We start from the raw sequence: 111329 nt of genomic DNA on the forward strand, positions 1-111329 counted from the left end.
TCACCCGCATCGACGAGGGGGACACCCAGCGGTACGAGGACGTCGCGGCCGGCTTGGCCGAGGCCGACGTCGTGGTCAGCGTGATGGACGCGGAACTGGTGTTCTGGGCGGTGCGCGCCGAGGTGCCGGTGCTGTTCTTCGACAGCCTGCTGAGCTTCTGGCTCACCGAACGCACCATCGAGGACCTGGCCGCCCGCGCCCAGCTCGTTCGCTGGTCCGACGACGAGACCGCGCGCTTCGTCTTCGACACGCTGACGCCGCACGAGCGCATCCTCGTGGCCCATCTGCTGGCCACCAGGTCGTACGCGCAGAACTTCCCCGGAGTGCCGGCCCGCATCGACTCCCTGAGCAGGGCGGGCGCGAGCCACCTCCAGCTGTGCGGCCCCATCGTGGATCGGGACGCCCTGGAGTCCGCGCTGTCCGCGCCCCCACCGGACGGCCTTCCCGACCTGCTGATCAACCTGGGCGGCTTCCAGAACTTCTTCCTGGACTACGAGTCGCACAACGCCTATCTCGACCTGCTGCGCCGGTGGGTCACCGAACTCGCTTCGACGCAGCCGGAGTTGCGCCGCATCCTGGTGTGCGGTGGTGCGTTCGGCGAACCGGTGACGGAGACGCACGGGGACCTCCGGATCGAGTACGCCATGCTGCCGCACAAGGACTTCCTGCGACACCTGGCCCACGCCCCGCTGTACGCGGTGCCGCCCAGCCTCACCTCCCTGCACGAGGCGGTCATCCTGCGCAGGCTCCCCCTGCTGCTGCCCGAACAGCACTATGGGCACGTCACCAACCTGCGGGCCCTGCGCGGCACGGCGATCGCCCACCACGCGGCCAGCCTTATCGACCTCGGCACCCGGTTCGAAGTGCCGGAGGACGACCTGGGCGGAACGCGGGCGCTGGACCGGCTCACCCGCGAACTCCTCGCGGACGAGGCCGAGTACCGCTCGTTCGCCGACTATCTGAGCAAGCGGCTGGCCGACTACCGGCAGCTGACGGACGAGGAACGCGCCGCCGCCGTCGACGAGCTGGCCGAACTCCTCGACGGCCCCACCCCGGCCAGCCTGCTGGACCCCATCGGTGACCGCCTCACTCCCGCCGGGAGGGCGTCGTGACCGCCGCCGACCTCGCCGAGCGCGCCGTCGACACCGACGAGATCACCCGGCTCATGCTGGCCGCCCACCGGGAACGCACCGGACAGGGCGAGGTGTCGCCGGAGCGCGTGAACACCAGCACCTGGACGCCCGCCAGCGCCCGCAAGTCCCGCCGCCGGACGTTCGTCCGTCTCGACATCGACGGCGAGGCCGTGGCGGTGGCCAAGATCCCCCTGTCGCACAGCGACCCCAAGCTCGCCGGTGAGTTGGAGGTCCTGCGCTCCTTCAGGCCGCCGTCGCCCCTGGGCTGCCCCGTTCCGCTCGACGCGATGGCGGGCGGGTTCACCATGAGCTACCTGCCCGGCGTCGACCTGCCCGCCGCCGCCGCGGCCGCGGACACCCCCGACGACCTGTGGCGGGTGCTGCGTCCGGCCGTGGACCGCGTCGTCGAACTGCACCGCTCGGGTCCCGCGGTCTCCACCACGCCGGAACTGGCGCTGGAGACGGCCGCCCACTACGTCCGCACGCCGGAGTTCGGCGTCCAGTACGCCGACGAGGCGCTGCGCTCGGCGCTGCTCGCGCCGACCCACGGCGACCTCGGCCCGTGGAACGTCCGCTGCGACCCGCGGGACGGCACCGCCAGGGTGCTGGACTTCGAGGACTACCGCACCACCGGCATCGCTGCCATGGACGTCGTCAACCTCCTCGTCACGACGGCGCTCGCGGTCTTCCCCGGCTACCAGGAGCGCGGCTTCGACTGGCTCTACGACCAGGTCTTCGGCGGTGCGCACTGGTTCGGCTCCGTCCTGGCCCGCGGCCTCGACCACTACGGTGCCCACACCCGCCAGCGGCCCGACCGCGTGCTCGACCTGCTGCCGTTCACCTGCCAGTGGCTGATCGAGCGCATCGAGGCCGAAGGACGCGACACCAGCCGGCTCTTCTACCGCACCTTCCTCGAGCGCTACCTCGAACGGCGCCCCACGGTCGACGGGAGCAATCATGTCTGACACCCCTACCGAGACCGCACCGGTCCGCACGGACGCCGTGGTCATAGGCGGCGGCCCCGCCGGACTGTTCGCGGCCCTGACCCTGGTACGGGCCGGCCGCCGCGTCGCCCTGCTGGAGGCCGGCGGCGACATGCGGGAGAGCCTGTGCCCCCGCCTGGTGGCCCGCATGGACGGCCGGTCCGTGCGGGACGCCGAGAAATTCCGCCTGCAGTGCCCGCGCTGCACCTGCCTGACGGGTCTGGGCGGAGCCGCCTTCCACTTCGACACCAACCTCGGCTACATCTCCTCGCTCACCCGCTCCAAGATCGAGTCCGCGCCGGACGGCACGGTCCGCTCCTACAGCGGGCTGGAGCGCGCCCTCGGCTCGTTCGACCGCGCCGAGGAGCTGATCGCCGAGGCGTACCGCACCTTCTACGAACTGGGCCTGCCGCCCGCCGAGCCCGTCCACGCCGAACGGGACGCCTCCTTCGGCACGATCTTCCAGCACGTCGACACCGCGCTCTCGCAGAGCGTCACCGTGGACGACTCCCTGGTCGTCATCGCCCGCCTCAAGGCCGAACTGGAGGAGAACGGCGGTCGCGTGCTGCTGCACCACCGCGCCGAGGACATCGAGCCGTTGGACGGCGGCGGATTCGAGGTGCGCGCGGCCACTCCCGGCGGGCCGGCCGTCCTTCACGCCGACGACGTCGTGGTGGGCGTGGGCAAGCTCGGCCTGCCGTGGGTCCGCGAGCTGATCGACCGGATCGGCGTGCGCCACCGGCCCAGCCGCCGCGTCGATCTCGGTGTGCGCCTGGAGACGCGCAGGGAGGACCTCGCCCGCCTGCTGGACGGCTGCCACAACCCGAAGCTCTCCTTCCTCAACGAGGAGGGCCACTCCGTGCGGACGTTCTGCGTCTGCGGGGGCGGCCGGGTCATGCAGTACGGCTTCCTGGACGCCGTCGCCCTCGACGGGCAGCACTGCCTCAACCAGCCCACCAGCAAGTCCAACCTGGGTGTGCTCACCACCGTCGACCTGACGCAGGGAACCGACGGCACCGAGTACGCCGCCGCGTTCGCGGCCAGGGTCGCCCACCATGGCCGGGGGCTTCCCGTCGTCTCCACCGTGGACCAACTGGCGGGCCGTCCGGTACCGGAGGGGCCGCTCGACACCAGCCTGATCAACTACCACCACGGCGACCTGCGTGAGTGCCTGCCCCCGTGGCTGGTCCGCGACGTGCTCGCCATGGTCGAGCGCCTCAACGCCCTGCATCCGGGACTCGTCCCCGGCACGGCCACCGTCGCCGCCCCCGTCGTTGAGCGGCTCTTCCCCGACATCGAACTCTCCGGCGACCTGGAGTCCTCCGTCCCCGGCCTCTACTTCGTCGGCGACAGCTCCTCGAAGATCATCGGCATCACCTACGGCGCCGCGACCGGCATGGCGGCGGCCCGCTCCGTGCTGCGCCGCCGGGCCGGCATGGCGACCGTGACGGGTGGGGATCTGTGATGATCACCCTCCCGCAGCGTGTTCCCGAGCGCGGCGAGCCGCAGCCCCGGCACACCACGGCACAGTTGAGCGCCTCGGCGGCAGCCCTGCTGCGGGGGCCCGACGGGGTGGCCCGGCTGGCCGCCCTGAGCCGCCTGCTGCTCCACCGCTACGGCGTCGGCTGGGACGTCGTCGGAGTCGTCGACGACGGCCGCACCGCCGTGTGCCACGACAGCGACGCGGACCAGGAGACCACCCCGCTGGGCGAACTCGCCCACGCCGTGCGGGCGCGGCCCGCCGCGCCGCCCCCCGAGGGCGAACCGTACGCGGCCGTCCTTCCGACCCCCGCCGAGATGCCGCCGGCCGTGCTCCGCCGGCCGGTCTGGACGCTCTCCGCCGACGGCGGCGTGCTGGACCTGGCGCACGACGCCGCCGTGCTCGACGCCGGCAGCGCCGACCGGATCGTGGAACACCTGTCCCTGCTCGCACACGAGACCGCCGAACACCCGGACCGGCCCGCAGGCGACGTGGAACTGTTGCTGCCGGCGGAGCGCACGCTCCTGCTGGAGACGTGGAACGCCCCGCACACCCCGCACGCCGACACCACCCTGCACCGCCTCTTCCGCGAGCAGAGCGCCCGTACTCCGGACGCCGTCGCGCTGCGGTACGGCAACACCGACCTGACCTACGGCCGACTGGACGCCGACTCCGACCGGTTCGCGCACGCCCTGCTCCCGTACCTCGGGGCACCCGGAGACCTCGTGGTGCTGACCGGAGAGCGCGACCTCGACCTGTTCACCGCCGTCCTGGGCATCTGGAAGGCGGGCGGCGCGTTCGTCTACCTCGACCCGGGACTGCCCGCACCGCGGGTCGCGGACATCCTGACCCTCACCGACCCGGCCGTCGTGCTCACCACCGCCAGCGGCCACACTGCGGTCGGCGGGCAGGCCCGGAAGGTCGAGGCCCTGCTCGCCCTCGACCAGCCGTCCGGCCCGCCGCCCGACACCGCACGGCCCGACACCACGGCCTACGTCCTCTTCACCTCGGGCAGCAGCGGCATCCCCAAGGCCGTGGTGCGCCCGCACCGGATGCACACCTCCCGCATCCGGCTCGAACAGGACCTCTACGGGCCCGGCCCGACCGAGCGGCACTTGCTCAAGTCCCCTATCAGTTTCCGGGAGTTCGTCCGGCCGCTGGCCGGCGGAGGCACCGCGGTGCTGGCCGAGCCCGGCCGCGACCTGGACGACCACTACCTCGCCCGGCTCATCCACGACGAGGGCATCACCACCGTCAGCTTCGTGCCGTCGATGCTGCGGCTCCTGCTGGCCCAGCCCGCGTTCCGTACGGCGCCCGCGCTGCGGCACGTGTTCGTCGGCGGCGAGGCGCTCCGGGAGGACCTGGAGGACGAACTGCGGTCGCTGGGATTCGAGGTGCACAACACCTACACTCTCAGCGAGGCCGACTACGTCTGCCACCGCACCGCGGCTCCGGCCGCGCCCGGGAGCGGCGGCCCCGGCACCAACATCGGTGTCCCGCTCGACATGCGCGTGTACCTGTGCGACCCGGCGGGCCGCCTGGTGCCGCCCGGCATCCCCGGTGAGATCCGGACCGGCGGGCCGGGGCTGTCCGACGGCTACCTCGGGCAGCCGGTCCTGACCGGCGAGCGGTTCCTGCCCAACCCGCACGATCCCGGTCGCCCCCCGGTCGTGTTCCGCACCGGGGACCTCGCCCGCCATCTGCCCAGCGGTGAACTGGAGTATCTGGGCCGGATCGACGACCAGGTCAAGGTCCGCGGGCAGCGGGTGGAGCCGGCGGAGGTCGAGACCGTGCTGCGGGGACACCCGGGCGTCGCCGACGCCGCCGTCGTCGGCGCGCAGGACCCCGACCAGGGGGCAACCCTCGTCGCCTACGTGGTGCCCGCGGGGGAGGAGATCCCCGTCCAGCGGCTGCGCGAGTACCTGGCCGGGCGGCTGCCGGACTTCATGGTGCCGGCGCGGCTGGCCTCGGTGCCCGCCCTGCCCCTTCTGGGCAGCGGCAAGGTCGACCGAAAGGCGCTGCGGGTCGTGCCCCGCGGCCGTCCGGAACTCGACGTGCCCTACGTCGCACCGGCGACTCCCGTGCAGCGCACGGTCGCCGAGGTCGCGGCCCGCGTCCTGGGGCTGGACGAGGTCGGCCTCGACGACGACTTCTTCGCCCTCGGCGGCGACTCGCTGCGCCTGATGCTGCTGCGCGGCGCCCTGGAGACCGCGGCGGGGCGGGAGTTCGCGCTGGCGGACGTGTTCGCCGCCGGCACCCCGCGTGGTTACGCCCGTCTGCTGGACGCCGGGGAATCCGTCCGCCCACCCGCCCGGCGGCCGTCCGACCGCCGACCGCGTCGAAGGAGGTGATGTGAGGTGTACGAGCTCGACCACGAAGACGCCGTCGCGGTCGTCGGCCTGTCCGTACGGCTGCCGGGCTGCGACACCGTGGCGCGGTACTGGTCCCTGCTCGAAGCCGGCGAGGACAGCATCACCCGGCGGGACACCGCCGGGGACGCCACGTTCGTGCCCGCCTACGGATCGGTGCCGAGCCCCGGCCACTTCGACCGCGACCGCTTCGGGATCGCCGCGTCCGAGGCGTTGCTGACCGACCCGCAGCAGCGTCTGCTGCTGGAAGCCGTCGACGAAGCGCTGACCACGGCCAACGTCGACCGGGCCCGGACGACGGCGGTCAGCGTGTACGCCGGGGTCGGCCACAACGACTACGAACGGTGGGTCGGCAGCGCGCTGGCCGGCCGCCCCGGTGTGGACGCCCAGTCCCTGGAGGTCGCCAACCGCAGCGACTACGCCGCCACCCGGGTGGCCTACCGGCTCGGCCTCCAGGGCGCCGCCGTCACCGTGCAGTCGGCCTGCTCCACCGCGCTGACCGCCGTCCACCTCGCCGTGCAGGACCTGCTCGGCCGTGGCAGCGACCTGGCCGTGGCCGCCGTGTCCTCGGTCCGCGTCCCCGCCCCCGGCGGCTACGACGCCCCGCTCGGCGGCATCGGCTCCCCGCACGGGGTGTGCCGCCCCTTCGACGCGGCGGCGGGCGGCTCCGTACCGGGCGACGGGGTCGGCGCCGTCGTCCTCAAGCGGCTGGCCGACGCGGTGGCCGACGGCGACGAGATCTGGGCCGTGGTGCGGGGCAGCGCCATGAACAACGACGGCTCCGGCAAGTCGGGTTTCGCCGGGGTCGACGCCGCCGCCCAGGCCGAGGTGATCCGGGCCGCCCTGGACGTGGCCGGACTGGAGCCCGAGGACATCGACTACGTGGAGGCGCATGGCAGCGGAACCCGGATCGGGGATGCCACCGAGTGGTCGGCACTGGCCGAGGTGTTCGCCGACGCCGGCCACCCCGTCCACGTCGGGGCGGCCAAGGGCGGACTCGGGCACCTGCGGGAGGCGGCGGGGCTGGCCGGCTTCGCCAAGGCGGTGCTCTCCCTGCGCCACCGGCGCCTCGTCGCCACCCCGCACTTCGAGCGGCTGGCCGCCGACCTGGCGGACGGCTCCGGCCCGCTGCGACCGCTGGGAAAGGTCATGGACTGGCCCGCAGTGCCCGGCCGGCCGCGGCGAGCCGGGGTGAGCGCCTTCGGGCTGGGCGGCACGAACTGCCACGTGGTGCTGGAGGAGGCGCTCCCCGCCCCGGTGACACCGCCCTCCCGGGACGCCGAGCTGCTGCTGGTGTCCAGCCACCACCCGGACACCCTGGACGCCGACCTGGCCGCTCTCAGCGACCACCTCGGGGAGAATCCCGCGCGGCTCGCCGACGCGGCGTGGACGACCCAGACCGCGCGCCACCGCCACACGCACCGTGCGTACGCCGTGGTGCGCTCCCCGGAGGAGGTCCCCGGGGCGTTCGACGGTGACCTGCTGCGCAGACAGCGCGGGCAGGCCGTGGGCGACACCCCCGAGATCGTCTTCGTGCTGCCGGGAATCGGCAGCCACTACCCGGGCATGGGCGCCGAACTGGCCCGTACGGACCCGCTGTTCGCGAGCCATCTCCAGGCCGTCGTGGCCGTGGCGGACACGCTGACCGACGGCGCCGTGGGCCGGTCGTTCGCCACCGAGCCGGCCCGTCCGGACCAGCGGGGCGACCGCGTGGACCTGCGCGCCCTGCTGCGGCGCGGCGGCCCGGCACCCGTGCCCCGGGAACTGCGCGAGGTGCACCTGGCGCTGTTCTGCATGGAGTACGCCATGGCCCGCACGCTCATGGACCTCGGGGTCCGCCCGGCCGCGCTGCTGGGCCACAGCCTGGGGGAGTGGGTGGCGGCGGTGCTGGCCGGGGTCCTCGGACCGGAGGAGGCGATGGCCGCCGTCGCCCGCCGGGCCGACCTGGTCGGGACCGCCGGGCCAGGCGCCATGCTCGGCGTGCTCGCCGCCGCCGAGGAGGTGGAGCACCACGCCGTGGAGGACACCTGGATCGCGGCGGAGAACGGTCCGAGCCACTGCGTGTTCTCCGGCCGGCCGGAGGCCGTGTCGGCGCTGGCCGACCGGCTGCACGCCAAAGGGTTCACCACATTGCCCGTGGACGCCGCACATCCCTTCCACACACCCCAACTGGCGGGCGCCGCCGCCCTGCTCGGCGAGGATCTGCGCCACGTGGACCTGGCGCCGGCCCGTATCCCCATCGCTTCGAGCGTGCTCGGCGCGTGGCTGCACGGAGAGGTGCCCGAACCCGGCTACTGGCGCGACCACATGGTGAGCCGGGTGCGGTTCCGCACGGCCGCCGGACTGGCCCTGTCCCGGCACCGGGTCCTGGTCGAGGTGGGACCGGGGACCGCTCGCCCCTGGATCGCCCAGGCCGACCCGGACGCCGTGTGCGTGCGCACCGTACGGAAGTCCTACGAGAACGCCGGCGACCGGCAGATCCTGCTGGAAGCGCTGGGGGAACTGTGGACCCACGGGGTCGAGGCCGACTGGCCGCGGCTGCGCCGCGCCCCGGCACGCCGAACCGTCCTGCCCCCGCGCGCTCTGCTGCGCCGCCGGTACCTGCCCGACACCGAGCCGCCCGCCGGCCACTGGCCGACGCCCGCCGCCGCGCGCCGGGCCGGGCCGGAGCTCGAGGCCCCGGCCCCCGCGCCCCCGGAGGAGGAGGGAGGGTCCACCGTCGGGCAGTTCCTCGCCCACCGCTTCCGGGTCCTCCTCGGACTGCGCCGGGTGCACCCCGACGACCACTTCTTCCACCTCGGCGGCGATTCCCTGATGGGCGTGCACCTGATCGCCGGTCTCAAGGAACTCACCGGACGGTCCGTGCCCTCCTCCGTCGTCTTCGCCTCCGCGACCCTCGGCGGCATGACGCGCGAGATCGAGAACTGGCTCGCCACCGCCGAGCAGGAAGCCGACCACGAACCGGAACCCTTCGACCCCCGGAGTTCAGCGTCATGAGCACACTCACGCTCGGAGTGATCGGAGCCGGTGTCATCGGCTCCAGCGTCGCCCACGCCGCTGCGGCGTCGGGCTGCGCCGTCACCCTCCTCGACACCGACCCCACCGCGCTGGAGGCGGCCCGCGCGGCCGTACGCCGGCACGAGCGGCTGGCCGCGCTGATGGGCGGCCGGGGACCGCGCCCGCTGGACATCCGTTTCAGCTCCGAGCTGACGGACGTGGCCGGCGCCGGATTCGTGGTGGAGAACACCACCGAGTCGGAAGCGGGCAAGCGCGAGCTGTATCCGCTGCTGGACAAGGTGCTGGCCCCCGGCGTGACCATCGCCGCCAACACCTCCGCCATCCCCATCGCGCGGTTGGCGGAGCGCCTCACCGACCCCGGCCGCGTGGTCGGCGTGCACTTCATGAACCCGGTCGACCGCATCGCCATGGTCGAAGTCGTCCGCGCCCCGTCCACCTCGGACGGCGCGCTGGCCGACGTCGAAGACCTGTTGGACCGCATGGGCAAGCACTCCGTCGTGGTCAACGACGCCCCCGGCTTCGTCATCAACCGCGTGCTGATGCCGGTGGTCAACCTTGCGGCCGCCGTCGTCGCGGACGGCGTCGCCACCCCGAACCAGGTCGACGAGCTGTTCAAGGGCTGCCTCGGGCACACCTCCGGGCCGCTGCGCACCGCCGACCTGATCGGCCTCGACACCGTCGTGCGCACCCTCGAGGTCCTGCACGAGCACTACGGGACGGACGAGTTCGCCACCCACCCGCACCTGCGCCGAATGGTCGCCGAGGGCCGGACCGGCATCAAGAGCGGCCGCGGCTTCTACTCCTACGAGGGGAACTGACACGATGACTGTTCGGAACACGCCCGCAAACGACGAGATCACCTCCGTGGTGCGCGAGTTCATCGCCCGGCTCAGCGGCCGTCCGGACATCGAGGACGACCGGCCGCTGATCTCCGAGGGTGTGCTCGACTCCCTCGCCGCGGTCCAGATGGTCGACTTCGTCGAGCGCACCTTTCAGGTCGAGGTGGGCTACGAGGACCTGGAACTGTTCAACTTCGACTCCGTGCAGGGACTGGCCGCCCTGGTCACCCGGCGGGTGGCCGCGTGACCGCCATCGCGCCCGAAGCGGTCCTCGGCGCGCTGCGGGACGGGTGGTTCGCCGACCGGGCCACGGCCTGGGAAAAGGCGGGGGCCGTTCCCCGCGAGGACGTCGAGCGCTTGGCCGGGCACGGACTGCTCGGCATGACCGTCGGAACCGCGCACCACGGCAGTGGCCTCCCGCTGGTGGACGTCACCGAGGTGCACCGGCTGGTGGCCGCCGCCTCGCCGAGCCTGCACAGCCTGTTGGTGGTCCACACCATGGTCTGCCACGCCCTGCACCGCTGGGCGGTACGGGAGACCCGCGACGCTCTCCTGCCCGAGCTGGCTACCGGACGGGTCCTCGCCGCCTTCGCCCTCACCGAGACCAGCGGCGGGGCCGACGCCGGAGCACTGGCCACCACCATCGACCGGGACGGCGACACCCTGCGCGTCACCGGGGAGAAGCGCTGGCTGTCCTTCGGCCGGATCGCCGACGCCTACCTCGTCTTCGGCCGCACCGAGGGCCTGGACAGCTGCGCGCTGGTGGACGCGGGCAGTGCGGTGCGGGTCGAGCCCGAACCCCCCACCGCGGGCCTGCGGGCCGCTCAGCTGGCCCGGGTCACCTTCGACGGCGCGACCGCCCCCGTCGCGCGAGCGGTGGGGCGGCCGGGCACCGGCATCCCGTTCGTCGCCACGTCGTGCCTGACCCTGGGCCGGCTGTGCGTCGCGGCGGGGGCGGTGGGTATCGCACGGGCCGCGCTCGACCTGGCCGTCGGTCACGCGGCCACCCGAACCACCGGAGGCCGCCGGCTCGGCGACCACCAGCTGGTGCGCGGACTGCTTGCCGACGCCGCCCTCGCCACCGAGTCCGCGGCCCACTACGTGCGGTCGGCGGCGCGGGAAATCGAGGACCGCGCCCCGACGGCGGCGGTCACCGCCGCCGGCGCCAAGCTGCTGGCCTCCCGGGCGGCCACCAGCGTGACCGCCGCAGCCTCGCGTCTGCTGGGCGCCGAGGGCCAGACCGAGGACCACCCGCTGGCCCGGCTGGTGACCGCGGCCCGGGTGCACGAGGTGATCGAGGGGCCCACCGAGGTGCTCCAGGACGTCGTGGCCGCCGCGCTGCTGCGCGACCCGGGCGCCACGAAGGACAAAGGGCCCCTCCGTTCCGGTGGTCGACGACTCCGAGGGCTTTCGCATCGCCCTGCCGTCACAGAAGCCGCACCCGGCTCCCATCCGCCCCACACCCCTGCGAACGGCTGGGGCGACCCGAGCAGGAAGGTGGAGCAGCGATGATCCCGGCCCCGGCCGAGAACACCGTCAAGTGCGTGGTCTGGGACCTGGACGACACCCTGTGGGACGGCACGCTCCTGGAGGGCGACGAACTCCGCGTCCCCGAGGCCAACGGCACCCTCGTACGCGTCCTGGACGAGCACGGCATCCTCCAGTCCGTCGCCAGTCGCAACGAGCCCGGCCCCGCCGAGGAGCAGCTCCGCGGCTTCGGGCTCGACCAGTACTTCCTGCACCCGCAGCTCGGCTGGTCCGCCAAGTCGGCCGCGCTGCGCACGCTGCTGGAGGTGCTCAACATCGGCGCCGACAGCGTGTTGTTCGTCGACGACTCGGAGTTCGAACGCGCCGAGGTGGCCGCGGCGCTGCCCGAAGTCCGCTGCGTGACACGGGAGGAGCTGCACGAACTGGTCGCCGGCGGCCGGGTCCTGCCGCGGCGGGTGACCGCCGAGGCCGCCCGCCGCCGGGAGATGTATCAGGCCGAGGACCGCCGCCGCGGGCACCAGGAGGCGTTCCAGGGCCCGCCCGAGGAGTTCCTGTGCTCGCTGGCGATGACGTTGCGGGTGCGCGACGCGACCGAGGACGACCTGGACCGCGCGGCGGAGCTGACCCGGCGCACCCATCAGCTCAACACCACCGGCATCACCTTCGACCGGGACGAACTGGCCGAGCTGGTCCGGGACCCGGGCCACCGGGTGATCGTCGCCGAACTCGACGACCGCTTCGGCACGTACGGCACCATCGGGCTGGCCGTGTTGTCCACCGGACCCGAGTGGACGATCCGGCTGCTGCTGATGTCGTGCCGGGTCATGGGCCGCAACGTCGGCACCGCGCTCATCGCGGCGCTCGCCCGCACCGCCGCGGCGCACGGCGCCCGCACCGTGGCCCACTTCCGGCCCACCGACCGGAACCGGCAGATGCTCGTCACCTACCGCTTCGCGGGATTCGCGGTCACGTCCCGCTCCGAGGACCGCATCGTCCTCACCCTGCCGGACGACCGGATGCCGGTCGTACCCGGCTACGTCCGCCTCGTCACCGAGGACATCGCGGCTGCGCTCAGCCGCCCGACCCAGGAGGTCACCCGATGACTGCCTTCACACAGAGCTGGACCGACACGTTCTCCTCCGTCTACGTCGACGAACCGCTGGCCAACCTCTCCTGGTTCAACGCCTCCCCGGGCCTGGAGCTGATCAAGCGGGTGATCGACGGCACACTCAAGCCGGGTCAGCGCCTGGTCGACCTCGGCAGCGGCCCCGGTGTCGACGCCGTCTTCCTGTCCGTTCAGGGCCTGGACGTCACCGGCGTCGACCTGTCCCCGGACGCCGTCGCGCGGGCCGGCCGCTGGGCCGAACTGGCCGGAGCCGACGTCGAGTTCATCCAGGGCGATGTGCTCGACGTCCCGCTGCCGGACTCCTCGGCCGACGTCGTCACCGACTCGTTCGTGTTCCACAACATGCGTGACGACGTCAGGTCGCGCTACGCGGACGAGGTGCACCGCCTGCTCAAGCCCGGCGGCCTGTTCCTGCTGAACTCCTTCTCCGACAAGATGGTGCCGGGCACCGGCCCGCGCCGCATCACCAGCGAGGACATCCTCAGCACGTTCACCGCCGACCGGTTCGAGTGCGTGGCGCTGTACGTGTACCGCAACGTGCCCACCCGCGCCAAGCCGGACCAGCTGCACTGGTTCGGCGAGTTCCGGGCCCGCTGATGCGGGTCGTGGTCACCGGCGGCGGCCGGGGCATCGGGCGTGCGGTCGCCCTCGGCTTCGCGGCGCAAGGCGCGAGCGTGGCGGTGCTGGCCCGCACCGGCTCCCAGGTGGAGTCGGTGGCGGGCGAGATCGGGGAACTCGGCTGCGAGAGCATGGCCCTGGCCGTGGACGTCGCGGACGAGGCGGCGCTGTGCGAGGCGGCCGAGCGCGTGGTCGAAGGGTTCGGCGGCGTGGACGTCCTTGTCAACGCCGCGGGCGTCTTCGACCTCGGGCCCACCGCCGGCTTCCCGGCGGAATCCGCGCGGGCCCTGCTGGAGACCAACGTCATGGGCACGTTCCTGGCCTGCAAGGTCTTCGGCAGGCACCTGCTCGACCAAGGCCACGGCAAGATCGTCAACTTCTGCTCGCTGCTCTCCTACACCGCGTTCCCGGAACGGGCGCTGTACGCCGCGAGCAAGGGCGGCGTGCTCCAGCTGACCCGCAGCCTTGGCGTGGAGTGGGCAGCGCGCAACGTCAACGTCAACGCGGTCGCCCCCGGAATGATCCGCATCGAGACCCCGCATCCGGCCGCGCTCGACGAGGACGCCATCGTCGGACGCATCCCCTCCGGCAGGCGCGGCCGGCCGGCCGACATCGTGGGACCCGTCCTGTTCCTGGCCTCACCCGCAGCCGACTACGTGAACGGCCAGACCCTAGTCGTCGACGGAGGCTGGCTCAGCTATGGATACCTGTGAGAACCCCCTGGCCCTCGGAGTCTTCTGCGGCTTCTCCGCGGGGCCGTCGGAGCGTTACGTCCATGCTGCCACCGCGCTCGGCGCCGGCCTGGCCGCCCGCGGCCACCGACTGGTCTACGGGGCGGGCGGGGCCGGCCTGATGGGCGCGGTGGCGCGCGGCGCGGCCGGCGGTGGCGCGCTGATCCTCGGGGTCATCCCGGAGTTCCTGCGTGCCAAGGAGATGGGCGACCACCTGCCGCCGCAACAGATCGTGCTCACGAAGGACCTCCTGGAACGCAAACGCGTCATGATCGACCGCGCGGACGCCTTCGTCGCGCTCCCGGGCGGCTACGGCACGCTGGACGAGGTGCTCGAAGTGGTGTCCATGGCCGCACTCGGGCAGGATGTCGGCCCGCTCGTGCTCCTGGACGTGGACGACGACTGGTGGCCCCTGCTCGACTACGTGGAGCGGCTGGGGAGACGGGGCTTCGTACGCGACGCCGGTATCCTGCGCGTGGCCCGGACACCGGAGCAGGCGCTCGACATGGTGGCCGAGGCCGCGGCGGCCCACGTGCCGGTGTCGGTGGGCGATCACCAGCACGCGCAGGCGGCCCGATGACGTCCGCGGCGCTCGCCCGGCCGCAGCGGCGGGCCCCGTACCGCTCGCCGACGTGGCCGCGGCGAGCGGTACCGGGAGTCCTCCCCGCACGTCCGGCGTCAGGTCCCCACCGGCGACCGGTGCGAACTGACGCGCGAGGCGACGGCGCTGGAGATGGCCCGCTTGGCCCGGCCGACGTCGTCGGACCGCACGATGTCGTGCACCTTCATCAGGTCGCCACCGGGCTCCACACCGAGCCTGTCCGAGAACGTCCGGCAGGCGCTGGCGAACACCCGCAGCGCCTGGGCGCGGTGGCGGGACAGGAAGAACGCCAGCATCAGTTGCTGATGCAGGATCTCGTTGAGCGGGTTCCGCGGCACCTGCTGCGTGAGGAAGCCGATCGCCTCGTGGTACAGACCGGCGCTGAGCTGCGCCCACGCGGTCAGCTCCACGCACTCGGTGCGCGACTGCTGCAGCCAGGAGTCGAACGAGCTGAGGATCGGTCCCGAGTACACACCCCCCGCCAGGCTCCCCCGGTGCAGGGCCAGGGCCTTGCGCCATGCCCTCGCCGCCCCTTCGTGGTCACCGTTGGCCATGCTGAGATGGCCGTCGGCCCGGTACCGGCCGAACAGCTGCACGTCCAGCTGCTGCCCGCGGACAAGCATGGTGTAGCCGGGGAACTGGCTGTCGACGGCCCCGTTCCCGATCCGGTCCCTCAGCTTGGAGATGTAGACGTAGATGGCGTCCCGCGCCCGCCGCGGCGGCTGGTGCCACACCTCACCGATCAACTCCTCGACGCTGACCACGCGGCCGCTCCGGACGAGCAGGGTGGTCAGGATCACCGACAGGTTCCGCGAGCGGATCGCGTGGGGGCGGCCGTCGAAGACGAGCCGGGGCGGACCGAGGATCTCGAAGCGCAAGTCGGGGGTCATGGTGCTCATGCTCCTCAGAGATCGACACGGGAGCGGGGGTGCGTTCCGGCATGAGGTCTCCCGGGGTCCTCGCCGTTTCGTCGCGGCTGCGTGGGGTCCGCCGCTCGGTACCGATCGGGAGGTGTGTCTCCACCGAGGACGAGCACGTGGGGGAATCTGCTGGCCGTGTTCATGCCTTCACTCCTTCGTGCGGCGCTCAACGCTCCGGGGGGTGCGGGGCAGGTCACGCGCGTGCCGGACGGGGCCGGAAGGGGAGTCGGCACCAGGCCCCTCCTGCCTTCGCTTCCGCGGCACACGGCGACGCGCGCAATTCCTGGAGTCTCCACGACGCGTCTTGTGACCCACTCGTCCGTCGGCTTGTCGGCCGCCTTGTCCAACCTCTTACCGGATCACCGCGGCCGGCCGGCCGGCGTCCGCGCGACCGACTGACCGAAGGACGACAGACACCAGGACGAAGCCCCTCGCAAGAAGCCCGCAAGAAGGAGGACAAGCCCGTGGACAAGGCAGCCGCAAGGAGCGTGATGGAGACTTCTGGCACGGGAACCGCGCACGGATCGATCACGCCGTGCCGGCCATGGCGACGGAATCCGTCCTCCCGGCCCGCCCCCCACCCCGTCGCCCCGCATTCCTCCTCTTGTGGGGGACCCCCGGCCGCACGCGACGTCGTCGAGGCACATCCCACCGTGGAGACGGCCGCGCACCCTCCCTCCCTCAGCAAGGAGTTCGCGCTGTGAAGCTGCCCCCGTCCGAAGCACCAGTGACGTCGTCCACCCTGCTCCTGATCGGAGCCGGTACCCACCTGCGCCAAGGGCACCTGCTGTCCCAGCTGGCCGCCGCCGCCGATGTGGTCCTCCTCGACACCGCGGCACCGACCTGGCAGAAGCCCTGGATCCAGGGCGCGGAGGTGTACGACCCCCGGGAAACACCGTTCCCCGTGGAGCAGGCCCGCCGGCTCTGCCGGGACCACGACGTGCAAGCCGTCGTCTCCTACAGCGAGTCGGAGATCATCCTGGCGGCCGAACTCGCCGAGGCCCTCGGCCTGCCCGGCCTGCCCGTCGAGGCGGCGCGGCTCAGCAGGGACAAGCACCGGCAGCGCGAGCTGCTCAACCGTACGGGCCTCTCACCCACCGCCTCCGTCCTCGTGCACGACGTTCAGGAGGGGCTGCGGGCAGCCGCCGACATCGGCTACCCCGTGGTCGTCAAGCCGCGGGGCCTGTCCGGAAGCCTCGGCGTCGGACGCGTCACCGGCCCGGCGGACTTCACCCGGTTCTTCGAACTGGCGTCGGGCGTCGACACGATGGGGCTGGCCAGCGACGGCTTCCTCGTCGAGGAGCACGTGACGGGGACCGAGTTCCTGGTCGACGTCTGGAGCAGCGGGGGAACGGCCGAGGTCGTCTACGCCGGCCGCAAGTACATGGCGAACGACCCGTACCCGATCGACACCGGACACATCATGGGGGAGGGCGCGCTCCCGGACGCGGAGTACGCCGCCGGCCTCGCCCTGGCCCGGGACGCCGTCCTGGCCGCGGGTATCGACCGCACGATCGCCAACCTGGACGTCGTGCTGACGCCCGACGGCCCCCGCGTCATGGAGATCAACGGGCGCCCCGCCGGGGACCTGGCCTCCGTGATCGCCCACCTCGGCACCGGACTGAGCGTCGGCGGCCTGCTGGCGGACGCGGCCCTCGGGCGCCCGCTGCGCGCCGAACCCGTGCCCAACCGTGCCGCCGGCATCAAGTTCCTCTACCCCACCCGCCGGCAGCGCTTCGAAGGACTGGCCGAGGCACCGGAGCTGAGGGCCCAGCCGTGGCTCCACGAGGTGGGTGAACTCCCCGAGCGGGGCTCCGTGGTGGAGCCCCCGCCCGACGACTACTTCGGCCGGGCCGGGTGGGTGATCGCGACGGGCACCCACGCCGACCAGGTCCACGAACGCCTCACCGAGGCCGAACGCGCCCTGACCGTCCAAGGGCCCTATGTGTGACCGACGAAGGGATTGCACGATGAACGAAACAGAGGCTGCCATCAGGTCGATCATCGTGAACGACCTGTTCTGCGAGATCCCCGAGTCCGAGATCGGAGTCGACGACGGCCTGCGGGACGTACTCGCACTCGACTCGCTCGGCTTCCTCGAACTGCGTGTCGCCTGCGAGCAGCAGTTCGGCGTCGAGATCTCCGAGGACGACTTCACCCCCGAGCACTTCGCCAGCATCCGGTCCGTCTCCGAACTGGTCCACCGCCTGCGCCGGACCCGACTCGAGACGGCCTGAGCCCATGGCGTCCGCACAGGATCTCCCGCGAATCGAGCTGCCTGAGATGACTCACGAGAACCGCAGCGGAACGACCGAGTCCTGGTTCGACCGCACGATGCACATGGACCAGTACGGAACGAGGCTGCCGTTCGGCAGCCTCGGCGCCAAGGGGCTGACCCACCGCTTCGTGGAACTGAGCGGTGCCGACCGGGGGCGGGAGCTGGACGTCCTCGACGCGAGCGGCGGCTACGCCAGCGCGTGTCTGGGGGCCGGCTCGCCGGTGGTGAGCGCGGCCCTCACCCGCGCCGTCGAGGAGGTGGGCTACGTCACCGACGAGATCCACTCGTGGGAACGTGCGCAACTCCTCGAATTCCTCTTCGGCGAGGGCGGGTTGTGGGCCGAGCGGTTCCCCGCCGACGAATACCACGTCGCCGGCCGCAACTCCGGGTCGGAGGGGATGGAGCTGGCGCTGCGGCTGGCGCTGGAGCACCGCTTCGACCACCGCCGCCTGCGGCCGGCGGAAGGGCGGGGACAACGGGACATCGTCCTCGCCTTCGAAGGGGCGTGGCACGGCTGGACCGGTGGTGTGCTCCCCCTGCTGAACAAGAGGCACTACCGGGTGGGACTGCCCTCCGTGGCCGCCGAACCGTACGGCTTCACCGTCCAGCACGTCCCGTTCGGACAGGTCGACGCGGCCCGCGACTTCTTCGCACGTCACGGCGACCGCGTCCTCGCGGTGGTGATCGAAGCCGTCCAGGGCGACGCCGGGATCATCGTGCCGCCCGCCGGCTATCTGCGCGAGGTCGCCCGGCTGTGCACCGACAGCGGGGCGCTCCTCGTGGCGGACGAGGTCCTCACCTTCGCCAAGACAGGCCAGTTCTTCGCCATGTCCGACGAGCAGGGGCCGATCCCGACCGACGTGACCGTGGTGGGCAAGAGCCTCGGCATGGGCGCGTTGTCCACGTCCATGGTCATCGCCCGCCGCGACCTGACCGTACGGGCCACCGGTGCCATCTCCACCTCCGACCTCCGCCCCCTCACCTGCGCCGTGATCCGGGCGGGCCTCGAACACATACAGGCCGAGGGGATGCTGGAGAAGTCACGGGAGCTGGGCGAGCACTTGGCCAAGCGCCTGGACGAGGAACTCGTCACCGTCTACCCGGACTTGTACACGGAGAGCCGGGGGGCCGGCGTCATGCACGGTGTCGAACTGACGCGACGCGCGGCCGACCGGTTGGGCGAGTTCCGCGAGGCCATGATCCGCAGCGGTGTGTTCGTCGAGTTCATGGGCGGTGCGGGGCGGCGTTCGGGGAACCTCCGCTACGTCTTCCCGACCATGCGTGTCGCCCCTCCCCTCATCTCCACCGTCGCGGACGCGGACGCGATCGTGGAGCGCCTCTCGGCCGGTTCCCGCCGCTTCCTCGAGACGCCCGCGTGACCGCGGCGGAAGCTGTACCGGCAGCACCCGTGCCCAGGGAGTGGACGGAGGTCCGCCGACGCGTGGAGCACGTCGACACCGACGCATCCGGCGTCGTGCACTTCTCCCGGTACGCCTCCTGGCTGGAGACCGCCGTACTGGAGAATCTGGACCGCTTCGGCGCCGGGCTCGGCGCCCTGGCCCGCGCGAACCTCGAACTGGCCGTCGTGGAACTGCGCATGCACTACCACGCACCCGTCCGCTTCCTGGACCGCGTCCGCGTCAGAGCACGTGTCGAACGGGTCGGGCCCGCGCGCGTGCAGGTCTCCGGGGAGATCTCGCGGGAGGACCCCGACGACGCCACGCGGTGCGCGTCCGGGAGCCTGCTGCTCGGCGCGGTGGACCTCTCGACCGGAGCACCCTCCCTGCTCCCCGAAAACGTCAGGACCACACTGAAGGAGTGCAGTGTCCGTGCACAGCGTTGATCCCGACCGGACGACAGAGCCGGCGACGAAGCGGACCATGGGCTTCACGGAGCTCAAGAGCTGGCTCCGCCACCGCCACCCGATGGTGTACCTGGACCGGATCCTCGACTACGAACCCGGCGTCCGGCTCCGGAGCAGCCTGTCCGTCTCCGGCACCATGGACGTGATCGCGGGGCACTTCCCGGAGCGCGCCGTGTACCCCGCCAGCCATCTGACCCAGGCGTTCGCCCAGTCGGGCATCATCCTCTACCAGCTCAGCACCTCCCGCCTCCGCGACGACGAGATCACCCTGATCGGTTCGGTGAGGGCGCGCTTCACCCGCGTCGTGGTCCCGGGCGACCGCGTGGTCTTCGACGTGCGGAGCGAACGCCTCCAGGGCAACACGTTCAGCTTCTCCTGCAGGGCGACGGTGGACGAACGCCCCGTCGCGGCGTTCAAGGGCACGCTGGTGCGGTCCAGGATCGCGGACCTGGGGGAGCAGCTGTGGTGACGCCCGGCCCGCGTCCGGAACCGGCGCCGGCTCCCGCCCCGGCAGGTGAGGACGCGGACGTGTGGGTAACGGGCATGGGATGGACGACGGCGCTCGGAAGCGGCCTGGACGAGGTCTGGAACGCCCTGCTGGACGGCCGCACCGGTGTCGACGCGGTGCCCTCCGAGCACCGGTTGCGCAACGGCGCCGCCGCGGTCGTCCACGACCCTCCGCTGTCCGCGCCCCCCACCGAGCGCCAGCACCTCCTCACCCGCGACACCCTGGCCGCCGCGGTGCGCGACGCCGGACTCGATCCCACCGACGCGCGCCTCCTGCCCGTGCTGGGCACCAGTTACGGGCCCCACCTGGACACCGTGGACGTACCGGCCCTCGACCGCTGGGCCGCCGACGCCGCACGGGCACTCGGCACCGTGAGGGCCCCGCTCTCGGTCACGACCGCATGCTCCTCCGGCTCCGACAGCATCCTGGTCGGCGCGGAGCTGATCCGCAGCGGCGCGGAGGACCTCTGCGTCTGCGGGGGAGCGGACGTCCTCACCCCCGCCAAGAGACTCGGGCACTCGGCGCTCGGGACCATGTCGCCCACCTCGCTCCGCGCCTTCGACGCCGGCAACGACGGCACGATCCTGGGGGAGGGCGCCGCGTTCCTCGTCCTGGAGTCCGGCCGGTCGGCCCGTGCGCGCGGGGCCCGTGCACACGGCTTCCTCGTCGGCACCGGCTCGGCCAACGACGCGGAGAGCCCTGCGGCTCCCGACGCGAGCGGTGACAGCGTCGTACGGGCTGTCAGCAAGGCACTGCGCGGCGCCGCGCGCGGCCCGGCGGACGTGAGCGTGGTCAACGCTCACGGCTCCGGCACCCCGGCGAACGACGCTGTCGAATCAGTCAGCTACACCAGACTCTTCCGGACGGGGACGGGGACGGGGACGGGGACGGGGACTGGGACGGGGACGGGCTGCCGGGCGTCGGACGGCCCCACGGTGTTCGCCACGAAGGGGGCGTTCGGCCACACCCTCGGCGCGACCGGTGCGATCGAGGCCGTCACCGTGCTCCTGGCCCTCCGCGACGGCATGGTGCCACCGGTCCACGGCCTGCGCACGCTCCGTCCCGACTTCCCACTGCCGGTGCCGAAAAGCCGCCCCGCCGCGTTCACCGGCCGGCTCGGGCTGAGCGTGACGCTCGGCTTCGGCGGCTTCAACACCTGCCTGGCCTTCGAGGGAACACCATGAACGCCTTCCCGGCCTCCGAGCCGTACGTCATCTGCCCGCCGGACACGGTGGACGTCGCCGTGGTGGGCCACGGGGACGCCTTCCGCGAGGAGTTGACGGCTGTGCGCAGCCGCGTCCCGTCCCTCTACGCCGACCCGCTGGCCTGGCTGGTGGCGGACGCGGTCGAGCCCGCACTGGCGGAGTGCGCCGGCGACGTCCTGGCCGCCCGCGAGGACGTCGCCGTCATCCTGGTGAGCGCGCACTGCACGCTGCACACCATGGACGCGGTGGCTCGTTCGCTTCCCGCCCCGCGCGTGTCCCCGCTGCGTTTCGCGGGCGCGAACCCCGGCAGCGCGGGCAGCCTGCTCTGCCTGCTGCACGGCTTCAGGGGCTCGTCCCTGACGTTCTCCATGACGCCCGAGGACGGTCTGCCCGCCGCGCGCACGGTCGCCCGTTCCTGGCTGCGCTCCGGTTCCGCCTCCTACGTGGTGCTCTGCGCCCACCAGAGGCACGGGGAGAAGGGGCACTCGGTGCGCTGTGCCGTGCTGGCCCCCGCCGTCGGCGACGCGCACGCCGGGGACGCGGACCGCGTCGCGGCCGGCCGGAGGTGAGTACCGTGACAGCAGCCCTCCTTCCGGACGCGGACGTGATCGGAGCGTTCCTCGACAGCACGGTGGACGTGCGCGGGCACGGCCCGCTCCGGCCCCTGGCCGCCGCGCTCGAGGACCTCGCGGGGACGCCCCTGGGCGAGGGGGAGCCCGTCCTGCTCGCCATGCCCAATGGCACATCCCTGCTGACGGCCTTCTTCGCGGTGCTCCTCCACGGCGGTGTGCCCGTTCCGCTGGCGCCGGCGTCGAGTTCCACCCGCATCACCGAAGTGGCCCGCCGGCTCGGCGCGAGCGCCCTGATCACGCCGAGGGCCGACGCACGGCGCTACGGCGCACCGTCCCCGCTCCCGTTCGGGGACGCCGACCTGCTGCTCCTGCCGTGGAGCGAACGGCGGCGCCACGCGCGCGGCGAGGTCATCCTGATGACCTCGGGCACCTCCGGCATCGCCAGCGGGTGCCTGCACTCCTTCGACTCGCTGCTGGAGAACGCGCTACGGCACGCCGATGCCGTCGGCCAGCGGCAGTCCGACACGGTGCTGGTCAACCTCCCGCTGCACTACTCGTACGCCCTCGTGGCACAGGCCCTCGCCGCGCTGGTCCGCGGCTCACGCCTCGTCGTCACGGGTCCGCCGTTCACCCCGGGGACCTATGCCGAGGCGCTGCGCACCCACCGGGTCACCCTCTCGTCCCTGACACCGGCCGCGGTCGCGCGGTTCCTCGAACACGACCCCGCCCTGCCGGGCACGCTGCGCACCCTGACCGTCGGCGGGGACCGGCTGCACCCGGGCCACGTGCAGCGGCTGCTGGCCTGCAGGACCGGGCTCGAGCTCTACCTCACGTACGGCCTCACCGAGGCCGGCCCCCGGGTCACCACCCTCGCGGCCCACCGCGAGCCACCCCACCGGTATGCGTCCAGCGGCCTCCCGCTGGAGGGGGTCCGTACCCGGCTGCGGCCGTCCGGTCTTGACGACGGCTCCCAGGAACTCCTGGTGGAGTCCAGCACGGTGCTCCGCCGCAGGGTGCCCGACGACCGGAGCAGCCCGCTGGTCGCACCGCAGACCATCGCCACCGGAGACCTCTTCACCATCGACGAGGACGGATACCACTACATCCAGGGCAGGCTCTCCGACTCGGTCGTCGTCGAGGGCGAGAAGGTCTGGCTCCCCTCGGTCCGCGCCGCCGCCGAGGCCATCCCGGGCGTGCGTCGGTCCACGAGCCGGGTGTACGCGCAGGACGGCGAGCACCGATACGACCTCGACGTGTACGTGGACCACCCGAGTCCGGCGCTGGCTGCGGACGTCAAGCGGACCCTCCACCGCCTGTTGCTCCGCCACGAACGGCCGCACCGCCTCACCGTACGGCAGGCGCGGTCCATCGACTGGTACAAGTGACCGCGTCCGGTGACCGTTCGGGCCCGGACCACGGGCCCGAACGGCCGCCCCCCGCGCGCGGGCGACGGTCCGACGATCCGAACGAGACCCCTACGGCGCACCGGCCGCGTAGACCAGCGCCGCCACCCTCGTCATCGGCGTCCCGCAGCATGTCTCGGGTGATCCAGGCCCATGTGGTCTTGTCGCCGATCTTTCTTCCCGTCACCGGTGGGCGCGATCACGGCTGTCCGGCTGCCGCCGCCTGCACCGCCGCTACGAACGCCAGCCGAACACGTCCTTGCCTTCACAGCCATCGCCGCGACCCTCATATGTCACCGCCGACTGACCAAGCGGAACGGCTTCTCACCCACTTGGCCAATATCCGGGAGGAGGCAGGGGACCAGGAGAGCGCCGAAGCCCTTTCGGCAGGCCGCCGACCATGGCACTACCGAAGTCCCGCGCCTCGCAGGATGAAGGACGAGCTCAAGAGGCTGTGGCCTTACGGCCTGGACCCAGATGGCATGCCGACGCCACGTTGGCGATGATCCACGCAGTCCCGGCCCGGTCGACACCCGACGGAACCTCGCATGCCTGTTCGGCATCAATCAGGGGGACAGGTCATCGAACGTGCGAAGGACTCGGGGGCGGCAGGATGGACGGGCGGATCGGGCGGGCGTTGCTGGCGTGGGGGCTGCTGGCGGCGGTGGCCGTCACCGGGTGTACGGCGCAGTCGTCGGCCGCGCCGGAGCGCACCAAGCCGAACCGCCCCGCGGCGGACCCGTCCCCCGCGGCCGGTGGCGGGCCCGACCGCGCGGCCGCCTACCGCAAGTGGGGGATCGAGCCGCTGGCCGCCCCGCCGGGTCCGCCGGCGACCAAGCCGGCACTGCCGGGCGCCGGTGCGGGGCAGGTGCCGGTGATCCGCGAGATACCCACCAAGGAGAAGATCGTCTTCCTCACGTTCGACGACGGGACGGAGAAGGACCCCCGGTTCCTGACGATGATGCGAGAGCTGGACGTCCCCTTCACCATGTTCCTCACTGACGCCGCCATCCGGTCCGACTACGGCTACTTCAAGCCCCTCCAGGCACTCGGCAACGGCGTTCAGAACCACACCCTGACCCACCCGAACCTGCGCACCCTGGGGGACGCCGCCCAAACGCGGGAGATATGCGGCCAGCAGAGCCGGCTCAAGGACCACTACGGCACCGCGCCCAGGCTGTTCCGGCCGCCCTACGGCAACTGGAACGAGGCCACCCGCACCGCCGCCGCGTCCTGCGGCATCGAGGCGATCGTGCTGTGGCGCGAGTCCATGCAGATCAAGAACATGCAATACCAGCTGCCCGACAAGAAGCTCCGGCCGGGCGACATCATCCTGGCGCACTTCCGCGGCCCGTCCGAGCTCAAGGGCACGACGATGACGGAGATGACCGCCAACCTCCTGCGGCACATCGAGGAACAGGGGTTCACGGTGGCCCGCCTGGAGGACTACCTCTGACTACCTCGGCACAACCACCGTGGCAGCTCTCCGAGCATGATCGACTCCGTGGCACTGAGCCGACAACATGCTCCTCGCTCTCCCTGCCGTCAAGGATGTGCACCCTCACACCATCGGTCGAACCCCCGCTATGAGGGGCGAAGAACGGGATCGATCTCTGCAAGCGTTTCGTGCAGCCGACGGGCCCCCCGGGCAACCTGATCGTCGGTGTCGCCCGACATCTCCTCGCAGAGCCGCAGTGCCTCGTCCAGATCGTCCGAGAAGATGCTGAAGACATCGACGATCGCGGTGTGGATGTAATCGGCGTGGTTGTCGTTGGCGACTGCCAGTGCGGACGCGACTATCGCCAGTCCGACCCTGTCCTTTCGCCGAAGCAAGCCCTCCGAGGTCCGCCGGGTGACGAAGGTGTTACCGCGGTCAAGCACAAGGCCCAGCAGCGGCGCCATGGCCTCCGGCATCTCCGCGAACCCTGCCAGGCTGTGACCGGCATCCGCCCGGTCACGCCAGTCATTGCTTCGCCCGAGTTCGCCGAGCGTCACGACCACCGCACGCCGCAGGTCACTGTCCACGGATTCGCCCGCCCCTCCCGCGATTCCGGTCAAAATATCACTGAGGAGGCCTACCTCATGATCGCCAGGACAGGTCCTAGACGCGGACACGGCCCTTTGTGCCATCGGCCGGGACCTGTGCGGCGGACGCCACCTGCACCACACCCCACACATCCTTAACGGTGACCGCGGTGTAGGGGGCGGGGGAGACGGGCGAGTGTTTCACCCGGGTGAGGTAGCGGTCCACCTCCCCGGCCGCCGCCAGGTACGCACGGAGGAACTCGCCGACTGCCGAGAACAGATCACCGTCGGTATCGCTTCTAGACCAGGTGCGCCGGAGGAGGGAGGGCTTCGCCCTCCCTCCTCCTCCCGTCCCAGGGGATTCATGGGGACCCCCACCCGGTCCGGTCCGGAGCTCGTCAGGGACAGGAACCGACGGCCGCCGCGTCTCGGGTTCCCGCGGCGAACCTTTCGACCTGGCCGTCACTCAGGTCGAACACGATGACCCTTCCGCTGAACCGTGATGCGGTGGGTGCGAACACCAGCCGCTCGGAGGCGCCCTCCACCGAATCCTTGGTGATCTCGTCCCCGTAGGTGTCGAGGAGCTCGTCCCGTGTGGTGCCGACGCGCATCCCGGAGGCTGTGGAGACGGTGGCCGGTGAGTCCACGGACACAGCGACTAGGGAGTTCTCCATGAACATCAGTGACAGCCCGTCGGGCGCTCCCGCCAACGTGCCGTCGGTGCAGTGCGAGGCGTCACCGAGGAGGGTGAGCGGTGCACCGACTGCCTTCTCCACCTGCTCCGCGCTCATGCCGATGCGTACTGGGCCCATTCCGTCAACTGTCACCTGTTCACGGCTGAGGTCGGTGCGGCTCAGGTCGGTCTCGGACCGTTTCGCGAATTCCCGACCGTCCCAGGCCCAGGAGACATGGCGGAGTATCGACGGGTGACCGTGAGGGTCCTGTTCCCCGTAGAACGCGAGATCGGCGGACAGATGGCCGTCCTCAATTTCCAGTGTATTTTGCCGGAACTCCGGAGAAAAGCCAGAGACGTCAAAGGTGGGCGTGCGTCCGATCTCGTCTCCGTCATCGCTGTCGTAGACGCGCAACTCCTGTGTGAAGTAATTCGTCGGCTGCGGGTGGCAGTAGAAGAGAATGGACGTGACCTTGCCCAGGCGGGGCAGGGAGCCGTGGACGATCCGCTGGATTTCCACCTCCCAGTATCCCTCTGGTCCGATCGCATCGCCCCTCGCCGTCCCGGTTCCGTCGCTCAAGGTCACCGGGACCGGTGTGTCGACCTCGTCGTCGCAGGTGAGATCGTAGGTCCGGTTCATCCAAGCGACGTCTGCCGTCCTGGACGACCGCTCCTCCCCGCTTCCGACGGATCCCTGCGCCGGAGGAACGAAGATCGTCATCGCCACGGCCAGGAACCCACTCAGGAGCGCGACCGTCGCCGCCCGTGCCCGGGTGCTGAGCATGTGAGTCATCTGTCGAGCCCCGTCCTCATCGTTCCTGCCGTACCCCGCACCTACCTGACGTACCGGCAATCCCACGCGTCCCCCACAGCCTTGGCCCGGACATTGGACACACGATCAAGGGCGTCCTGCCCGAACTGGCTCTTGCACACCAGAGTCACGGAGATGCCCTCGCTGTGCGTCCGGTCGGCGTTCACGCAGGTCCAGCCGTAAGCGGCATACCTGACATCAGCCCTGTGGAACAGATTGAGCCCCCGGGACTCGCACCACCCCCGGAGATCGGGCACTCCCGCGTAGGAGGCGCGGTTCATGCACTCCCAGGCACCGTACGTTCCGTTCACGGTGGTCAGCCGGTCGATCGATCCGATATCGGGATAGGCCGACTGGCACACCTCGGTCACGAAGTTGTGGAACTCCTCCGGGTTGTCGAACCCCTGAAGGCTGCCGTCGCTGTTCTTACACCGCACGGAGTACGCGTCGTTTCCCGTCGTGACAACGCCCGCCGCAAATCCTTGGTCCTTGCAGTAATCATCGAAATCCTGTTGGGAGAGTGGGTGGCGCACATCGTCGTCGCCGCCAGCCATGGCGACGGTGATCGATCCGTCGTTGTCGCCGAGGCAGCGGTCCGCGTCGTTGATACGCAGGAACAGGGTGCCGCTCGACGAAGCGTTCAGAATGCCGCCTGCCCCCACCGGGAATTCCCTGCCGTTTTCTCCGACACGGCCCAGGAGTTTCCCGAACGGCTGACCCGGGACGAACTTGCAGGGCTGGTGGATTTTTCTGTCGATGGCCGACGCATAGCCGTCGGGCCCGACCCTGGGGAAGTTCCGCGCGTCCACGGTCCACGAACCAAAGACGTAGAACACGGTGAACTTCTCGCCCCTTCCAACGGAAAGCGGCATTTGCTGCCACCCTTCCGTGGAGCTGACCGACGGATTCTCCATGGCCTGCTGGGAAGCGTCGGTCGACGCCCCGGCCGGGGAAGCCGGCCACAGAGGGAAGAATGCGGTCAACGCGATGGCGACGGCGATGACAAACCAGCGCCTCGTCTTCCAGTCGTGACTCAGCATGCTTGTCCTCCGGTGCCTGAGGAGCCTGGCGGGCCGGCGCAAACGGGACGCGCTTCTCGTCCGTGCCTCTCAACTCGCGCGCGGAATCAGTCCGGTGACTGGCGGCGCCCGTCGGCGCCATGGCGGACGGCTGCTGTCGGACGTGCCGGATCACAGCAACAACAGGATCTCTCCCGCATCGGGGGCGGGCAAATCGGCTGACGGCACGCATGGGGGAGGGATCGCGCCCTGCGCCTGCGGCTCCGGCTATCTCGACTTCCAGCTGGAGAAAGGACGACCTGCTGGAGGTCCTCACCGACCTGCGCCGCACGCACAGCCGCGTCCCGCACGACGACGGCGAGCGCGCCAACGTTCCCGACCCGCACGCCCCCAGCACGAAGTGACGCCCGGGGGCGGCCGCCGCATCCGACCAAGAACGCCCGCGGCCGCCCCCGTTCCCTTTCAGCCCGAACTAAGACGTCATCTCATTTGGCTGGGTAAGCTGCCGGGCGTAGTGGGGATCATGATCAGGGGTTGCAGGGCCAGGCTGTCGTGGGTGTTGGCGGCCGAGATCGCGACAGAGACGGGCAGGCCGGCACGGTCGACGGCGAGGTGAATTTTCGATCCCAACTTGCCGCGGTCGGTCGGATTCGGTCCCGTCAGCTGCCCCCTTTGAGGGCGCGGACACTGACGGAGTCGACGGCGAATCGTGACCAGTCCAATCCTCCCTGAGCACCGAGTTCATCGAGGATTACGCGGTGCAGCCGGGCCCACACACGCTGGTGACTCCAGCGCGCGAAACGTCGGTAGACGGTGGGCCAGGCCGGCCCGAACACCGGCGGCAACTGCCGCCAGGAACAGCCAGACGGGGCCACGAACACGATCGCCGTCAGGCACTCGCGGTCCCCACGCGCATGGCCGCCGACCTGGGTGACCACTGGACCAGTCCGACCACCAGGCCGTCACCAAGGGCCAGCACGACGGGCACGAGGGCCAGTCCAGCCGGGCCGGGCGCATCGCGTGCACCGCGCACGTCGCCACCTACACCGCCACCCAGGTCGCCGTCCTGTACGCCGGATCCCGCGTGCTCGGCCTGCGCCTGAAGCCCGGCCGGGTCGCCGCGGCGCTCGTCCTGTCGGCCGGCACCCACTGGTGGGCCGACCGGCGCATGCACCTCAAGGCCGTCGCGGACGCCATCGGCAAGGGCAACTTTCACCAGCTGGGCGGCCCCCTGGGTGGCGCTTACGCCCTGGACCTTCTTGCAGTAACCAATTCCAGACGGCCTGCCTGTAACGGCTCGGGGCAGGAACTGGCCCAAATTGGCTTGTCCCACGGAACCGACGCGCCCTAGGGTGAGATCACTTCGACGAGACGTTCCCCAGAAGCACGCCGCAGAGCGGGAGCGTCCCACCTCGCTGAGGTGCCGGAGGGGCGGCAGCAGTCTTTGTCGACCCTTCCCTTCGGAGGTCTCCTTCATGAACGTCGGTATCGGTCTGCCCATTGGCGACCCTGCCACCTTGCTCACCTGGGCCCAGCGGGCCGACGCCGGGCCCTTCAGCACGCTCGGCCTGCTCGACCGGCTCGTCTACCACAACCCCGAACCCCTGGTCGCGCTCGCCATCCTCGCGGGCGCCACCTCCCGCATCCGCGTCCAGACCGAGGTGCTGCTCGCCCCGCTGCGCGACACCGCCCTCCTCGCCAAGCAGGCCGCCACCTTGGATCGGATGACCGGCGGCCGCCTGGTCCTCGGCCTGGGCATCGGTGGCCGGGAGGACGACCACCAGGTCACGGGCATCGACAAACGCACCCGAGGCCGACGCCTGGACGAGCAGATGGCGGTGATGCGCCGCCTGTGGTCCGGCGAGCCGTACGGTGACGGCATCGGCCCGATCGGTCCTGCGCCCGCCCGGCTCGGCGGCCCCGAGGTGCTCTTCGGAGGCTTCCAGCCGGCTGCGATCGAACGCGTCGCGCGCTGGGGTGACGGCTTCCTCGCCGCCGCGGCGCTCTCCTGGGCAGGAGACCTGTTCGACACCGCCCGCAAGTTCTGGAAGGAGTACGACCGCGACGGCGAACCGCGCATTGTCGCGCAGGTCAACGTTGCCCTCGGCCCTGAAGACGTGGTCCACGACGCCCGGGCCAACATGCACGCGTACTACACCTTCACCGGCATGGCCGACCGGATGGTAGCCGGAATGCTCACCACGCCGACTGAGATCCGCGATGCGATCAACGGCTTCGCCGACCTCGGCGCCGACGAGGTCATGCTCTACTGCTACGGCCTCGACGCGAACCAGGTAGACCGCCTCGCCGATGTCCTCTAACGGTGGCCTGACCGACAGGCCTTTCCTCAGAGCACGCTGCTGGCCTCCACTCTCCTGATCAACCTGCTGTGACCTGTGGTTCCTAATGAGGAGCCACAGGAAAGCCGAGGGAGACCGGGCCGCTCGGGGCAAAGCGACCGGCCTGCTCACCCTTGCCTTGGGTGACATTGGAGAGATCGGCCAGCAGGCGGGATCCGGCGTGACTGACCACCCCGTGGCCATCGACCACCCCGTGGCCATCGACCACCCCGTGGCCATCGGCCGACACGACGAGCTTGGGACGCCACTGGGCAGGGTGCGCGCAGAAAGTGCCTTCCTGCTGCCATGACAGAGACCTTCGACGAGCCTCATCTTCCCAGCTCAGAAGGCAACTTTCGCTTTTCCGCTCAAGACTTCGGACACCCCCATAGGCGAAACGCGCAGACTGGTGCGCACCGAGAGACAGAGCAATGCCCGTGCAACCACAGGGAGTTGAGGGACCGTACAACCGGCCTCCGGAACGCAACCTGAACCCGCCCCGAAGTCGGCCCGGACTCAGGCGGTCCCGGGTATCACAAGCCCCGACTCGTACGCCACGATCACCAGTTGCGCCCGGTCCCGCGCCCCCAACTTGCCCATGATCCGGCTGACATGGGTCTTCGCGGTCAGCGGACTGAGTCCCAACGCGTCGGCGATCTCGGGGTTGTTGAGACCGCGCGCGACCAGCGCGAGCACCTGCCGTTCCCGTTCGGACAGCCCGCTCGGCCCGCCCACCGCGGATGTCGTCCCGGTGTTCGGCGCGCGCAGAAAGCGGGCGATCAGCCGCGAGGTGGGACCGGGCGAGAGGAGGGAGTCCCCCGCGGCCACTGTCCGGATGGCGTCGAGAAGTTCGGCCGGCCTGATGTCCTTCACGAGGAAGCCGGACGCCCCGGCCCGCAGTGCCTCGACGATGTGCTCGTCGGTCTCGTACGTCGTCAGGACGAGCACCTTCACCCCCGCGAGATCCTCGTCGGCGGCGATGAGCCGGGTCGCCTCGATCCCGTCGAGGTCGGGCATGCGGATGTCCATCACGATGAGATCGGCCCGCGCCGACCGGGCCAGCGCCACGGCCTCCCGCCCGGTGCCCGCCTCGGCGACGACCTCCATGTCGCCTGCCGACGAGACGAGCATCGCGAAGGAGGCCCGTACGAGGTGCTGGTCGTCGGCCAGCAGTACGCGGATGGTCATCGAACCTCGTCCTCCCGGGACAGCGGCAGTGTGGCGGTCACCTCGAAGCCCTCGGCGGGCCCCGGGCCGGCGTCCAGTGTGCCGCCCACGCTACGGGCCCGCTCCCGCATTCCGATGAGCCCGAACCCCGGCGGGCCGTCGGACGGGCCCACTCTGCCGCCCGAGCCGTCGTCCCCGCCCGTCCCGTCGTCCCTGACACTCACCCGCAGTGCGCCGTCCGCGGTCCACAGACCCACTCGCACGGTGAGGTCCTCGCGGCCGCCGTGACGTACGGCGTTGGTGAGCGCCTCCTGCACGATCCGGTACGCGGCGGCGCCCACGGAGGGCGGGATGTGGTCCGCGCGGACGGACAGTTCGACCTTGGCCCCGGCCACCCGGCCGGTCTCCGCGAGATCGGCCAGTCCGTCGATCCCGGGCAGCGGCCCCCGCATGTCCTCGGCCCCGGAAACAGAACCGGACACGGAACCGGGCCCCGGATCCGCGCCCACTCCGACGACCGTGTCATGCGCCCGCAGCACCTCCAGCGTCGTACGCAGTTCCCCCCGGGCGATCCGGCAGGTCCCCGCGATGTCGTCCAGTGCCTGGGCGACGGCCGTGCGGTCGAGGCGCTCGGGGTCGGCGGTGAGGACGTGGGCCGCCACGGACGTCTGCACGCCGATGAGTGTGATGCTGTGGGCGAGCAGGTCGTGCAGGTCACGGGCCATCCGCAGCCGTTCCTCGGCGACGCGGCGCCTGGCCTCCTCCTCCCGGGTGTGTTCGGCCCGTTCGGCCCGCTCGACGATGGAGGCGACGTACCGGCGGTAGTAGCGGACGTCGATACCGATGAACAGGACCGCGATGATCCAGCCGGAGATCTCCAGGGACTCCAGCGCCCCCATCGGGTTGGTGAGGCCGTTGCCGATCGCTGTCGGGCCGAGGACGGCGACACCGGTGAGCAGCGTGCGGCGTACGGCGCCGGTCGCCGCGACGGTGTAGAGCGCCAGGACGGTCGCGGGGATGGGCGGGGCGGGGTTGTAGCCGAGGGCATGGTACGGAGCCACGCAGGCCGCCACCCCGAGCAGGGCCACCACCGGACGGCGGCGCCATACGAGAGGCAGGTGCCCGGCGAGCAGCAGCGTCCAGCCGAGATGGTCGGGCCGGATCCCTTCGCCGCCCGTACGGGCGAGGGCTACGGCGAGCACGGCGACGCACAGGGCGAGGACCGCGTCGTTGCGGGTGCGGTGGGGTGCGGTCAGCGGTTCGCGGTTGATGGCGGACATGATGCGCTCGGCGAGACGGGATCGCCCGCCGCCACCGGCCGCCGTCTCCGCCGCCGACCGGACGCGTACCCCTGTGGTCGTTCCCCGTTCTTCCACGGCTCCATCTTCCGGTACTCGCGCGGGAACCCGGGCGCCCCTATGGAAGCAGAGGCGCCTGGGCGGGCCCGCCGGATCAAGGTGCACGATCAGCGTGCTCGATCAGAGCGTTCGATCAGAGCGTTCGATCGAGGCCTTCGAACAGCGTGCTCAGGGTGCACTGACGGTTTCCGCCTGCCGGGGCGGCTCGGTCGGTCCGCCCCTTCCGCTCGACCCGGCCGGTTCGGCCGGCCCGGGCCGCCGTGAGAGCACGCCCGGCCACCACACCTTCCGGCCCAGGGCGACGCTGGCACTGGTCACCAGATACGTCCGTACGAGGAAGGTGTCGAGCAGGACGCCGACGGCGATCACGAAGCCGAGCTGGACCAGCTGCACCAGGCCCATGTTCGTCAGCACGGCGAAGGTCGCGGCGAGGACGAGTCCGGCGGAGGCGATGACGCCGCCGGTGGTGCGCAGTGCGGTGAGTGCCGCCGTGGCCGGTTCCGCTCCCGCCAGGGACTCCTCCCTCATCCGGTGCATGAGGAAGATGCCGTAGTCGACGCCGAGGGCGACCAGGAACACGAAGGACAGCAGTCCGAGCCCCGGATCGGTGCCCTTGAGGCCGAGGAGCGGTGCGAAGACCAGTCCGCCGATCCCGAGGGAGGCGCCCCACACCGCGACGACAGCGACCACCAGGAGCAGCGGTGCGACCAGACTCCGCAGCAGCCCGATCAGGATGAGCATCACGAAGACGAGGACGAGCGGTACGACGATCTTCGTGTCCCGGGCGTTGGTGACCTCCAGGTCGATCTGCTGGGCGCTGTCCCCGCCGACGTAGGAGCCCTTCAGTTCGTTCCGCAGGGACTTGATGGTGGCGGTCTCCTCCGCCGACTGGGGTGCGCTCTTCGCGAAGACGGCGACCTCGGTCCAGCCGTCTCCCGTGCGCCCCTTCTCCGCGCTGCCCACGCCTGGTGTGCCGCGGACGGTCGCGAGGGTCTCGTCGGCGCGTCCCTGCGGGGTGATGACGTCGATGGGCTGGCTGCCCTGCCCGGGATAGGCCTTGGCAAGGGTCTCCATCGCGACGACGGCCTCCGGCTTCTTGACGAAGGAGTCCTCCTGCTTGAGCGGTTCCGGCAGGTTGAGTGAGCCCAGGGCGAGGGCGCCGAGCACTACGGCACCGCTCGCGAGTACGGTCAGCGGCCTGCGTCCGGCAGAGCTGCCCATCGCCGAGAACAGGCTCCGCCGCTGCTTGGGCGTGCTCCCGAAGACGGGCACGAGCGGCCAGAACACCCGCCGTCCGACCAGTACGAGGACGGCGGGGAGCAGGGTCAGCATCGCGATCAGCGCGCACAGCACACCGACGGCGCCGAGCGGGCCCATACCCCGGCTGCTGTTGAGGTCGGCGGCAAGCAGGCACAGCAGTCCGGCGGCGACGGTGCCTGAGGACGCGAGCACGGCGGGCCCGCAGCCGCGCAGGGCGGCGACCATGGCCTCGTACGGTCGCTCGATGCGCCGCAGCTCCTCCCTGTAGCGCGAGATGAGCAGCAGCGCGTAGTCCGTGCCCGCCCCGAACACAAGGATGGTCATCACACCCGAACTCTGCCCCGAGACGGTCGTCCCGAAGGCCTGGTTGAGGCCGTAGGCGACGCCCATCGACATGTAGTCGGCGATCCCGGCGACGACGAGGGGCACGAGCCACAGCACAGGGCTGCGGTAGATCAGGATCAGCAGTACGGCGACGACGGCGACGGTGGTGTAGAGCAGCGGTCCGCCGAGCGAGTCGTAGACCGCGCCGGAGTCGGTGGCCAGCGCGCCGGTGCCGCCCACATCGACGCTCAACCCACCCTCGTCCTGGGCGACTTCACGGACGTCGTTGACGAGCTTGTCCTGCTGTTCCTCGTTCGCCCCTGGCTCGTTGCTGGCGATCGGGTACATCAGGGTCGTGCCGTCCTTGGACGGAATCCCCTTGGGAGCACCGCCGATCAGCTCGTGCTGTCGGGTGATCTCCGCTACCTGCCCGGCCGCGGTCTTCCGGTCGGCGGCGCTGAGCCCGCCGTCCCGGTGGTAGACGAGGACCATCTCGGTGGTCTCGCCACCGGGCAACTTCTCCTCGATCTTCGCCGCTCGCGTCGAGTCCGCGCTCGCCGGCAGGTAGTCGGTGACCTTGTCGTGCTGCACGTCGGCGAGCTTCGCCGCGAACGGCCCGACGAGTGCGATCACCGCAATCCACAGCCCGAGCACCGCCCATGGAACGGCTCGCCTGCGCCCCGGCCCCAGCCTCGTCGTAGCGGTTGTCTCTCCGGCCCTCATCGACCGATCTCCCTCCGGGTGACGTCTGCTTCGGTCCCCACACTTCCGCTGAGAACCACCACTTTCGTCGGGCGGGAGGGCGAGGTGACGCGTACTGCCGGGGGTGACGGCGGCTGCGGATTACTCCCTGGGGAGTAATCCGGCGGACGGCACGCCGCCCCGGAAGGGACGCGGGGAACCGCGCGACCTGCTGCCACCGACCCGCAGCAGAATCGGTCCACCGCCGGGAGGGCGCGAGGGGCCCGGGCCCACCCGGGGCTCACGCGACGGCGTCCGCGCCACCGTGAGCAATCGCGTCACATCATCCGCACAGATCGTCAGCCCAGCGCCCACTGCAGCGAGGGTCTCCCGTTCGGCAGGCGTGCACGGCCCGTCGCGAGAGCGATACGGGCGCCCTGGAGGAGGATGGCCTCCCGGCCGGCGGAGGGCCAGGTGGGACAGCGGGTCCAGGGCCTCGTGGAGCTCCATGGCTGGTGTAGGTGCGAGCCCCCGACCACGTGAAACCCGTACCCGGCGTCGCGTACGACGACGTCCCCACGACCCGGCTGCCGCCCCTGTCGACGGAGCAGCAGATTCTCGGGAGCGCCGGCCCTCGGGCCGGGTCCTGCAGAAGCAGGACGGCGGCCGCGGTCCCGGCCGGGGTGTCATCCCCGCCGACTGCGAGGAAGCACCAGCTGGGGCACCGAAGCTGACCCTGGACCAGGCGCTGGACGCCGCGGAGCACCCCGGGGACCCGCTGTGCTCCCTGTGCGGCGCGGCGACCGAACTGGAGCCCATGCTCAAGGGTTTCGACCACGGCTTTGACGATTGACCCGCAGGGCCCAAGCCGTGGTCGACCAGATACCGGAAAGGACTCACTGGTACCCCAAGGAGAACGACCTGGGTAGGGCAGCGGAAGCCGTTGATAGATTCACCCGTCGTGCGATCAAGTGAGTACGATCTCGACTTCCGTGACCGGGCCGGCAGGACCCGAGCCTGGGGCACGGGCCTGCTCGTGGTGGCCGGCCTGCTGTGGAGCTGGTGCACCCTGCTGCTCCTTACCCCCTATGAGGTGAACCGCACGCCCGACGACCGGTACCCCGTTGACTGCGAGTCGCGGCTGCTGACGGAGAGCGGCACGGCCAACGAAGGTCTGGGCCACGGCGACTACTGTCAGAACGAGCGCGACTGGCCGGAGGCCATGGCCGTGCTGGGACTGTCCCTGCCGGTGTCCGTGGCCGGAGCGGTCCTGTTCACAAGCGGCAGCGTCAGTCGGCGGATGAGCGCCCACGCCGAGGCGATGCGCGAACTGGACCAGATCGCCGACGAGCGCGAACGGCGGGCCGCCCGCGCGCGGTGACGTCCGGGGGCATCGAGACCGCACCCGCGCACGAGAGCGCTCGTTCCCTGGAGCCGATCCACGCCTGAGGACACTCGGCCCGGGAGATCGCTCCGCGCATGAGAGGGGTACGACGGTACGGCGGGGACGGCCATCGACACCCGGCTACGCCTCGTCTTCACCACGACCCAACGGGAGAGGCCGGCCGTCACACGGAGCGGTCGGGCGCTGGGGTGCGCAGTCGTCGTGAGTTTCCAGCCGCTGCCGGTGCGCCCGGTTCTGCAGCCAGTCCGCGTGCTCGGGCTGCCCGTGTTCGCGAGCGGTGCCGCTACCCCGCGCCGATGTGGAACATTCGGGGAGATCCATTGAGGGAGGGCCCAACTGGCTTCTTTTGGGGCGAAACGATCTTGACGGCCCGCCGGTCGCCCTGATGAGCTGGCACCGCCGATCGGGGGACGGCATGATCTGCGCCTCCGGGTCGGCGCATTCATCTGACCGGCATTCCAGGAGTAGCGCATGAAGAAAGTTGCCCATCTCGCCCTCGCGGCGCTGACCACAGTCTCACTCGTCGGGCTGGCCTCCCCGTCTGCGGACGCCGCCACCAGCTGGCATTGCAGTGGCAAGCTGACCAAGCGGTGCATCAGCCACAGTGGCACCAAGGTCACGGTCAAGTTCTCGAATACGACCTCCAGGTCCGCCAAGGGCCAGTTCGGTGTCACGTGCGCCGGCTCCGGCGGTCAGGACGCGAAGGTCCTCAAGGACGGCACGATTGCCGGTTACGACACCTTCTCGAAGTCGTACCAGTGCCCGAAGGGCTTCCGTGATCACGCCACTGGCTGGCAGATGAGCAACGGCAAGGTCTACCGCACGCCGGCTGTCAAACTCTAGGCAGGTCGAGCAGGAGGCAGGCACCGCCCAGGGTGCCTGCCTCAGCCGGAGCGCTTACGAGGCTGTGAGCGAATGAGCTCGGGGTGCATTGGCCTGGAGGTTTGGCTGGTGGGTGACACGCGGCTGTAGGGCGTGCGAGGACGAGTTCGGTGCGTGTCCGCCGTCGGATGGCCCGGCGGCTGGCGCGGTCGGAGACCAGGCCGGCGACAGCGCGGTAGGTCTGTGCGCAGTGTTCGCGGCGGCCTGGGTATCGCTGCAGCGGACGCCACTGGTTGTGTTCAGCGTTGGCGTGCTCGACGCAGATCCGGCGGGAGGACTGCCGTCGGTGCATCTCGCGCCAGGCGGAACGCTCGCAGCAGCCGGCACGTCACGCTCCGGCCTCACGCGCGGTCTGATCGATCCTGCTCCCGCTTCGTGAGCGCCGCCGCGGTGGCGACCACGAACGCTTCCGGGTTGTCCAGCATGATGTTGTGTCCACAGTCCGGGATCGCGACGACGGACACCCCGGCCTCGGTGAGAGCGTCCATGCCCGGCAACGGGCCGTCGGCCTCGGGCAGCAGGTAGGTACGGGGAATCTTCAAGCCCAGCAAGAGCTCACGCATGGTGGGGACAGTGCCGCGGGTGAGGTGGACCGCACTGCGATGCAAGGCCTCACGGCCTGCCAGGCGCATCGTGGACCACCAGTGCGCACCGGCCCGGTCGCGGACCTCTTCCCACCCGCCGGCCAGAAACTCCTGCTCGGAGTAGGAGGCGATGCCGCTGCTGCCTGCCGAGGCGGGCGTGGGCGGGATCGGGTCGAGGTTGGCGTCGACCAGGACCAGGCGGGAGACCAAGTGAGGGTGGCGGGCGGCCAGGACGATGGCCACCGAGCCGCCCATGCTGTGCGCGATCAGCTCGGCACACCTGACACCTGTGCTGGTCAGGACCGTAGCAAGCGCATCGGCATGTGATTCCAGCGTGTAGTCGAAGCCCGTCGGCCGGTCGCTGATGCCGTGACCCAACAGGTCGATCAGCAGTGACCTGCGGCCGGCCAACAGAGGATGAACCGCGACCTCCGTGAAGTAGGCAGGCGACGTGGCCCCCAACCCATGCACGTAGACGCGCGGCGGCTCCTGCCCCGGCAGCTCGACCCAGCGGATTCGATCACCCTCGGGCGTTACGGCGACGCTGCGCACAGTCTGCTCTCCTGCGGTCAAGATCGATGGAGAGACGAGAGTAGCTACCGAAGCCGGGTGCACCACCACCGCTCCCCGCCCCAAGTCCTTGCACGACAGTGGCAGCCGAACCTCCGGCAGCCCCGATTCCGTTCACCACGCCGTTAGTGCCTGTCCGGCGGATCTTGATGGAGAGCTGCCAATAGGCGTAGAGCCAGGGGGTCTACATCGTTCTTGCGCCACGCGACGGCGACTCGCGTGCGCGCGGTGCCGGGCTCGATCCCGCGGAAGGCGACGCCCTTGAGGCGGATGCGGCGGATACTCTCCGGGGCCAGTGATACGCCCAGGCCGGTTTCCACCAGGGCGCAGACGGTCTGCCATTCCACGGCATGCTGGGTCACTTGGGGGGTGAAGCCCGCAGCGGTGCACAGGTTGGTGATCTGGTCGTACAGCGGCGGGCCGACGGCGCGGGGCAGGAGCACGAAGGGGCATTGTGCCAACTGCTCGACTCTGACGGTCCGTTGTGCCGTAAGTGGGTGTGAGGAGGGCAGGACGGCCACGAACGGTTCGGTCAACACGGTCTTGAATCCGAGGTCCGCGTCATGGGCGGGCGGTTCACGCAACAGGCCGATGTCGATCGTCCTTTCGCGCAGAGCGGCCAGTTGCGGTGTGGTGGTCATCTCCTGGATGTCCAGGTCCACGGCGGGAAACCGTTCCCGGAAGGTGCGCAGCAGGCCGGGGAGGACAGTGAGGGCGAGGGAGGCGGCGAAGCCGATCCGCAGGCGGCCAGCCCTGCCGCTGCCGACTTCTCTGGCTGCGGTCAGGCCCTCTGCCAGGTCGGTGAGGGCATGCCGGGCAGCGGGCAGGAGTTCCCGGCCTGCCGGGGTGAGGCCGATGTTCCCAGGTTCGCGGCTGAAGAGCGCGTACCCGACCTTGTCTTCCAGGCGGCGGATCTGTTGGCTCAGCGGCGGCTGGGCGATGCCCAGGCGGGTGGCGGCGCGGCCGAAGTGGAGTTCCTCGGCGAGCACGACGAAGGCGTGCAGCTGCGGGAGGGGAAGTTCAGGGCGCTCCATACGCATAGAGATATCACCCCATGCTCGAAAGCATATTAGACGTATCAGTGCGGGTCACTTAGCGTTCGGCGCATGACAGAGCGACGTTCCATCCTCAGCGGCTCGACGTTCGAGGAGCAGATCGGCTACGCCCGCGCCGTGGTCGACGGTGACTGGGTTCATGTGTCCGGGACGACCGGGTTCGACTACGCCACCATGACGATCTCGGACAATGTGGTGGAGCAGGCCGAGCAGTGCCTGCGCAACATCGAGGCCGCGTTGACCGAAGCGGAGTGCACCTTCGTTGACGTGGTGCGGGTGCGCTATCTGCTGCCCGACCGGGCCGACTTCGAGCCCTGCTGGCCGGTGCTGCGTCGCGCCTTCGGAGAGGTCCGGCCGGCCGCCACCATGCTCATGTGCGGCCTCGCCGATCCCCGCATGAAGATCGAGATCGAGGCGTACGCCCGGCGGATCACCGCGTAACCGCGTAGTCCGGTCTGGGTGAACGGGGGCACCGTGCCCGAGGTCGGGCGGGGCGATCTGACACATGCCGAGGCACGCCGACGCTGAAGACCGGATCGACTGGAGCATGGTCGGTATCGATTCCACCTCCTGCCGGGCCCTTCAGCACGCGGCTGGCGCGCGCACGACACCTCCGCGCATCCCGGGACGCCGGGCTCTGCCCTCGCAGAGAACGATCTTCTCCGCCCCCTGGGCAAAGGCCCAGGCAGCCACGGTGAACGCACGCATGACATCGACTACGACCGCCACGGACGGGGCTTCGACCAGATCAGCGATGCCGAGGAAACGAGTGTCCATTCCGGTCATGATCGCGCATGCCCGACCCATGACACCCAGAGGGTGATGTGCATCACATTGGCGGTGTCGGAATGCAACACCTCCGGCTACCTGCGGGGGGAGTGTTCGCGGCTTCAGCCCGGGTCTGCTGTGGAGTGGCGGTGGCAGTGAGCTGGTGGAGGGCGATGGCGCTGGCGATGCGGTGGTGTTCCTCGTCGTGTCACAGGCGTGAGGGCTCTCTCGTCTCGGGGGTGAAGGCATCGACGAACGTGGAGGAGCACACCATGGACGCGAGATTGGACTACTTCGCCAGCCCGGCCGCCGGCAAGGCGCTCAAGTCCTTCTTGTCGGTCGGCCGGGAGCTGAAGGAATCGCCGTTGCCGGCTGTGACGCAGGAGTTGGTAGCGCTGCGCGTGAGCCAGATCAACGGCTGCGCGGTCTGTATCGACATGCACACCAAGGAAGCCGCCGCGGCCGGCGAGAGCGCGGTGCGGCTGAACTTGATCGCGGCTCGGCGGGAAGCGACGGTGTTCACCGAGGCGGAACGCGCCGCACTCGCCTTGGCGGAGCAGGGGACCCGGGTCGCGGACGCGGCCGCCGGGGTCAGCGACGAGGTAGGGGCGGCGCGGGCATCACCTCCCGTGGTACCCGCGCGATCGTGGCGGCGATGCAGGCCGAGCTCACCGTCACCCGTGTGAACTCGTCGGCCGAGGAACTTCCCTACCGCTGGAGCTGCTTGAGCAGTTTGCGTGTACTGGGAGAGGGTGAGGCGTCGATCCGGGCCAGCGCCGCCTCGCAGTTCTGGAACGCGGTGAGGACGCCGTCGTCGTCGCCCAGGGCGTTCGCCGCGCGCATCCGCACACGCCAGACCACCTCGCGGAGCGGATCGTCCGCGGTCACCCGGTCGCACAGGCGGATGGCATGGCCGTACTGGTGGAGTTGCAGGGCGAGTTCGGCCGCCGAGGCGAGCGCGTCGACGGCCTGCCGGGACAGTGTCCGGCGGCGTTCCTCCACCCACTCCGAGGTGCGGTCCGGCAGATAGTCGCCCTCGTGCCGGGCGAGCACCTCCTCGATCGCCGACAGCTTCGCCTGCCCGGCCAACCGGTGGGCCTGGGCGAGGTCGGCTTCGAACAGCAGCGACTGGCAGCCCCGCGCCACCTCCTCGGCGAGGGCCAGTCTGCGGGGATCGACGACGAGGCGCAGTTGAGGCGGCAGCACCAGGTTCAGCTGGTGGACGGCCTGACGCAGATAGGCGCGGGTCGAGCGGTCGTCGCGCGCGAACAGCGCGTCCAGAACCTCCCGGCGGTCGGCGGCCCGGTCGGGCCGGCTGCCCAGGTAGGAGAGGAGTTCCAGGCTCTTGCTGATGCGGAGGTGAGCCCTGACGCCGTCGACGGCCAGGGCATGCCGTCCGAACTCGGCGACCGTCACCGACGGTATCCGCGCCGTGACCTTTATGTGCACCCCTTGGGCGGCGAGCGCCCGACCGACCGCGTGCCACGGCGTGTCCGTGTCGGCCTCGGCATCAATGCGGCGCGACGCGACAGCCGGGAACTCGGTCAGAATCTGCAGCAGTACGTGATGGGAGCCCTGGCGGTCGGAAACCTTGAGGGCCAGGTCGGCGGCCCGGTCGGCCTCGTCCTCGTGCCCGGCGCGCCATTCCGCCTCCGCCAGCAGCACCGCGGCGATGGGCAGTTCCAGGAGCTGGACGCCGGTCTGCATGAGCGATACGGCATCGCGCAGGTAGTTGAGTGCCTCGGCGTCGGCGCCGTCGCGCAGCAGGAGCCAGCCGCGCCATGCACGGGCTTTGGCCAGGGCGTGCTGCGCGTGCTGGATGAGCGGATCGTTCTCGAGTTCGTCGAGCATCGCCAGGGACTCGGCAGGGTCGCGGTGGTCGCGGGTTCTGAGTTTGACGAGCCCCTCCGTGAAACCGAGGTACCAGGCGTGTGCCCCGGCGTCGAGGGCGAGCCTGCGGCCGTCCTCGATGGCCGCGAGCGCTTCGGCGGGGCGCCCGGCGTCCATCAGGAGTTCCGGCACGACCACGTGCATGCTCAGGGAGTTGGGGGCCGAGTCGCGGGCACGTTCGTACAGTTCCAGGGCGCGGCGGGTGTGGCCTCGCGCGCGCAGCGCCCCGATCTGCCACGGGGTGGCCAGCGAGGTGCCCCAGTGCGACTCCAGGGAGATGTCGAGGTCGGTCAGGTCACCGACCCAGTATTTCGCGAGCAGCACGGCCGCGTCGAAGGGTCCGCCGGTCAGCGCCGGTGGTCTGTCGGCGGTGCGGTGGGAGGGATACATGAGCCCCCAGCGCACGGCGGTGACCTCCGCTCCGGGCTCGGCCAGCCGCAGGATCGCCTCCATGTCGTCAAGGCGGCCGCATTGGGCGTAGCAGTAGATCATCAGCGCCGCCGCCCGTTCGGAGGTCCGGACGACCTCGTCCCGGACGCCGGACGCGAGGAGCGCGTCGGCAATGGCCACTCCCCCTCGGTAGTCGTCCCGGGACCAGGCAAGCATGAGCCGCGCCGTGGTCAGCTCCTGGGGCTCCTGGCCCGGGGTGGCGGCGCCGAACGCCGTCAGCCAGCGTTCGGCCACGGGCAGGTCCAGCCGCTCGATCACCCGCCGGATCACACGTGCCCCGCAGACACGCGCATCGGCGAGTTCTTCGGCCTGAAGCAGTACTTCGGTGGCCTCCTCGTCGTGTCCCTCGTCGGCCAGGAGCCTGCCGTGGGCCCGGCGGACCTGGCGCAGCTCCGCCTCGTCGCGCTCGCCGAGCTGCTCGAGCAGGAACTCCCGCAGCCGCGGATGGCAACGTATCGTGCGCCCGTCCGGCGACCACACGACGGGCAGTCGGACCGACCTCAGCGACCGCATCCGCTGCGCGGGGACGTCCACTCCGAGCGCGCGGGCGCGATCGGCCGTCACCGCGTCGAGGACCGAGGTCGTCACGAGGAAGTCCCGGTCCTCGTCAGGCAGTTCACCCAGGATGCGGGAGGAGATGTAGCCGTGCAGCGGGTCGGCCTCGCCTCCGACGACCGCGGTGTGCTCCTCGGAGCGCCACGCCTCGAACAGCACACCGGTGACCCAGCCACCCGTCGCCGACACCGCCTCGGCCGCGTCGATCGTGGCGTTGTCGTTGAGCCGCAGCGCGTCGGCCGCCTCCTCGACGGTGAAGGCCAGGTCTTCCTCGCGGAGGGAGGCAACCGAGGTCGGGTCGAGTTCCCGATGAACCACCGGCGGGACATCACGCCGACTGACCATGACCACACGGGTGCTACCCGGCAGATAGCGCAGGAACGCGCCGAGCACCTCCCAGCCGTCTCCCGACGCCCCGAGGCGTTCCAGGTTGTCGAGCACGAGCACCAGCGGGTGCCCCTTCAGGGACTCGGCGAGCAGCCCGGCGGACTCGGCGTGCGGGATGCCCGCGCGCAGCGCACGGGTCGCCACCTGATGAGCGGCCGGTACGTGCCGTGCCAAGGTGCCTTCGAGGTAGGCGAGCAGACGTCCCGGACGGGTGTCGGTCGCGTCCACCGACAGCCACGCCACGGGGTAGGGCAGGTGCGTCGTCGCCTGATTGATGGCGATGGTCTTGCCTGCCCCCGCCGTCGCCAGTACGAGCACCACCTGCCGTCGCTCGATGAGCGTGCTGAGGGCTCGCTCGATCCTTGGCCGCGAGACCAGACGGGCCGGCACGTCCGGCACCGAGATCTTGTGCTGGATCAGACCTACGGAGTCCGACGCCGTGTGTCGGGGGTCGTCCATGTCACCTGTCCTCTTGGGGCCTGCCAAGAGGACCGGTGACTCGACTCCACAGTGCCGACACGGAGTCACCACCCGCACGAATTCGCCGTCCACTGCGCCAGGGCCCTCACCGGCAGTCTAATCCGTACCTTCGTCAGCGGCTTCTCGTCGTGCAGCAGGTGTGGGACTACCCGGTGTCCAGGTCCGAGGCGTCGGAACCGCCGACGCCCGGACCGCACTCGCGCCTGGGTCAACCACTGAACGGGCGGCGCCGGCGGACATCGGGATCTGCGGCCAGGTCATCGAGGCTGACGACGGCCTGATCCTGACCAACGACGTCGCCAACCAGGACCCCGCCGTCACGGATTGGTCTACGGAGCCCACGAACTCCTCTGACCTGGTGACCTTCCTGGCGCACCACGCAACCAGTCCCCTCGTAACAAGGTGAGGTGGAGGCCTGCCATGAACAGAGAAGTCCTCGTCGTCATCGGTGTCGGCGGAACGGGACACGTGATCGCCCGCCGCCAGGGCACCGGCAAGCTGGTGCTCCTGGCCGCAGCGTTGACCGACGCCTTCAACGGAACTGACGGCTCGCGCGGTTGACCCGCCCCGCGGTCAGAACCAGCGGTTCCGCAGCGCCGACCAGTCGCGGGCTGTCACCAGGAACCCCGGCTGAACTGCGTGGTCCGAACCGGAATTCGTCCCATTCACCGACCCGTCGGGCCACTGCGCCAAGGCCCTCATCAGTAGTATGGCTGCGGATGTGGTGTTGGCCTGTCCTTGACGAATCCCTCGTTCAACACTTGGCCGACCCACCGAGCGAAACACCACCGTTCCGTCACGATCGCCTTTCCTTCCATCCCGGCGGGTAGGTGTGGTTGCCGACCCGTCCTCACCACCGGCACGGCCCCGTCCCGATGCATCGCGACCCCACTGTCACAGGACACCGGAGGGAACTCCGCCGATCAGCGTCCTGCCATCGAGCCGGCCGTGTACCGATGCCGGTCACAGGCCGACCTTTCCCGTCGCCCAGTACGGCTGCGTGGAGATGTCGGACCGCTGCAGGCCGTACCGGTTACGAACCAGGGTGCGGGCGAGCTGGATCGTCTGCCCATGTCCGGACAAAAAGGCGTGCGTGATCTCTCCGGGCGGAGCGTCATCCAGCCAGGACAACACGGCCTCTCCCGGCTGCTCTGTCTGGGCCAGGATCTCCACACCGGGCAACATGTCCCGCACCATGGGGACATCCTGTGACGGGACCTCGACCACACCGCACACCCGGGCCCGGTCGCCCAGCCAGCGGATCATCGAGTACCACAGTCCCACCGTGGTGCCGTCGCCACACACGAACACGGTGCCCGGCTCGGCCCGCGCCCGGAAGCCCCGCGTCGACTCCAGTCCCATCACGCTGATCTGGTCACCGGTCCTGAGACCGCCCAGCCACGCCTCACCCGGGGAAGACGGGTTCCCGATGGCGGTGCCATGCCGGTAGAACAGGAGTGACATCCGTCCCCCCTCGGCGTCGAACGAGTCGGGCGTGTAGCGCCGGAACTCGGTCGGCGAGACCAGGAACGTGGTCACCTGACACGGCGCCCACGCACGCCCCCGCAGGTCCTCGCCGACGAGATGCACGCGCCGGAAGGACGGCGACAGATCCTCTATCTCGCTCACCGTGCACGGCATGCCACGGGTCTCGATCATCCGGGCGAGGGGGGCGGGCAGTCTGGGCATCGGACACTCCTTGTTCGTGAAACGTGGGACACCGCAGTGCGACGTCGCTGTGTGGTGTGGGGAGGATGGGGTGGGGGCGGACCACTCCGTCTCCCCGGCCCGGCGGCCGGTCAGCGGAACGTCGGCATGATCTGCTCCGCGTAGGTCTTCAGTTGCCCGCGCTGGATGTCCGGTGCGTCCGCGCCGGGCAGCGCCTGCGCCCAGAACTCCCACACGAACCAGTCGAACTCGCCGCCGCCGTAGACCGCGTACAACTCCTTCATCTGGTCCTGGACCCGGTCCACGGTGCCGCACAGAAGCAGTCCCGTCTCGTACATGCGACGGGTCAGCGCTCGGGCGTCCTCCAGACGCAGCGTCCGACGGGGATCGTCGGCGGTGGTGCGGAGACCCTCGTTGAAACCGAATGCCTGGAACACGTTCTGGAACCAGTAGCCCGAGGTCTCGACCGCAAGGTCGAACGCCTCGTCGAAGGTGTCACCGAGGACGACTTTCGCGACGACGCCCGCGCCCTCGCCGAGCCGCAGGTCACGGCCGAACCCGCGTGCGGTGTCCCGGTACAGCTCCGCGATGGAGCGCACCTTCTCCCGGCTGCCGGCCGTGAGCAGCAGGGTGCGTCCGTTGCGGGCGGTGTCGATCACGGTCTGCGGTGAAGCGCTGGTCGGTATGAAGATCGTCGGCCTGTGCACGGGCCTGGGCACCACCCCGATGCGGTGGAGGGTGCCGTCGGCATCGACCTCGTCCGGGCCGCCGTAGGCGCGCGTCCAGCCGGCGAGCGGCCAGTTGTGGATGCCGCCGACCGGATAGGGCACCTGGTAGTGCTTGCCCTGGTGCTGGAAGGAATCCTCGGCCCAGGCCCGCTCCACGATGGAGAGGTACTCGTTGAAGATCTCCCGGTTGCGGGTGTCGGAACCCGGGTGGGAGGAGACGATGGTGTCGTCCTGGGCCAGTGTCTGCATCCAGCGGCTCTGGCGGCCTCGGGCGAAGGCGACCCCGATCCTGCCCGGGAACATGTGGGTGAACATCGCGAGGTCCTCGGCGACACGCACGGGGTTGTGGGCGGGGAGAACGATGGACAGCGGAGCGAACATGATCTGCCTGGTCTGCGCCGCGAGCTTGGCGTAGAGCAGCAGGCTGTTGGGCATGTTCTCGCCGCCCTCGGTGGCGAAGTGGTGCTCCGCGCTGCCGAAGCCGTCGTAGCCGAACGCGTCGGCCCAGCGGGCGATGTCCTCGTAGTTGCGCAGCATGGCCTGATAGGCGTGGACATCGCGGCCGATCGGGCGCCGTGCGAGTCGCTCCGAGGGGGACGCAGGGATGGCGCTGCTACACCAGATCAGTGTTTTCACGGTGTTCTCCTTGAAGTGGACGCGGTGGCCGACCCTGAGAGGGACGGCGGGGCCACGACGCCCGCGGCACCGCTGACGGCCATCGCGATGGCCGAGTTGTGGTCGCCGGCGAAAGCCGAGGCGTCCGGACAGCCCGTTCGTGAAGCGGAGTGTTGCGAAGAGCGGACTGCCGGTGACGGCGACGCCGATCGCGCTCCCGACGCGCGGAACGGTGTTGATGACTCCGCTCGCGTCGTTGGCTTGCCTGTCGAGTTGGCGCGGCAGCGAGGTCAGCGACGTCAGTGAGTGAAGGCCATCAGTGAGAGGGCGGCGGCCCTCCCTGTGCCGGTGCGCCGCTCGCGGGGAAGTGGTCCTGCGCCCACACAGTCAGAGCGGCCAGAAGGATCAGGATGGCATTGCCGCAAGGGGTGAGGGCATAGAAAGTGCGGGGCGACGGCCCCGGGTTCACGGCTTCGGTGACGACGTCGACCGCGGTCAGCTCCTGAAGACGGCCGGCAAGCAAGTGATCGTTGATGCCGGGGAGGCGCTCGCGCAGTTGGGCGAAGTCTGCTGGCCCCTGGCCAGGGCCGCGAGCATCAGGCCGTTCAGCGTTCACCGAGGAAGTCCAAGGCTCGGACGAGGGCTGGGATGGACTGGACCGGCTGCGGGGTGGGGACCAGTGCGCCGGCTGAGAGTGCTGTGGGGTCGTCATGGTGCCTCCGCTCCAGTACGGCGGAGGCATCGAGATGCGATGCCTTCGTCGTACGTCGTCGTAGCCGTGTCGGGAGCCGCCGGCCCCCTCGGCTGGGCCGGCGGCTCGGTGGTGTCGGCCCACGGAGACGGGGCCTCACTCTCGGTGCGGTCAGCCCATGTGGACGGGCGGCGCACCCTCGGCGTGCTCCTGCTTGCCCGCGTTGACCGCCAGGGCCATGACCGCCAGAGCGCCCACGAACATGACGCCCGAGGCCACGAAGGCCATGGTGTAGCCGTGCGTCAGTGCCTCACCCGCTTTCGCGACCAACGGGAAGTCCTTGGTGGCCAGGCCCTTGAAGAAGGAAGCGCCCGCATCGGGGAGCTTGTCGTTGGCCGCCGAGGTGGAGATCGTCGACAGGACCGCGAGGCCGAGCGCACCGCCGATCTGCTGCGCGGTGTTCAAGAGCGCCGACGCCATGCCCGTGTCGTGGTCGTCGACACCGCTCACCGCACCCAGCGTCATCGGAACGAAGCTCATGCCCAGTCCCACGGCGGTGACGAACATCGCCGGCATGATGTGCCCGGCGTACGAGGAGTCGGGATCCAGGGTCGCGAACCAGAAGATGCCCGCCCCGGCGACCAGCAGGCCCGGGCCGGCGATCAGCCGGGGCGCCATGCGGGCGACCAGCGAGGAGCTGACGCCCGCGGCGATTCCCATGCCGACACTGAACGGCAGGAAGGCGAAGCCGGTCTTGATCGCGCTGAAACCGAGGATCAGCTGCATGTACAGCGTCAGGAAGTAGAACATGGCGAACATGCCCGACCCGACGAAAAGCATCGTGGCGTAGCTGCCGGAACGGTTGCGGTCCCTGAACAGCCGCAGCGGCATCATCGGGTCCGGGACGCGGGCCTGGAGGACCAGGAACACCGCCAGCAGGAGGACGGCCGCCGCGAAGGAGGCCAGGGTCAGACCGTTGGTCCAGCCGTGTTCGCCGCCGCGGGTGATGCCGTAGACGAGGGCGATCAGACCGCCGGTGCCGGTGATCGCGCCGGGCACGTCCAGACGACCGGAGGAACGCTCGGCCTCGACAAGGGTACGGGTGCCCGCGAGAACGGCGAGGCCGATCGGGATGTTGACGAAGAACACCCAGCGCCAGTCGAGCACGTCGGTCAGTACGCCGCCCAGCAGCAGGCCGACGGTCGCGCCGACGCCTGCCATGGCCGCGTACACGCCCATCGCCGTGTTGCGTGGCTTGCCCTCCGGGAAGGTGGTGGTGATCAGGGCGAGCGCGTTGGGCGCCGCGAAGGCCGCACCGACGCCCTGCAGGATGCGGGCGCTGATGAGCAGGCCCTCGTTCGGGGCGAGTCCGCCCAGCAGAGAGGCCAGGGTGAAGACGATGATGCCGATCTGGAAAACGCGCCGGCGGCCGAAGAGGTCGCCTGCCTTGCCGCCGAGCAGCATCAGGCCGCCGAAGGCCAGCGCGTAGGCGTTGACGACCCACGCCAGGTTCGTGTCGGTCACATCCAGGTCGGTCTGCATGGACGGCAGGGCGATGTTGGTGATCGTGGCGTCCAGAACCACCATTAGCTGGGCTGTGGCGATCACGAAGAGGGCAAGGCCGAGGCGCCGGCCGCCCGGGGAAGCCCCGGACGCTTCGGTATCCGGTTGCCCGGGATTCGTCATTGTGCTGTCGGAAGGCAAGGGGGAACTCCAAAGGGTGACGAAGGATGCGGGAAAAGAATTTCAACCGGCCAAAGAATATGGCTGGGATGCCGGACCGGCATTTAAGATCCGGACGAAAGGGCTGCTCGGGAGAATGTCACTTTGTGAGATGACTGTCACCCGTGTCGGGCCTGCGAGCCGTTTACGGTGTGATTGTTTCGGCTCGATTATCCGGTCGACGTGTGCACGGAGCGAAAAGGCCGACAAATTCCTGATGCCCATAAACCCGGCTGGATTGTTGAATCAGAGATCGATTTCGGAGTTCAGGGGCGCCGTCCGGCTGCGAAGTCGGTGGATTCTTCGGCACTGTCGGGTGGTCGGTCGCCGCGCCCGGCCGATGCTGCCGTACCGCGTCAGCTCCTCGGCTGGAGGCGATCGGCAAGGTTCCGGGCGGGACGAGGAGGTGGCGGGCACAGTGCGGTGCGACGGACGACGGACGACTGATGGCGGGCCCCGCTCCGGGTGCCTGCGGGATGCCGACCTGGTAGGGGCGCCGGGCCGACCAGCCGTCGTAGCTCGGCGGCACGGGCAGCCTGACGAAGTGCCCGTCGGCGACGGTGGCGATGGCACGCTGCTGCGCGTCGTCGAGCAGGCCGCGCAGGTCGAACACCTCGGCGGTACGCGGCTGGAGGTTGAGCGCCTTGGCCTGGACGCGCCGCTCCGGCAGCTTGTCCAACACCACCTCGACGCCCGCGAGCGCCAACTCGGCGGCGAGCAACAGCCCGGTCGAGCCACTGCCGACCACCACTACCTCGCTCTTCTCCATACTTACGTCCCCCTAACGACATCAATGCAGCACGCCGGCATTCGCCGCGGCCCCTCGCGTCCGACTTCTGCCAAAGGAGACCGTCGGACATCCAGGAGGGTGCCTGCCGACTCCGAGGTCAGGGCCGACTCCCGCGGCTCAGGACTCCCTGCGCCCTTCGTTCATCGAGCCTGTCACCGGGGTGTTAGCAGAGGAGAAACCAGAGGACGACCACCCCGGTGCCCGCCCCTGTGGGCCGGTCGGCGGTGGAGATACCGACGGCGATTCCACCGACGACCGCCGTCTGGTAGCGGCAGGGCGGTCAGGAGCTTGCCCGCAGGGTTGGAGACGAGCCGGCCCTCGTCGGCTGGGCAACAGGCGGCGGCGCGCGGGTACTGCCTGGGTCGTCAGGTCCGCACTCGTGCCTCGCGTGCGCGGACCTCACTGGGGCCTATGCCGTGCACCCCTTGAACGCGGCACTGAGGGCGAAGGGGTGGCGAAGCCGACGCGGTCCGCCACCGCGGCGAGCGTCGCATCGGGCTCGCGCAACAGGTCGGCGGCCATGGCGAGACGCCTTACCCGTAGGTAGGTCATGGGCGGCTGTCCGACGAGTGCGGTGAAGCGGCGGGCCAAGTTGGCCCGACACGCCGGTCTTGAAGGTGAGCACTACTCGTCCCCGGAGGCCGCCAGCCTCCAGCAGTCGGTGTGCTTCGGTGGCCTGCTCGGCCGGCAAGGTCCGGGCGATCCGCGGGGTGATGCTGCCGTTTTCCGCAAGTTTGGCGACTGCTCTGGCCTGAGTGCTCTCCTTCAAGCCCACGAGAATGCCCGTCAGAAAAACGCTGTCCTGGTGGTGCACGACTCCCTGTCGCCCCTCGTCCGGCGACTGTTCGAGGTCATGGAGGTCATCAGCCCGCTGCTGATGCGGGCGGCGTGAGCACCAACGTTGCGTCACGAAGCTGACCCGCGATCTGGCCGATACGCCGCAAGACACTGGCCAACTACGTCGCAACGCCAGTGTCCTGCGACAGCGAAGTTCGACCGTTTGCCACTCAAGTTGGACCGGCAGCCTCCCGTGTTTGAGAAGGAGGTCCTGGACTGGCACTGCGCTTGTAGTGTCAGTTGCATGGCTGAAGCGAGTGGTGGGGGGGCGGCCTGTGCCCGATGGCGGTGATCCCGGTCCCGCGACTGGTCCCGACGGTGATGCTCCTGCAGACCCGGCCCCTCAAAATCCGGCAGACTCCGACGACGCCTCTGTTGCCTCCACAGCGCCTGCGCCCACATGGGCGGAGATCGGCAGGGGGGTGGGAGCGGTGGTCACCGTCATTGCCGCACTCACGGGGCTGGTTCTGGGGGTCAGAGCGGAGCAGCGCGCCGATAGGGAGGAGAAGCGAGCGGCTGAACTGAGCCAGAAAGCCTTCGCTGAGCAGGTTGACTTCTACCGAACTCCGTCCGCGGTAGTCGTGATGAACGGCAACCCACACCCAGCGGAAATGCGCCTCTTCCTGCCGAGTAGGCGTCTTTGGTGGGATCTGCGTTCACTTGAGCCTTGCAAGCAGATCGAGATCCCCACTGGTTCCCTGCGCGCCAGCTTGCGCGACCAGTTGCCATCCGCTCGGGTCACCGATGAAGAGCTGTCTTCGCTGTGGTTGGAGTTCCAGGATCCTGACGGCAGGAGCTGGGCCCGTACCGGCGGGGGAGTGCTGGCCCCCTCTGCATGGAAACGTGTATCGCTCGGAGTGCACATGGTCGATCTTCGCGAGAGCTGGAACAAGGCGCCGGAGAACTCGCCCATTTGTGGTGCCGCGTGAGAGCCAGCCTTGCACTCTGACAGAGATCGGTCTATGTACTTCCGCTCTGGTCCGACGTCGATGGCAATCGGTCAAAGTTCACTGTCACAGGACAACCAGTCCGCCATGATCACGGCTCGGTAACGGCGCTGGGTGGAGTGTCACACGGTCGGCTTTTTCGACACCTCTAGCAAGTGACGGCGGGATTCTGTCCGGAGTCCCGCGCCACTGCGTGAGGAGCCTCGTCATGACGTACACCAGCAGCGCCCGGCAGCCCGCCCCCGGAGCCGCGCCCGGCCTGGTCAAGGGGTACTGAACGCCCTTCGGGCGGCCCGGAATCCAGTGTCGCGTCCAGTGCCGTGAACGATTCCAACGTCGTGCCCATCACCGCAGCTCACACCGCCCGCCAGGGGGCCTCCCGGCATGATGACACCTCTCTCCCTTCCCCTGAGACGTCGGCGAAGGGGAAGGGGTCCACTCCCACGGCCGGGAAGGTGCGGGCCGATGCGCTGCGGTTGCTGGGGTGTGTGCGGATAGCGACGGTGCAGCAGATGGCTCAGGTGATCACGAAGGAGGAGACGGACGGCCGTTCGTACGTGCGCAGGGCGATGGTGGAACTGGCGGAGCTCGGACTGGCGGAGACGAACGGCAAGGTGGGCAAGCACCCGATCTGGAACCTGACGGTGGCGGGGTAGAAGGCTCTGGCCGAAGGCAACGAGCTGCCGCTGCGCCCGAAGGCCGGCACCGGAGCGAAGCCCGTTCGAGCCGGGCTCGGCCCGCACGGTGTCGCGGTGAGTGAGCGACACCGCCGACCGCAGACCTCGCCCGTTCGAGGGAAACGGCGGCTTGCTATTGGGCGTAGAACGTGGCGTCCGCCTTGTCGGTGGCCGTGCTCGGCGTCCGCACGTACAGGACGTGGTTGACATGGCGGACGTAGCGGCCGGGGGGAGCCGTACGACTCGTAGGAGACGCCGGTCGAGTCGGACGCCCCCCGGCATGTAGAACGGATGCAGCGGTCCGCAAAGATCACGGGGTGCGCAGGGAGGTCAGGTCGTGGGGACGAGGCGCCACTGCTGGCAGTTGTTGTTCAGCCAGGACCACAGCCGTACGTCGGTCCCGTCGGCGGTGCCGCAGTTGGCCACGTCGGCGACCTTGCCGCTGTTCTCGTTCACGATCCGCACGTAGTCACCGGTGGCCGTGTAGACCAGACGCCACTTCTGGCAGTTGTTGTTCAGCCAGGACCACTGCGCGATGTCCGTGCCGTCGGTCGTGGTGCAGTTCGCGGTGTCCGCGACCTTGCCGGTCGCGACGTTGACCAGCCGGCTGGTGTCGTCGCCGAGGTCCTCGACGCGCCACTTCTGGTTGGCGCCGCCGTGGCAGCTCCACTGGAAGATGTTGGCGCCGTCCAAGGTGCTGCCGCCCTCGACGTCCAGGCACTTGCCGCTGTTGCGGTTCACCAGGGTGTACGCGGTCGGGGTCGTCGCCGTCTCGCCCGACGGGCCGGGCAGCGTGGTGCCGAGCGCGACCGGGGTGCCGAAGTTCGGCGTGCCGTCCGCGTTCCAGGTGAACTTCTGCGCCCGCGTCGTACGTTCGTTGCCGCAGCCGCTGCTCGCGGAGTTGTTGGCGTGGTAGACGATCCAGTTCTCGGTGCCGTCCGGAGAGGAGAAGAAGCCGTTGTGGCCGGGGCCGTAGACACTCGCCGCGTCGTTGCGCTGGAAGACCGGCGTGGACTTCTTCGTCCAGGACGCGGGGTTCAGCGGGTCGGTACCGGTCAGTTCCAGCTGGCCCAGCTTGTAGTCCGGGGTCATGCAGTAGCTGGCGGAGAAGGTGAGGAAGGTGCGGCCGTCGTGGTAGAGCGGCTCGGGTCCCTCGTTGACCGCGGCCCCCGAGGTCTCCCAGCTCGCGGTGGGGCTGGAGATGATGGTGAAGGTGCTGCTGGCCAGCGTGTACGGGTTGCTCATCGGCGCGATGACCAGGCTCTGCGGACTGCCGTTGATGTAGCCGCTGCCGACCAGGTACAGCTTGTTGTTGTTCTGCAGGACGGTGGCGTCGATGAGCCAGCCGCCGGAGCTGAGGTTGGAGCCGCTGAGCTGGTTCTTGTAGGTGTACGGGCCCATGGGGTCGGTGCCCGCGCTCTCCAGGACGTGGGTGCGCTGGGAGTCGCAGCAGGCGACACCGCTCTGCGCCGCGGAGTAGTACAGGTACCAGTGGCCGTCGAGGAAGTGGATTTCGGGTGCCCAGATGTTGGTGTTACGGGTGGGGGTGGTGTCGCTCCAGATCTGGACGCTGGCGGCGGTGGAGAGTCCGGCCAGGGTCGGTGACTTCCGCATGGTCAGCACACCGGTGAAGGACGTGGTGACCAGGTAGTAGTTGCCGTTGTAGTACTCGAGCCAGGGGTCGGCACCCTTCTGCGACTTGATCGGGTTGGTGTACGGGCGGCCCTCGGCGGCGGTGGCCGGGGTCGTCGCCGACACCATGGCGATCAGTACGGCGAGCAAGCACAGGATCAGGGATCTGTGGCGTCTGGCGGGGGGCTGCTGTGACATCTTTGGCATGCGAGACCGTCCCTGTTCGTAATTTCGAACGTGGTTCGTAAATTCGGTCAGAAGATAAACGGGGGCCATGGTTCCGTCAACGCTTTCGTCCCGCGCGCTTTACCTGCGCGAATCCGTCCCGCATACCAGATCGCGACGGAGCCGCCCACCGGCCGGCTCTCACGGCAGCTGACAAAACGGTCCGGCGCGCTCTTCAAGCCCCGGTTTCAAGGCGGGAGTTGAAGGGGTACGTACAAGAGGCGTTCATCGAGGCCCAAGACATCGCGGAACCGGCGGTGACCGCCCTCACGGAGGACGGCCACGCCGGACGGTGCTACCGAGCTGGACGGCCCCAGGCTGATGACCTCCGGCGACGCGGTGTTGGAGATCGACCGGGCCGCCGGCCGCTCCATCCGTTGCGTGCCGCTGACCCCGGAGGTGTACGCCGACGAGCAGCGTGCCCAGGGCGTGCCCGAGGAGTGGGTGCGGTTGGCGTTCGGCCTGTACGAGCATGTCCGCTCCGGCGGTCTCGCCTCCCTCGGTGACGGCGGCGGCGCTCGCTGGGCCGGGCTCCCCGGGACTTCGCCCTCGCCTACTACCGCTGCTACTCACCGCGGCCCGTCCCCTGAGCACCCTGGTGCGGGTCGCTGGGCATGATCCCGTTCACCTGCTCCACCACCCACCTCTTGGGCTGCGGGACGAACCCGCTGGTGGCCGGGTTGCGCTCGACGACTTCGGTGTCGGTGCCCTTCTTCTGCCCGTGGTCGATGACGGCGGTCTTGACCCCCTGGTCCACCAAAGCCTTCTGGACCGTGTCGGTGTCGGCGGCGACCTTGTCCAGCAAGGCGATGCCGACGACGGCGTTGCCGTGCGCGGACACGGCCAGCACCACCACCGCGATCCCCGGACCGAGAACATCAACTGCCAGGCCGCGCTTGCGGCCTCGGAGTTTTTATCCCGCGTCCCTTCCGGTGGTGTCCGCGGGCACCCCGACGGCCGCGTGCAGGCTCTGGGTGTCGAGCACCACCAGGCTCGGGTCGGCCTTGCGCCCCCGGCTCTCGCGGACCTGCCAGCGCAGCAGGTCGTGGGGTAGGTAGTCCCCCTGGCAGCCGGTACGGGACTGGTGGTCTCCCGCATCTCGTACGCGCCCTGGTGGCCGCTGACGGCGGGATGCTGAGCCTTCCAGGAGGCGATGGCGGGCTTGATCAGGGCCCACCACTCGTCGGACAAGTCGCTCTTGCAGGCCGGCGGTCGCGCACGAAGAACCCTCCAGCACAACAGGACTCCCCGATCAGCCCCGATACGCCTGTGCCGCACCTTCCAGCGGCAACAAACGCGGCATCACGTCATATACGGCCATCTCGGAGCGGAAAAGTTGACATCTCAATCATTTTTCGCCGAGACGCGGTCGCATCGACTCACCCGACCCGGTGACACGCCCGGGTTCCCTTTCCACCTCGACGGCGCGAACCATGACATGCCTCCGGTCGCACACCGCCCCGCGGCGGCCGAGCGGCTGAAGCCTCACAGCAAGCACAGGAAAAGACAGACGGCGGCCGCCGCCACCGCGACGGCCGACCCGGCGCGGCCCAGGCCGCACCGGTCGGCCGGAGCACCCGCCGACCCGGCCACGCCGCATCACCACGCCCAGGAGAACACCCTTGGTAGGCGGGCGTTGGGCCGGGGGCCCGGCGTGTCAGGTGGTCGCGCTCGGCGAGGGTGGGTGCCTTGTGGGCCGCCTCGGCGCACAGCCGAGCCGCCGTCGCCAGATCGCCGTCGCGCTCGTGGAGGCACGCCGCCACCGCGGCGTGGCATCGGGTATCCCCTGCTCGACGAGCTTGGGGAGGAGTCGTCCAGCGCCGCGAGCGCCGCCAGGCCGGCGCGTGGTCCGTCGGCCTGGCCGACGGCCTCCGCGCGGTCGAGCCGGACGACCGGGCTGTCGGTCAGGCGCACCAGCTCGTCGTACCACTCGATGATCGGCATCCAGTAGATCTCCTCGGCGGTGGGCGCGTCGGTCTGGTCGTGGGTGGATGGCTTCGGTGAAGATCGTCGGTCACCGGGAAGCGTCGCGGTTTGTGAGGACGAGCAGGGACCCCACCAGGGCGGTCGCCCGCGTCGGGTCGGTGCGGACCTTGCCGAGCACGCGCCCACACTGCTGCCCCTCAGGCCAAAGACAGGTACAACCACGGAACTTGAAGCCGCCGGGTTTCAGCCTGCGAACGTTTCCGCTCCGAATTGTGCGAGAGGTATTGACGTTGATCACTGGAACCTCAATCATCCAGTTGCTCGACTCGTCGACCCTTGTCCGATATATCGAACAGTGGTCGTGCCACACCGCCTCCGGACAGCCTCTGACGGACTGAACCGGAGGCGCTTGCTCAAGGATGACGAGGTCCTTATGCGCAGACGTTGTTTCAGCCGCAGAAATCCGTCTGCGATGCTCGCCGCCGCGGTCGCGGCCCTGGCCGCGTTGGCGGCGCTGCTCGTCGCCGGCCCGGCTCAGGCGGCCACCACCAGCGACGTGCGCGGTGTTGATTCCGGCCGCTGTCTCGACGTGGAGGGCTTCAGCCAGACCGACGGCGCGAACGTGCACATCTGGGACTGCCACGGCGGAACCAACCAGCAGTGGACGTTGACGGACAGCAGCCAGCTGACCGTGTACGGCAACAAGTGCCTGGACGTCCGGGGCGGCGCCACCACGGCCGGGACCCCGGTGCAGATCTGGACGTGCAACGGCAGTGACAACCAGCAGTGGCGGGTGAACCCCGACGGCACGATCGTCGGCGTTGGGTCCGGCCTGTGCCTGGACGTCTCGGGCTGGGGCAAGGCCAACGGCACGGGAGTGCAGATCTGGTCGTGCCACGGCGGCACCAACCAGAAGTGGACCGGCCTGTCAGGGGCGAACAACGTGTGTGCTCTTCCGTCGACCTACCGGTGGACATCAACCGGCCCGCTGGCGGAGCCGAAGGCGGGGTGGGCCTCGCTCAAGGACTTCACCAGCGTCGTCTCCAACGGCAAGCACATCGTCTATGCCACAACGCACAACACCCTCGCCGGTGACGACGGGCGCTGGGGGCTGACGACCTTCAGTCCCTTCACGAACTGGTCCGACATGGCCACCGCCACCCAGAATACGATCCCCTTCGACGGCATCGCGCCGACGCTGTTCCACTTCGCCCCGAAGAACCTCTGGGTGCTCGCCTACAACGGGGCTTGGCCATACAGCTTCGGCTACCGCACATCGAGCGACCCCACCAACCCCAACGGCTGGTCCGCGCAGCAGGAGCTGTTCACGGGCACCCTCCCGAAGGGCGGCCCCCTCGACGTGACTCTCATCGGCGACGACACGAACATGTACATGTTCTTCGCCGACGACGAGGGCGGCATCTACCGCGCCAGCATGCCCATCGGTAACTTCCCGGGCACCTTCGGTTCTTTCACGAAGATCATGAGCGACACGCCGCTCAACCTGTTCGAGGCGCCGGAGGTCTACAAGGTCCAGGGTCAGAACCAGTACCTCATGATCGTGGAGGCCCAGAACTACACAGGGTATGGCCGCTACTTCCGCTCGTTCACGGCCACCAGCCTCGACGGCACATGGACACCGCAGGCCGGCGCCGACACCGTGACCAACCCCTTCGCCGGCAGTGCAAACAGCGGCGCGACGGCCTGGACGAGGGATATCAGCCACGGCGATCTGGTTCGCACCAACCCCGACCAGACCAAGACCATCGACCCCTGCCATCTGCAGTTCCTCTACCAGGGGCGCGACCCCAGCACCGACGGCATGGACTACGGCCTCCTGCCGTACCGGCCGGGCGTGCTGACACTGCAGCGCTAGCCGGTGGCGTGACGCAGGTCCTGGTGTTCCTGACGCTCACGGGCAACGACGTACGCCGAACCGGGCGACCGTCGCACGGGCGGGCTCGGCCTTGCACCGAGCCCGCCGCTCCACAGTGAGCGATCAGGAACGGGTGGAGTTGTGGCGGCACGATCTGCCGCTGCTCGCCGCGCCAGATGTCCAGGCCGACGCCGTGGACGGGATGCGCAAGCGGCTCGTCGAACTGCTGGACGACCCGACGCTGCTCGCCCGCTACCGGACGGCGATGGACGGGCAGGCTGTTGGCCGGATGGTGCCGAGCCTGCCGTACATCGACGGCACCTCGGCCGACCCCGGCCCGCGGGTCCGGCTGACGACCGCCCGCGCGGCGCTGGAGATCGGCGAGGACGCGGTGACGCCGTCCGCAGCCGGGAGCACGTTCGAGTTCGCCCCGGCAACGGAAGCGGTGCTGCGCCCGCTGGTCGACGGCCGCACCGTGGACCTGGCCACGCTCGCGGAAAACAGCCGGCGTGGATGTGGAGTCCGTCGCCGGGCTGGTCCAGGAACTCGTTGCCGGGCAGGCCGCGACGGTGGGGAGCCTCCTGTGACGGCACAGCTCGCTCTGGGCACCTACCGGTGCCAGGCGATCCCGGAGGCGGCCGACCGTGCGGCCGCCTCCGGCGCGCAGCGGATCGACACCGCCCCCAACTACGCCACCGGCCGCGCCCAGGACTTGCTGGCTCCGGCCCTGGCCGCCCACCCGTCCCTACGGATCGCGACGAAGGCCGGCTACTTCACCGCGGCCACCGGTGCCGAAGCCGTGAACGCCGGTGTCCTCACCGAGGACCAGGCGGCGACCGGGCACAGCCTCACCCCGGACTACGTGCGCTGGCAGATACGCCGCAACCGCGAGCAGCTCGGGCGCGAGCGGCTGGACTTGGTCCTGCTGCACAACCCGGAGCGCACCTACCCCGGCGACCGTCCCGCCTTGGACCGTGCGATGCGGGAGGCGTTCGTCGTCCTCGAGGAAGCCGTGGCAGCCGGATATGTGGCCGGGTACGGCATCGCCACGTCGGCGGGCCTGGAAGAGGAAGCGATCACGGTGGGGGAGCTGCTCGCCCTGGCCGCCGAAGCCGCGGGCGACCGGCACCACCTGGTCGCGGTCCAGATGCCGGTCAGTCTGGTGATGATGACGCCGATCGTCCAGGCCCTTCACGGCCGTGGCCCGCTCCCGACCGCCGCCGGCTCGGGGCTGAGGGTGATGGCATGGCACCGTCGAGGGCCGGCCCGTCGCCGTATTCTCGCAGGAATTCACCGTCTTCGGCGGCCGCAGGGCGACACCGTGGCCAGCCCGTCCGGCCGTCGCTTCATCTCACCGTGTTGCGCTGAGTGTTGCGGTAGGTATTGCGTCGGCCTCCACAGCGTCCCGAAGTCCGCCCAGGTCACCATGGGCGTACGGCGGGGTCAGGCTGCTGACATCCCCGTTGCGAGGTCGGTCAGGCGGCGAAGGAGGCGAGCAGTTCGTTGTACTGCTTGGCGGCGGTGTTCAGATCTTCGTCGGAGAGGCTGAAGGCGGTGCCGTACAGCTTGACCATCGGCTGGATGTCGAACTGGCACAGCCGCAGGGTGGCGTGCCAGTTGCCGAGCAGTGTCTCGATGGTGGCCTGGTTCGAGCCTTCGGGGTGTAGTGCTCGGCGGGGACGCCGGCGGTGACGGCGACGACGGCCTTCTTGCCGGCCAGTTGCGAGGCAGAGCCGTCCATGGTGAAGGCCCAGCCGAGGGTGAAGACCCTGTCCTGCCACTGCTTGAACAGAGGGGTGGTGTTGTACCAGAACACCGGGTGCTGGAAGACGATCACATCGTGGTCGGCCAGCAGTGCCTGCTCGGCGTCGACGTCGATCTGGAAGTCGGGATAGGTGGCGTAGAGATCGTGCACGGTGACATGGGCCAGCTCGCGGACGGCGTCCACCAGGGCCTTGTTGGCCCTCGACTGGGACAGGTCGGGGTGACCTACGACAAGGAGAACCTTGGACATGATGAGGAAGCCTCTTCAGTGATCAGTGAAACGGGTGAACGGATGCGGGTCGGTCAGGTGCGACGGGCCAGTAGGTCGCCAGGACGTCGGATCACCGGTCGATGCTGGCCATGTTCGCCTCGTCGTGGCGTTCGCCCGCAGCCGGTGTGAGGTTGTTGAGGCGGTCGAGCTGAGCGGCGCTGAGTTCGATGCCGTCGGCTGCGGTGTTCTCCTCGACGCGTGTGACCCGCCGGGTTCCGGGGATGGGGGCGATGTCGTCGCCGCGGGTCAGCAGCCACGCCAGCGCGGTCTGGGCCGGAGTGGCGCCGATCTCGGCGCCGATGGCCCGTACTTCGTCGACGATGCGCAGGTTGCGCAGGAAGTTCTCGCCGGTGAAGCGCGGGTTGGTCTTGCGCCAGTCGTCGTCGGCGAAGTCGTCGACGGTGCGGATCTGCCCAGTCAGCAGACCGTGGCCGAGCGGGGAGTAGGGCACGAACCCGATGCCCAACTCCCGCAGCAGCGGAAGGATCTCGGCCTCGACGTCACGTGTCCACAAGGAGTATTCGGTCTGCAGTGCGGCCACTGGATGGACGGCGTGTGCCCGGCGGATCGTCTCAGGTCCGGCCTCGGACAGGCCGATGTGGCGCACCTTGCCCTCGGCGACCAGTTCGGCCAGCGCGCCGACCGTTTCCTCGATGGGGGTGTTCGGGTCGACGCGGTGCTGGTAGTAGAGGTCGATGTGGTCGGTGCCGAGCCGCAGGAGTGAGCCTTCGACGGCGGTCTTCACGTTGGCGGGGCTGCTGTCGATGACGCCGGGGCCGTCGCCGGCGTGCGAGACGAGACCGAACTTCGTCGCCACGACGACGTCGTCGCGGCGGCCCTTGATGGCCTGGCCGACGATTTCCTCGCTGTGGAAGGGGCCGTAGATCTCGGCGGTGTCGATGTGGGTGACGCCGAGGTCCAGTGCGCGGTGGATGGTGCGGATTGACTCGGCGTCATCGAGGCCCCCGCCCGTGGTGTAGGTGCCGGCCATGGTCATGGCTCCCAGGCCGATGCGGGAGACATCGAGCCCGCCCAGTGATACGTGCTTCATCAGGTACTCCTTGTCGTGACGGCTGTCAGGCCGGTCGGTGGTCGTGCGTAGTGGGGTGCGCCACCCGTTGGCGGACCGTGCTGGGGTGATCCGCGCGCCGTCGACGCGGGCGCCGTCGGCCGGGTCGCGGGTCGGGGCCGTAGGTGGAACCGGTGGCTACCGGCCTCGGCCTGGCGTGGTGTTCCGACGTGGATGTCGTCGCAGGTCAGGCTGCCGAGGACATCCGTGCCGCGGTCGTCCGTGATGTGCTTCATCCAGGCAAGCCGGGCGCGCACCCGGCCGATCAGGGGGGATGCGAACCGGCCGCTGTCAGGCGGGGTCCGACGCTGGTGTCGGCAGGACCAGGCGGCGGAGGATCCCTGGGGTGAACCGGCTGCGCCGGGTCAGTGCTCGTGGGCCGCCGGCTCCAGAACGAGGACCGGGATCTCACGGTCCGTGTTCTTCTGGTACACGGCATAGTCGGGGAAGGCCTCGACGGCTCGGGCCCACCACAGGGCCTTCTCTTCCCCGGTCACCTCGCGTGCCAGCATGTCCTGGCGCACCGGGCCGTCCTGCAGCTCGACCCGGGGGTCGGCCACCGCGTTGTGGTACCAGACGGGGTGGGTGGGGGGCTCCCGCCATGGAGGCGATGACGGCGTAGGAGCCATCGTGCTCCACCCGCATGACCGGCGTCTTGCGGATCTTGCCGCTCTTCGCGCCCAGGGTGGTCAGGATGACGACGGGCAGGTCCCGGAGCCTCTCGCCTTCCTCACGTGCGACCAGGACACTCAGCGTCGTTCCCTGCGTACCGCCGGAGCCTTCGTACAGCTCCACCTGGTCACGCACGAACTGCGCCTTGCTCGGCTCGTACTCGCCTTTGAGGGGCATGTTGACTCTCTCCTTGCTGTCGAAAGGGCAACCGGCAGCCGTCCCCTGTTCCGGCAGGGGCGCGGGGCGTGGTGCTCAGGCGTGAGCGTCGTCGTAGGCCAGGCGGTCGCCCAGCTCGCGGGATGCCTCGGCCTGGGCAAGGAGCTCCTTCGCCTTGGCCTCGGCAGCCTCGATGGCGTCGGCGCCGGCGACGAACCGCAGCAGCGGCTTGTCCTGGCCGACGACGGTCAGCAGGGCGCGGGCGAGTTTGGCCGGGTCGCCGGGCTGCTGGCCGTTCATGCTCCTCATGCCCTCGATCCGCGGGGCGGTGCGCGGGGCGTAGTCGTCGATGGACAGCTCGGGCCAGGTGGTGGAGCCGTCCACGAGGCGTTCGGTGCGGAAGTAGCCGGGCTCCACGATCGTGGTGTTGATGTTGTACGGCTCGACGTCGTGACGCAGGGACTCCATCCAGCCCTCTTCCGCGAACTTGGAGGCTGCATAGGCGGAGGTGAACTCCATGCCGACCAGCCCGGCGGTCGAGGTGATGGTGATGATGTGGCCTGCACGCTGCTTGCGCAGGATGGGCAGGACAGCGCGGGTGACGTTCATCGGGCCGAAGAGGTTGGTCTCGAACTGCCGGCGCATCTGCGCGGGCGAGATCTCCTCGAAGTAGCCGGTGAAGAGGTTCCCGGCGTTGTTGATCAGGACGTCGATGCGGCCGAAGCGGTCGACGGCTGCCTGCGCGGCGGCCTCGGCCTCCTCCAGGCTGGTGACGTCGAGCCTGGTGACCAGCAGATTGTCCTGCGGCCCGCCGAGGCTCTTCTCGACCTCTTCGGGGCGGCGGCCGGTGGCGACGACCTGGTGGCCGGCGGTGAGGGCCTCGCGGGCGATGTCCGTGCCCAGACCGCGTCCGGCACCGGTGACGAGAATGACCTTGCTCATGGGAGGTTTCCTTTCCGGCGCCGAGATCGGCACCCGCTGTCTGCGGGGGGTGATCCGTGCAGCACGGAGAGCGCCGCAGAGGAGGCTGGGACCGGCGGCACGAGCGCCGTCTGTCTGAACGGTTCACACCGCCGTGGGCGGTGCACCACCCACAAAACCGGCTGTCACGCGAGGGCGGGAGTCCCTGATGAGGGGGTCACTGACAGGGACCCCCAACCCGGCGGATGCGCTCGTAGAGTGAAGCGCATGGCAGGAAGAAACGACCCCAACGGCACAAACCGCGACATCCGCGATGATTTCCGCGCGGAGATCCGGGAATTCCTCGGCACGCGACGGGCCAAGGTCACCCCCGAGCAGGCCGGCCTGCCCCTGTACGGCGGAGAGCGCCGACGGGTCACCGGGCTGCGCCGCGAGGAGGTCGCCCTCCTCGCGGGCATCTCCAGCGAGTACTACACCCGGCTGGAGCGCGGCAACGCCACCGGCGTCTCCGAGAGCGTCATCGAAGGCATCGCGCAAGCACTTCAGCTCGACGAGGCCGAACGCATCCACCTGCTCGACCTCCTGCGCGGCGCCGGCACGACCCGCCCGCCGCGCCGCCGCCCGGCCCAGCAGCGCGTGCGGCCCGCGGTGCAGCGTGTCCTCGACTCGATGGCCGGCACACCCGCGTTCATCCTCAGCGGCCGCGGCGACATCCTGGCCGCCAACCACCTCGGGCGCGCCCTGTTCTCCCCCGTCTACGCCGACCCGGTACGGCCGCCGAACAACGCCCGGTTCGCCTTCCTCAGCCCGCACGCGACCGAGTTCTTCCGCCACTGGGACGAAGTCGCAGGCGACACGGTCGCCATGCTGCGCGCCGAGGCCGGCCGCGACCTCTACGACCGACGGCTGACGGACCTGATCGGGGAGCTGTCCACCCGCAGCGAGGAATTCCGCCACCGCTGGGCTGCCCACAACGTCCGCATGCACACCACCGGCGTGAAACTCCTCCACCACCCGGTCGTCGGCGACCTCGACCTGCCCTTCGAAACCTTCCCGCTCCCCGACGGCCCCAGCCAGTTCCTCCTCACCTACACCGCTGAACCCCACTCACCCTCGCAGGAGGCCCTGAACCTGCTGGCCAGCTGGGCCGCGACCAACGACGACATCGAGCGGTCCGCGCCGGCCAACGACCCTCAGCCCGCCGACTCGGGCGAGACACCCGACTGACCGACGAGCCACGCGAGTCGATCTGCGGCCCGAGACCGCTGGGGTGACGTTGCACTCCAGCTCGCGGCACTGCGGACAAACGGACAACTGCCAACCCCCGCCATAACTTGGGCTCGCCCGCCCAACCAGGCCGCAGATCAGGGCTGGGCACGGGATTGCTCAGCACTCGGCTCCGGCAGCGTCCACGTCACGCAGGATCCCTTCCACCGCGAGATGACGAACCGCTCGACAACCTGTTGTAGGCCCTGCCCGGCGCGTCGCTTGGTCTGCCAGGGTGGTCCAGTAGGGTCGCCCTGACAGGCCAGGGATGGTCTGGAGGCGAGCGATCCGCCCGGGTGGAGTCGCAGATGCCCGAAGGGTGGGATGCCCGATCCCGCTGTATGTGTTTTTTCGGTGTCCGTGCATGTATTCCTCCACGGCTGCGGCCCGGGGGCAGTCGGAGCAGGAAGCCTCATGCCGCACACGACCGACGAGCGGATCACCCAAGGAGCTCGCGCGTCTGCTGTACCTCGGGTGACTTCAGACGAAGGCCGGCCGGCGCGCCCTGGACCCCACCGACCGTGGACAACTCGCTTTCCAGGCTCTCCTCTTCGAGTGCCTGATGAGCAGCCGTGAGTACCCGCACCCCCTGGAGCCGCCGCGAAAGAGCGCGATGGCCGGCACCAGCGGCTGCCTGAATCCACCGGCTCAGCCATCTGGAGATCCACACCAACACGGCGTACCGCGTTGCCGGCCGCCTCCTGCCCTTCCTTCACGACGACCATGGTGTGCGGGATCCCCGGTCTCCGACTGATCGACTTCACCTGCCGACGGGTACGCCTGATTCATGGGTCACCAGCCGCTTCGCCTTGGACCGCAGCGTCTCCACCTTCGCCGGCACCGCCTCCAAACCGAATGCGACGGCCATCTCCTGGCAGGTCAGAGGCCGCTGGCCGAGAGCGAGCGCCTGGGACATGGCCTCGGCGCCCTTCGTCTCCACACCCCAGACCCTGACACCCGGACGCCGTGCCCCGCAGCGCCGCCGCGACCCCGGCGATGAGGCCTCCGCCTCCGACGCTGACGAGGACGTCGGTGAGCTCGTCCGCGTCGTCGGCGCACTCCACTCCCACCGTGCCCTGCCCGTCGATCACCACGGGGTCGTCGAAGGGGTGGACCAGCGTCAGCCCCCCGTCCCGCAGCCGGTTCACCAGCGAGAAGGCACCGTCCATGTCGTCCGTCAGTCAGCCGCAGCGAGGCCCCGGCCGCCTCGACGATCTCCACGGACCGTGCGGGCGCCGAATGCGGCAGGACCATCGTCGCCTTGACGTCGAGGGCCGCCGCCATGTCGGCGAGGGCGATCCCGTGGTTGCCGTCGCTGACCGCCACGCCCCCCGGCCGCCCGTTGCGCCTTGCTCAGCGACAGCAGTTTGGCCGTCGCGTCGCGCGCCTTGAACGAGCCGGTGTGCTGGAGCAGTTGGAGCTTGGCGGTGACGGGAGCACCGAGCAGTGCGGACGGGCCGGGCTGGGCAGGGTCGGTGTGCGTGCGAGGTGTCCGGTGATCGGCCCGGCCCGGCGCTCGATGTCCGTGATTCCGATCAGGACGGTTCCTTCCGGTGGGGGAGAGCTCCTCTCGAACGCCCGGGGGCGGTGCAGGTCAACCGGGTGTCAGAGGTCGCGGCGCAGGAGGTAGTCGAGCAGCGGCCGCAGTTCGTGCGCCGTCTCGGCGGAGGCGAGGTGACGGCGTGACGCGGCGAGAGCGGCCGTTCTGCCGCCGCACTCCTCGATCAGGTCCGCGATCTCCACCGGAGACCCGTCCGACTCCAGGAGCCGCCCCAGGCGCGCCGCCGCAGGGGTCGGTGCGTCGAGCGCGGCGAGCACCGGGAACGTCTTCTTCCGTTCCCGTAGATCGCCGTGCACGGGCTTGCCCGTGACCAGGGGATCGCCCCAGATGCCCAGGACGTCGTCGACGATCTGGAAGCCCACCCCCAGATGCCGTCCGGCCCGGTCCAGCGCCGCCACCGTGGCCGGGGGCGCCCCGCCGAGCAGGGCGCCCAGTGCCGCGGCACAGCCCAGCAGTGCCCCGGTCTTGTGCTCGGCCATGGCCCGGTACTCGTCCGGTCGCACCCGCTCCGGCCCCGCCCAGGGGCGCGTGGCGAACAGGAGGTCGTCCGCCTGCCCCCTCACCAGGTCGGACAGGGCCGCGGACAGCAGGCGCACGGCGTTGGACCCGGCGTCGGCCAGGGACTCGACGGCGAGCGCGAACAGGGCGTCTCCCGCGAGAACGGCGGGTCCGGTGCCGTAGGCCTTCCACACCGTGGGGCGGCCGCGCCGGGCCGGGTCGCCGTCCATGATGTCGTCGTGGAGCAGCGAGAATACGTGCACCAGTTCCACGGCGACGGCCGCGGGCACCCCGGCCCGCCCGGGCGCGCCGGCCGCCTCGGCACCCAGCACGGCGAGCGCCTGCCGTACCCCCTTGCCGCCGGAGGCCACGGCCGGGGCGCCGCCCACCTCGCACCAGCCGAAGGAGTAGGCGGCCATCTCGCTCACCCAGGGGTGCAGCCGGCCCACGGCCTCCTGGAGCGCGGGCTGCACCAACTCGCGGCAGCGGGTGAGGACTTCAGGAGCGGCGACGGTCGTCACAGAACCGCCTCCGTCCGCGCGCCGAACTCCTCCTGGGCCCGGGTCACCATCTCCCGCGCGTGCCGCAGCCCGGCCCGCTCCAGCACGCGGGCCAGGTCGTCCAGTTCGGCCGCGGTCTCGGCGCGGTCGCGGCCCAGCCGGGCCAGTGCCTTGGCGAGCCCGAGCCGGGCCAAGGCCTGCCCGCGCGGTTCGCTCATGGCACGGAACTCGGCTAGCGCCTGCTCGTACAGGTCGCGGGCCTCGGCGTAACGCCCGGCCCGGTAGAGGACGTTGCCGCGCATCTTGCGGTTGTAGGCCAGCGCGCTGGACAGGTTCATCTCCCGGCACGTCGTCTCCGCCTCAGACAGCAGGGCGAGGGCCCGTTCGGTGTCGCCGTCGCGCACGGAGACGAGGTCCGCGAGCCCGCGCAACGCCCAGGCGTGACCGCGCCGGTCGTCGGCGCCCGCGGCGATCCGGGCCGCCTCCTCGAACATCGCGAACGCGGTGTCGTAGGACCCGGTGTTGCGGTGCATCTGCGCGATGCCGGACAGCGCCCACACCGTGTGCCGGGCCTCGCCGCGCCGCCTGGCCTCGTCCAGCAACTGCTCGTGCAGCCGGCCGACGGCCTCGTAGTCGCCCTGGATACGGCCCGTCTCGGCCAGCCCCGCCAGCGAGTACCCCCGCACGACGACATCCCCGCCCCGCTCGCCGAGCTCGGCCGCCAGTCCCAACAGCCGCCGGGCCAGGGGGAATCCGCCCCGCTGCCGGGCCAGCGTGCCGCCGCTCCACAGTGCCCAGGCCATGCCCGCCGCGTCCCCGGCCCGACGGGCGGCCCGGTAACTCGCCTTCCAGGACCGGTCGGCGTCGGCGACCCGGCCGAGCCTGCGCTGTGCCTCGGCGATCGCGAGTCCGGAGCGTGCCGCCTCCCCGTGCCGTCCGGCCCGCTCGGCCGCTCTCAACTGCTCGGTGCCGGCGGCCAGGACGTCGTCCAGCGACGAGTTCACGGAGAGAGCGGTGAGCGCGCCCTGGTACTCCGGGGCGAATGCCTTGCCGTACATGCATGCCTTTCCGTCCGTATACACCCCATCTCTACATGCGATGTATACATCGTGCGTATAGCGCCTTGAAAATGAGCCCCGACCCATGGGCCGGGGTCATCCGTTGCCGGTCAAGACGTGGACGGAGCCGGACAGGTTGCCTGTGAGGCGCAGATCACTGATCCTCGAGGACCAGCTCCGGGACTGGTCCGAGGAACTCCGCCAGCGCTGAAGGCAAGGGGGTTGCGGTCGGAGCTTGTTGCCACAGCTGATCAGATGAACGCACCTGCCTCGAGCCCGGGTCTCGGCTCCTCGCTGTGGCTGTGGGGCGTTGGCCGGGGCGCCCGTCTGCGGCCATGCGCGGCCGGTGCGTGATCACTTGATCAAGTCCCTGGCCGAGATCTGGCGCATCGATGAGCTCGTCGATGAAGCACCCGGTGATGCCTGGCAGCGGTTGTCCTGCGGTGACGGGCGCAGGGCTCGCGGGTCTGTGACTGGGCCGGAGCCAAGCTGCCCGCACCCTCGGCGGTGCCCCATCGATGCGGGGAAGGATCACGAGCGGGCCGCCGTCGCCACGGTGCTGGCAGTCGAACCGGATGTCATTACTGGTCATCCAGTGATTGTGTCAGCGAAACCGTTCCCCCCGCCTGGGTGGATTGAGCTGTGGCTATGCGCGGCATGCCGAGGTCGATCGCCGTACCGTCGGAAGCTCGTCGGTCCATCTGGGCGAGCTTGTCTTCAGCGCCAGCCAGGCTGACCCTGAGCCCTTCGACCTCCCCGAGCCAGCCCTCGCGCTCGGCCTCGGCGATGCGGGGCCAGCCGCGTCACCAGCCTGTCCGAACAGCACACTAGGAGCTGGTCGTTGTCATTGGATGAGTTCGAGGTGCGGGTGCTCTGGGGACGCAGGACACATGTGGAGCTGGAGATCGTAGCCCCGGGCGAGATCCAGCAAGGTCGGATGCGATGGTTGGGCGGAGGCGGGGGAGGAGATGGCGTCTGCCTGGTCCTCGAGGGGGATCCAGCTGGTGGTGCTGGAGTTCCACTCGCGTGATGCGATGGTGAGCAGCGGGTCCATGTCGGTTCCGCACGTGGAACAGCGGCGTGGCATTGGGTCGGTGAGGCCCCAGCGGGTCCAGCCTCCTGCTTTCCACCCGGGCGCGGTCGAGAGCAGGTTGCGGTAGAACTCGTCGGCGGCGACCCCGTAGGCGTCGTCCCATCCGGAGCCGGCTTGCCGCCATCGCGTGGGGTCCTTGAGCTGTTGCTGGTCGTCCTTGCTCAGCTCGAGGGGGTTGGGGTACTCGGTGACTTCTTCCGGGGTGAGCAGGCAGGGTTCGGGGAGGTAGCCGGGGAATTGCAGTGCGGGTGGGGCTGGCTGGACTGCGAGGCTGTCGGAGATGGTGGCAGAGGAGCGCCAGTAGAGGGCGGTCCTGGGGTGGTCGGGGTGGTCGAAGGGACACCAGAGGACTTGCAGCAGGTCAGCGTCAGCGTTTCCAGGAGCCTTGAGCAGAGGAACGTCGCGGGCGAAGAGCTGGGCGACGGGCAGCATGGCGACTGGGCCCTCCGGCCAGGGTTGGCCGGCACTGATGCGTTCTTCGAGTGCCCGTTCCTCAGGTGTGTGGTGCGGTGGGTGCGTCCCGCCGGCGCGGCGGGCCGCCACGGCTGCCCGGATTTCTCGTTGCAGGCGGATGTCGGCCGGTGACAAGACCTCGTTGAGGCCGTCCCATTCGTGTGGCCCGTCGCAGTACGGCCAGGGCTCGTCAGCGGGCCACAGCAGTGGCCCGCCGACTGAGCTGTCATGCGGGGACGGGGCGCCGGGCCGAGGGTGCAGTCTTGTCGCGGTGCGCGCCATGGGGGCCAGTTGCGGAAATATCGCAGTGACGTCGATCGGCCGCGGTGGGGTCGTGCTGCTCATTTCGCTCCCGTGGGCGCCCCTGTGGCGCTAGTTCCCGAGGTTCAACAGGCCCGTGTCGGTCGTGGTGTTGCTGATGTGGATATCGGGGAAGACCGGTCGTGTCGAGCCGTCCGCCCGCTCGAGCGTAGCCCTCATGGTGACGCCAGGCGGAATGGTGCTGGTGCTGTCACGGTAGTCGGGGATCACCTGGTAGAGGATGGCGTCATCGGGTCCGACAGTTCGTCGGCCAGGGCCTTTTGGGCCTGCTGCTCGTAGGACCGCATGCTCGGCCTTCCCGTGTCGGCACGCTGCGCGATGTCCCGGCGGCCGGGGCTCCGGACTTCGCTCGCCGTCTCGCTCAGGTCGACGGCCGCCGCTTGCACGCCCTGGTGGAGAGGAGCGGCGAGTTCGGGCACACGCCGTGGGACCGTTCCCGCCGCGGCTGCGCAAGCTGACACTCACCCTCCATGTCACCGCCTCGGTCGGCTGGCTGGGGGCGGTCGCCGCCTTCCTGGCGCTGGCCGTCGCCGGGCTGTCCAGCAGCTCGCCCGGTGCAGGGCTCCTATGCGGCGATGGAGCTGGTGGGATGGTCCGTGATCGTTCCCCTCAGCATCGCCTCGCTGCTCACCGGCGTTCTCCAGTCGCTGGACACCGTCTGGGGGCTGCTGCGCCACTACTGGGTCGTCGCGAAACTGCTGATCACGGTGCTGGCCACGCTGCTTCTGCTGGTGCACATGCAGCCGGTCGTACACCTCGCCGACGCGGCGGCCAGGGCCACACTGGCGGGCGGCGAGCTGGAAGGCATGCGCAACCAGCTGATCGCCGACGCGGCCGCCGCCCTGCTGGCGCTGCTCACCGCGGCCGCCCTGTCGGTCTTCAAGCCGCGAGGCATAACCGAACTACGGTCGCCGCCGCCGACGCGAGCAGAGCCTCCTGCCGCACTGAACCTGTACCCCCAACCGGCCGGCCGGTCGCCGGACATTCGCCAGATGGCGCCTGCAGTGCAAACGCGCCCGGGCGTACCCGCAAAGGGTGCCGCCCGGGCGTGCGCTTGCTGGGTGAGAGGTCAGTGGTAGGCGTGGACGACGGCGTGGCCCTTGCCCCGGCCGATCATCCACTTGTTGACCGGGGTCGTGATCAGAAAGGCGACGGCGAAGCCTCCGAGCAGTGCGGTCCAGAACAGGGTGTCGGACAGGTGGGCGTCCATGGCGCCGCTGAGGGCGACGACGCCGTTGTCGACGAGTTCCATGATCGCGATGGAGACGGTGTCCGCCGCCAGTGCCACCTTGACGGCGCTCTTGAGGTCCAGGCCCGCCCTGCGAAGGGCGAACAGGGTGAAGGAGTAGCCGAAGACGAACGCCAGGGCGATCGCCAGGACCATGGTGGGCACGTTGCCCCACAGCAGGGCGGTGCCGATGACCATGCCGAGGATCTCCCCGATCGCGCATCCGGTCAGGCAGTGCAGCGTTGCCTTGACCGCCGTTCCCCAGGACGCGCTGCCATGCCCTCCGTGGCCTCCGGCCGCCTGTGCGGCGTTGTCGTGAGCGGTGCCGGTGTGGTGTGCGGTGTGGTCCATGACCGTCATCCCCAATCCCGTCCAGGTGTGACCCGATCCCGTGTCCCACACCACAACGATATACCCCTGGGGGGTATTCCGGAAAGTGGGTGAAGCGTGCCAAGCAGTGGGAGTGTGCGGGCCGCGCAGGCACAGCACACCCCCACTGCCGGAGTGGGTCAGCTCTTGCCGAGGAGGTCGTTCATCCTCGTGATCTCGGCGGTCTGCGAGGTGATGATGGCGTCGGCCATCTTCTTGGCGCCGGGGAAGGAGCCTTCTGTCTTCTCCGTCTTGGCCATCGCCACCGCGCCTTCGTGATGCTTGATCATCATCTGCATGAAGGCGGTGTCGAACGCCGTGCCGGACGCCTTCCCCAGCTGGTCCATCTCCTGGGCTGTCATCATCGCGCCCGCGCTGTGAGCAGAGTGGTCCATGGTGCCGTCGGCGGGCACTTCCTCGCCCCAGGAGGTCAGCCACCCGGACAGGGTCTTGATCTCCGGGTCCTGGGCCTTCTCGATCTGTTCGGCGAGCTTCTTCACCTCGGTCGACTCGGCGCGGGACGGGGCGAGGCCGGCCATCTCCACCGCCTGACGGTGGTGGGGGATCATCCCCTGGGCGAAGGCGGTGTCGGCGGCGTTGTGCTGGCCCTGCGAGGCGGAGGCCGAAGTAGACGCCGAGGTCGCGGGGTGGCCGTTGTGCCCGGTCGCGCTGTCGCCGCTGCCGCCGCATGCGGCCAGGACGAGAGCGGCCGTGCCGGCGGCGGCCACGGCGGCGCCGCGGCGGATCAGGGAACGCTTGCGGATCATGGTGGTGCAACTCCTTCACGCGCGCCCGTCTCGGGCGCGCGGGATCAGGGGGAAGAGACCAGGCCGAAGACGGCACCCGCCCCGGGCAGGGCATGAGGGAGTGCCGTGCGGGCCGCTCTATATCCGCAGGAGTTGCAGTTCGGAGAGGTCAGGCGGCGCCCGGCCGCCCTGCACGGCCGACGCCGGCGCGGCGATCGGAACACCGGCAGCGGCCAGGAAGTCGGGCAGGGCGCCGGCCAGCGCGGGCGGCGCGTACGCGGAGCCGATGCCCGCCGCCGCGCACGTACCGTCGGCGTGTGCGAGGTGCCCGGAGCCACCGCCGGTGTGCGAGCATGCCGCGCTTGCCTGCTCCGTGGCAGAAGCATGGGCCATGGTCATGGCGTGTTCGGATGCCGGCGCTCCGTCGGGAGCCAGTGCGTGCATGCCCAGGACCCCGGCCAGCACGGTCAGCACCAGCAGCGCGAACAGCGGCCCAGTGGGCCGGCGGCTCGATCGGGTGCTGCTGGTCATGCCCGCCATCGTACGGATACACCCGCAAGAGCGTGACGTTGAGGGACCCGCGCGCACGCCTGGCCTGCTGGCGAACACGGACTCATCGCCATGACATCCCACATGCTGAGCAGGCCCTTCGCCCGTGCCGCCCCGCCTCGGCCACCTGGCGGCCCCTCCCGTGCCGAGCATTTCGTCGTGGGCTGTCGGCGTTACGCCACGCCTCCGGTTTCGGGTACCGGCTTGCCCGGGGGCGTGAAGGCGGCGAGGACCGTGGCGGTGATGTGGTGGGCGGCGCGGTCGGAGGTGAGACGGCCGGCGCGGATCTCCTCCGAGGCGCTGTGCATGACCGTGTGCAGGACATTGACCAGCCACGCGATCGGCAGGTCTGTGCGGAAGACGCCCTCGGCGCGGCCGCGGGCGACCAGCGTCTCGACCCGCGCGGCGGGCCCGCTGTGCAGCTCGCGGATGCGTCCCGCGGAGAGTTCCTTCTGGGCGGCGACGAGCAGGGCCCGCGCCTGGTCCACCAGATGCCAGCCGGCCTCGACGTAACGCGCGAGCGCGAGCAGCGGGTCACCGGACAGATCGACCGCGTCCAGTGCCTCGTTGCCCCGGTCGATGGCACGGCTCATCGCCGCGTCGACGACCTCTGCCCGGGAGGTGAAGTGCGCATACAGCGTCACCCGGCCCACACCCGCGACGCGTGCGATCTCGCTCATGCTCGCCTCCGGGTTGCGTCCGAGGCATTCGGCGGCGGCCTGCACGATCGCGTCGATGCTGCGCAGAGCGTCGGCGCGTTTGGTGGCCGTGGAGTTCTTGCTGCCCATGCACCCACCCTACCCCGGCAAGTCGTACAACTCTGTTTGGCTTATACCCTCGGGGCGTATAACGTGAACACCCCTGTATGACTTAGCGGTGAGGGGTGAGCGTCATGAGCGACACGGAAACCACCACCACACGCGCACCGGATGCACCGCACCCGCTGCGCTGGACGGCCCTGGGACTGCTCGGGCTGGCCCAGCTGATGCTGATCCTGGACATCACCGTGGTCGCGATTGCCCTGCCCCATATGGGCGCCGAACTGGACCTGGGCCGCGCCGCACTGACCTGGGTGGTCAGCGGGTACGCCCTCACGTTCGGGAGTCTGATGCTGCTCGGCGGCCGGGCCGCGGACCTGTTCGCTCCCAAGCGGGTCGTCCTGGCCGGGCTTGCCGTGTTCACCGTCGCGTCGCTGGCTGCCGGGCTCGCCACCGGCGCCCCGCTGCTGCTCGGTGCCCGGATCGCCCAGGGGGTGGGCGCCGCGATGATCTCGCCCGCCGCTCTGTCCGTGGTGGTGCGGCTGTTTGACGGCGACGAGCGCAACCGCGCGCTGGGCATCTGGTCGGCGCTCGGCGGCGGAGGCGCCGCGCTCGGTGTACTGCTGGGCGGTCTGATCACGGCAGGCCCGGGCTGGGCCTGGGTCTTCTTCGTCAACGTCCCCGTCGGCCTGGTCGTCCTCGTCGCGCTGGCCCGGATCCTGCCGAGCCTGCCCCGCGCGGCCACCGGTTCCCTCGACGTGCCCGGGGCCGCCCTGGTCGCCGCGGCGACCGGCGCCCTCATCTACGCCCTGATCTGGGCCGGCGACCACGGCTGGCTCGACACCGTCACCGTCGTCCTGGTCGCTCTCTCGGCAGCCGCCTACGCCGCCTTCGCCGCGTGGCAGCGCCGGGCGGCGGCACCGCTGATGGACCTGCGTCTCCTCGGCCGGCGCCCGGTGGTGGCGGGCACCTTCGTGATCGCCGTCACCACCGCACTGATGGTGGGGGCCTTCTTCCTCGGCTCGTTCTACCTCCAGAACCATCAAGGCCACGGCGCTCTGACGACCGGCGTGCTGTTCCTGCCGGTGGCGCTCGTGACGATGGCCGCCGCCACCGCCGCCGGCCGCGTGATCGGCCGTCTGGGAGCACGGATGCTGGCCGCGGTCGCCCTGGCCGTCGCAGCCGTCGGCTTCCTCGTGCCGGTGCTCTGGTCCGGAACCGCCGCCATGGTCACCGGTGTGAGCATCGCCGCGGCGGGACTGGGCGCGCTGTTCGTTGTCGCCGCGGCCACCGCGCTCAGCAGCGTCGCTCCCCACGAGGCCGGCGTGGCCTCCGGAATCGTCAGCACCTTCCACGAGTTCGGCGCCTCGGTCGGCGCCGCGGCCGTCTCCAGCGCCGCGGCCGCGAGCATCGCCGTCCGCACCGGCGCCAACACCGCCTCCGGCTTCGATGACGCGTTCCTCGTCGCCACGGGCGTGGCCGCACTGTCCGCCGTCATCGCCCTGTGGCTCATCCCGTCCAAGAACGCGTAAGCCCGTGCGGCGCACCAGGGCCACGCGATGGAAGCGACCCCACCCGAAACGAGCGGGCGTAGCGCCCGCCCTCGAACTGCGCGCGGAGGCACCTAATGAACCGCAAGCGACGACTCTGGATGGCTGGCATCGCCGCAGGGGGTGCCGGCGCGGCCCTGACCGCAGTCGTGCTGATCGGGAGCCCGCAGCAGGATGGTGACGACCGGCAGGAAACGGTGGCCGAACGCGGCCAGAGCGTGATGCCCTTCGACCTCGAACAGACCACCCACCGTTTCACGCCCACCGAGACCGGCGGGGTCCAGGACGTCGTCGCCGACCAGGCCGACGACACCAAGCAGATCGGCCTCATACGCACCCACCTCCAGCAGGAGGCCACAGCGTTCGGCCGGGGTGACTTCGGCGACCCCGCCCAAATCCACGGCGACAGCATGCCGGGCCTGAAGGGACTGCAAGAAGGCTACGAGCGCATCGAAGTGCGCTACCGGGAACGGCCCGACGGGGCCACTCTTACCTACGCCACCGACGAGCCCGCGCTGGTCGACGCACTGCACGACTGGTTTCAAGCGCAGCTCAGCGACCACGGGGACCACGCCGAATCCGGTCACTGACCAACGAGCCGAGCACCGGAGCAGGCCCATCACCGCGCACATTGGACGATCGGGAGTGAATGGCTTGAGTGATCTTTACGAGCTGAGCGTGGGCGTGCCCTCCGTCGCGGTCTTCCGCCGCCTGCGCACCGATGCCGGCCTCTCGGACAAGGCCCCGGAGGCGGTTGCGCTCGCCCTTCCCAACACCTGGCACGGGGTGCTCCTGCACCACGAAGGAGAGCCGATTGGCATGGGCCGCATCATCGGGGACGGTGGTATCGCGTTCCAGATCGTCGACATGTGCGTACACCCCGCCCACCAAGGACGCGGACTGGGCAAGCGCATCATGGCCGCGCTCACCGACGAGCTGGAGCGCCGGGCACCCGCCACCGCCTACATCTCCCTGATCGCGGACGGCCCCGCCCGCTTCCTCTACGAGAAGTTCGGCTTCGCCGACACCGCCACGCACGACTCGACCGGCATGTAGCGCGTCATGGACCCAATTTCCGTCGTTCACCACAGGAGGCCCCCCGTGCCGGACGTTGTCAACACCGAGCAGGCGCAGGCATGGAACGGCCCGGAAGGCTCCCACTGGGCCCGCAACCAGGACCGCTGGAACGCCGTGAACGAGGGCTTCAACGAACCACTGCTCGATGCCGTCGGAATCACCGGGGACCACCGGGTCCTCGACCTTGGTTGCGGCTCCGGGCAGACCACGCACCTCGCCGCGCTCAGAGCGCCCCAAGGGCACGCGCTCGGCCTCGATCTGTCTGGCCCGATGCTGGCCGAGGCGCGGGCCCGCGCCGAGCGGGAGGGCATCACCAACGCCTCCTTCGTGCAAGGCGACACCCAGGTGTACCCCTTCGAGGAGGGCTCGTTCGACGCAGCGGTCAGCCGCTATGGGGTGATGTTCTTCGCCGACCCGGTAGTGGCCTTCGCTAACGTCGCCCGGGCACTGCGGCCCGGCGGCCACCTGGCGTTCGTCTGCCCGGCCGATGCCACGCTCAACGGCTGGGTTGCGGCGATGGCGTCGCTGCGCGACGTCCTGCCCGTCGGTGACTTCGGACGGCCGGGTCTGCCCGGCATGTTCTCCCTGGCCGCCCCGGACCGCATCCGCGAAGTGCTCGCCGCGGCCGGATTCACCGGCATCAGCATCCACCAGGTGCAGGCGTACGGGACATGGGGGCACGGAGCCGAAGACGCGGCGGCGTTCCTGCTGGGCACCGGCCCCGGCCGCCATCTGATGGAGCAGGCCGACGCGGCCACGCGATCCCGCGCCCGCCGCACCCTGGCGGACCATCTGCGCGCCCAGGAGGTGGCGGACGGCACAGTCCAGCTGCTCAGCACGTCGTGGCTGGTCACGGCGGACCGCCCGGTATGACCACGCTCGTACGCCCGAGGATGAATCCCGGGCTGCGCGACCGCGGCTGAAGACCGAGGCGCGATTGCGGTTGGACTGCGGATAGCCGAGGGCGGCGAACACCAGCTACGCCATAGCAGTGGCCAAGGCCTCCAATGGGCACATCCGCCTGGCGCAGCGAGTGAAGCGTGGCCCCCTCGGCACACAGCCTGCACAGACCGGTGTTGATCGCGAGCTTCCGCCCGGCCGCAGTCTGCGTCAGTGCGGCGGTGACGTCAGGCGGGGGACGTCGGTGGGGGAAGGGTCGGGGCGGAGGTGATGCTTCCGGAGGTGCGTGACTGGGCTGAGGGTGTTGTGCCGGTTCCGGGCGGCTGATACTGCCGACTGTCTCTCACCGCGTGCTCGCCGGCCCCTACGATGCCGTCGTGCCGCCTGGTGGAGGTCGGTGTGGGTGTCGATGCCCCCGATCACCGCTATCCCAGCACGAGGCGGTCGGCAGACGACAAGACAGTGATGGAACCTCTAGCCAGGCTCCTATGAAATCACAGAAGCACGCCCGGCCACGTGCCAGACGGCACCGTCCGGCCAGCCGATGCTTCTCATCAAGGACAGCCTGAGCGTCAGTCGTTCGGAGAGTCAGGCCGTCGGATGGTGCCATCACCCATCCCCACTGTCGTCTGAAGCACAGCCCTTCCAGGCCGGCGGCCGTCCAGTCCAGCCACTGGAGTGCGCGACAGGTGTGGTGTTGTGGCCCGAAGGGGCTGTTGGGCGGCCATCTCGTTGACGGGGGTGCCGTGGAGCCCGGGTGGCACTGCGGAGCCGTGCGTGCCGTGAGAGTGTCCAGGTCGTTTGTCATAAGACGATCTTGGACACCCTCAGCATCGATCACGCGTCGAGAACGACACGCGCGCCATCAGGCACCGACCGGCCCCATGCACTCCAACAGCATCCGAGATCCGTATCCCGGACGCCGCTGAAGACTGCCGCTTGACAGGCCGGCCCCACGTATCGGTGCTGTGCCTGCATAGGGTGGCCGGTTCGGGTGCCTTACAGGTTGTTCGCATAGAAGCTGGTGAGTCGTTTGACGGCGGCGTCGACGTATGCGGGTTCGTCGTACATCTCGTAGTGGCCGGCGCCGTCGATCACCATGAGGTCGACGGGGTTGGGGGCCAGCTTCCACAGCTGCATGCCCATGTCGTAGGAGCCTGTGTTGCCGATGCGTCCGGCGAGGATGACCTGGAGGGGCTGGGTCATGAGTTGATCGGCCAGGTGGAAGGCGTCGTAGCCCAGCAGGAGGGAGTCGCTGCGCAGGAGGCGCCGGTTCGTGGAGTGTTCGTTGCCGCCGCGCTCGGTGCGGTAATAGGTGATGGCCTGAGTGGTGTCGATGTCGGTCAGGCCCGCTGCCGCGGCGTCCTCGAGGGTGTCGGGCAGCCAGTTCACGCGGGTCGTCTCGCCGGAGCGGGCCTCTTCGGTGCGTGCGTCCGCGAGGGCGTCGAGTGCTGCGGCCGGACCGTCGGGGGAGAAGCTGCGGAACGCGTTGCCGATGTTGACGGGGACGACCGTGCCGACTGCTTTGATGCGGTGGTCCGTGCGGGCGGTGTGGACGGCGTAGCCGCCACCGGCGCAGATGCCGAGGATGCCGATGCGCATCGGGTCGATGCCGGGGGTCGTGGTGAGCACGTCGATGGCGTAGGAGATGTCCTCGCCTCGGCGGTAGGGGTCTTCGAGGTCGCGGGGCTCGCCCTCGCTCTGGCCCTGATGGGCGGGGTCGAGGACGAGCGCCGCGATGCCGCGGGCGGCGAGACGGGAGGCGTAGTTGGCGCCGATCTGCTCCTTCACGCTGCTGCGTGGGGTGGAGAGCACGACGGCGGGCCGCGGTGTGCTGCGGTCGGCGTTGTTGTGCAGGTGGAGGTCCGCGGCGAGGTTGATGGGACCGCGCGGGATCGTGAGGTGCTGGATCATGCCTGGCTTCCTTCGTGAAATTGTTGTTCCATAGGAGTCCAGTACAAGGTCGCATCTTGTACCACATGAAACTAGTACGAAACTGTACCGCATCGATGGAGGAGCCGCATGCCGGTCGACGGGGCGCAGCTGTGGACGCTGAACCAGCGGCTGCTGGCAGTCGTGATGGATGCCTGCACGGAGGAGTTGGCGGAGCTCGGGTTGGAGACGAAGGAGTTCTTCGTCCTGGCCGAGGTGGAGGCATCGCCGTACCCGGCCGAGATCGCGACCGCGCTACTGCTGCCCAAGGCCAGCGTGACGGTCTACGTCCGCAACCTCGTCACCAAGGGCTTCATCCGACGCGAGATCGACGAGGCGGACCTGCGGCGTCACCGGCTCGTACTGACCGACGAGGGCACGAAAGCACGCGATCGAGCACTTGCAGCCCTCGCGGCGGAGTACGACCGCAGGTTGGCGAGGGTTACCCCCCAGGACCGCGTTGAGCTGCAACGCATCCTCAAAGCGGTGCTCGACTCGCCCGCGTCAGGCCGTATGCGCGAGTGATCGTCTGATGAGCCTGTATGCCGTGGTCTTTCCGATCTTCGCCACCCGTCCGGTCGTCGCCAACGCTCTCAGCCGCTGGAGCCACATTCTGCTGCCGCCGGTGCTGATCGCGATCGGTCTGCTCATCCTGATCGAGGGCGGGGCCTTCGGGCTGTAGGCGGTCCCGTTCCCTCCGGCGTGTGGTTTAGTGCCCGGGTCAGTTCCGGTTTGCGGCGCGTGCCGCGTCTAGTTCCTCGGTTCGATCGCCCAACTGTCCTTTCACGTCGGCGAGTTGTTGTTCCAGTTCAGTGATGCGGCGCTGAAGCTGGTCGAGGTCGGCCGGGGCACCGAGGCCGGATTCGGTCCAGACCGTCGTGCCCAACTCCTCGGACAGGCGTTTTCCGGCTGCCGGACGCGTGCCGTCAGCCGGGTGTTGCGTTCCAGGGCGTTGGCGAGGTCTGTCTGGAGCGAGACCCTGCTAACGCTCGGAGGGGGGCTTGTTGGTGTATCGCGGGCTTGCTGGCCTGGTGTGTTGTGGGTTCGTTGAGAGATGCGGGGTGCACGGTTCCAGCGGGCCGTTCGGGGTGTGAGCTGGGGTTGTGTCGTGTGTTCTGAGTGGGGCGGGGCTCGTTGTGGGTTTCGCCAGCGCGTAAAGACTCGGTTGGTGTTTGTGCTGGTCAGCGCTGTTTTGCCGGTTCGGTGAGTGGGGGTCAGCGGCTGCAGGTGGGGCGGTTGTGTTGTTCGGCGAGGTGGTCGAGCTGTACCGCGTCGAGGGCAGCTTTGGTGATGCGTTCGGTGCCGTCGTGGATGGCGGTGGTGGCTGCTTGGCGTATAAGCCTTGTGAGAGATCCGATGCGGCTGTGCCTGGCACGAGGCCGCCGCGCCTACTCCGTCGTGCCGGCCATGGACCCCGGCGCCAAGGACCTCGCTCCCGGCCACGCCCTCGCGCCATCTCGTACAGGACCTGACGAGCGCCGGATACGAATACCTCGACCTGGGCCGCACAGTCCCCGGCCAGCACGCCTACAAGGACCAGTACGGGCCGCACTGGAGCAAGACCGTCCACGCCGTCAGCAGACCCGCACCGCTGTACCTGAACCTGCCCGGTGAACTCGCTCAGGCAACCGCAGAACCGGTCTGAGGCGCAGGGCCCGCCCGCCCGGCCGAATCCAGGCAGCGGCATCAGGCGCACCCAAGGGACGCCCGGGGAGCCGCGCGACTGGCTCAGTCGCCACACCGCCTCCGCATCCGCGCCCGACATCCCCAACCGGCCGGGCGCTGACGGGGGAGCGGCTCGCCCGGCACACAGGAACCGGCGCACGCGGAGGTGGCCCGTGCCGAGTGGTTCGGCACGGGCCACTACCGCCGAGTCTTGTGCTCGTGCAGGGGTCTCAGCAGAGCATTCCGTTGCCGGTCACCCTCGCGGCCTCTGTACGAGGGGTCAGCGGGATTCGTCGTAGGGGTCGCGGCTGCCGGACTTGGCCAGGCCTCGGCTGATCATGTAGCCGACGGTGAGGACCACGATGTAGAGCCATGCCCTGTCGGCGCGGAAGTAGTCGGCGTGGCCTTCGTCGTCTCCCACGACCATGGAGGCGATCAGGACCGCGACGACCGCGGCGATGTAGGCGAAGAACTCGGTGGTCTTGAAAGCGGCCTTCGTTTCGGTCGACAGCCGGCGCGGCCGGTGAGCGGCCGTATCGGTGCCCGCGTGGTGGCCTGCGTTGCCGACCGGATTCACAGCGCTCATGAGAAGGCACCTTTCTTGTTCATCGGAGCGTGTGATGCGCTCCGCGGGTAAGGAACGCGTCAAGATCGACGCGGCATCTACTGAGTGCCCACGTGCAGCTGATTAAACAGAGCATCAGAACATGGGCATGACATGCTCTGGGGTGACTTCGGCCGGGCCAAGGTCTTGTCGCGGTGCGCGCCAAGGGGGCCAACTGCGGGACCGGCTGGAGGGCCTGGTGGACCGACCGCGTTCAGGGGCCCCGCGAAAGATCACGGACGAGCAGGTCTAGGGCCTGTCTCCTTGCTGGAGAGGCCGCCCAACCGACCGGAAAGTCTGGCGCCTCGAGGGGGCTGCTCGGCTACGGTCGCCGGGGAGGTAGACGAGTGTCCTGGCCATCTGTGATCATCCTTGTCCCCGCGGATCGACGTCCGTTGGTTGAAGGGTGAATGCGTGCTTTTGAGCTAGTGCCGGATCCTGTGACGGGTGACGACAGGCTGCACTGGCACGGGTACTCGTACTCCATCGACCTCTCATGCGGGATTCTGACTGACTACGAGAGCGACGAGCTTGATCAGGTGACCACCCAGATCGGCGAACCATACGCGGTCTACGTCTCGTGCCAATCCATGGACGCGGCCCGGGCCTTCCTCCGTGACGTCCTCCCTGAACTCGACGGGCTCGTCGACACCAACCACTACGAAATCCTGCAGGCGAGCGAGTTCCTCACGCTCGTCGACCGCCACCCCGACTGGGACTGGCGGCGCCAACCGAGCACCGACCTCGAATAGGTCGGCTCACATCGGCACCCGGTCACCTGCGGGACCAGATCAGAATGGCAGCGAGGTGCAGGGCGGCCTGATAGGCGACTGCGAGTTTGTCCGTCCGCATTGCGAGGCCGCGCCACTGCTTGAGTCGGGCGATGCACCGCTCAACAGCATTGCGCTCCTTGTATGTCTCAGCGTCGAAGCCGGGTGGACGACCTCCGGCGCGGCCTCGGCGCAGTCGGTGGCCGATCTGGTCCGCAGGCTGCGGGATGACGGCACGGACGCCGCGTCGACGGAGATGGCCACGGATTGCGCGGGAGGAGTAGGCGCGATCCGCAAGGACGATCGCTGGACGGGTTCTTGGCCTGCCGAGTCCCCTTCGCGGGACCCGGATTCCGGCCATGACCGCCTCGAAGGCCGGCGCATCACCGGCCTGGCCCGTGGGGCACGGATCGCGTGCTGTTCCTGATCCTTCATCCGGGCGAAGGCGTGCTCGACGCGGGCACGCGCTTTGCGGTGAGAGACGTTGTGTTCCTCCTTCCAGGCTAGGAGTTCAGTCTGGCCGCGTTCGCGGCGGCGGGATGACCAGCCCGGTGCCCCGGTAGCCGCCGTCCGCGATCACCGTGGTCCTGCCGACGGCGTCCTTCGCGCCCGACAGCGCCCACGCCTTGCAGTCATTGCGGTTGCCGGGCACCGGCCGACCGCGACCGCGACCGCGACCGCGACCACGAGCCGGGTGTCGGCATCGATGACGACTTGATGGTTGGTCGAGTACCTGTAGTTCTTCGACTGCTCGGCGATTGTGTGGTCGCGCGTGGGCACCAAAGTCCCGTCCACGATGAGTACCGCATCCTTGCGGAACCGCGGGCGGGGCCGGAGCGCGAGCGACGGCCCGAGATGATCGATGATGCGGCCGGCTGAGGACTTCGAGACGCCGAACAGCGGTGCCAGCTGCCGCAGGGTCAAGTTCGTGCGCGAGTAGGTTGTCACCAGCAGCACACGGTCCTCCAAAGAGTGACTCCAGGGGCGGCCTTGCGTGTCGGGTCCGCTCCTTCCCGGCGTAACGCGGTGTTCAGCTTGTGGAAGCCACGCGGGCTCAGTCCGCTGAACGGGGCAATCCAGGAAGGCTCCGACGCCGTGATCACACCAGCCACAGCGTGATCATGGCATCACACCGGCCGGGAGAGGTGATCACTCTCTTCTCTGTGGAGATCGCGGTCAAAAGGGCGGTTCGCTGCTGCAGCCGCCCGTCCACAGATCCGAGTCTTGCTCGTCAGGCTGCAAACCTGTGTTTTCTCCCCAGGACTTGAGACCTCGGCGGGCAATGAAGCGATAGGAACGGTTGTCGCTTGAGACCAGCACATCACGGACCAACGGGGTGAGAGGGACACGCTGCTGAACGAGCTCCGGGGCGTCCAGGAGCGCAACAGCCGCAGCAATGGCCGCTTCCTGAACAGCAAGGTCCGGAGCGTGTAGGAAAGCAGAGACAGCCTGGAAGAGCCCGGGACGCAGTGCCCGGACCTGGACGGACTCTGGATACTCCTCCAGGCAAAACCCCACGCCTGCCATTTGAGCCTCTGCCTCGCTGTCGACCTCGATGGCGACCGACGTCACCCAGTCCAGCAAGGCAGCGCGCAGCGGAAGGGATCGGCCATCACGGTCGACCACAACGGTGCCCGTGCGCGGGTCGCCGAGGATCGCCGCCACATACGCTGCCGCAGGCACGGTCGCGGAGTAGATCGTGTTCTGGTGATGCACCGGGTCGTTGAGGTGCCGCAGAGCCCTGGTCTGTGTGCCGGCGTCGTCCGCCAAGAGTCCGGCCAGCAGAGCTGGGGTTCCTGCGGCCGACCCACGGGCATGTTCGAGTGAAGCCCAGTCGGTCCCCGCCAACAGATCCCATGGGTCTGCCAGCAGATCGTCAACATCCGTGATCGTCACACGTCGAGTATGGCCGTTGCTCCCACACCTGCCCCGGCCACCTCATGTGCATAGCGGGACAGCTCCTAGCACGACGAGTAGCGTTATCGCTACGCCTCTTGGAACTCTTCATCCAGAGAAGGGCTTCCTCGGGCGCGGTGAGAGTGCCCCGGATGGGCGTCGGTCGGCCGCGCCACAGGCCCGACTCGGTCATCGCCGTCACGGGCGATCCGCCAGACGCTGCGGCGTCGGGACATCCGGGCAGTGGTCCGGGAGAGAGCGGACCAGAAGGCCAACCGGAGCGGCGTGGCCGGGCCGGCGGTAGACCACCGGCCTTCGACTGCGACCTCTACCAGGCCCGCAACGTCGTCGAACGCTGCTTCAACGGGCTCAAGCAGTTTCCGCGCCATCGCGACCCGCTTCGACAAACTCGCCGCCCGCTAGCCGCGCTCCAGCGCGTAGCTGGGCCTGCTCCCTCCACAGGTCGCCGTCCGGGCGGACCAGCGCGTCGGCCTCCTGCGGCCGCTCCGCCTGCCAGCGCGCGTAGTCGGGGTGGTGGGGATTGTAGAAGTCCATGTTGATCCAGGGTCGCTGTGCCGGTGCGCTCCAGCGCTCCTTGACCATGGCGGTCACCGCCGTCTTGCCCGCTCCGGTCTGCCCGGCCACGATCACGGCGACCGGGCTGCGCTGCGGGGTGCAGCCGTCGAGGAAGACGGGGGCGATCTGCTCGCGGAAGATGCGCCGGTTCTCCTCCAGCGGCAGCTGCCCCTCCGTCGTTGTACTCACGCAATTCCGCCGGCGAGGGACTGGCGGACTGTGCGGGCCAGGGTATGGGCGCGCTGGAGAGCGTCGGAGTCACCGGGCCGCAACTGGAGCTGGGCCCGGTTGAGTTCCTGCTGGTAGTGGGTCAGCTGCTGGGCAGTGGTCGCGTCGGCGTCGCGCAGCGCCGCGGAGACTTCCGTGACGGCCGCACGCAGATCGCTCAGGGCTGCCTCGTAGGGCTGGTCGCCGTACAGGCCGCCGGGCACCGGCTCGACGTGGGCGAGCACCGGGTCGGTGGGGGACTGGTCGTTCATACGCGGGTCATTCCTTCGGTGTTGTCGAGTGAGGTCAGGTGGGCGGTGTCGCCCCAGGAGGACAGACGAAGGCGGTGGCCGTCACCGTTCCAGCAGGACACCGAGGTTCGCCACGGGCGGCAGCTGCTCGGGAGCGGACGCGCCGATGCCCGCGAGCACGTAGCGCAGGTCGATCACCACGGCGTCGTGCGCCGCGATGAGGACCCGCCGCTGCGGCGCGGCCCGGCCGAGGTCGGTGACGAACTGGCCGACCCGGACGGCGACGTCGGTGAAGGCCTCGCCGCCGGGAGGCCGGTAGACCACTCGCCCAGCAGCTGGCGGCGGCCCGCCTCCTCCGGTGCCCGGGCATGAAGGGCGGCAGGGGGATGCAGCTCGAAGACGCCCATCTCCCGGTCTCGCAGCCGCTCGTCGACCAGTACCTGCAGCCGCGGCGTACCCAGCTCGGCGGCGCGCTCCGCACTACATCTGCACCTGCCTCAACGACGCCCTCGCCGCGAGCGGGCTGACCAGGCCCGGCAACGAGCAGCTGGGATACACGCCCCGCGACTTCCGAAGAATCTTCGTGACCGACGCCCTCCGCTCCGGCCTGCCCCCGCACATCGCCGCCCGCATCTGCGGCCACCGGACGGTCGACACGACCCTCGGCTATGCCGCGATCTATCCCGAGGACGTCATCAACCACCACCAATCCTTCATCGCCCGCTGCCGGGCGCTGCGACCCGAAGAGGAGTACCGCGAGCCCACCGCACAGGAGTGGCAGGACTTCCTCGCCCACTTCGAACTGCGGAAGGTCGCCCTCGGCGTCTGCGCACGCTCTGCACTCCCTGCGTCCATGAACACGCCCCGTTGACTGAGCGAAACCTGAGATTGCCCAGTTCAGTGGGCGGACGGAGTCATTGGGCACTACGTTCAACGGTCGTGATGAAGGATGTTCCCCGACGAGATTTGGCAGCCCTGGCGGTTCCCCAGTGGGGTCGGCTGATGGAGACCGGCAACCGGTACGAGCCGTACCAGCTGATCGATCCCGACGGAGCGGCCGTCGAGCCGGTCGCCGTCTACTTCCAGGAGTTGGGCGGCCGGGAAAGCGCCGTCAACGGTTCGCTCCTACGGGATGGATCTGTTGCGGTGGTGTCGGTTCCTGCGGTCCGTGGATGTTCCCTGGGATCGGGCGACCCGCCGGGAAGCCCGGGATTTCAACTGCTGGATCCAGCAGACCGTCAAACCCAGGAAGGTCAAGGCCCAGGGGCCGCGGGCGGTAGGGGAAACCGGTGCCGCGAACCCGGTGACCGGGAAGCCGTCGACCGGATCCGGGTACGCTCCGGCCACCGTCGTGCACAGCGAGACGGTCCTGCGCCGGTTCTACGGCGTGCACCGCGATGCGGGGACCGGCCCGCTGCTCAACCCGTTCCCGCTGGATCTTGCCCGCCGCTCTGGACGGGCTCACGCGCACCACAATCCGATGGCCGGCTGGAAGCTTGAGCGCGCGGGCCGGTACCGGCCGAGCCTGCCGCGGCGAATCCCGCGTTCGATTCCGGAAGCATGGTTCAACAAACTGTTCGCGGCGCTGCCCTCCAACCGCGACCGGGCCCTGGTCGCCTTCTGGATCTCCACCGGGGTGCGGGCTTCGGAACTGATCGGCATGCGTCAGCGCGACGTCGATCCTGGCCAGCAGTTGATCAGCGTGGTGCGCAAGGGCTCGCGGGCGGTCCAGCAGGTGCCGGCATCTGCGGACGCTTTCGTATGGCTGCGCCTCTACCAGCAGGAGGTACAAGGCCAGGTTGTGCGAGGACGCACCCAGCCGGTGTGGTGGACACGGCGAGATCCGAGCCGACCCCTGACCTACCATGGCGCCCACCGGATGTTCGAGCGTGTCAACGCCTCGCTCGGCGCCGACTGGACCCTTCATGACCTCCGGCACAGCGCGGCCGCCCGGATGGTGCGCGACCCGAAGCTGACGCTGTCCGACGTGCAGTGGGTGCTCGGACACGCTCACCTGTCCGCCACGGAGGTCTATCTGACGCCGCACAAGGACCAGGTCGTGGCCGGCGTGCTGGCACATCACGCACGCCAGGTCCGCACGAGCATCCAGCCGGTGCCACCGCCGCCAGCACCAGGCTACGATCCGGCGTCGCTGGAGGTCTTGTTCGGGCGCTCGTCATGACGGCCGTCGTCAAGCACACGACGCGCAAGCCGTTGGAGATCACGAACCCGAGCGCGGAGCAGGCCAAGGCGCGAAACAGCCGACTGCGGGAGCAGTTCCCGGCTCGGGCGTCACAACGGTGGTGGCCCCAGACCGCGCAGTCGTCTGAGGAGACGCTGCGACACCTGACGACGGCGCCGTTCCTTCCGGTGGCGAACGGCACCCGAGCGGGACGCCGCCGCGGGGTGATCAAGTTGCTGCGCTGGCTGTCGAGCCGGCCCGGGGATACCTGGCAGCAGCGATGGATGACCACGGGAGCCGAGGAGTTGTCCGGAGCCTCCTGGGTGGAGATCCCCAAGCGGTGAGCAACCCCACCGCAAGACCCGCGACTACGTGGCATTCGGTCCGTTCCAGTTCGACCGCCACCAATACGATGACGCCTTGCAGGCCCTGAGCGCGGTGATCGGCTCCGCCGCCGACGACACGAGCGCATGAACACCGCCGTCAGTCCGTCTTGCCGCACATGGGGTCCAGGGGCGGAGGCCAGCGCCGGGGGACTCGTCCTCACCCGTCGGCGACGGGCAAGTTGTGCCACCAGTGACCGCATCCGCCGGAGCAGAAGCGTTCGCGGCGCCGTTCGTCTGCGACCGCGAGGACCTCGACCAGTAGCCGGAACGCCTTGCGTCGTTCGTCGACAGGGGTGAGACCGGCGATCTTCCCCAGTTGCTGGTCGATCGGGCCGCAGGTGATCAAGGCCGCCGGGGTGTGCGTCGGGCGCAGCCCGGCACGTCGGATGCTCTCCGGTCCGTCTTCGGTGACGGCGCGCGCCTGCACGCAGTGGTGGCGCAGGAACAGAAGTATCTCGGCCTGCTCCTCCGGGCTGTGGGTGTCGAACCACTCGATGCCCTGTGACATCGGGCGCAGTCCTTGGGCGAGTTCGTTGAGGATGATGTCCCGCTCGGTCATGATCAGCTCCCGCAGGTCAGCGAGGCGAAGACCTCAGCGGTCTCGTCGACGAAAGCGCACAGTTGCTGCACGGCCTGCCGACAGTCATGCGGGTCGAGAGCCGCCACGGCCCGGACTTCGAGCCATCGGTCCCAGGGACCGGCCGGGGCAAGGAACTGTGTCGTGTACTCGGAGCCGAGAATCTCATCGAGGTACAGAAGCGTCCCAAGGACGACTGCCTGGTCGTAGTCGAGGTCGGGACGCGACAAGTAGTGATCAAGGTATGCGCTGAGCAGTTCGGCATCCGCTGCAGTACCGAACCTCGCAAGGGCGACGCAGTATGCCGCGCCCGCATACGGCCCCTCGCTGGCCAGCAGGAGCCGGCCTATGAGCTCGCGGAACTCGGACCTGTGGGCCACAGCAACCAGCCAAGCGGCAGTCTTGCGCTCGCGCCATCCACCCTCGAAGAGTACGCCGAGCTCCGCCGGAGTGATTTCGTACGCAGCCTGAGCCAGGTCCCGCACAAACGCGGAGCGCTCGACCGGGCTCAGCCGGAAAACGCTCCCGCCCAACCGAAGGTATCGCCGATCAGGCGTGACGAACCGCCGAACCAGATCCTGCAACTCGGGATCGCTCTGGACATCACGCATAGCCGCATCCTGGCCCGGGACGGTACTCATGTGCCACAGGTTTGCCGACTGCCTCAACAGAGCGTAGTTACTGGTTCAGAGAAGCCTGCATCCGCTGCCCTGTCCTGCGGCCCGATGCCGAACAGATGCCCCGCCTGGAGGAAATCCACGCGAACCTGATCGACCGGCTCCAGGAAGCCAAGGAACAGGGATGGCTCGGCGAGGTCGCCGCGATCGAGGCCAGCCTCGCCGCCGCCGAGCAGAAGCTCGCCGCCATGCGCGACCTCGCGGCCCGGCACACCACCGTCCACCTAGGCATGCCCGATCTCCGTGGCGTCGTCGCGCGCATCGACTCCGAACAGCGAAACGAAGATGCGAAGCAGCAGCCCTGAGCACTAAAACGAGGCGATGACCGTGTTCCTCTGTTCCAAGTGCGGCACCGCGATCACGCCGGAGCTCGCCGAGCTTGCCGCCGTCCCTGACATCTCAGACGACGAGCGCGACCGGGACAAGGAGACACGCCGGGCACCTTCCACCGTTCCACGGGGCCACTACGCGATCTGGGGACCTCCCTACGTCGTGCAGGACCACCTCGGCAGGTGGCTGAAGGAAGACCAGGCGCGGGCTGCAGTCGTCATCGGCTGGATCGTCCAGGGCGCCCGCCGGGACTGACCAACAACGAACGTCCTGCCGGTCCACCGCCAGGGTCTGTCATATTCTGTAGTCGTCTGCGCCAATGTCTGCAGTCCTCTGCACGCCCCCTGTGGGGCTGTATCAAGTCGCCTTCCTCGTCAGGCGTGACGGTGCCTCTCCGGGGCGACGGCGAGTGCCTGCTTGTATGACAGTGCGATCCGGCGCCGGGCGGGGTCGACTTCGAGGATCTTGACGGTGAGTGCTTCGCCGACCTGAACGACGTCTTCGGGCCTTTCCACGTGCTCGTCGGCCAGTTCGGTGTTGTGAACCAGTCCCTCGAAGCCGTCCTCGGAGTCCTCGATACGGACGAAGGCGCCGAACGGTACGAGTTTCGTGACGGGGCCGGTGACGATCTGACCGACCTGCCGCGCGAGATCCAGCATCGGATCCGGCTGCAGTGCCTTCAGCGATAGCGGCACACGCTCCCGCACCATGTCGACGTCGAGGACTTCGGCGGTGATCTCCTGGCCGACGCTGACAACGTCGGACGGGTGGTTGATGTGCCGCCAGGACAGCTCCGGAATGTTGATCATCGCGGTGAAGCCGCCGATGTCCACGAAGGTGACGCCGAAGCTTGCAATGGTCGTCACCCTGCCGGTGACGACCTGGCCGCGTCGCAGGGTCTTCAGGAAGGCCCAGTCCCGGTCGCTGGGCGTCGGCTCGGTCTGCCAGCGTGCTCGCAGGACACCGTCGCTGTACGGCAGCACAGCGGTGAACAGGGGGAGATCTTCACCGGCATACATGGATACGACGCCGCCGGCACGCGCGCTGGCGAGCCGGGAGGTCGCTGCCTCGAACTGGGTCTCGTCCACGACCGTGCTCGTGATGTGTCCGTCCTGGTCCTCCCAGATGACCTCCACCAGGCCTTTGTCGGGTAGGGCGGCCACGGCCGTGTCGATGTCGGTGAGCAGGTCCGGCCAGACCGCCAGCTGGGAGCGTGGGGCCAGCCGGGAGCGGACGGTCTCGATGGTGTCGCGGGTCAGGCGGTGCCACCGGGATGCGTTGGCGCCGAAGGCCTCCTCCAGGAACACGGCACGGTGGGCGCTGACGGTCCAGTCCAGGCGGGCCCAGAAGTCGGCGTCGGCCGGACGCTGCACGTACGCGGGGTCGTCGGGGGTGAAGTCGTACGGCGACGTGTCCAGGCGTTCTGGGAACAGGCCGAGCGCTCGGGTGCGTGTCAGCGCTTCTTCGCAGGGCCGGCTGCTGCCGATGTAGAGGTGCTGGTCCCAGCCGACGTGCACCGTGAAAGCTCCCTCCACCTCCAGACGGCACCAGGCGCCGTGGTCGCGGAGCATGGCCCGGACGAGTTCCAAGCCGACGTCGATCGGCACCAGTGCGCCGTCGTGGAAACCGGCGGGGCCGGCGGGGAAGAGGCCGGTCAGGTCGTAGCCCAAGGGCAGCACGTGGCCGATCCGGAAGCGCATCTGTCCTGGCTGTCGTGAGCAGCTGGTCTTCGCCGGCTACGACTTCGCCGCGCCCCGGCGACGCGACACGAAGGCATGGTCCGTCGTTGCCACCGTACTCACAGAGGGGTTGACCTACGATCACCGCCCGGGCTGTGGGTGCTCGCGGCTCCCCTCGTTCCGTCCCCGGACCCGAGCACAGGTGCGTGCCCGTCGAGATGCGGCCGAGCGGCTGGGCCTGCCCCTGTCGGTAACCCTCGCCCGCCGCGACGCCTTCATCCCGGAGGACCGCGACGAGCATTCCTCCTTGCGGTCGGACGCCACGCCCGACAAGACCTGAGCGTCGCGCCGGACGGCGGCTGACGGGGAAGCTCAGAGTGTAGTGACCGGCTTGAAGTTGCACCGGGGCCGCGATGTGATGATCTTGAGTGATCACGGCGTCCGAACCGTCCTGGATAGCCCCCTTCACCCGGCTGAGCCTGCGGCAGTTCGGGAAGCTGGTGACGGTTCTGCGGCGTCAAGGTTGGAAGCGGTCCGCAGGGGCCGGCCGTGGAGCCTGCCGTTGGAGGACCGGGCCCTGCTGGTCGCGACCTACTGGTGCACGAACCTGACCATGCGGCAGCTCGCCCCGCTGTTCGGGATCTCGAAGTCGGCGGCGGACCGATCATCGACCATCTCGCGCCGATGCTCGCCCTCCAGCCACGCAAGCGGTTCGCGAGGGACACCGTGCTCATCGTGGACGGCACCCTGGTACCCACCCGCGACCGCGCCGTCGCCGAGCAGTGGAAGAACTACCGGTACTCCACCAACCACCAGGTCGTCATCGACGCCGACACCCGCCTCGTCGTGGTGGTCGGCCGACCTCTGCCCGGCAACCGCAACGACTGCAAGGCATGGGAGGAGTCCGGCGCGAAGGCCGCCGTCGGCACGACCATGACCATCGCCGACGGCGGCTATCCGGGCACCGGACTCGTGATGCCCCATCGACGCCGCAAGGACGAGGAACTGCCCGACTGGAAGCAGGCCCACAACAAGTCCCACAAACAGGTCCGCGCCCGCGTCGAGCACGTCTTCACCCGCATGAAAACCTGGAAGATCTTTCGCGACTGCCGCCTCAAAGGCGACGGCGTCCACCACGCCATGCTCGGCATCGCACGGATACACAACCTCGCCCTCGCCGGATAGACCCCCCGCTGCACAGCAGCCCACCCTGCCCGATGCCACTCAGAGATCATTTACGGGACAACCCCTCAGGGTCTGTCCGGTGTGTCGGCAGGGTCCCCTTGCGTGCCTTCTAGGCTGGCGCCATGGACAACGGGCTCGCTCACGAGGAAAGCGTCTTCATCAACTTTCGACGCTACGGCCCGGATCCGAAGGAGCACGGGTTTCGGTGGGTTGACATCAAGCAGTTCCGCTTCTCTGCGGAGTCAGTGGCCGATAGAGGGCTGCTTGCCGCACTGATCGAGCATGAGCAGTTTCGGGACGACTATGCAGGTGGTGGAGTGCTGCCGGACGGGCCCCGGCACGGTCCGTATTGGCTGCGGTTGATCACTCCCGACCTGTACGAGTCCATCGGCCAGGAGAAGGCCGTGCAGATCCTACGGGAGTGGGTGGATCCGCTCTGGGACGTGCCCACCGAGCTGGAGGCAGATCTGCAGCAGGAGGTGTTCGCCCGCCTGGCCGCAGCCGATGGCATCTACCACCTCAGCGAGCTCGGTGATGAGGCGATTCATGACTGGGGGCGCGTGCACGACTACTTCCACGAGTTCGTGCTCGTCGACCGCTCGGCTGGGCGGATCACGCTCATCGTCGCCGCGGACGACTGAGGCAACCACCGGGCACATCCGGATGCATGCTTCATGTTCCTGGACGACCTCGACTCGGGGCCGCTCCTTCAACTCCTTTCAGCCACGTCCCGTCCTATCGTTTGGTGCGGGCGCGGGCGAGTCGCGGCCAGGTAGTCGGACAGTTCTCGCCGGCCATCGCTGCGAAGCGTTCCGCTGTTCTCGGCTGGATGCCGAGCAAGTCGGAGAGCACGACGGGTGGCAGGTCGGCGAGCGCTTGCATCATGGCCGTGTTCCGGGCTGCGCGGGCGGGCAGGCCGCAGCGCTTGAGTTTGTCGGGCAGCGGCGCAGGTTTGCGGGGGCGCCCGGGGGCTCGGCCCGGCAGCAGGTACCTGGTGGCTTCGTTGCCGTGCCGGGATCCGCCTTCGAGGTGGTCGTCGATGAGGCGGGCGACCTTCGGTGAGCAGGAGAGCAACGGTCAGGAGATCAAACGAGGATGTGAGAACCGGGTGACCTTCGTTGTCATGTGGGGAGGAACGTGATGTTGCCGCCGAAGGCGAGGCGGTCGACGATGGCCGCGCCCGCCGAGGCGTCCTGACGCGAGCAAGACTGCGGGAACGGCCTCGACGGCGGCGAACCGCGGGGCCGGCGACTGACCGGGGCGCGGGTGCTTCAGTGCTCGACGACGGCCGTCGCCACCGGGACTGCCAGCAGCAGGCTGAGTCCGACCAGGGGGAGGCGGTCCAGCCACAGGATGGCGGCGAATTCGCGCAGTGTCGCGGCCAGCCAATAGGCGGGGGAGGTCGGCGCGCCCACGACGTGCACGGGCACGCCGACGCGGCGGGCCAGCAGGGTCGTGCGGTAGACGTGGAAGCCGCTGGTGACCACCGTGGCACGGTGGCCGGGAGTGGCGCCGTCCACGAGGGCCGCGCTGAAGCGGAGGTTCTGCCCGGTGTTGACGGAACGGTCTTCCCGCACGATCTGATCGGCTAGAACTCCGCGTACGCGCAGATAGTCGGCCATCGCGTCCGCCTCGGAGCGGACCTCGTCGTCGCCTTGGCCGCCCGAGACGACGAACACCACACGAGGCGTGCCCGGTGTGCGGGCGGCGTCGATCGCGAGGGCGCGCTCCAGCCTGCGGGTCAGCAGCGGGCCGGGCTGGTCGCCGTTGAGCCCGGCACCCAGGACGACGACATGGGTGGTTTCCGGTAGGGGGCTGCTACGGCCCCGGACGAACACGTAGCCGGCGAAGACGAGGAAGAGCAGCGTGAGGTATCCAGCGGCCGCGTTCACCGCGACCACGACGGCACGGAACGCCTCGCCGCCGATGGCATGGGAGACCGCGTCGAGGGCGAGCACCGCCAGCACCGCGCAGCCGGCGGCCCCGGTCGCCAGCAGGGCTGCCTGCGGTCCGTAGCGCCGGACCAGGAGGACACCGTCGGCCAGCAGCAGCAGGCCCAGCGCAAGCGCCAGGAGCAGGGCGGCAACGGCGAGGACGGTGGCGATGGCCGGGTGGGCTGCCGCACTGCGACAGGCCACGCCGAGCCCGGCAGAGGCCACCGCGAGGCAGAACAGGACCGCGGTGGAGAACCGGTGCGGTGCCAGCAGGGCGTTGACGACGCCGCCCGCGGCGAACACGACCGCGGCGACGTACTCCGGGTACTCCGGCATGTGCCGCACCGCTCCACTCTCCCGCCCGCCGGGCCGCTGCCCGTACCCGCCCGCCTCTCGCCGCCCGCAGGTTCCCGGACCCGGCACGGACGGCTGCCGGCCATCCTCCCAGACCTGCTGTGGTGCGCCGAACGCGGGCGGGCGGTGGTGCGTTCGGCGGGACCGGCATGTCGTGCCGGTGCGGCTGCCCGGCGGCCGCGCAGGGGCAGCCGGTGTGTGAGGTCCGCGATGCGAGCCGGCTGGCCGATCCGCTGGCCGGCCGCCGCCCGCCGGAGCGCGGCCGGTTGGGCGGCCGGGGCCTGATGCTGGTCCACTACGTGGCCGACCTGGTGCGCGTGCACACCGGCGACGACGGCACGACCGTGCGCTTCTACCTCAGCTTGTGACAGCGCGCGGGCGGCCCGCACCGAGGACCGGGCAGGCGTCGTCCTGTGGCGTCGAGAGACTGACGTGTCAGGCGGAAACACGACATCCCCCCACCCGAACCGGGCAGGGGGCTCTGGCATCAGGTGACGTAGCGAGGGCGGTCAGCGGTGGCCGATGGATCACGCCTCATGCTTCCTGCGGCACGAGAAGTGTTCGGGCAGCCCTTCGGGTCCTTGAAGGCTTGTGGGCTGACCGCAGCCGAAGCGGCAGAGCGGGATCGCTTGACCCGACGCGTCGACCGGAACCCTGGCGGTCTCGGTTTCTCGGGGGCGGGACTCAAGGACGATCGCGCGGCTGCCACGTCTCTGCTTCGGTTCAGCCCGCACATCTGAAGCCGGACGGTCCTCGGTGCACCTGTCGCGCCAATCCCCCTGTCGTACGGATGGCTGGCGCTCAAGACTCGGCCTCTGTTTGGACTGCGTTCGGTGGACGGTTGATCTTTGTTCCGGAACGGTGTGTCCATGCTGCAGGAGGTCCGGAACTCCCGTTGGCCCGCGCCAGTTGGAGTAAACCAACCAACAGGCCGCCACCGCTCCCTGAGGTGGGGGTCGCAGGCACGAGCTCTGGACCTGACCTCCTATTCGGTGCGCAGGGCCGTCGCGGTTCGGGCCCTGGCGGCCCAGCCGGCGGGCAGGAGCGCACCCAGGGTGGCGATGAGTAGGCCGCCGAGTGCAAGCAGGAGCAACTCGGCCCCGTGGTAGACGGCGATGACGGAACCGGGGAAGCGGAGCCCCGTGCTGTCGCCCATCGCGGGGATGACCCAGCCGTGCAGGGCCACGCCGAGCGGCACACCCAGAGTGCCCGCGACCAGTCCGGTCACGGCGACCGAAGTGAGGACCATCGCGACGGTCTGCCGGGGGGTCATGCCGAGCGCCTTGTGGACACCGATCTCCCGGACGCGCTCGCGGGTGTCGAGCAGCACGCCGTTGAGCACGCCGAGCGCGGCCACGGCGACGAGCATCAGCGTGAGGATCGCGGACAGCGCGTTGAGCGTGACGACCATGTCGCTGCCGGCGTCGAACCCACCGGCCCGAGCGGTGACCCCCAGCGGTGCCAGGTCCTTGTTCAGCGCGTCGATGTAGTCGGAGATGTCGGTGCCTGAGGTGACCGCGATGTGATGGCTCGTCTCCGCCAGGTCGGGATGGGCGGCCGTGAGGGTCGAGGCGTCGGTGAAGACCTGCATGCCGTCGTTGCGGGGGTCGAGGACCTCACCGACGATCCGGACCGTGACCGGCTCGGCCAGGCCGTTCAGGGTGACGGTGTCGCCGATGCGGGTGCCGGTGGCGGCCAGGAAGGGGGTCGGGACCACGGCCTCGCCGGGTTTGTCGATCCAGCGGCCCGAGACCATCGTGTAGCCGCCCCAGGAGGCGTCGCCGGTGAAGGCGTTCACGTTGAGGGTTCCGGTCAGGCCGGACACGGTCGCCCGTACCGTCGAGGCGCTGTAGTACTTCCCGGATCCGGCGGCAGCCTCGATGGCCGCGGCGACTGCGGCGGGATCGACCTCGGGCTGCTTCTCGGGGGCAGGACCTTGGGGGCCGAAGTCCGGCAAGGGCGCGGGCACGACGACATCGGCGGCGTCGTGGGCCCTGGCCTGCATCACCTGGCCGAGCGAGGCTCCCATCCCCACGGTGAACGTGACGGCGATGGTGCCGAACAGGATCGCCGTGCCCATGGCCAGCGCGCGGGCGGGCCGCGCGAAGGGCCGGGCCAGGCCCAGGGCGACCGGCTGCGGCAACGGCAGCCGTCCGGCCAGGCGGGCCGCCCACCGGCCGCGCCCCGCCGAAGCGGTACGCCCGACGGCGAGCGCGTCGACCGTGCGCAGCCGGCCGGCCCGCCAGGCACTGGCCCACGCGGTCACCGCCACCAGGCCGAGCACACCGGCGATCACCGCCAGGTCGACCCAGGGGGCGATGGTCAGGGACGAGGTGCCGTAGGCCTCCTCGGTCTCGGCCAGTACGGGGACGGCGAGCAGGTGGCCGGCGAGGACACCGAGGGTCGTGCCGGCGGCGGCCGGGATCAGCGCCTGGCTCACGTAGGCGCGCACGACCTGGGCCGGGGTGAAGCCGACGGCCTTGAGGATGCCGATGCGACGCGTTCCCGTGCCGACGGCCGACGCGACGACGTTGCCGACGATGAGCACCGACATGACCAGGCCGAGGGCGCCGAACGCGATGAGGAACGGGACGTAGAGGGCGGTGTCCTGCTCGGCGGTCTTCTTGACGGTGAGCCATGACTGTTCGCCGACGGCCGCACCTGGCGGCAGGGATTGCGTCACGGCCTTGCCGCCCGCGGTGATCTGCGCGGCGGTGCCCGCGTCGGTGAAGCGGTAGAGCATCTGGTAGCCACCGCTGCCGGGCACGGTGAGCGCCGCCATCTGGGACGGAACCACCCAGGCGTCAGCGGTCTGCGTGACCGAGCGGGCCACACCGACCACCGTCAGTGTCGGATCGCCGGACAGATCAGGGAAGGTGATCTTCATGCCCATGGTCGGGAAGAGCGCGGAGTCGGCGGACAGCACGATCTCGCCGGAGCGCGTGGGCCACCGCCCATCGAGCAGCGCCGCCTCGTCCACGTCCCGGCCGGCATCGCCCCGGCCGGCCACAGTCATCGGCCACCCGGGGTTGTCCCAGCCGTCCGACCGCGGGGTGACCGTCGCCGTACGGAACGGCCCGGCCGCGGCGCTCACCCCGTCGGCGTCCTTGGACTTCGACAGCTGCCCGGCACTCACCTTGCCCGCGTCGAACTGCACGGACAGATGCGCGCCGTGCTGCTTGGCGAAGGCGTCGTCGAAGGGCGCGCCGGAAACCACGAGCAGCGATCCGCCGAGGACGGAGGCGGCCACCGCCATCATCGTGGCGAGCCCGATCACCAGTGTCTGCACCCGGCGTCGTCCCACCCCGGAGCGCACCACCCTGCCGAGAGCGCTCATCGGACGGCCTCCGGGGCGACGGTCTGCGACCGGACGTCTTCGGTGATCCGGCCGTCGGCGATGCGGACCGTACGGTTCGTGCAGGACCGGGCCAAAGCCAGGTCGTGGGTGACCACGACGATGGTCTGGCCCTCGGCATTGAGGCCGGTGAGCAGCTCGCTGACGTCCTGTCCCGCAGCCGTGTCCAGGGCCCCGGTCGGCTCGTCGGCCAGGAGCAGCGCCGGCCGGTTCATCAACGCCCGGGCCACCGCGACGCGCTGCCGCTCGCCGCCGGACAGCCGCCCCGGGTAGGCGCGGGCGTGCCGGTCGATGCCCAGCAGTTCCAGGAGTTCCGCCGTCCGGCGGTCCGCCTCGCCACGTGCCATGCCCGCGAGGCGTGCGGGCAGGAGGATGTTGTCGGTGACGGTCAGATCGTCGAGCAGGTTGAAGAACTGGAAGACCATGCCGATCTTCGACCGCCGGTAGCACGCCGATCCGGCTTCGCCCAGCCGGTCCACCCGTACCCCCTCCACAGTGACCGTCCCCGTGTCGGGCCGGTCCAGGCCCGCGATCAGATTGAGCAGCGTGGACTTGCCGCTGCCTGAAGGGCCGAGGATCGCGACGGCCTCGCCGGGCCGCACGGTCAGCGACACCTCGTGCAAGGCGGGCGGGCCGTCGTCGTAACGGCGGCTCACCTCGCGCAGTTCGATCACCGGCATGGTCATGAAAGGCTCCTCGCGTAAGGGCAGTTGGCTGCGTGAACGCTAGAGCGGGCCCGGTCAGCACGCCTCGGCCGCCCGAACCCATTGCCGTACCGCGCTGGGCTGAGCCCCGGAAAGGTCATCCCTGCGATGTAGGCGGGTGATGTATCCGGGGCGGTGAGAATGACCACAGGGACGGACGCCACGGGTGCGCGGGGCGGCGAGAATGATCCGGTGACGGACGTACGTACGACGCTGGAGCGGTTGCGGGAAGCGGCCCGCCGGACGGTCCGCGACGCCAGGCTTTCGAGCGGTCCACAGCTGCAACCCACGCGGCGCGCCTGGCAGTTCGACGTGCTGGTGGCACTGGTGCTCGGCATCTCAACCGTCTACTACGGCATCGACAACGCCAACAACGTCGTGGTCCGTGAGATAGCACCCGGCGTGGAGTATGCCATTCGGCGCCCGTCCGGCCCCGGCGGCCTGGCCTTCATGGTGACCCTCGCTGCCATCGCCTCCAGTGGCCTGGCGCTGCGCCGCCGCTACCCGCTCGCCGTACTGTGCATCGTGACGGCCGCGACGCTGGCGACACCGCACAGCGTCATGCGGCTGACCTTCTACGCGTACGTCATCGCCGTCTACAGCGCCGCCGTGTACAGCCCGTACCGGGTGGCGACCCTGGCGGCGCTGCCGGTGTCGGTCGTCCTGGTCGGTACCTCGGGGAACTCGGTGACACCGATCGTCCCCAACGAATACATCGCCCTGCTGATCCTGGTCCCGATGGCCGTGGCCGCCGTCGGCCTGCGTACCTGGAAACTCCGGACCGACGAGGGGCGCACCCGGCTCTCCGCCCTGGAACGCGAACAGGCCGAGGCGCTGCGCCGGGCCGTCGAGCACGAGCGGGCCAGGATCGCCCGCGAACTGCACGACGTCGTCACGCACAACGTCAGCGTGATGATCATCCAGGCGGGCGCCGCCCGCAAGATCATGAAGACCTCCCCGGAGGAGGCCGGCGAGGCGCTGCTTGCCGTCGAGGCGGGCGGGCGGGCGGCCATGACGGAGCTGCGCCACGTCATGGGACTGCTCACCATGGCCGACGACGGCGAGGGGACGGACACAGACGCGGACCTGGCCGACACGGCGGCGGAGCTGGCCCCGCAACCCGGCCTGGACCAGCTGGAAACGCTGGTCGGACGGGTCCGGGACACCGGGCTGCCCGTCGACCTGACCGTGGCCGGCCCGCCCCGTCCCCTTCCGTCCGGCCTCGAACTCGCTGCCTACCGCGTGGTCCAGGAAGCCCTGACCAACACCGTGAAGCACGCGTCCGGCGCCACCGCCGCCGTGACCGTCGAATACGGCCCGGAACGACTCCGGGTGGAAGTCACCGACACCGGCGGACACCCGGGCGCGGGCGCGCCCACCGGAAACGGCCGGGGCCTGATCGGCCTGCGCGAGCGCCTCGCCGTCCACGACGGAACCCTGAACACCGGCCGACGGCTGACCGGCGGCTACCGTGTGGAGGCCCTGATCCCCTTGGAGACATCGTGACCGAGCCGCTGCGTGTGCTCGTCGCCGACGACCAGACCCTGGTCCGCACCGGATTCCGGTTGATCCTCCGCGCCGACGGCATCGACGTCGTCGCCGAGGCGACCAACGGAACCGAAGCAGTCGACGCGGTCCGCCGCACACGTCCCGACGTGGTCCTGATGGACGTCCGGATGCCCGAAATGGACGGTCTGGAGGCCACCCGCCGCATCCTCACCGGCGCCCCCGACACCCCCCGCGTCATCATCCTGACCACCTTCGACCTCGACCGATACGTCTACGCGGCACTGTCCGCCGGGGCCAGCGGCTTCCTACTCAAGGACGTCTCCCCCGAGCAGCTGACCGCGGCCGTCCGCACGGTCCGCACCGGCGACGCTCTCCTCGCGCCCGCCATCACCCGCCGCCTCGTGCAGCGGTTCGCCCAGCACGGCAGCGACACCGCCGCCCTCCACCGCGACCTCGCCTCACTCACCCCGCGCGAACTGGAGGTCCTGGGCCTGCTGGCCCGAGGACTGAGCAACGCCGAACTCGCCAGCCGCCTCCACCTGGCCGAGGCGACCGTCAAGACGCACGTCGCCCGCATCCTCGCCAAGCTCGGCCTCCGTGACCGTGTCCAAGCCGTCATTGTCGCCTACGAGACAGGGCTGGTCAGTGCTGGCGAACGCGAGGCTGCCCAGCAGTCCACCGAGCAGACGTAGACCGAAGCCGAGGCTTGGCCAACCTCCGCGCTGTCGTGCGACGGACCAAGGATCAGTAGTCGGAACCTGCGCCTGTCCCGGTAGTTCACGCCTCCGAACTGTCATACAACGCTCGCCCGATATCTGCGTTCGCCGCGGTGCGGGGGTCGGGCACAGTCGGCAGCGCGATGTCGAGTTGGGATGCCATGTCCAGCTCGAACCTGCCGTATGGGTTCACGTGGTCCAGAACAGCGGGGATAGCGCCCGACGGTCCGCGTCGGTGAGGCGGGCCTGCCACTTCTCCTCGGTCAGGATGCCCTGAAGCAGCAGCGTGATGACGTGCAACGACGCGGACTGGAACAGGGGCACGTCGAGCCTGGAGACCTCTTGACTCTCCCTGTCCGAACCGGTCAGAACGCCGTCCGTGCCGTAGAACGGTTCATAGCTGGTGCTGTTCCAGTTCTCCACCGTCTGGAGACCGTCGTTAGTCTCCTGGCACAGGTCAGCATCGGCGAGGTAGTCACAGATGAACGTCGTTCGCACAGCCCCAGCTTCAATGCCTCAACCGCCCGGCTGTCGAATGTTGCGTCTGATGCAATTCATCCTGTTTTTGTACTTCCGCCACGACCGCACACCCCCTCGATAGGACTCCTCCAGCCGCTTGAAACACAGTCCCTCCACCCCGGCCGACGTCCACGACAGCCACTCCCGCGCCAGGGCCGGGTCGGTCGTCGACGGGCACAGCACCCATGGCGTCGTCACGCCGCGCTCCGCAAACCGGACTCCCAACGCCGCACGGCGCCGGGCGTACGGCCAGCCAGTCAGGTCGTCGCCTCGGTGGACCAGGTCGAAGGCCACGAAGTGGGCCGGCCACTCCCGCGCCGCCTGAGCGGCAGTCGCCCCGCGCCGGGCGAGCCGCTGCTGCAGCCGCTCGAACGCCAGCCGGTCCCACTCCCACACCACCAGCTCGCCATCCAGCCCGGTCTCCTCCGGCAACTGCGCCAGGGCCGCCGCCCGCATCTCGGGGAACGAGGCGGTCATGTCCGTGCCGCGCCGTGAGCGCAGCAGCACCCGCCCGCCCGCGTCCACGGCGAGCTGGGCGCGGTAGCCGTCCCACTTCGGCTCCGCGGCCCACCCAGCGGGCAAAGCAGAGCTGTCCATGGCCACTGTCAGCATCGGCTCAGGCGGTGGTCCCTACCACGCCGACCACCAGCAGCAGCAGGGCGACCAGCGCCCAGCCACCGCTCGACGCTGACACGGTCTTATAACTCGCTGGTCATCCCGTCACTTCCGCGGCAACGCTTGGCTGCGGCCGGGTCCGCATGCCCCAGCGAGCAAGAGATGGGCCGACAGCGCCCAGTGCCGCGAAGAACAACGCCAGCAGTAGCCAGCCGGTCGTGCCGAGTCCGAGCACCACCGTGGTGAGGATCGCGGGGGCGAGAGCCTGGCCAGCGCTGAAGCCGAGGCCGAGGACACCTTGGTACTGACCCTGGGCATGGTCGGGGGCGAGGCCGAAGCCCAGGGCGAAGCCCGCCGAAGACTCCCAGACCTCTCCCAGGCTATGGACGAAAATCGCCGCCAGGACCAGTCCCGCCGCCGCCCAGACAGGGGCGTACGCCGCCAGCGCCATCAGCGGGCAGCTGACGAGGAAGAGCAGCCCGGCGGTGCGAAACGCCCTGCCGCCGTCGTGCGGGGTCTCGATACGGGAGCCGATCCTGGTCTGCATCAGCACGCAGAAGGCGGAATTGACGGCGAACAGCGCGGCCACCGTCCAGCGCGGCGCCTCAGTGTGCTCGGAGATCCAGATCGGCAGGAGCAGGGAGACCACCGGGTACTGCAGTCCCATGGCCCCGTAGAGGGCGGCGAAAGTCAGGAACGGACGGTCCGCGAAAGCGAGCCAGCGACGCTGCTGCGGCGGTGCCGCCATCACCGGATAGCGGGGCAGCAGGAGCAGAAGCACCGCGCACAGGGCGAAGCTCGCCGCATTGCCGAGGATCAGCGCGATGTAGGCACCGCGGGTGTCCGCGGCCAACGCCAGCCCGGCACCCACCGTTCCCAGCACGACGCCCAGGTTGACGAAGGTGCGCAGCTTGGCCCGGAACAGAGCCGGGCGATCGCCCCCGACCCGCACCACCAGAGCGCCCCAGGCCGCCCCACCAGCCGCCGCGGCGATCTGGTCGACCGTCGCGATGATCGTAAGCGCGGCCCAACTTTCGATGAGGACGAGCGCCGCCATCGACACCGCCTGGACTGCGAGGGCCAGCATCATGATGGTGCGCGCGCCGCGCCGGTCGGCGAGATGCCCGCCTGGTATCCCCGCGCACAGGCCGATCACTCCGGCGATGGTGAGCGCGGCACCGACCTGCACCGCGGGCAGCCCCACGACCAAGGTGAAATAGAGCGCCGCCGCCGCGTTGAACAGACCATTGCCGACCCGGTTGACGAAACTGGCAGCGACCAGCACGCGCTCCGGCCCGCTGTCCCCCGCCATCCGGCCTATTCGACCTGCCAAGCCGCCCCTGATCACGGACGGCAGGCTAACAGCGGTCGCAGAACCCACTGCGCCCCCTCCAGCGCCCGAAGTTCCGCGAACTGCTGAACTACGCCCGGCCCGGCGACACCGTCCACATCTCCGAGATGTTCCGCCTCGTACGCGGCACCGGGCACATCCTCGACGTGCTCGACGTCCTCCACCGCGACCAGGTGGCGCTGCTGCGCATCCACGACGGCGCGTTCTCCGCGATGGACCTCACCGCCCGCCACCCGCGCACCGGCGACCTGCTGTCCACCGTAGAGTTCATGGTGCAGACCCTCGCCGCCGCCGGCGACCTCCAGCGCGAGCTGACCTACGACGGACTGCGCGCCGCCGAGGCCAAGGGCAGCAAGGGCGGACGCCGCCCCGCCGTGGCGGCCGCGAAGACCGCCGACGTCCGCACCGCGTACCTGGAAGGCCGCTCTATCGCCGCCCTCGCCCGTGACCACGGCGTCAGCCGCGGCGCAATCCGCACCGCCGTCGCCGACCTCCTGCCCGACCACGCCGCCATCGAGTACGCCGCCATCGAGTACGCCGCCGGCGACAACCACGCCCCCGCCTGCTACTCCCTCTCCCTCTACCACCAGTCCAGCGGCGAACAGCACGCCGCCGACTTCAACCGACAGCAGGCACACCGGGTCACAACAGCCACCGACACCGACACCGACACCCTCACCGTCGTCGGCACCTGCCCCCCGCAGACGATCAGCTTCGACGCCAGCCTCCCCACCGTCCTGCACACCCTCAACCGGCTCTACGCCGGTCCCGGCACCCGTCCGCGAAGGCGCCACCGCATCGACGCTCTGACCAACTACGTCGCCGACACCGTCACGCGGCACTACACCCGCCACCCCGGCGTCGAGATCCCCGTGCCGGAGCCGCGCTTCACCGAGCGGGTCGCATGGCTGCTGACCGCTACCTTGCCGTGGACGAGGCGAACCAGACCATCCAGGCCCTCCGGGCCAGGCCTGCCTGCCCGCGAAACACGCCACTCGAGCTACAGCCAGTCGCTGACGACCACCAGGAGCTGCCCCTCGACGACCTGAGCGCGGCCGTCGCCAGTCCAGGCCGGAGGGTTCCGGGATGCTCTGCGGGCTGCTCACCCGTCCGGAGAATACGGTCACCCCGATCGCGAAGCTGTGGCACGCAGTCCAGTACTACTGCGGCTGCCCAGACCGGCTTATGCCTGCGCGACAATTAGGCATTACAAGCCTATTGCCGGATTCGCCGTCTACTGCTCGCGACGGTGCGACACGAGGCCTGGCGGGCCCGGAAGGAAACGTTCGGCGGACGGTCACAGTGACCGCATTGCGAACGCATCCGAACCGCATCTTCGATCAGCCTGCTTGTCTCACGTCTACGGCTGCCGCGCCCACCGTTCGGCAGCCGGATTTTCCGTCACCGCTTCCGCGACCATTGGAAGGCTCGTGTGAGCACCCGCGTGCGGATGCGCAGCGGCCCGCACGAGGTCCGGGTCGGCCTGCGTCAGGCGTACCGGCGACTTGGCCACTGGGCAATGCCGGACACGGCACCGGCATCGTCGGTCACCACGCCGAAGGACGCATGTGCGCCCGTGCGAGGACTTTACGGGTCGTTCCCGAGTCACTATGCTGACATGGCGTAATCAGTCGCATCTGTAGCGTAATCGGAAGGCGAGTGTCGGCCATCGTGCCCTCGCCTGCCCCTGAGCAGCCGGTCACGAGTCCGTTCCCGGAGAACGGGCTGCTGTGCCGGGGCCATCCTCCTTGAAACTCAGTTGAGATCGTCTGATCACCTCTCCTCGGGCCGGCCGCCGAACACGACGTTGCGCTGGTCCGAACTCAGCACCCCGCGTCGACGAGCAAGCGACGGAGACCATCATGGCCACCAGTTACTGGTTCAACGTCCTGGACTACGGTGCGACCGCCAACGGCGTCACCGATGACACCACCGCAATCCAGTCCGCGATCAATGCGGTGCCCTCCTCCGGCGGAACAGTCGTTTTCCCCGCGGGCACCTACAAAATCTCCTCCGCGCTGGTGACCCGCTCCAACCTGATCCTCCAAGGCGTCAGTGACGGCTCGTCGGTGATCGCGCAGAGCAGCACCACGGCCCACGGCCTCACCGGCTCGGACATCACGAGGCTGACCCTCCAGGACCTCACCGTCCAGGGACCGGGCAGCGGCAGCGGTAAGGGGATCCTGCTGACGCGGTCGGCGAACCCCGCGACCGTCTCGCTGACGTTCTCGCGGATGACGGTGAAGTTCTTCGGCAACACCGGCATCGAGCTGTCCAACCCGATCGTATCCACGTTCACCGGAGTGACGTCGGCCAACAACGGCAATCACGGCTGGGACATTCACGGTGTTTCCGGGGGTGCGGCGGGGACGAGTTGCTCGTTCGTCTCCTGCTACGCCGACATCATCACGAACGCCGGCTTCCGTCTCGACACGATGGCCTATTGTTCCTTCGTCGGCTGTGCCGCGGACCACTGCGGCATCGGCTACGAGGTGACCGGCGTCGGGAGCCAGGGCATCAGCTTCAGCGGGTGCGGAGCCGAATCCGCGGTCAACCGCAGCACCGGGTACAACGGCTACAGCTGGAAGATCAACGCGGCGATCGGTGTGGGCCTGTTCAACTCCTTCACCTACAACAGCCCCAACGTCAGCATCTGGGTCACCGGCGGCGCGCGAGGGGTCAGCATCCTCGGATTCGCCGAGAACACCCCCACCGGCACGGCGGTCAACTCGGTCAAAGTCGACCCCGGCTGCTCGGCCACACTCGGCGACTTCAGCAACGTGGAACCCCTGTCGCTGGCGGGCAACACCAACATCATCAACGACACCGCCGGCGGCACGGTCGCCACCGGGTTCGTCTACGGGGCGGACTCCGCCTACTACGAGGGCACCGTCTCCTCAGGCACCGCGCCGACCTCGGCCGAGCATCTGGCGCGCAAGGACTACGTCGATGCCAAGGTCAACCCCGCCCCCGTCACCCTCACCGACGCGCCCACCATCGCCACCAACGCAGCCCTCGGCGACCTCTTCCGCGTCACCCTCCAGGGCAACAGAACCCTGGGCGCACCCACCAACCCCACCAACGGCCAACGCGTCACCTGGGAACTCATCCAGGACGCCACCGGAAGCCGCACCCTCACCCTCAATTCGATCTTCGTCCGGGGCACCACCATCCCCACCGTCACCCTCACCACAACCGCCGGCAAGCGAGACTTCCTCACCGCGATCTACAACGCCACCACCAACAAGTGGTACGTCCTCGACTTCGTCAAGGGCTTCTGACCGTACAGGGACGAGGCTTGGCCGCAGTGATCCACTTGCCGGACGGCCCTGGCCGGGGAGAATCGGCTGTAGGGCATGGCGGTGCCCTGGAACGGCAGGTGGCACCGCGCCAGGACGAGGACAGCCCCCACATCGACGCCGGGAGCCCGCCCGCCGCCCTCTCCACCGATCGAGCGACGCGGAAGCTCGTTCTGTTGATGGGTGCTGCCGGAAGCTTGAGGTGTCATTGGTGGCCCGGCCGACGCGGGGGCAGACGCGTAAAGAGGCCTGGGGGCCTGCTTTTGTACGTCAGCGCAGAGACCTGACGTCCAAGGGGCTGACCCTGACCGGACACATATCCGACCTCCGCCGCGCCGGTACTGGACGGATCGTTGTGCTAGTGCCCGCGCACAACGAAGAAGCGCTCATCGCCGAAACCCTCGAGTCGCTCGCGGCCCAGACCAGGCCCGCGGACGAGGTCATCGTCGTCGCCGACCGATGCACCGACCGCACCGCTCAGATCAGCACAGCCCACGGCGCGAAGGTCGTCGAATCGGTCGGGAACACGCAGGCCAAGGCAGGTGCGCTCAACCAGGTCCTGAGCGAACTGCTGCCACGGCTGTCCGACGACGACGCCGTCATGATCATGGACTCCGACACCTCGTTGTCCCCCGAGTTCATCGCCAGGGCGGCCCGCCGCCTGCACGAGCAGGAACCCGGCCTCCCACCCATCGGCGGCGTGGGCGCCATCTTCTTCGGCTACCCCCTGCGCCGACTGGTCTGCCACCTTCAGAACAACGAGTACGTGCGCTACGCACGTGAACTCCACCGCCGCCGCGGTCGCGCCGATGTCCTGACCGGCACAGCCTCCCTCTACCCGGTCAAAGCCCTGAGTCACGTCCACCGAGCCCGCAGCGAGCACATCCTGCCCAGGGGGGACGCCGTCTACGACGTGCAGTCGCTGACCGAGGACAACGAACTGACCCTCGCGCTCAAACACCTCGGATACCGCTGCGCCTCCCCGTGCGCCTGCATCGTGGGCACCGAGCTCATGCCCACCTGGTCCCGGCTCTACTACCAGCGGCTGCGGTGGCAGCGCGGCGCCCTGGACAACCTCAGGGCCTACGGCCTCACCCGCGTCACGCTGCCCTACATGTGCCGACAGGCGCTCACCTATCTGAGCGTGGCCTTCGTCCCCTTCTTCCTCACCGTCCTGCTGTACTACACCGCCACCAAGAAATTCCCCGGCCTGCCGTGGTTCTGGGTCGCGATCACCGGCATCGCGGCCTTCGAACGCGTCTGGGCAGCCAAACGCGGCGGATGGAAGGCCCTGCTCCTCGCCGTCGCAATCGTGCCGGAAGTCCTCTTCGACCAATTCCTCAACGTGGTCTATGCCAAAGCGCTCATCGACATCCTGACCCGCACCGACGCCACCTGGGAACAAACACGCGGCCGCAAGAAACGCCTCCGGAAGCTGCTGATCACCACCTGCGGTCTGGTCCTCCTGTTGGCCGGCGTCGTGGGCCTTGCGTTCGCCTGCATCGCACTCGGCATCGCCTGGCACCTGATCGCTATTTTTGTGCTCTCCGGTGTCGCCGCAGCCGTCATCCGCCTCAGCCGCCTGTACCCCCTCGGCCTGCTGCTGTCCCTGCCCAGCGGAGAACCGAAGCACGACGAGATGCCACCCTGGCGTCAACCAGGGGGGCCCGCATCGGCACCGACCGGCTCCCGCAGCCACCGTTGACGGTCACGGCAACCGCTACCGATCAGGAAAGCCGGGCAGCATAACCAACGCCTCTCGCAAACGAGGAATTGACACCGGCTCCTGAAACACCGACTGCAACACGACCGTGCGTTGCGGTTCCCCGGCGCGGACATCCGCCGGATCGCGCCAACTGCTGCCCGAGCCTCCACAGCGTCCCAGGCCCGAAGGCCTGCGCATTCAGACCGGACCTTCCTCACCGGTAGAAGCGTGGTGGTGGGGGTGCTGACATCCCTCTCAGAGCACCCCACGACCGCCGCCGTCTGGAAGAAGAGGGGTGGGAGGGAAGCGGGCGGGACGCGGGGAGCGCCTCGGGGGATCGGGTGCCGGCTGTACTGCTCGCGTGCGTCGGCGGCATCGCGCGCGGCGGGGGGCCCTATGTGTTTGGTCAAGGTCCAAGGCCAGTAGGTTCGTGCGGTCGAGGGCGGGCTGAGCCGGAGGGGTGTGCATGAGTGATAGCCAGGTCACGATCAAGCTCACGAGTGACGAGGCACTGGTGCTGTCGCACTGGCTGGAGAGGCTCCAGATGACGGACCTCAGCCGCGTTGTCGGCGATCCGGCGGTCTGGGCGCCGATCCATCGGATCGCCGGAACGCTGGACAAGGCGCTTCCTGAGCTGTTCGCGCCTGACTATGACCAGCGGCTTGAGGCCGCTCGTCAGCGGCTTCGGCCGGAGGACTGACCTAGCGGTCTGGACTCCTCACCTGGCCGCAGCTGGTTGGGGCTCGTAGAAGGTTCCGTCGCGGAGCATCGCGAAGAGGACGTCGGCCCGGCGTCTGGCGAGGCAGAGCAGGGCCTGGGTGTGGTGCTTGATCTCAGCCTGTTTCAGCGCGAACGTCCGCTGCGCGATCGCGATCTCCTCCTCGGCCTTCAGCCGCGCCTGCTCGGCGGGCGACGGCCTCGGCGATGTCGGCCTCCTGCTTGGCGCGGGCCGCCTCGGGACGGCCGAGGTCCTCCAGGTAGGAACCCTCGGTGGTGATGTCCTGGATCTGGAAGGCGTCAAGCACCAGACCCTGCCCGCCACGACGTCCCCGGACGCCGGCAAGGGGTCACATCCGCCGAAGTCGCCGAACGCTTTTCGTTCCGCGCCTGCCACCGCAGCACCTACTGCATCCGCAGCTGCTCCCACCGATCTGAGTCCGCCAAACTCTCCAGAACGACCAAGTCTCCGAGACCCAACCGGCCTCGGAGGCTTGTCGCTTGCTCCGCAGACCCGTCCAACGAACGGGGTCAGGGCGTGAGTGTGCTGACCCGGTTCTCGTACTCTCGGCGGGCCTTGCGCTGGGCCGGGACTGCGGGGAGAACCTGGCCGCCGTCGAGCGGCTGGCAGCGGGCGAGGAGCTGACGGTGTACGGCGGGGACGGCGCTGACGCGCAGGGTGTAGCCCCTGGCCGAGCCGTACGGTCACGCCCTGGTAGAGCGCGGCCCATCGACGTCGTCCAACTCGCCGGAGCGGAGGAAGTTGGCGACCTTGCCCGGCATGTCGAGGGCAACCGGCAGTTCCGGGGCCGGGGCGGAACGGCGGGCGGTCAGTACCTGGGCCTGCACGTTCGGCGCTCCGGCCGCCGCACGCTGCGCTGATCGTCGCCTGGAGGTGCCACGCGGTCAGGTTTGCTGCGGGCGACCGAAGAGCAGGTCGTAGCCCACGGGGAGCTGCAGCAGGATCCGGTTCGTCAGGTCCTCGCCCGCGGTGTCGGCCACAACGCTGAGCACGGCGCTGACGTCCCAGGTCGCGGTCTTCTCGGTGGCCCCTTCGATCCAGGCAGATGTCGCCCGGATGAACCGCTCGGGCGGGAGCGGTTCATGTGCTTGGAGGGGGTTGAGCAGGACCAGCGCCAGCGTCTCGGGGAGCCGGGCGGCCAGCTCGCTGCGTACATCGCCCACCAGATGCGCGCCGAGCAGAGCGAGGACGACGCGGGAGGCGCGTTCCGCCTCATCCGGCGTGGGGTACTCACCGCGTTCCTGGACCGCGGCCAGGAACGCGTCCCAGTGCACACGCATGATGTCCTCCCGAGCGGACGGCTGCCGTAGCAGAGGGGGCCGACCGGAGGGTGGGAGCCGCGGGGGACGCGGCTCCCACCCGCCTGGTTCCGGGCTCAGCCGCTGATCTGCTTGCGTGAGCCGCCGCCGCTGATGGCGATCTTGCGGGGCTTGGCCTGCTCGGCGACCGGAATCCGCAGCCGCAGCACACCGGCCTCGTAGGCCGCGTCGATGCGGTCCGTGTCCAAGGTCTCGCCGAGGAACAGCTGACGGCTGAAGGACCCGGCGGGCCGCTCAGAGATCAGGACCTCGCTGTCCTCACCGGCGCTGGGACGGCGCTCGGCCTTGACCGTCAGCACGTTGCGCTCGACGTCCAGGTCGATCGAGTCGGGGTCCACGCCGGGCAGATCCAGCTCGACGACGAAGGTCTCGCCCTCGCGGAACGCGTCCATGGGCATGGCTGCCGGCCTCGCCGCGGCGCCCAGCACTTGCTGGGTGAGGCGGTCCAGCTCGCGGAAGGGATCGGTTCGCATGAGCATCGGTCACTCCTCTCCCGAAGGCGGGATGCGCATGACGACAACTCCTATATACCTCGCAGCAGCAAACTTGACAAGAAGCGACTCAACTCAGCCACTCGTAACGCTCGGGGGGCCGAGTGTTTGTTGGCCTGCGATGTCGTGGGTTCGTTGAGAGGCGGGGTGCCGGTGATCGACACCATCCTGAAGGCGGACCTGCGCTCCGCGGAAGCAGCGTTGCAGGAAGAACCCAGATATCCCCATAGTCCCCGCTCTTGTTGCGTCCGCTGATGAACGCAGCGTCGACACGGTGGAGCAGACCCGCCGGACCTTCGAAGCCGCCGCCCGGCTGGCCGCCAGGCTCCAGGACGGCAAGCGGGAGCGCGCAGTCACCCACGCCCCCGGCCACAGCGCGCCCGGGCGACGGCTTCGCCGCCGCACACCCAGCAGCCCCGGCCCCAGCCCACACCGGGCCCGACCACAGGAGGAGTCGCATGAACACCCCGGAAGAACGCCCCAACCCCGACGACGCACTCGCACGCGCCCACGCGTACACAGAGATCAGATAGCCGGGCAGTGACCTTTCCGGACGGACCTGCCGCGTCTGCTCCGACCTTTCCCGCTCCCAGTGGCGTCAGGCATGGCTGAGGATGACCAGCAGCGCGCTGCCCTCCGCCCGAGGAGCGTTCAGTCAGGTGATCTCCCACTTGACGGTCCCGAGGAACTGCGGGTTATCAGGATCCGTCACGGCGCCGCCTCCGGTCGCACCCCGGTGCGGCAGACCTCCGCCTGGGGCGACGAAATCGTTGAGGCCTAGCCGAACTCACCGATCAGCCGCGCCAACTCGGGGCCGTCGGCGGTGGAACTCCGCGAGCGCGGCCTTGCTTTTCTCGCTGGCCTGGCCC

Annotated in this window: 104 protein-coding genes and 18 pseudogenes (2 of these 122 running past the window's edge); 61 read left to right on the plus strand and 61 right to left on the minus strand. The window is 69.7% G+C overall.

Annotated features, from left to right (window positions below; translation table 11 throughout):
* The 12 genes in view from ACFYO5_RS23725 to ACFYO5_RS23780 are tightly spaced (at most 6 nt apart) and all read left to right on the plus strand, a layout consistent with a single transcriptional unit that may run on beyond the window.
* Positions 1-1112, plus strand: partial view of a hypothetical protein gene (locus ACFYO5_RS23725; protein WP_388711886.1) — the 3' portion only. The gene continues 145 nt to the left of window position 1, outside the view; the window shows 1112 of its 1257 coding nt (coding positions 146-1257); its start codon lies off the left edge, out of view; it ends in the stop codon at positions 1110-1112.
* Entirely contained in the window at positions 1109-2098 is a 990-nt protein-coding gene (locus ACFYO5_RS23730; protein WP_388711889.1) for a phosphotransferase, read from the plus strand. Before ACFYO5_RS23725 ends, ACFYO5_RS23730 begins: the two co-directional genes overlap by 4 nt.
* Positions 2091-3581: an FAD-binding protein gene (locus ACFYO5_RS23735; protein ID WP_388711892.1), complete on the plus strand. Its 1491-nt coding sequence runs from the start codon at positions 2091-2093 to the stop codon at positions 3579-3581. The genes ACFYO5_RS23730 and ACFYO5_RS23735 overlap by 8 nt, the downstream gene beginning before the upstream one ends.
* Positions 3581-5947 (plus strand): amino acid adenylation domain-containing protein, encoded by a 2367-nt coding sequence (locus ACFYO5_RS23740; protein ID WP_388711895.1) that lies wholly within the window; start codon positions 3581-3583, stop codon positions 5945-5947. The genes ACFYO5_RS23735 and ACFYO5_RS23740 overlap by 1 nt, the downstream gene beginning before the upstream one ends.
* A gap of 6 nt (positions 5948-5953) precedes the next feature.
* Positions 5954-8962, plus strand: coding sequence for a type I polyketide synthase (locus ACFYO5_RS23745; RefSeq protein ID WP_388711898.1), 3009 nt, complete (start codon positions 5954-5956; stop codon positions 8960-8962).
* Entirely contained in the window at positions 8959-9801 is an 843-nt protein-coding gene (locus ACFYO5_RS23750; protein ID WP_388711901.1) for a 3-hydroxyacyl-CoA dehydrogenase family protein, read from the plus strand. Before ACFYO5_RS23745 ends, ACFYO5_RS23750 begins: the two co-directional genes overlap by 4 nt.
* Positions 9802-9805: 4 nt before the next feature.
* On the plus strand, positions 9806-10069 hold the full coding sequence (locus ACFYO5_RS23755) for an acyl carrier protein (protein WP_356564251.1): 264 nt from the start codon (positions 9806-9808) through the stop codon (positions 10067-10069).
* On the plus strand, positions 10066-11334 hold the full coding sequence (locus ACFYO5_RS23760) for an acyl-CoA dehydrogenase family protein (protein WP_388711904.1): 1269 nt from the start codon (positions 10066-10068) through the stop codon (positions 11332-11334). Before ACFYO5_RS23755 ends, ACFYO5_RS23760 begins: the two co-directional genes overlap by 4 nt.
* On the plus strand, positions 11331-12413 hold the full coding sequence (locus tag ACFYO5_RS23765) for an HAD-IIIC family phosphatase (protein ID WP_388711907.1): 1083 nt from the start codon (positions 11331-11333) through the stop codon (positions 12411-12413). The genes ACFYO5_RS23760 and ACFYO5_RS23765 overlap by 4 nt, the downstream gene beginning before the upstream one ends.
* Complete coding sequence (locus ACFYO5_RS23770) at positions 12410-13033, plus strand: class I SAM-dependent methyltransferase (RefSeq protein ID WP_388711910.1); 624 nt, start codon at positions 12410-12412, stop codon at positions 13031-13033. The genes ACFYO5_RS23765 and ACFYO5_RS23770 overlap by 4 nt, the downstream gene beginning before the upstream one ends.
* The gene (locus ACFYO5_RS23775; RefSeq protein WP_356564244.1) at positions 13033-13767 is read left to right on the plus strand and encodes an SDR family oxidoreductase; all 735 of its coding nucleotides are present in this window, start codon (positions 13033-13035) and stop codon (positions 13765-13767) included. Before ACFYO5_RS23770 ends, ACFYO5_RS23775 begins: the two co-directional genes overlap by 1 nt.
* Positions 13754-14365 carry a TIGR00730 family Rossman fold protein gene (locus tag ACFYO5_RS23780; RefSeq protein ID WP_388711915.1) on the plus strand — a complete coding sequence of 204 codons (612 nt, stop codon included), beginning with the start codon at positions 13754-13756 and terminating at the stop codon, positions 14363-14365. The genes ACFYO5_RS23775 and ACFYO5_RS23780 overlap by 14 nt, the downstream gene beginning before the upstream one ends.
* Before the next feature lie 98 nt (positions 14366-14463).
* Here the strand turns inward: ACFYO5_RS23780 and ACFYO5_RS23785 are convergent, their stop codons facing one another.
* A complete protein-coding gene (locus tag ACFYO5_RS23785; RefSeq protein ID WP_388711918.1) occupies positions 14464-15276 on the minus strand; it encodes a BTAD domain-containing putative transcriptional regulator in 813 nt (270 codons plus the stop codon).
* 730 nt (positions 15277-16006) lie between these two features.
* On the opposite strand from ACFYO5_RS23785, the gene ACFYO5_RS23790 reads away from it, so the two are divergent.
* From ACFYO5_RS23790 to ACFYO5_RS23835, 10 genes and pseudogenes are all read left to right on the plus strand, one after another.
* Entirely contained in the window at positions 16007-17257 is a 1251-nt protein-coding gene (locus ACFYO5_RS23790) for an ATP-grasp domain-containing protein (RefSeq protein WP_388711920.1), read from the plus strand.
* 19 nt (positions 17258-17276) lie between these two features.
* Positions 17277-17543, plus strand: coding sequence for an acyl carrier protein (locus ACFYO5_RS23795; RefSeq protein WP_356564237.1), 267 nt, complete (start codon positions 17277-17279; stop codon positions 17541-17543).
* Positions 17544-17589: 46 nt separating this feature from the next.
* Positions 17590-18963 (plus strand): aminotransferase class III-fold pyridoxal phosphate-dependent enzyme, encoded by a 1374-nt coding sequence (locus tag ACFYO5_RS23800; RefSeq protein WP_388711922.1) that lies wholly within the window; start codon positions 17590-17592, stop codon positions 18961-18963.
* A 62-nt stretch (positions 18964-19025) separates the two neighbouring features.
* Entirely contained in the window at positions 19026-19427 is a 402-nt protein-coding gene (locus tag ACFYO5_RS23805) for an acyl-CoA thioesterase (RefSeq protein WP_388711925.1), read from the plus strand.
* A complete protein-coding gene (locus tag ACFYO5_RS23810) occupies positions 19414-19917 on the plus strand; it encodes a 3-hydroxyacyl-ACP dehydratase FabZ family protein (RefSeq protein WP_388711928.1) in 504 nt (167 codons plus the stop codon). The genes ACFYO5_RS23805 and ACFYO5_RS23810 overlap by 14 nt, the downstream gene beginning before the upstream one ends.
* Before the next feature lie 59 nt (positions 19918-19976).
* Complete coding sequence (locus ACFYO5_RS23815; protein ID WP_388711931.1) at positions 19977-21140, plus strand: beta-ketoacyl synthase N-terminal-like domain-containing protein; 1164 nt, start codon at positions 19977-19979, stop codon at positions 21138-21140.
* Positions 21137-21730 (plus strand): coronafacic acid synthetase, encoded by a 594-nt coding sequence (locus tag ACFYO5_RS23820; protein ID WP_388711934.1) that lies wholly within the window; start codon positions 21137-21139, stop codon positions 21728-21730. The genes ACFYO5_RS23815 and ACFYO5_RS23820 overlap by 4 nt, the downstream gene beginning before the upstream one ends.
* A 5-nt stretch (positions 21731-21735) precedes the next feature.
* On the plus strand, positions 21736-23118 hold the full coding sequence (locus tag ACFYO5_RS23825) for a class I adenylate-forming enzyme family protein (RefSeq protein WP_388711938.1): 1383 nt from the start codon (positions 21736-21738) through the stop codon (positions 23116-23118).
* A 199-nt stretch (positions 23119-23317) separates the two neighbouring features.
* A pseudogene (locus tag ACFYO5_RS23830) lies at positions 23318-23445 on the plus strand (IS5/IS1182 family transposase); the annotation flags it as partial.
* 304 nt (positions 23446-23749) lie between these two features.
* On the plus strand, positions 23750-24592 hold the full coding sequence (locus ACFYO5_RS23835; RefSeq protein WP_388711941.1) for a polysaccharide deacetylase family protein: 843 nt from the start codon (positions 23750-23752) through the stop codon (positions 24590-24592).
* A 128-nt stretch (positions 24593-24720) separates the two neighbouring features.
* Here ACFYO5_RS23835 and ACFYO5_RS23840 read toward each other — a convergent pair whose 3' ends face one another.
* The 4 genes and pseudogenes from ACFYO5_RS23840 to ACFYO5_RS23855 form a co-directional block, all read right to left on the minus strand.
* Positions 24721-25161 (minus strand): hypothetical protein, encoded by a 441-nt coding sequence (locus ACFYO5_RS23840; RefSeq protein ID WP_388711944.1) that lies wholly within the window; start codon positions 25159-25161, stop codon positions 24721-24723.
* A 398-nt stretch (positions 25162-25559) separates the two neighbouring features.
* Positions 25560-26627, minus strand: a complete 1068-nt coding sequence (locus ACFYO5_RS23845; protein WP_388711947.1) for a hypothetical protein — start codon at positions 26625-26627, stop codon at positions 25560-25562.
* Positions 26628-26668: 41 nt separating this feature from the next.
* On the minus strand, positions 26669-27685 hold the full coding sequence (locus tag ACFYO5_RS23850; RefSeq protein ID WP_388711950.1) for a hypothetical protein: 1017 nt from the start codon (positions 27683-27685) through the stop codon (positions 26669-26671).
* A gap of 504 nt (positions 27686-28189) precedes the next feature.
* Positions 28190-28605 (minus strand): annotated as a pseudogene (locus tag ACFYO5_RS23855) (IS5 family transposase); the annotation flags it as partial.
* Between the two features lie 143 nt (positions 28606-28748).
* On the opposite strand from ACFYO5_RS23855, the gene ACFYO5_RS23860 reads away from it, so the two are divergent.
* The 3 genes from ACFYO5_RS23860 to ACFYO5_RS23870 all read left to right on the plus strand — a co-directional run bounded on the left by ACFYO5_RS23860 (position 28749) and on the right by ACFYO5_RS23870 (position 30313).
* The gene (locus ACFYO5_RS23860) at positions 28749-29015 is read left to right on the plus strand and encodes a hypothetical protein (RefSeq protein WP_388711953.1); all 267 of its coding nucleotides are present in this window, start codon (positions 28749-28751) and stop codon (positions 29013-29015) included.
* A 124-nt stretch (positions 29016-29139) separates the two neighbouring features.
* The gene (locus tag ACFYO5_RS23865; protein ID WP_388711956.1) at positions 29140-29985 is read left to right on the plus strand and encodes an LLM class flavin-dependent oxidoreductase; all 846 of its coding nucleotides are present in this window, start codon (positions 29140-29142) and stop codon (positions 29983-29985) included.
* Positions 29986-30184: 199 nt separating this feature from the next.
* A complete protein-coding gene (locus ACFYO5_RS23870; RefSeq protein ID WP_388711959.1) occupies positions 30185-30313 on the plus strand; it encodes a hypothetical protein in 129 nt (42 codons plus the stop codon).
* 206 nt (positions 30314-30519) lie between these two features.
* Here the strand turns inward: ACFYO5_RS23870 and ACFYO5_RS23875 are convergent, their stop codons facing one another.
* The 4 genes and pseudogenes from ACFYO5_RS23875 to ACFYO5_RS23890 form a co-directional block, all read right to left on the minus strand.
* A complete protein-coding gene (locus tag ACFYO5_RS23875) occupies positions 30520-31191 on the minus strand; it encodes a response regulator (protein WP_388711962.1) in 672 nt (223 codons plus the stop codon).
* Positions 31188-32546, minus strand: coding sequence for a sensor histidine kinase (locus ACFYO5_RS23880; RefSeq protein ID WP_388711965.1), 1359 nt, complete (start codon positions 32544-32546; stop codon positions 31188-31190). The genes ACFYO5_RS23875 and ACFYO5_RS23880 overlap by 4 nt, the downstream gene beginning before the upstream one ends.
* Positions 32547-32696: 150 nt before the next feature.
* The gene (locus ACFYO5_RS23885) at positions 32697-34835 is read right to left on the minus strand and encodes an MMPL family transporter (protein ID WP_388711968.1); all 2139 of its coding nucleotides are present in this window, start codon (positions 34833-34835) and stop codon (positions 32697-32699) included.
* Positions 34836-35099: 264 nt separating this feature from the next.
* Positions 35100-35306: pseudogene (locus ACFYO5_RS23890) on the minus strand (TerB family tellurite resistance protein); the annotation flags it as partial.
* Between the two features lie 8 nt (positions 35307-35314).
* Between ACFYO5_RS23890 and ACFYO5_RS23895 the strand changes: the two are divergent.
* From ACFYO5_RS23895 to ACFYO5_RS23905, 3 genes and pseudogenes are all read left to right on the plus strand, one after another.
* Positions 35315-35646, plus strand: a pseudogene (locus ACFYO5_RS23895) (DUF6233 domain-containing protein); the annotation flags it as partial.
* A 108-nt stretch (positions 35647-35754) separates the two neighbouring features.
* On the plus strand, positions 35755-36174 hold the full coding sequence (locus tag ACFYO5_RS23900; protein ID WP_388711971.1) for a hypothetical protein: 420 nt from the start codon (positions 35755-35757) through the stop codon (positions 36172-36174).
* A gap of 495 nt (positions 36175-36669) precedes the next feature.
* Positions 36670-37041, plus strand: a complete 372-nt coding sequence (locus ACFYO5_RS23905) for a hypothetical protein (protein ID WP_388711975.1) — start codon at positions 36670-36672, stop codon at positions 37039-37041.
* 380 nt (positions 37042-37421) lie between these two features.
* Here ACFYO5_RS23905 and ACFYO5_RS23910 read toward each other — a convergent pair whose 3' ends face one another.
* Both ACFYO5_RS23910 and ACFYO5_RS23915 read right to left on the minus strand, forming a co-directional pair.
* Positions 37422-38216: an alpha/beta fold hydrolase gene (locus tag ACFYO5_RS23910; protein WP_388711978.1), complete on the minus strand. Its 795-nt coding sequence runs from the start codon at positions 38214-38216 to the stop codon at positions 37422-37424.
* A 143-nt stretch (positions 38217-38359) separates the two neighbouring features.
* On the minus strand, positions 38360-39268 hold the full coding sequence (locus tag ACFYO5_RS23915) for a LysR family transcriptional regulator (protein ID WP_388711981.1): 909 nt from the start codon (positions 39266-39268) through the stop codon (positions 38360-38362).
* Positions 39269-39340: 72 nt separating this feature from the next.
* Here ACFYO5_RS23915 and ACFYO5_RS23920 point away from each other — a divergent pair, with 72 nt between their 5' ends.
* Positions 39341-39730 carry a RidA family protein gene (locus tag ACFYO5_RS23920; protein WP_388711983.1) on the plus strand — a complete coding sequence of 130 codons (390 nt, stop codon included), beginning with the start codon at positions 39341-39343 and terminating at the stop codon, positions 39728-39730.
* 76 nt (positions 39731-39806) lie between these two features.
* Positions 39807-39932: pseudogene (locus ACFYO5_RS23925) on the plus strand (IS5/IS1182 family transposase); the annotation flags it as partial.
* On the opposite strand, the pseudogene ACFYO5_RS23930 reads toward ACFYO5_RS23925, so the two are convergent.
* Positions 39932-40066 (minus strand): annotated as a pseudogene (locus ACFYO5_RS23930) (2-phosphosulfolactate phosphatase); the annotation flags it as partial. The pseudogenes ACFYO5_RS23925 and ACFYO5_RS23930 sit on opposite strands and share 1 nt — an antisense overlap.
* A gap of 263 nt (positions 40067-40329) precedes the next feature.
* On the opposite strand from ACFYO5_RS23930, the gene ACFYO5_RS23935 reads away from it, so the two are divergent.
* Positions 40330-40743 (plus strand): carboxymuconolactone decarboxylase family protein, encoded by a 414-nt coding sequence (locus ACFYO5_RS23935; RefSeq protein ID WP_388711986.1) that lies wholly within the window; start codon positions 40330-40332, stop codon positions 40741-40743.
* Between the two features lie 22 nt (positions 40744-40765).
* On the opposite strand, the gene ACFYO5_RS23940 is transcribed toward ACFYO5_RS23935, so the two are convergent.
* Positions 40766-43798, minus strand: coding sequence for a BTAD domain-containing putative transcriptional regulator (locus ACFYO5_RS23940; RefSeq protein ID WP_388711989.1), 3033 nt, complete (start codon positions 43796-43798; stop codon positions 40766-40768).
* 441 nt (positions 43799-44239) lie between these two features.
* Here ACFYO5_RS23940 and ACFYO5_RS23945 point away from each other — a divergent pair, with 441 nt between their 5' ends.
* A complete protein-coding gene (locus ACFYO5_RS23945) occupies positions 44240-44380 on the plus strand; it encodes a hypothetical protein (protein WP_388711992.1) in 141 nt (46 codons plus the stop codon).
* 402 nt (positions 44381-44782) lie between these two features.
* Here the strand turns inward: ACFYO5_RS23945 and ACFYO5_RS23950 are convergent, their stop codons facing one another.
* The 7 genes and pseudogenes from ACFYO5_RS23950 to ACFYO5_RS23980 form a co-directional block, all read right to left on the minus strand.
* The gene (locus tag ACFYO5_RS23950; protein ID WP_388711995.1) at positions 44783-45508 is read right to left on the minus strand and encodes a siderophore-interacting protein; all 726 of its coding nucleotides are present in this window, start codon (positions 45506-45508) and stop codon (positions 44783-44785) included.
* Positions 45509-45618: 110 nt separating this feature from the next.
* The gene (locus ACFYO5_RS23955) at positions 45619-46851 is read right to left on the minus strand and encodes an LLM class flavin-dependent oxidoreductase (RefSeq protein WP_388711997.1); all 1233 of its coding nucleotides are present in this window, start codon (positions 46849-46851) and stop codon (positions 45619-45621) included.
* Positions 46852-47146: 295 nt separating this feature from the next.
* Entirely contained in the window at positions 47147-47446 is a 300-nt protein-coding gene (locus tag ACFYO5_RS23960) for a winged helix-turn-helix transcriptional regulator (RefSeq protein WP_388712000.1), read from the minus strand.
* Positions 47447-47692: 246 nt separating this feature from the next.
* On the minus strand, positions 47693-49207 hold the full coding sequence (locus ACFYO5_RS23965) for an MFS transporter (protein WP_388712003.1): 1515 nt from the start codon (positions 49205-49207) through the stop codon (positions 47693-47695).
* 181 nt (positions 49208-49388) lie between these two features.
* Entirely contained in the window at positions 49389-50012 is a 624-nt protein-coding gene (locus ACFYO5_RS23970; protein ID WP_388712006.1) for an FAD-dependent monooxygenase, read from the minus strand.
* A gap of 420 nt (positions 50013-50432) precedes the next feature.
* Positions 50433-50585 carry a hypothetical protein gene (locus ACFYO5_RS23975; RefSeq protein WP_388712009.1) on the minus strand — a complete coding sequence of 51 codons (153 nt, stop codon included), beginning with the start codon at positions 50583-50585 and terminating at the stop codon, positions 50433-50435.
* 127 nt (positions 50586-50712) lie between these two features.
* Positions 50713-51093, minus strand: a pseudogene (locus ACFYO5_RS23980) (hypothetical protein); the annotation flags it as partial.
* 208 nt (positions 51094-51301) lie between these two features.
* Between ACFYO5_RS23980 and ACFYO5_RS23985 the strand changes: the two are divergent.
* Together ACFYO5_RS23985 and ACFYO5_RS23990 are read left to right on the plus strand one after the other, a co-directional pair.
* Positions 51302-51799: a hypothetical protein gene (locus tag ACFYO5_RS23985; RefSeq protein ID WP_388712012.1), complete on the plus strand. Its 498-nt coding sequence runs from the start codon at positions 51302-51304 to the stop codon at positions 51797-51799.
* Positions 51800-52329: 530 nt separating this feature from the next.
* Entirely contained in the window at positions 52330-52473 is a 144-nt protein-coding gene (locus ACFYO5_RS23990; protein WP_388712015.1) for a hypothetical protein, read from the plus strand.
* 154 nt (positions 52474-52627) lie between these two features.
* On the opposite strand, the gene ACFYO5_RS23995 is transcribed toward ACFYO5_RS23990, so the two are convergent.
* From ACFYO5_RS23995 to ACFYO5_RS24010, 4 genes and pseudogenes are all read right to left on the minus strand, one after another.
* Entirely contained in the window at positions 52628-52801 is a 174-nt protein-coding gene (locus tag ACFYO5_RS23995; RefSeq protein ID WP_388712018.1) for an AbfB domain-containing protein, read from the minus strand.
* 23 nt (positions 52802-52824) lie between these two features.
* Positions 52825-54324, minus strand: a complete 1500-nt coding sequence (locus ACFYO5_RS24000) for a family 43 glycosylhydrolase (RefSeq protein WP_388712021.1) — start codon at positions 54322-54324, stop codon at positions 52825-52827.
* A 592-nt stretch (positions 54325-54916) separates the two neighbouring features.
* Positions 54917-55204 carry a hypothetical protein gene (locus tag ACFYO5_RS24005; protein WP_388712024.1) on the minus strand — a complete coding sequence of 96 codons (288 nt, stop codon included), beginning with the start codon at positions 55202-55204 and terminating at the stop codon, positions 54917-54919.
* Between the two features lie 793 nt (positions 55205-55997).
* A pseudogene (locus ACFYO5_RS24010) lies at positions 55998-56325 on the minus strand (RNA polymerase subunit sigma-24); the annotation flags it as partial.
* 385 nt (positions 56326-56710) lie between these two features.
* Here ACFYO5_RS24010 and ACFYO5_RS24015 point away from each other — a divergent pair.
* Positions 56711-58153, plus strand: coding sequence for a non-reducing end alpha-L-arabinofuranosidase family hydrolase (locus ACFYO5_RS24015; RefSeq protein WP_388712320.1), 1443 nt, complete (start codon positions 56711-56713; stop codon positions 58151-58153).
* A gap of 115 nt (positions 58154-58268) precedes the next feature.
* Positions 58269-59702, plus strand: coding sequence for an aldo/keto reductase (locus ACFYO5_RS24020; protein WP_388712027.1), 1434 nt, complete (start codon positions 58269-58271; stop codon positions 59700-59702).
* Here ACFYO5_RS24020 and ACFYO5_RS24025 read toward each other — a convergent pair.
* From ACFYO5_RS24025 to ACFYO5_RS24040, 4 genes and pseudogenes are all read right to left on the minus strand, one after another.
* The gene (locus tag ACFYO5_RS24025) at positions 59679-60167 is read right to left on the minus strand and encodes an NAD(P)H-dependent oxidoreductase (RefSeq protein ID WP_388712030.1); all 489 of its coding nucleotides are present in this window, start codon (positions 60165-60167) and stop codon (positions 59679-59681) included. The two genes, ACFYO5_RS24020 and ACFYO5_RS24025, sit on opposite strands and share 24 nt — an antisense overlap.
* A 91-nt stretch (positions 60168-60258) precedes the next feature.
* Positions 60259-61239 carry an aldo/keto reductase gene (locus ACFYO5_RS24030; protein ID WP_388712033.1) on the minus strand — a complete coding sequence of 327 codons (981 nt, stop codon included), beginning with the start codon at positions 61237-61239 and terminating at the stop codon, positions 60259-60261.
* A gap of 383 nt (positions 61240-61622) precedes the next feature.
* Positions 61623-62106 (minus strand): annotated as a pseudogene (locus tag ACFYO5_RS24035) (nitroreductase family deazaflavin-dependent oxidoreductase).
* A 75-nt stretch (positions 62107-62181) separates the two neighbouring features.
* Positions 62182-63027 carry an SDR family oxidoreductase gene (locus tag ACFYO5_RS24040; RefSeq protein ID WP_388712036.1) on the minus strand — a complete coding sequence of 282 codons (846 nt, stop codon included), beginning with the start codon at positions 63025-63027 and terminating at the stop codon, positions 62182-62184.
* 246 nt (positions 63028-63273) lie between these two features.
* On the opposite strand from ACFYO5_RS24040, the gene ACFYO5_RS24045 reads away from it, so the two are divergent.
* Positions 63274-64233: a helix-turn-helix domain-containing protein gene (locus tag ACFYO5_RS24045; RefSeq protein WP_388712039.1), complete on the plus strand. Its 960-nt coding sequence runs from the start codon at positions 63274-63276 to the stop codon at positions 64231-64233.
* A gap of 927 nt (positions 64234-65160) precedes the next feature.
* Here the strand turns inward: ACFYO5_RS24045 and ACFYO5_RS24050 are convergent.
* The 5 genes and pseudogenes from ACFYO5_RS24050 to ACFYO5_RS24070 all read right to left on the minus strand — a co-directional run.
* A pseudogene (locus ACFYO5_RS24050) lies at positions 65161-65811 on the minus strand (pyridoxal-phosphate dependent enzyme); the annotation flags it as partial.
* A 66-nt stretch (positions 65812-65877) separates the two neighbouring features.
* Positions 65878-66852 carry a polyprenyl synthetase family protein gene (locus tag ACFYO5_RS24055; RefSeq protein WP_388712042.1) on the minus strand — a complete coding sequence of 325 codons (975 nt, stop codon included), beginning with the start codon at positions 66850-66852 and terminating at the stop codon, positions 65878-65880.
* Positions 66849-67889, minus strand: a complete 1041-nt coding sequence (locus ACFYO5_RS24060; protein WP_388712045.1) for a tetratricopeptide repeat protein — start codon at positions 67887-67889, stop codon at positions 66849-66851. Before ACFYO5_RS24060 ends, ACFYO5_RS24055 begins: the two co-directional genes overlap by 4 nt.
* 844 nt (positions 67890-68733) lie before the next feature.
* On the minus strand, positions 68734-69780 hold the full coding sequence (locus tag ACFYO5_RS24065; protein WP_388712048.1) for a hypothetical protein: 1047 nt from the start codon (positions 69778-69780) through the stop codon (positions 68734-68736).
* A 27-nt stretch (positions 69781-69807) separates the two neighbouring features.
* Positions 69808-69966, minus strand: a complete 159-nt coding sequence (locus tag ACFYO5_RS24070) for a hypothetical protein (protein ID WP_388712051.1) — start codon at positions 69964-69966, stop codon at positions 69808-69810.
* Positions 69967-70331: 365 nt separating this feature from the next.
* Here ACFYO5_RS24070 and ACFYO5_RS24075 point away from each other — a divergent pair, with 365 nt between their 5' ends.
* Positions 70332-70835: a hypothetical protein gene (locus ACFYO5_RS24075; RefSeq protein WP_388712054.1), complete on the plus strand. Its 504-nt coding sequence runs from the start codon at positions 70332-70334 to the stop codon at positions 70833-70835.
* Here the strand turns inward: ACFYO5_RS24075 and ACFYO5_RS24080 are convergent.
* The 4 genes from ACFYO5_RS24080 to ACFYO5_RS24095 form a co-directional block, all read right to left on the minus strand.
* Positions 70826-71335, minus strand: coding sequence for a DUF4396 domain-containing protein (locus tag ACFYO5_RS24080; protein WP_388712057.1), 510 nt, complete (start codon positions 71333-71335; stop codon positions 70826-70828). The two genes, ACFYO5_RS24075 and ACFYO5_RS24080, sit on opposite strands and share 10 nt — an antisense overlap.
* Positions 71336-71493: 158 nt before the next feature.
* On the minus strand, positions 71494-72120 hold the full coding sequence (locus ACFYO5_RS24085) for a DUF305 domain-containing protein (RefSeq protein ID WP_388712060.1): 627 nt from the start codon (positions 72118-72120) through the stop codon (positions 71494-71496).
* Between the two features lie 117 nt (positions 72121-72237).
* Entirely contained in the window at positions 72238-72630 is a 393-nt protein-coding gene (locus ACFYO5_RS24090; RefSeq protein WP_388712063.1) for a DUF6153 family protein, read from the minus strand.
* Between the two features lie 191 nt (positions 72631-72821).
* A complete protein-coding gene (locus ACFYO5_RS24095; protein ID WP_388712066.1) occupies positions 72822-73436 on the minus strand; it encodes a TetR/AcrR family transcriptional regulator in 615 nt (204 codons plus the stop codon).
* Between the two features lie 104 nt (positions 73437-73540).
* Between ACFYO5_RS24095 and ACFYO5_RS24100 the strand changes: the two genes are divergently transcribed.
* From ACFYO5_RS24100 to ACFYO5_RS24115, 4 genes are all read left to right on the plus strand, one after another.
* Positions 73541-74938 (plus strand): MFS transporter, encoded by a 1398-nt coding sequence (locus tag ACFYO5_RS24100; RefSeq protein WP_388712069.1) that lies wholly within the window; start codon positions 73541-73543, stop codon positions 74936-74938.
* A gap of 95 nt (positions 74939-75033) precedes the next feature.
* Positions 75034-75546: an aspartate carbamoyltransferase gene (locus ACFYO5_RS24105; protein ID WP_388712072.1), complete on the plus strand. Its 513-nt coding sequence runs from the start codon at positions 75034-75036 to the stop codon at positions 75544-75546.
* Positions 75547-75610: 64 nt separating this feature from the next.
* A complete protein-coding gene (locus ACFYO5_RS24110; protein ID WP_388712075.1) occupies positions 75611-76012 on the plus strand; it encodes a GNAT family N-acetyltransferase in 402 nt (133 codons plus the stop codon).
* A gap of 45 nt (positions 76013-76057) precedes the next feature.
* Entirely contained in the window at positions 76058-76906 is an 849-nt protein-coding gene (locus tag ACFYO5_RS24115) for a class I SAM-dependent methyltransferase (RefSeq protein ID WP_388712076.1), read from the plus strand.
* A 1026-nt stretch (positions 76907-77932) separates the two neighbouring features.
* On the opposite strand, the gene ACFYO5_RS24120 is transcribed toward ACFYO5_RS24115, so the two are convergent.
* The gene (locus tag ACFYO5_RS24120; RefSeq protein WP_388712078.1) at positions 77933-78847 is read right to left on the minus strand and encodes an alpha/beta hydrolase; all 915 of its coding nucleotides are present in this window, start codon (positions 78845-78847) and stop codon (positions 77933-77935) included.
* 108 nt (positions 78848-78955) lie between these two features.
* Between ACFYO5_RS24120 and ACFYO5_RS24125 the strand changes: the two genes are divergently transcribed.
* Positions 78956-79390, plus strand: a complete 435-nt coding sequence (locus ACFYO5_RS24125) for a MarR family winged helix-turn-helix transcriptional regulator (RefSeq protein ID WP_388712080.1) — start codon at positions 78956-78958, stop codon at positions 79388-79390.
* Positions 79391-79412: 22 nt separating this feature from the next.
* A complete protein-coding gene (locus tag ACFYO5_RS24130) occupies positions 79413-79547 on the plus strand; it encodes a hypothetical protein (protein ID WP_388712082.1) in 135 nt (44 codons plus the stop codon).
* 39 nt (positions 79548-79586) lie between these two features.
* Here the strand turns inward: ACFYO5_RS24130 and ACFYO5_RS24135 are convergent, their stop codons facing one another.
* From ACFYO5_RS24135 to ACFYO5_RS24145, 3 genes and pseudogenes are all read right to left on the minus strand, one after another.
* On the minus strand, positions 79587-79751 hold the full coding sequence (locus ACFYO5_RS24135; protein WP_388712084.1) for a hypothetical protein: 165 nt from the start codon (positions 79749-79751) through the stop codon (positions 79587-79589).
* Positions 79752-80079: 328 nt separating this feature from the next.
* A pseudogene (locus ACFYO5_RS24140) lies at positions 80080-80226 on the minus strand (ATP/GTP-binding protein); the annotation flags it as partial.
* Between the two features lie 584 nt (positions 80227-80810).
* Complete coding sequence (locus ACFYO5_RS24145; protein WP_388712086.1) at positions 80811-81116, minus strand: hypothetical protein; 306 nt, start codon at positions 81114-81116, stop codon at positions 80811-80813.
* Positions 81117-81673: 557 nt separating this feature from the next.
* On the opposite strand from ACFYO5_RS24145, the gene ACFYO5_RS24150 reads away from it, so the two are divergent.
* On the plus strand, positions 81674-81886 hold the full coding sequence (locus tag ACFYO5_RS24150; protein WP_388712088.1) for a hypothetical protein: 213 nt from the start codon (positions 81674-81676) through the stop codon (positions 81884-81886).
* Positions 81887-81908: 22 nt separating this feature from the next.
* Here the strand turns inward: ACFYO5_RS24150 and ACFYO5_RS24155 are convergent.
* From ACFYO5_RS24155 to ACFYO5_RS24165, 3 genes and pseudogenes are all read right to left on the minus strand, one after another.
* Positions 81909-82301, minus strand: a pseudogene (locus ACFYO5_RS24155) (transposase); the annotation flags it as partial.
* Positions 82302-82333: 32 nt separating this feature from the next.
* A pseudogene (locus ACFYO5_RS24160) lies at positions 82334-83016 on the minus strand (transposase); the annotation flags it as partial.
* Positions 83017-83080: 64 nt separating this feature from the next.
* Positions 83081-83800, minus strand: coding sequence for a hypothetical protein (locus ACFYO5_RS24165; protein ID WP_388712090.1), 720 nt, complete (start codon positions 83798-83800; stop codon positions 83081-83083).
* Between the two features lie 137 nt (positions 83801-83937).
* Between ACFYO5_RS24165 and ACFYO5_RS24170 the strand changes: the two are divergent.
* Positions 83938-84220: pseudogene (locus ACFYO5_RS24170) on the plus strand (IS5/IS1182 family transposase); the annotation flags it as partial.
* 33 nt (positions 84221-84253) lie between these two features.
* Here the strand turns inward: ACFYO5_RS24170 and ACFYO5_RS24175 are convergent.
* The 3 genes and pseudogenes from ACFYO5_RS24175 to ACFYO5_RS24185 all read right to left on the minus strand — a co-directional run.
* Positions 84254-84565: pseudogene (locus ACFYO5_RS24175) on the minus strand (zeta toxin family protein); the annotation flags it as partial.
* On the minus strand, positions 84562-84855 hold the full coding sequence (locus tag ACFYO5_RS24180) for a hypothetical protein (RefSeq protein WP_388712093.1): 294 nt from the start codon (positions 84853-84855) through the stop codon (positions 84562-84564). The gene ACFYO5_RS24180 and the pseudogene ACFYO5_RS24175, both read right to left, overlap by 4 nt.
* Positions 84856-84936: 81 nt before the next feature.
* Entirely contained in the window at positions 84937-85158 is a 222-nt protein-coding gene (locus ACFYO5_RS24185; RefSeq protein ID WP_388712096.1) for a histidine phosphatase family protein, read from the minus strand.
* A 259-nt stretch (positions 85159-85417) separates the two neighbouring features.
* Here ACFYO5_RS24185 and ACFYO5_RS24190 point away from each other — a divergent pair, with 259 nt between their 5' ends.
* The 3 genes from ACFYO5_RS24190 to ACFYO5_RS24200 all read left to right on the plus strand — a co-directional run bounded on the left by ACFYO5_RS24190 (position 85418) and on the right by ACFYO5_RS24200 (position 87360).
* Positions 85418-85705: a hypothetical protein gene (locus tag ACFYO5_RS24190; protein ID WP_388712099.1), complete on the plus strand. Its 288-nt coding sequence runs from the start codon at positions 85418-85420 to the stop codon at positions 85703-85705.
* A 261-nt stretch (positions 85706-85966) separates the two neighbouring features.
* Positions 85967-87016 (plus strand): tyrosine-type recombinase/integrase, encoded by a 1050-nt coding sequence (locus ACFYO5_RS24195; RefSeq protein ID WP_388712102.1) that lies wholly within the window; start codon positions 85967-85969, stop codon positions 87014-87016.
* Positions 87013-87360, plus strand: a complete 348-nt coding sequence (locus ACFYO5_RS24200) for a hypothetical protein (RefSeq protein ID WP_388712104.1) — start codon at positions 87013-87015, stop codon at positions 87358-87360. The genes ACFYO5_RS24195 and ACFYO5_RS24200 overlap by 4 nt, the downstream gene beginning before the upstream one ends.
* A gap of 199 nt (positions 87361-87559) precedes the next feature.
* On the opposite strand, the gene ACFYO5_RS24205 is transcribed toward ACFYO5_RS24200, so the two are convergent.
* A complete protein-coding gene (locus tag ACFYO5_RS24205; RefSeq protein WP_388712107.1) occupies positions 87560-87961 on the minus strand; it encodes a DUF5958 family protein in 402 nt (133 codons plus the stop codon).
* A gap of 2 nt (positions 87962-87963) precedes the next feature.
* Positions 87964-88590 (minus strand): DUF6000 family protein, encoded by a 627-nt coding sequence (locus ACFYO5_RS24210; protein ID WP_388712110.1) that lies wholly within the window; start codon positions 88588-88590, stop codon positions 87964-87966.
* Positions 88591-88715: 125 nt separating this feature from the next.
* On the opposite strand from ACFYO5_RS24210, the gene ACFYO5_RS24215 reads away from it, so the two are divergent.
* Complete coding sequence (locus tag ACFYO5_RS24215) at positions 88716-88961, plus strand: hypothetical protein (protein ID WP_388712113.1); 246 nt, start codon at positions 88716-88718, stop codon at positions 88959-88961.
* Between the two features lie 16 nt (positions 88962-88977).
* Positions 88978-89241 (plus strand): hypothetical protein, encoded by a 264-nt coding sequence (locus ACFYO5_RS24220; RefSeq protein ID WP_388712116.1) that lies wholly within the window; start codon positions 88978-88980, stop codon positions 89239-89241.
* A gap of 119 nt (positions 89242-89360) precedes the next feature.
* Here ACFYO5_RS24220 and ACFYO5_RS24225 read toward each other — a convergent pair whose 3' ends face one another.
* Positions 89361-90686, minus strand: coding sequence for a S1 RNA-binding domain-containing protein (locus tag ACFYO5_RS24225; RefSeq protein ID WP_388712119.1), 1326 nt, complete (start codon positions 90684-90686; stop codon positions 89361-89363).
* Positions 90687-90867: 181 nt separating this feature from the next.
* Between ACFYO5_RS24225 and ACFYO5_RS24230 the strand changes: the two genes are divergently transcribed.
* From ACFYO5_RS24230 to ACFYO5_RS24240, 3 genes and pseudogenes are all read left to right on the plus strand, one after another.
* Positions 90868-91005, plus strand: coding sequence for a hypothetical protein (locus tag ACFYO5_RS24230; protein WP_388712122.1), 138 nt, complete (start codon positions 90868-90870; stop codon positions 91003-91005).
* Between the two features lie 88 nt (positions 91006-91093).
* Positions 91094-91850, plus strand: a pseudogene (locus ACFYO5_RS24235) (transposase).
* 122 nt (positions 91851-91972) lie between these two features.
* Positions 91973-92491, plus strand: coding sequence for a hypothetical protein (locus ACFYO5_RS24240; RefSeq protein ID WP_388712125.1), 519 nt, complete (start codon positions 91973-91975; stop codon positions 92489-92491).
* Between the two features lie 630 nt (positions 92492-93121).
* Here the strand turns inward: ACFYO5_RS24240 and ACFYO5_RS24245 are convergent.
* The gene (locus ACFYO5_RS24245; protein WP_388712128.1) at positions 93122-94120 is read right to left on the minus strand and encodes a YdcF family protein; all 999 of its coding nucleotides are present in this window, start codon (positions 94118-94120) and stop codon (positions 93122-93124) included.
* 194 nt (positions 94121-94314) lie between these two features.
* Between ACFYO5_RS24245 and ACFYO5_RS24250 the strand changes: the two are divergent.
* Positions 94315-94506, plus strand: a pseudogene (locus ACFYO5_RS24250) (ATP-binding protein); the annotation flags it as partial.
* A gap of 617 nt (positions 94507-95123) precedes the next feature.
* Here the strand turns inward: ACFYO5_RS24250 and ACFYO5_RS24255 are convergent.
* Together ACFYO5_RS24255 and ACFYO5_RS24260 are read right to left on the minus strand one after the other, a co-directional pair.
* Complete coding sequence (locus tag ACFYO5_RS24255) at positions 95124-97475, minus strand: ABC transporter permease (protein ID WP_388712131.1); 2352 nt, start codon at positions 97473-97475, stop codon at positions 95124-95126.
* A complete protein-coding gene (locus ACFYO5_RS24260; protein WP_388712134.1) occupies positions 97472-98179 on the minus strand; it encodes an ABC transporter ATP-binding protein in 708 nt (235 codons plus the stop codon). Before ACFYO5_RS24260 ends, ACFYO5_RS24255 begins: the two co-directional genes overlap by 4 nt.
* Positions 98180-98338: 159 nt before the next feature.
* Between ACFYO5_RS24260 and ACFYO5_RS24265 the strand changes: the two genes are divergently transcribed.
* Together ACFYO5_RS24265 and ACFYO5_RS24270 are read left to right on the plus strand one after the other, a co-directional pair.
* On the plus strand, positions 98339-99703 hold the full coding sequence (locus tag ACFYO5_RS24265) for a sensor histidine kinase (protein WP_388712137.1): 1365 nt from the start codon (positions 98339-98341) through the stop codon (positions 99701-99703).
* Positions 99700-100398, plus strand: a complete 699-nt coding sequence (locus tag ACFYO5_RS24270) for a response regulator transcription factor (RefSeq protein WP_356569752.1) — start codon at positions 99700-99702, stop codon at positions 100396-100398. The genes ACFYO5_RS24265 and ACFYO5_RS24270 overlap by 4 nt, the downstream gene beginning before the upstream one ends.
* Positions 100399-100611: 213 nt before the next feature.
* Here the strand turns inward: ACFYO5_RS24270 and ACFYO5_RS24275 are convergent, their stop codons facing one another.
* The 3 genes from ACFYO5_RS24275 to ACFYO5_RS24285 all read right to left on the minus strand — a co-directional run bounded on the left by ACFYO5_RS24275 (position 100612) and on the right by ACFYO5_RS24285 (position 102868).
* Positions 100612-100920, minus strand: a complete 309-nt coding sequence (locus tag ACFYO5_RS24275; RefSeq protein ID WP_388712141.1) for a Tn3 family transposase — start codon at positions 100918-100920, stop codon at positions 100612-100614.
* Positions 100921-100938: 18 nt separating this feature from the next.
* Complete coding sequence (locus ACFYO5_RS24280; protein ID WP_388712144.1) at positions 100939-101538, minus strand: hypothetical protein; 600 nt, start codon at positions 101536-101538, stop codon at positions 100939-100941.
* 115 nt (positions 101539-101653) lie between these two features.
* Entirely contained in the window at positions 101654-102868 is a 1215-nt protein-coding gene (locus tag ACFYO5_RS24285) for an MFS transporter (protein ID WP_388712147.1), read from the minus strand.
* 137 nt (positions 102869-103005) lie between these two features.
* Here ACFYO5_RS24285 and ACFYO5_RS24290 point away from each other — a divergent pair, with 137 nt between their 5' ends.
* The 4 genes from ACFYO5_RS24290 (at position 103006) to ACFYO5_RS24305 (ending at position 108611) form a co-directional block, all read left to right on the plus strand.
* Positions 103006-103956: a hypothetical protein gene (locus ACFYO5_RS24290; protein ID WP_388712323.1), complete on the plus strand. Its 951-nt coding sequence runs from the start codon at positions 103006-103008 to the stop codon at positions 103954-103956.
* A gap of 813 nt (positions 103957-104769) precedes the next feature.
* Entirely contained in the window at positions 104770-106188 is a 1419-nt protein-coding gene (locus ACFYO5_RS24295; protein ID WP_388712149.1) for a glycosyl hydrolase family 28-related protein, read from the plus strand.
* Positions 106189-106567: 379 nt separating this feature from the next.
* Positions 106568-107911: a glycosyltransferase family 2 protein gene (locus ACFYO5_RS24300; protein WP_388712152.1), complete on the plus strand. Its 1344-nt coding sequence runs from the start codon at positions 106568-106570 to the stop codon at positions 107909-107911.
* Between the two features lie 466 nt (positions 107912-108377).
* Positions 108378-108611, plus strand: a complete 234-nt coding sequence (locus ACFYO5_RS24305; RefSeq protein WP_388712155.1) for a hypothetical protein — start codon at positions 108378-108380, stop codon at positions 108609-108611.
* A 116-nt stretch (positions 108612-108727) separates the two neighbouring features.
* Here the strand turns inward: ACFYO5_RS24305 and ACFYO5_RS24310 are convergent.
* The 5 genes and pseudogenes from ACFYO5_RS24310 to ACFYO5_RS24330 form a co-directional block, all read right to left on the minus strand.
* Positions 108728-108948 (minus strand): annotated as a pseudogene (locus tag ACFYO5_RS24310) (flotillin family protein); the annotation flags it as partial.
* 385 nt (positions 108949-109333) lie between these two features.
* Positions 109334-109477 carry a hypothetical protein gene (locus ACFYO5_RS24315; protein ID WP_388712158.1) on the minus strand — a complete coding sequence of 48 codons (144 nt, stop codon included), beginning with the start codon at positions 109475-109477 and terminating at the stop codon, positions 109334-109336.
* 57 nt (positions 109478-109534) lie between these two features.
* Positions 109535-109930: a DUF2267 domain-containing protein gene (locus ACFYO5_RS24320; RefSeq protein ID WP_388712160.1), complete on the minus strand. Its 396-nt coding sequence runs from the start codon at positions 109928-109930 to the stop codon at positions 109535-109537.
* Positions 109931-110025: 95 nt separating this feature from the next.
* Positions 110026-110448 (minus strand): Hsp20/alpha crystallin family protein, encoded by a 423-nt coding sequence (locus tag ACFYO5_RS24325; RefSeq protein WP_388712162.1) that lies wholly within the window; start codon positions 110446-110448, stop codon positions 110026-110028.
* A gap of 799 nt (positions 110449-111247) precedes the next feature.
* Positions 111248-111329 carry the 3' portion of a hypothetical protein gene (locus tag ACFYO5_RS24330; protein WP_388712165.1) on the minus strand. The gene runs 80 nt beyond the window's last position, so the window shows 82 of its 162 coding nt (coding positions 81-162); the start codon falls outside the window, past its right edge — the gene reads right to left on this strand; its stop codon occupies positions 111248-111250.

The sequence above is a fragment of the Streptomyces sp. NPDC006259 genome (assembly GCF_042870975.1).
Taxonomy (GTDB): domain Bacteria; phylum Actinomycetota; class Actinomycetes; order Streptomycetales; family Streptomycetaceae; genus Streptomyces.

What these genes read in the sequence shown, in the direction of transcription:
- ACFYO5_RS23735 (WP_388711892.1), top strand. Translation starts at nt 2,091, where the DNA reads ATGTCTGACACCCCTACCGAGACCGCACCGGTCCGCACGGACGCCGTG.
- ACFYO5_RS23740 (WP_388711895.1), top strand. Translation starts at nt 3,581, where the DNA reads ATGATCACCCTCCCGCAGCGTGTTCCCGAGCGCGGCGAGCCGCAGCCC.
- ACFYO5_RS23750 (WP_388711901.1), top strand. Translation starts at nt 8,959, where the DNA reads ATGAGCACACTCACGCTCGGAGTGATCGGAGCCGGTGTCATCGGCTCC.
- ACFYO5_RS23755 (WP_356564251.1), top strand. Translation starts at nt 9,806, where the DNA reads ATGACTGTTCGGAACACGCCCGCAAACGACGAGATCACCTCCGTGGTG.
- ACFYO5_RS23765 (WP_388711907.1), top strand. Translation starts at nt 11,331, where the DNA reads ATGATCCCGGCCCCGGCCGAGAACACCGTCAAGTGCGTGGTCTGGGAC.
- ACFYO5_RS23770 (WP_388711910.1), top strand. Translation starts at nt 12,410, where the DNA reads ATGACTGCCTTCACACAGAGCTGGACCGACACGTTCTCCTCCGTCTAC.
- ACFYO5_RS23775 (WP_356564244.1), top strand. Translation starts at nt 13,033, where the DNA reads ATGCGGGTCGTGGTCACCGGCGGCGGCCGGGGCATCGGGCGTGCGGTC.
- ACFYO5_RS23780 (WP_388711915.1), top strand. Translation starts at nt 13,754, where the DNA reads ATGGATACCTGTGAGAACCCCCTGGCCCTCGGAGTCTTCTGCGGCTTC.
- ACFYO5_RS23785 (WP_388711918.1), bottom strand. Translation starts at nt 15,276, where the DNA reads ATGACCCCCGACTTGCGCTTCGAGATCCTCGGTCCGCCCCGGCTCGTC.
- ACFYO5_RS23795 (WP_356564237.1), top strand. Translation starts at nt 17,277, where the DNA reads ATGAACGAAACAGAGGCTGCCATCAGGTCGATCATCGTGAACGACCTG.
- ACFYO5_RS23800 (WP_388711922.1), top strand. Translation starts at nt 17,590, where the DNA reads ATGACTCACGAGAACCGCAGCGGAACGACCGAGTCCTGGTTCGACCGC.
- ACFYO5_RS23820 (WP_388711934.1), top strand. Translation starts at nt 21,137, where the DNA reads ATGAACGCCTTCCCGGCCTCCGAGCCGTACGTCATCTGCCCGCCGGAC.
- ACFYO5_RS23835 (WP_388711941.1), top strand. Translation starts at nt 23,750, where the DNA reads ATGGACGGGCGGATCGGGCGGGCGTTGCTGGCGTGGGGGCTGCTGGCG.
- ACFYO5_RS23845 (WP_388711947.1), bottom strand. Translation starts at nt 26,627, where the DNA reads ATGACTCACATGCTCAGCACCCGGGCACGGGCGGCGACGGTCGCGCTC.
- ACFYO5_RS23850 (WP_388711950.1), bottom strand. Translation starts at nt 27,685, where the DNA reads ATGCTGAGTCACGACTGGAAGACGAGGCGCTGGTTTGTCATCGCCGTC.
- ACFYO5_RS23865 (WP_388711956.1), top strand. Translation starts at nt 29,140, where the DNA reads ATGAACGTCGGTATCGGTCTGCCCATTGGCGACCCTGCCACCTTGCTC.
- ACFYO5_RS23875 (WP_388711962.1), bottom strand. Translation starts at nt 31,191, where the DNA reads ATGACCATCCGCGTACTGCTGGCCGACGACCAGCACCTCGTACGGGCC.
- ACFYO5_RS23885 (WP_388711968.1), bottom strand. Translation starts at nt 34,835, where the DNA reads ATGAGGGCCGGAGAGACAACCGCTACGACGAGGCTGGGGCCGGGGCGC.
- ACFYO5_RS23905 (WP_388711975.1), top strand. Translation starts at nt 36,670, where the DNA reads ATGAAGAAAGTTGCCCATCTCGCCCTCGCGGCGCTGACCACAGTCTCA.
- ACFYO5_RS23915 (WP_388711981.1), bottom strand. Translation starts at nt 39,268, where the DNA reads ATGGAGCGCCCTGAACTTCCCCTCCCGCAGCTGCACGCCTTCGTCGTG.
- ACFYO5_RS23920 (WP_388711983.1), top strand. Translation starts at nt 39,341, where the DNA reads ATGACAGAGCGACGTTCCATCCTCAGCGGCTCGACGTTCGAGGAGCAG.
- ACFYO5_RS23935 (WP_388711986.1), top strand. Translation starts at nt 40,330, where the DNA reads ATGGACGCGAGATTGGACTACTTCGCCAGCCCGGCCGCCGGCAAGGCG.
- ACFYO5_RS23940 (WP_388711989.1), bottom strand. Translation starts at nt 43,798, where the DNA reads ATGGACGACCCCCGACACACGGCGTCGGACTCCGTAGGTCTGATCCAG.
- ACFYO5_RS23945 (WP_388711992.1), top strand. Translation starts at nt 44,240, where the DNA reads ATGAACAGAGAAGTCCTCGTCGTCATCGGTGTCGGCGGAACGGGACAC.
- ACFYO5_RS23950 (WP_388711995.1), bottom strand. Translation starts at nt 45,508, where the DNA reads ATGCCCAGACTGCCCGCCCCCCTCGCCCGGATGATCGAGACCCGTGGC.
- ACFYO5_RS23965 (WP_388712003.1), bottom strand. Translation starts at nt 49,207, where the DNA reads ATGACGAATCCCGGGCAACCGGATACCGAAGCGTCCGGGGCTTCCCCG.
- ACFYO5_RS23970 (WP_388712006.1), bottom strand. Translation starts at nt 50,012, where the DNA reads ATGGAGAAGAGCGAGGTAGTGGTGGTCGGCAGTGGCTCGACCGGGCTG.
- ACFYO5_RS23975 (WP_388712009.1), bottom strand. Translation starts at nt 50,585, where the DNA reads ATGACCTACCTACGGGTAAGGCGTCTCGCCATGGCCGCCGACCTGTTG.
- ACFYO5_RS23990 (WP_388712015.1), top strand. Translation starts at nt 52,330, where the DNA reads ATGGCTCAGGTGATCACGAAGGAGGAGACGGACGGCCGTTCGTACGTG.
- ACFYO5_RS24000 (WP_388712021.1), bottom strand. Translation starts at nt 54,324, where the DNA reads ATGTCACAGCAGCCCCCCGCCAGACGCCACAGATCCCTGATCCTGTGC.
- ACFYO5_RS24015 (WP_388712320.1), top strand. Translation starts at nt 56,711, where the DNA reads ATGCGCAGACGTTGTTTCAGCCGCAGAAATCCGTCTGCGATGCTCGCC.
- ACFYO5_RS24025 (WP_388712030.1), bottom strand. Translation starts at nt 60,167, where the DNA reads ATGTCCAAGGTTCTCCTTGTCGTAGGTCACCCCGACCTGTCCCAGTCG.
- ACFYO5_RS24030 (WP_388712033.1), bottom strand. Translation starts at nt 61,239, where the DNA reads ATGAAGCACGTATCACTGGGCGGGCTCGATGTCTCCCGCATCGGCCTG.
- ACFYO5_RS24040 (WP_388712036.1), bottom strand. Translation starts at nt 63,027, where the DNA reads ATGAGCAAGGTCATTCTCGTCACCGGTGCCGGACGCGGTCTGGGCACG.
- ACFYO5_RS24045 (WP_388712039.1), top strand. Translation starts at nt 63,274, where the DNA reads ATGGCAGGAAGAAACGACCCCAACGGCACAAACCGCGACATCCGCGAT.
- ACFYO5_RS24060 (WP_388712045.1), bottom strand. Translation starts at nt 67,889, where the DNA reads ATGTACGGCAAGGCATTCGCCCCGGAGTACCAGGGCGCGCTCACCGCT.
- ACFYO5_RS24065 (WP_388712048.1), bottom strand. Translation starts at nt 69,780, where the DNA reads ATGAGCAGCACGACCCCACCGCGGCCGATCGACGTCACTGCGATATTT.
- ACFYO5_RS24075 (WP_388712054.1), top strand. Translation starts at nt 70,332, where the DNA reads ATGGAGCTGGTGGGATGGTCCGTGATCGTTCCCCTCAGCATCGCCTCG.
- ACFYO5_RS24080 (WP_388712057.1), bottom strand. Translation starts at nt 71,335, where the DNA reads ATGGACCACACCGCACACCACACCGGCACCGCTCACGACAACGCCGCA.
- ACFYO5_RS24085 (WP_388712060.1), bottom strand. Translation starts at nt 72,120, where the DNA reads ATGATCCGCAAGCGTTCCCTGATCCGCCGCGGCGCCGCCGTGGCCGCC.
- ACFYO5_RS24090 (WP_388712063.1), bottom strand. Translation starts at nt 72,630, where the DNA reads ATGACCAGCAGCACCCGATCGAGCCGCCGGCCCACTGGGCCGCTGTTC.
- ACFYO5_RS24095 (WP_388712066.1), bottom strand. Translation starts at nt 73,436, where the DNA reads ATGGGCAGCAAGAACTCCACGGCCACCAAACGCGCCGACGCTCTGCGC.
- ACFYO5_RS24100 (WP_388712069.1), top strand. Translation starts at nt 73,541, where the DNA reads ATGAGCGACACGGAAACCACCACCACACGCGCACCGGATGCACCGCAC.
- ACFYO5_RS24105 (WP_388712072.1), top strand. Translation starts at nt 75,034, where the DNA reads ATGAACCGCAAGCGACGACTCTGGATGGCTGGCATCGCCGCAGGGGGT.
- ACFYO5_RS24120 (WP_388712078.1), bottom strand. Translation starts at nt 78,847, where the DNA reads ATGATCCAGCACCTCACGATCCCGCGCGGTCCCATCAACCTCGCCGCG.
- ACFYO5_RS24125 (WP_388712080.1), top strand. Translation starts at nt 78,956, where the DNA reads ATGCCGGTCGACGGGGCGCAGCTGTGGACGCTGAACCAGCGGCTGCTG.
- ACFYO5_RS24145 (WP_388712086.1), bottom strand. Translation starts at nt 81,116, where the DNA reads ATGAGCGCTGTGAATCCGGTCGGCAACGCAGGCCACCACGCGGGCACC.
- ACFYO5_RS24180 (WP_388712093.1), bottom strand. Translation starts at nt 84,855, where the DNA reads ATGAACGACCAGTCCCCCACCGACCCGGTGCTCGCCCACGTCGAGCCG.
- ACFYO5_RS24195 (WP_388712102.1), top strand. Translation starts at nt 85,967, where the DNA reads ATGGATCTGTTGCGGTGGTGTCGGTTCCTGCGGTCCGTGGATGTTCCC.
- ACFYO5_RS24200 (WP_388712104.1), top strand. Translation starts at nt 87,013, where the DNA reads ATGACGGCCGTCGTCAAGCACACGACGCGCAAGCCGTTGGAGATCACG.
- ACFYO5_RS24205 (WP_388712107.1), bottom strand. Translation starts at nt 87,961, where the DNA reads ATGACCGAGCGGGACATCATCCTCAACGAACTCGCCCAAGGACTGCGC.
- ACFYO5_RS24210 (WP_388712110.1), bottom strand. Translation starts at nt 88,590, where the DNA reads ATGCGTGATGTCCAGAGCGATCCCGAGTTGCAGGATCTGGTTCGGCGG.
- ACFYO5_RS24215 (WP_388712113.1), top strand. Translation starts at nt 88,716, where the DNA reads ATGCCCCGCCTGGAGGAAATCCACGCGAACCTGATCGACCGGCTCCAG.
- ACFYO5_RS24220 (WP_388712116.1), top strand. Translation starts at nt 88,978, where the DNA reads ATGACCGTGTTCCTCTGTTCCAAGTGCGGCACCGCGATCACGCCGGAG.
- ACFYO5_RS24225 (WP_388712119.1), bottom strand. Translation starts at nt 90,686, where the DNA reads ATGCGCTTCCGGATCGGCCACGTGCTGCCCTTGGGCTACGACCTGACC.
- ACFYO5_RS24240 (WP_388712125.1), top strand. Translation starts at nt 91,973, where the DNA reads ATGGACAACGGGCTCGCTCACGAGGAAAGCGTCTTCATCAACTTTCGA.
- ACFYO5_RS24245 (WP_388712128.1), bottom strand. Translation starts at nt 94,120, where the DNA reads ATGCCGGAGTACCCGGAGTACGTCGCCGCGGTCGTGTTCGCCGCGGGC.
- ACFYO5_RS24255 (WP_388712131.1), bottom strand. Translation starts at nt 97,475, where the DNA reads ATGAGCGCTCTCGGCAGGGTGGTGCGCTCCGGGGTGGGACGACGCCGG.
- ACFYO5_RS24260 (WP_388712134.1), bottom strand. Translation starts at nt 98,179, where the DNA reads ATGACCATGCCGGTGATCGAACTGCGCGAGGTGAGCCGCCGTTACGAC.
- ACFYO5_RS24265 (WP_388712137.1), top strand. Translation starts at nt 98,339, where the DNA reads ATGACCACAGGGACGGACGCCACGGGTGCGCGGGGCGGCGAGAATGAT.
- ACFYO5_RS24280 (WP_388712144.1), bottom strand. Translation starts at nt 101,538, where the DNA reads ATGGACAGCTCTGCTTTGCCCGCTGGGTGGGCCGCGGAGCCGAAGTGG.
- ACFYO5_RS24285 (WP_388712147.1), bottom strand. Translation starts at nt 102,868, where the DNA reads ATGGCGGGGGACAGCGGGCCGGAGCGCGTGCTGGTCGCTGCCAGTTTC.
- ACFYO5_RS24295 (WP_388712149.1), top strand. Translation starts at nt 104,770, where the DNA reads ATGGCCACCAGTTACTGGTTCAACGTCCTGGACTACGGTGCGACCGCC.
- ACFYO5_RS24305 (WP_388712155.1), top strand. Translation starts at nt 108,378, where the DNA reads ATGAGTGATAGCCAGGTCACGATCAAGCTCACGAGTGACGAGGCACTG.
- ACFYO5_RS24320 (WP_388712160.1), bottom strand. Translation starts at nt 109,930, where the DNA reads ATGCGTGTGCACTGGGACGCGTTCCTGGCCGCGGTCCAGGAACGCGGT.
- ACFYO5_RS24325 (WP_388712162.1), bottom strand. Translation starts at nt 110,448, where the DNA reads ATGCTCATGCGAACCGATCCCTTCCGCGAGCTGGACCGCCTCACCCAG.